Annotated in this window: 101 protein-coding genes and 3 pseudogenes (1 of these 104 running past the window's edge); 52 read left to right on the top strand and 52 right to left on the bottom strand. The window is 40.7% G+C overall.

Annotated features, from left to right (window positions below):
* Nucleotides 1–598: the 5' portion of an alpha/beta hydrolase-fold protein gene (locus AZH43_RS04890; RefSeq protein WP_162840076.1), read on the bottom strand. 815 nt of this gene lie to the left of the window's left edge; the window shows 598 of its 1,413 coding nt (coding positions 1–598); the start codon lies at nucleotides 596–598; its stop codon lies beyond the left edge, outside the window.
* A 272-nt stretch (nucleotides 599–870) separates the two neighbouring features.
* Here AZH43_RS04890 and AZH43_RS04885 point away from each other — a divergent pair, with 272 nt between their 5' ends.
* The gene (locus AZH43_RS04885; protein WP_067667185.1) at nucleotides 871–1,581 is read left to right on the top strand and encodes an SGNH/GDSL hydrolase family protein; all 711 of its coding nucleotides are present in this window, start codon (nucleotides 871–873) and stop codon (nucleotides 1,579–1,581) included.
* Nucleotides 1,582–1,635: 54 nt separating this feature from the next.
* Nucleotides 1,636–2,271, top strand: coding sequence for a uracil-DNA glycosylase family protein (locus tag AZH43_RS04880; RefSeq protein ID WP_067667183.1), 636 nt, complete (start codon nucleotides 1,636–1,638; stop codon nucleotides 2,269–2,271).
* Nucleotides 2,272–2,318: 47 nt separating this feature from the next.
* Here the strand turns inward: AZH43_RS04880 and AZH43_RS04875 are convergent, their stop codons facing one another.
* Both AZH43_RS04875 and AZH43_RS04870 read right to left on the bottom strand, forming a co-directional pair.
* Nucleotides 2,319–2,810: a pyridoxamine 5'-phosphate oxidase family protein gene (locus AZH43_RS04875; protein WP_067667182.1), complete on the bottom strand. Its 492-nt coding sequence runs from the start codon at nucleotides 2,808–2,810 to the stop codon at nucleotides 2,319–2,321.
* A gap of 151 nt (nucleotides 2,811–2,961) precedes the next feature.
* Nucleotides 2,962–3,825, bottom strand: a complete 864-nt coding sequence (locus AZH43_RS04870) for a DMT family transporter (RefSeq protein ID WP_067667179.1) — start codon at nucleotides 3,823–3,825, stop codon at nucleotides 2,962–2,964.
* 232 nt (nucleotides 3,826–4,057) lie between these two features.
* On the opposite strand from AZH43_RS04870, the gene AZH43_RS04865 reads away from it, so the two are divergent.
* The gene (locus AZH43_RS04865; RefSeq protein ID WP_067667176.1) at nucleotides 4,058–5,455 is read left to right on the top strand and encodes an aminotransferase-like domain-containing protein; all 1,398 of its coding nucleotides are present in this window, start codon (nucleotides 4,058–4,060) and stop codon (nucleotides 5,453–5,455) included.
* Nucleotides 5,456–5,475: 20 nt separating this feature from the next.
* Here the strand turns inward: AZH43_RS04865 and AZH43_RS04860 are convergent, their stop codons facing one another.
* A complete protein-coding gene (locus AZH43_RS04860; protein WP_067667174.1) occupies nucleotides 5,476–5,913 on the bottom strand; it encodes a hypothetical protein in 438 nt (145 codons plus the stop codon).
* A gap of 142 nt (nucleotides 5,914–6,055) precedes the next feature.
* Here AZH43_RS04860 and AZH43_RS04855 point away from each other — a divergent pair, with 142 nt between their 5' ends.
* On the top strand, nucleotides 6,056–6,691 hold the full coding sequence (locus AZH43_RS04855; RefSeq protein ID WP_067667172.1) for a class I SAM-dependent methyltransferase: 636 nt from the start codon (nucleotides 6,056–6,058) through the stop codon (nucleotides 6,689–6,691).
* Nucleotides 6,692–6,740: 49 nt separating this feature from the next.
* On the opposite strand, the gene AZH43_RS04850 is transcribed toward AZH43_RS04855, so the two are convergent.
* Complete coding sequence (locus AZH43_RS04850) at nucleotides 6,741–8,294, bottom strand: phospholipase D family protein (RefSeq protein ID WP_067667170.1); 1,554 nt, start codon at nucleotides 8,292–8,294, stop codon at nucleotides 6,741–6,743.
* Between the two features lie 125 nt (nucleotides 8,295–8,419).
* Between AZH43_RS04850 and AZH43_RS04845 the strand changes: the two genes are divergently transcribed.
* The 3 genes from AZH43_RS04845 to AZH43_RS04835 all read left to right on the top strand — a co-directional run bounded on the left by AZH43_RS04845 (nucleotide 8,420) and on the right by AZH43_RS04835 (nucleotide 12,103).
* Nucleotides 8,420–9,535, top strand: coding sequence for an S-(hydroxymethyl)glutathione dehydrogenase/class III alcohol dehydrogenase (locus AZH43_RS04845; RefSeq protein WP_067667167.1), 1,116 nt, complete (start codon nucleotides 8,420–8,422; stop codon nucleotides 9,533–9,535).
* A gap of 336 nt (nucleotides 9,536–9,871) precedes the next feature.
* On the top strand, nucleotides 9,872–10,894 hold the full coding sequence (locus AZH43_RS04840) for a ferredoxin reductase (protein WP_067667390.1): 1,023 nt from the start codon (nucleotides 9,872–9,874) through the stop codon (nucleotides 10,892–10,894).
* Nucleotides 10,895–10,933: 39 nt separating this feature from the next.
* A complete protein-coding gene (locus AZH43_RS04835) occupies nucleotides 10,934–12,103 on the top strand; it encodes a fatty acid desaturase family protein (protein ID WP_067667165.1) in 1,170 nt (389 codons plus the stop codon).
* 98 nt (nucleotides 12,104–12,201) lie between these two features.
* On the opposite strand, the gene AZH43_RS04830 is transcribed toward AZH43_RS04835, so the two are convergent.
* Nucleotides 12,202–13,806, bottom strand: coding sequence for an ATP-binding cassette domain-containing protein (locus AZH43_RS04830; protein ID WP_067667163.1), 1,605 nt, complete (start codon nucleotides 13,804–13,806; stop codon nucleotides 12,202–12,204).
* Nucleotides 13,807–14,514: 708 nt separating this feature from the next.
* On the opposite strand from AZH43_RS04830, the gene AZH43_RS04825 reads away from it, so the two are divergent.
* Both AZH43_RS04825 and AZH43_RS04820 read left to right on the top strand, forming a co-directional pair.
* Nucleotides 14,515–15,570, top strand: a complete 1,056-nt coding sequence (locus AZH43_RS04825) for a 3-deoxy-7-phosphoheptulonate synthase (protein ID WP_067667161.1) — start codon at nucleotides 14,515–14,517, stop codon at nucleotides 15,568–15,570.
* Nucleotides 15,571–15,910: 340 nt separating this feature from the next.
* A complete protein-coding gene (locus AZH43_RS04820) occupies nucleotides 15,911–17,098 on the top strand; it encodes a PilT/PilU family type 4a pilus ATPase (RefSeq protein WP_067667159.1) in 1,188 nt (395 codons plus the stop codon).
* 156 nt (nucleotides 17,099–17,254) lie between these two features.
* Here the strand turns inward: AZH43_RS04820 and AZH43_RS04815 are convergent, their stop codons facing one another.
* On the bottom strand, nucleotides 17,255–18,439 hold the full coding sequence (locus AZH43_RS04815) for an MFS transporter (protein ID WP_067667157.1): 1,185 nt from the start codon (nucleotides 18,437–18,439) through the stop codon (nucleotides 17,255–17,257).
* A 294-nt stretch (nucleotides 18,440–18,733) separates the two neighbouring features.
* Here AZH43_RS04815 and ygiD point away from each other — a divergent pair, with 294 nt between their 5' ends.
* The gene (gene ygiD, locus AZH43_RS04810) at nucleotides 18,734–19,588 is read left to right on the top strand and encodes a 4,5-DOPA-extradiol-dioxygenase (RefSeq protein ID WP_067667155.1); all 855 of its coding nucleotides are present in this window, start codon (nucleotides 18,734–18,736) and stop codon (nucleotides 19,586–19,588) included.
* Between the two features lie 64 nt (nucleotides 19,589–19,652).
* Here the strand turns inward: ygiD and gcvH are convergent, their stop codons facing one another.
* From gcvH to AZH43_RS04790, 4 genes are all read right to left on the bottom strand, one after another.
* Nucleotides 19,653–20,027, bottom strand: coding sequence for a glycine cleavage system protein GcvH (gene gcvH / locus AZH43_RS04805; RefSeq protein ID WP_067667153.1), 375 nt, complete (start codon nucleotides 20,025–20,027; stop codon nucleotides 19,653–19,655).
* An 85-nt stretch (nucleotides 20,028–20,112) separates the two neighbouring features.
* On the bottom strand, nucleotides 20,113–21,141 hold the full coding sequence (locus tag AZH43_RS04800) for an AraC family transcriptional regulator (RefSeq protein ID WP_067667152.1): 1,029 nt from the start codon (nucleotides 21,139–21,141) through the stop codon (nucleotides 20,113–20,115).
* A 193-nt stretch (nucleotides 21,142–21,334) separates the two neighbouring features.
* On the bottom strand, nucleotides 21,335–21,784 hold the full coding sequence (locus AZH43_RS04795) for a MaoC family dehydratase (protein WP_067667150.1): 450 nt from the start codon (nucleotides 21,782–21,784) through the stop codon (nucleotides 21,335–21,337).
* Nucleotides 21,785–23,641 (bottom strand): ABC transporter ATP-binding protein, encoded by a 1,857-nt coding sequence (locus tag AZH43_RS04790; protein ID WP_067667148.1) that lies wholly within the window; start codon nucleotides 23,639–23,641, stop codon nucleotides 21,785–21,787.
* A 529-nt stretch (nucleotides 23,642–24,170) separates the two neighbouring features.
* Between AZH43_RS04790 and AZH43_RS18840 the strand changes: the two genes are divergently transcribed.
* From AZH43_RS18840 to AZH43_RS04780, 3 genes are all read left to right on the top strand, one after another.
* Nucleotides 24,171–24,299, top strand: a complete 129-nt coding sequence (locus AZH43_RS18840; RefSeq protein WP_406564607.1) for a hypothetical protein — start codon at nucleotides 24,171–24,173, stop codon at nucleotides 24,297–24,299.
* A 387-nt stretch (nucleotides 24,300–24,686) separates the two neighbouring features.
* The gene (locus AZH43_RS04785; protein ID WP_067667146.1) at nucleotides 24,687–24,911 is read left to right on the top strand and encodes a transposase; all 225 of its coding nucleotides are present in this window, start codon (nucleotides 24,687–24,689) and stop codon (nucleotides 24,909–24,911) included.
* 310 nt (nucleotides 24,912–25,221) lie between these two features.
* Entirely contained in the window at nucleotides 25,222–25,563 is a 342-nt protein-coding gene (locus AZH43_RS04780; protein WP_067667144.1) for a hypothetical protein, read from the top strand.
* Between the two features lie 497 nt (nucleotides 25,564–26,060).
* Here the strand turns inward: AZH43_RS04780 and AZH43_RS04775 are convergent, their stop codons facing one another.
* From AZH43_RS04775 to AZH43_RS04760, 4 genes are all read right to left on the bottom strand, one after another.
* On the bottom strand, nucleotides 26,061–26,834 hold the full coding sequence (locus tag AZH43_RS04775) for a glucose 1-dehydrogenase (protein ID WP_067667387.1): 774 nt from the start codon (nucleotides 26,832–26,834) through the stop codon (nucleotides 26,061–26,063).
* A 488-nt stretch (nucleotides 26,835–27,322) separates the two neighbouring features.
* Nucleotides 27,323–27,898, bottom strand: coding sequence for a LexA family protein (locus AZH43_RS04770; protein ID WP_067667142.1), 576 nt, complete (start codon nucleotides 27,896–27,898; stop codon nucleotides 27,323–27,325).
* Between the two features lie 203 nt (nucleotides 27,899–28,101).
* Nucleotides 28,102–28,998, bottom strand: coding sequence for a bile acid:sodium symporter family protein (locus AZH43_RS04765; RefSeq protein ID WP_067667140.1), 897 nt, complete (start codon nucleotides 28,996–28,998; stop codon nucleotides 28,102–28,104).
* A 38-nt stretch (nucleotides 28,999–29,036) separates the two neighbouring features.
* The gene (locus AZH43_RS04760) at nucleotides 29,037–29,882 is read right to left on the bottom strand and encodes an SDR family NAD(P)-dependent oxidoreductase (protein WP_067667138.1); all 846 of its coding nucleotides are present in this window, start codon (nucleotides 29,880–29,882) and stop codon (nucleotides 29,037–29,039) included.
* A 191-nt stretch (nucleotides 29,883–30,073) separates the two neighbouring features.
* On the opposite strand from AZH43_RS04760, the gene AZH43_RS04755 reads away from it, so the two are divergent.
* A complete protein-coding gene (locus tag AZH43_RS04755; protein WP_067667136.1) occupies nucleotides 30,074–31,114 on the top strand; it encodes an AraC family transcriptional regulator in 1,041 nt (346 codons plus the stop codon).
* A 61-nt stretch (nucleotides 31,115–31,175) separates the two neighbouring features.
* Here the strand turns inward: AZH43_RS04755 and AZH43_RS04750 are convergent, their stop codons facing one another.
* From AZH43_RS04750 to AZH43_RS04730, 5 genes are all read right to left on the bottom strand, one after another.
* The gene (locus tag AZH43_RS04750) at nucleotides 31,176–32,381 is read right to left on the bottom strand and encodes an OmpP1/FadL family transporter (protein WP_067667134.1); all 1,206 of its coding nucleotides are present in this window, start codon (nucleotides 32,379–32,381) and stop codon (nucleotides 31,176–31,178) included.
* A gap of 325 nt (nucleotides 32,382–32,706) precedes the next feature.
* Nucleotides 32,707–33,543: an MBL fold metallo-hydrolase gene (locus AZH43_RS04745; RefSeq protein WP_067667132.1), complete on the bottom strand. Its 837-nt coding sequence runs from the start codon at nucleotides 33,541–33,543 to the stop codon at nucleotides 32,707–32,709.
* A gap of 90 nt (nucleotides 33,544–33,633) precedes the next feature.
* Nucleotides 33,634–34,602, bottom strand: coding sequence for a quinone oxidoreductase family protein (locus AZH43_RS04740; RefSeq protein WP_067667130.1), 969 nt, complete (start codon nucleotides 34,600–34,602; stop codon nucleotides 33,634–33,636).
* A gap of 14 nt (nucleotides 34,603–34,616) precedes the next feature.
* The gene (locus AZH43_RS04735) at nucleotides 34,617–35,138 is read right to left on the bottom strand and encodes a VOC family protein (protein ID WP_067667128.1); all 522 of its coding nucleotides are present in this window, start codon (nucleotides 35,136–35,138) and stop codon (nucleotides 34,617–34,619) included.
* Nucleotides 35,139–35,209: 71 nt separating this feature from the next.
* The gene (locus tag AZH43_RS04730) at nucleotides 35,210–35,530 is read right to left on the bottom strand and encodes an SCP2 sterol-binding domain-containing protein (RefSeq protein ID WP_067667126.1); all 321 of its coding nucleotides are present in this window, start codon (nucleotides 35,528–35,530) and stop codon (nucleotides 35,210–35,212) included.
* 172 nt (nucleotides 35,531–35,702) lie between these two features.
* Here AZH43_RS04730 and AZH43_RS04725 point away from each other — a divergent pair, with 172 nt between their 5' ends.
* Nucleotides 35,703–36,743 carry an AraC family transcriptional regulator gene (locus AZH43_RS04725; protein WP_081406773.1) on the top strand — a complete coding sequence of 347 codons (1,041 nt, stop codon included), beginning with the start codon at nucleotides 35,703–35,705 and terminating at the stop codon, nucleotides 36,741–36,743.
* 69 nt (nucleotides 36,744–36,812) lie between these two features.
* Here the strand turns inward: AZH43_RS04725 and AZH43_RS04720 are convergent, their stop codons facing one another.
* Nucleotides 36,813–37,886: an MBL fold metallo-hydrolase gene (locus tag AZH43_RS04720; RefSeq protein WP_067667122.1), complete on the bottom strand. Its 1,074-nt coding sequence runs from the start codon at nucleotides 37,884–37,886 to the stop codon at nucleotides 36,813–36,815.
* Nucleotides 37,887–37,900: 14 nt separating this feature from the next.
* A complete protein-coding gene (locus AZH43_RS04715; RefSeq protein WP_067667120.1) occupies nucleotides 37,901–38,422 on the bottom strand; it encodes an ester cyclase in 522 nt (173 codons plus the stop codon).
* Nucleotides 38,423–38,850: 428 nt separating this feature from the next.
* On the opposite strand from AZH43_RS04715, the gene AZH43_RS04710 reads away from it, so the two are divergent.
* The 5 genes from AZH43_RS04710 (at nucleotide 38,851) to AZH43_RS04690 (ending at nucleotide 43,917) form a co-directional block, all read left to right on the top strand.
* Nucleotides 38,851–39,909 (top strand): type II asparaginase, encoded by a 1,059-nt coding sequence (locus tag AZH43_RS04710; protein WP_067667118.1) that lies wholly within the window; start codon nucleotides 38,851–38,853, stop codon nucleotides 39,907–39,909.
* 394 nt (nucleotides 39,910–40,303) lie between these two features.
* A complete protein-coding gene (locus tag AZH43_RS04705) occupies nucleotides 40,304–41,302 on the top strand; it encodes a putative oxygenase MesX (protein WP_067667116.1) in 999 nt (332 codons plus the stop codon).
* A gap of 42 nt (nucleotides 41,303–41,344) precedes the next feature.
* Nucleotides 41,345–42,376, top strand: a complete 1,032-nt coding sequence (locus tag AZH43_RS04700) for a methionine synthase (RefSeq protein ID WP_067667114.1) — start codon at nucleotides 41,345–41,347, stop codon at nucleotides 42,374–42,376.
* Between the two features lie 207 nt (nucleotides 42,377–42,583).
* Nucleotides 42,584–43,075: a flavin reductase gene (locus tag AZH43_RS04695; RefSeq protein ID WP_067667112.1), complete on the top strand. Its 492-nt coding sequence runs from the start codon at nucleotides 42,584–42,586 to the stop codon at nucleotides 43,073–43,075.
* Nucleotides 43,076–43,116: 41 nt separating this feature from the next.
* Nucleotides 43,117–43,917: a sulfite exporter TauE/SafE family protein gene (locus tag AZH43_RS04690; protein WP_067667110.1), complete on the top strand. Its 801-nt coding sequence runs from the start codon at nucleotides 43,117–43,119 to the stop codon at nucleotides 43,915–43,917.
* 175 nt (nucleotides 43,918–44,092) lie between these two features.
* Here the strand turns inward: AZH43_RS04690 and AZH43_RS04685 are convergent, their stop codons facing one another.
* The 5 genes from AZH43_RS04685 to AZH43_RS04665 form a co-directional block, all read right to left on the bottom strand.
* The gene (locus AZH43_RS04685) at nucleotides 44,093–45,301 is read right to left on the bottom strand and encodes a hypothetical protein (protein ID WP_067667108.1); all 1,209 of its coding nucleotides are present in this window, start codon (nucleotides 45,299–45,301) and stop codon (nucleotides 44,093–44,095) included.
* A gap of 95 nt (nucleotides 45,302–45,396) precedes the next feature.
* Nucleotides 45,397–45,894, bottom strand: a complete 498-nt coding sequence (locus tag AZH43_RS04680; RefSeq protein ID WP_131796925.1) for a hypothetical protein — start codon at nucleotides 45,892–45,894, stop codon at nucleotides 45,397–45,399.
* On the bottom strand, nucleotides 45,891–47,846 hold the full coding sequence (locus tag AZH43_RS04675) for an acyl-CoA synthetase (RefSeq protein WP_067667104.1): 1,956 nt from the start codon (nucleotides 47,844–47,846) through the stop codon (nucleotides 45,891–45,893). The genes AZH43_RS04680 and AZH43_RS04675 overlap by 4 nt, the downstream gene beginning before the upstream one ends.
* A 41-nt stretch (nucleotides 47,847–47,887) precedes the next feature.
* Nucleotides 47,888–48,847, bottom strand: coding sequence for a fumarylacetoacetate hydrolase family protein (locus AZH43_RS04670; RefSeq protein WP_067667102.1), 960 nt, complete (start codon nucleotides 48,845–48,847; stop codon nucleotides 47,888–47,890).
* Between the two features lie 12 nt (nucleotides 48,848–48,859).
* Nucleotides 48,860–49,927 carry a VOC family protein gene (locus AZH43_RS04665; RefSeq protein WP_067667100.1) on the bottom strand — a complete coding sequence of 356 codons (1,068 nt, stop codon included), beginning with the start codon at nucleotides 49,925–49,927 and terminating at the stop codon, nucleotides 48,860–48,862.
* Between the two features lie 141 nt (nucleotides 49,928–50,068).
* On the opposite strand from AZH43_RS04665, the gene AZH43_RS04660 reads away from it, so the two are divergent.
* On the top strand, nucleotides 50,069–51,679 hold the full coding sequence (locus AZH43_RS04660; protein ID WP_067667098.1) for a bifunctional 3-(3-hydroxy-phenyl)propionate/3-hydroxycinnamic acid hydroxylase: 1,611 nt from the start codon (nucleotides 50,069–50,071) through the stop codon (nucleotides 51,677–51,679).
* Nucleotides 51,680–51,706: 27 nt separating this feature from the next.
* Here AZH43_RS04660 and AZH43_RS04655 read toward each other — a convergent pair whose 3' ends face one another.
* The 3 genes from AZH43_RS04655 to AZH43_RS04645 all read right to left on the bottom strand — a co-directional run bounded on the left by AZH43_RS04655 (nucleotide 51,707) and on the right by AZH43_RS04645 (nucleotide 54,290).
* The gene (locus AZH43_RS04655; RefSeq protein WP_067667096.1) at nucleotides 51,707–52,342 is read right to left on the bottom strand and encodes a TetR/AcrR family transcriptional regulator; all 636 of its coding nucleotides are present in this window, start codon (nucleotides 52,340–52,342) and stop codon (nucleotides 51,707–51,709) included.
* A gap of 188 nt (nucleotides 52,343–52,530) precedes the next feature.
* Complete coding sequence (locus tag AZH43_RS04650) at nucleotides 52,531–53,229, bottom strand: DUF1826 domain-containing protein (protein ID WP_067667094.1); 699 nt, start codon at nucleotides 53,227–53,229, stop codon at nucleotides 52,531–52,533.
* Nucleotides 53,230–53,480: 251 nt separating this feature from the next.
* Entirely contained in the window at nucleotides 53,481–54,290 is an 810-nt protein-coding gene (locus tag AZH43_RS04645) for a siderophore-interacting protein (protein WP_067667092.1), read from the bottom strand.
* A 229-nt stretch (nucleotides 54,291–54,519) separates the two neighbouring features.
* Here AZH43_RS04645 and AZH43_RS04640 point away from each other — a divergent pair, with 229 nt between their 5' ends.
* The gene (locus AZH43_RS04640) at nucleotides 54,520–55,842 is read left to right on the top strand and encodes a condensation domain-containing protein (RefSeq protein ID WP_067667090.1); all 1,323 of its coding nucleotides are present in this window, start codon (nucleotides 54,520–54,522) and stop codon (nucleotides 55,840–55,842) included.
* A gap of 38 nt (nucleotides 55,843–55,880) precedes the next feature.
* On the opposite strand, the gene AZH43_RS04635 is transcribed toward AZH43_RS04640, so the two are convergent.
* Nucleotides 55,881–56,654 (bottom strand): SDR family oxidoreductase, encoded by a 774-nt coding sequence (locus tag AZH43_RS04635; RefSeq protein WP_067667088.1) that lies wholly within the window; start codon nucleotides 56,652–56,654, stop codon nucleotides 55,881–55,883.
* Between the two features lie 150 nt (nucleotides 56,655–56,804).
* Between AZH43_RS04635 and AZH43_RS04630 the strand changes: the two genes are divergently transcribed.
* From AZH43_RS04630 to AZH43_RS04585, 10 genes are all read left to right on the top strand, one after another.
* Complete coding sequence (locus AZH43_RS04630) at nucleotides 56,805–58,031, top strand: isochorismate synthase (protein ID WP_067667086.1); 1,227 nt, start codon at nucleotides 56,805–56,807, stop codon at nucleotides 58,029–58,031.
* 9 nt (nucleotides 58,032–58,040) lie between these two features.
* Nucleotides 58,041–59,708 (top strand): (2,3-dihydroxybenzoyl)adenylate synthase, encoded by a 1,668-nt coding sequence (locus AZH43_RS04625; RefSeq protein WP_067667085.1) that lies wholly within the window; start codon nucleotides 58,041–58,043, stop codon nucleotides 59,706–59,708.
* 33 nt (nucleotides 59,709–59,741) lie between these two features.
* Nucleotides 59,742–60,392 carry an isochorismatase family protein gene (locus tag AZH43_RS04620; RefSeq protein ID WP_067667082.1) on the top strand — a complete coding sequence of 217 codons (651 nt, stop codon included), beginning with the start codon at nucleotides 59,742–59,744 and terminating at the stop codon, nucleotides 60,390–60,392.
* Nucleotides 60,389–60,628, top strand: coding sequence for a phosphopantetheine-binding protein (locus AZH43_RS04615; protein WP_067667080.1), 240 nt, complete (start codon nucleotides 60,389–60,391; stop codon nucleotides 60,626–60,628). The genes AZH43_RS04620 and AZH43_RS04615 overlap by 4 nt, the downstream gene beginning before the upstream one ends.
* Nucleotides 60,629–60,745: 117 nt before the next feature.
* Nucleotides 60,746–61,912: a type III PLP-dependent enzyme gene (locus AZH43_RS04610; protein WP_067667078.1), complete on the top strand. Its 1,167-nt coding sequence runs from the start codon at nucleotides 60,746–60,748 to the stop codon at nucleotides 61,910–61,912.
* Nucleotides 61,913–62,159: 247 nt separating this feature from the next.
* Nucleotides 62,160–64,286, top strand: coding sequence for a TonB-dependent receptor (locus tag AZH43_RS04605; protein WP_067667076.1), 2,127 nt, complete (start codon nucleotides 62,160–62,162; stop codon nucleotides 64,284–64,286).
* A 624-nt stretch (nucleotides 64,287–64,910) separates the two neighbouring features.
* Nucleotides 64,911–65,882 carry a GlxA family transcriptional regulator gene (locus AZH43_RS04600; RefSeq protein ID WP_067667073.1) on the top strand — a complete coding sequence of 324 codons (972 nt, stop codon included), beginning with the start codon at nucleotides 64,911–64,913 and terminating at the stop codon, nucleotides 65,880–65,882.
* Nucleotides 65,883–65,981: 99 nt separating this feature from the next.
* Nucleotides 65,982–67,220: a M24 family metallopeptidase gene (locus AZH43_RS04595; RefSeq protein WP_067667071.1), complete on the top strand. Its 1,239-nt coding sequence runs from the start codon at nucleotides 65,982–65,984 to the stop codon at nucleotides 67,218–67,220.
* A gap of 48 nt (nucleotides 67,221–67,268) precedes the next feature.
* The gene (locus tag AZH43_RS04590) at nucleotides 67,269–68,552 is read left to right on the top strand and encodes an MFS transporter (protein ID WP_067667069.1); all 1,284 of its coding nucleotides are present in this window, start codon (nucleotides 67,269–67,271) and stop codon (nucleotides 68,550–68,552) included.
* A 42-nt stretch (nucleotides 68,553–68,594) separates the two neighbouring features.
* Complete coding sequence (locus AZH43_RS04585; RefSeq protein WP_227509785.1) at nucleotides 68,595–69,512, top strand: DMT family transporter; 918 nt, start codon at nucleotides 68,595–68,597, stop codon at nucleotides 69,510–69,512.
* Nucleotides 69,513–69,580: 68 nt separating this feature from the next.
* Here the strand turns inward: AZH43_RS04585 and AZH43_RS04580 are convergent.
* The 3 genes and pseudogenes from AZH43_RS04580 to AZH43_RS04570 form a co-directional block, all read right to left on the bottom strand.
* Nucleotides 69,581–70,812, bottom strand: a pseudogene (locus AZH43_RS04580) (type II toxin-antitoxin system HipA family toxin).
* On the bottom strand, nucleotides 70,809–71,069 hold the full coding sequence (locus AZH43_RS04575) for a helix-turn-helix domain-containing protein (protein WP_067667067.1): 261 nt from the start codon (nucleotides 71,067–71,069) through the stop codon (nucleotides 70,809–70,811). The pseudogene AZH43_RS04580 and the gene AZH43_RS04575 overlap by 4 nt, the downstream one beginning before the upstream one ends.
* 235 nt (nucleotides 71,070–71,304) lie before the next feature.
* Complete coding sequence (locus AZH43_RS04570; RefSeq protein ID WP_067667065.1) at nucleotides 71,305–72,195, bottom strand: LysR family transcriptional regulator; 891 nt, start codon at nucleotides 72,193–72,195, stop codon at nucleotides 71,305–71,307.
* Nucleotides 72,196–72,344: 149 nt separating this feature from the next.
* Here AZH43_RS04570 and AZH43_RS04565 point away from each other — a divergent pair, with 149 nt between their 5' ends.
* From AZH43_RS04565 to AZH43_RS04545, 5 genes are all read left to right on the top strand, one after another.
* Nucleotides 72,345–73,382: a cupin domain-containing protein gene (locus AZH43_RS04565; protein ID WP_067667063.1), complete on the top strand. Its 1,038-nt coding sequence runs from the start codon at nucleotides 72,345–72,347 to the stop codon at nucleotides 73,380–73,382.
* A 21-nt stretch (nucleotides 73,383–73,403) separates the two neighbouring features.
* Entirely contained in the window at nucleotides 73,404–74,624 is a 1,221-nt protein-coding gene (locus AZH43_RS04560) for a 3-hydroxybenzoate 6-monooxygenase (protein WP_067667061.1), read from the top strand.
* Nucleotides 74,621–75,259: a maleylacetoacetate isomerase gene (gene maiA / locus AZH43_RS04555; protein WP_067667059.1), complete on the top strand. Its 639-nt coding sequence runs from the start codon at nucleotides 74,621–74,623 to the stop codon at nucleotides 75,257–75,259. Before AZH43_RS04560 ends, maiA begins: the two co-directional genes overlap by 4 nt.
* A 32-nt stretch (nucleotides 75,260–75,291) precedes the next feature.
* Nucleotides 75,292–75,996, top strand: a complete 705-nt coding sequence (locus tag AZH43_RS04550) for a fumarylacetoacetate hydrolase family protein (RefSeq protein ID WP_067667057.1) — start codon at nucleotides 75,292–75,294, stop codon at nucleotides 75,994–75,996.
* A gap of 96 nt (nucleotides 75,997–76,092) precedes the next feature.
* Entirely contained in the window at nucleotides 76,093–77,445 is a 1,353-nt protein-coding gene (locus AZH43_RS04545) for an MFS transporter (protein ID WP_067667054.1), read from the top strand.
* A gap of 436 nt (nucleotides 77,446–77,881) precedes the next feature.
* On the opposite strand, the gene AZH43_RS04540 is transcribed toward AZH43_RS04545, so the two are convergent.
* The 6 genes from AZH43_RS04540 to AZH43_RS04515 form a co-directional block, all read right to left on the bottom strand.
* Nucleotides 77,882–78,115, bottom strand: a complete 234-nt coding sequence (locus AZH43_RS04540; protein WP_067667052.1) for a VF530 family protein — start codon at nucleotides 78,113–78,115, stop codon at nucleotides 77,882–77,884.
* Nucleotides 78,116–78,943: 828 nt separating this feature from the next.
* Nucleotides 78,944–79,381, bottom strand: a complete 438-nt coding sequence (locus AZH43_RS04535; RefSeq protein WP_067667050.1) for a DUF2147 domain-containing protein — start codon at nucleotides 79,379–79,381, stop codon at nucleotides 78,944–78,946.
* Between the two features lie 164 nt (nucleotides 79,382–79,545).
* Nucleotides 79,546–80,874, bottom strand: a complete 1,329-nt coding sequence (locus AZH43_RS04530) for an MFS transporter (protein ID WP_067667048.1) — start codon at nucleotides 80,872–80,874, stop codon at nucleotides 79,546–79,548.
* A 59-nt stretch (nucleotides 80,875–80,933) separates the two neighbouring features.
* Nucleotides 80,934–81,782 (bottom strand): fumarylacetoacetate hydrolase family protein, encoded by an 849-nt coding sequence (locus AZH43_RS04525; RefSeq protein ID WP_067667045.1) that lies wholly within the window; start codon nucleotides 81,780–81,782, stop codon nucleotides 80,934–80,936.
* 34 nt (nucleotides 81,783–81,816) lie between these two features.
* On the bottom strand, nucleotides 81,817–83,403 hold the full coding sequence (locus tag AZH43_RS04520; RefSeq protein WP_067667042.1) for a bifunctional 3-(3-hydroxy-phenyl)propionate/3-hydroxycinnamic acid hydroxylase: 1,587 nt from the start codon (nucleotides 83,401–83,403) through the stop codon (nucleotides 81,817–81,819).
* Nucleotides 83,404–83,445: 42 nt separating this feature from the next.
* A complete protein-coding gene (locus tag AZH43_RS04515) occupies nucleotides 83,446–84,252 on the bottom strand; it encodes a VOC family protein (RefSeq protein ID WP_067667039.1) in 807 nt (268 codons plus the stop codon).
* 148 nt (nucleotides 84,253–84,400) lie between these two features.
* Between AZH43_RS04515 and AZH43_RS04510 the strand changes: the two genes are divergently transcribed.
* On the top strand, nucleotides 84,401–85,153 hold the full coding sequence (locus AZH43_RS04510; RefSeq protein WP_067667036.1) for an IclR family transcriptional regulator: 753 nt from the start codon (nucleotides 84,401–84,403) through the stop codon (nucleotides 85,151–85,153).
* Nucleotides 85,154–85,244: 91 nt separating this feature from the next.
* Here the strand turns inward: AZH43_RS04510 and AZH43_RS04505 are convergent, their stop codons facing one another.
* The 8 genes from AZH43_RS04505 to AZH43_RS04470 all read right to left on the bottom strand — a co-directional run bounded on the left by AZH43_RS04505 (nucleotide 85,245) and on the right by AZH43_RS04470 (nucleotide 95,113).
* The gene (locus AZH43_RS04505) at nucleotides 85,245–86,435 is read right to left on the bottom strand and encodes an MFS transporter (RefSeq protein ID WP_081406771.1); all 1,191 of its coding nucleotides are present in this window, start codon (nucleotides 86,433–86,435) and stop codon (nucleotides 85,245–85,247) included.
* 199 nt (nucleotides 86,436–86,634) lie between these two features.
* Nucleotides 86,635–87,627 (bottom strand): substrate-binding domain-containing protein, encoded by a 993-nt coding sequence (locus tag AZH43_RS04500; RefSeq protein WP_067667032.1) that lies wholly within the window; start codon nucleotides 87,625–87,627, stop codon nucleotides 86,635–86,637.
* 27 nt (nucleotides 87,628–87,654) lie between these two features.
* A complete protein-coding gene (locus tag AZH43_RS04495) occupies nucleotides 87,655–88,599 on the bottom strand; it encodes a DODA-type extradiol aromatic ring-opening family dioxygenase (protein WP_067667030.1) in 945 nt (314 codons plus the stop codon).
* A 24-nt stretch (nucleotides 88,600–88,623) separates the two neighbouring features.
* Nucleotides 88,624–90,372: a hydantoinase B/oxoprolinase family protein gene (locus AZH43_RS04490; RefSeq protein ID WP_067667027.1), complete on the bottom strand. Its 1,749-nt coding sequence runs from the start codon at nucleotides 90,370–90,372 to the stop codon at nucleotides 88,624–88,626.
* Entirely contained in the window at nucleotides 90,369–92,456 is a 2,088-nt protein-coding gene (locus AZH43_RS04485) for a hydantoinase/oxoprolinase family protein (protein WP_067667023.1), read from the bottom strand. The genes AZH43_RS04490 and AZH43_RS04485 overlap by 4 nt, the downstream gene beginning before the upstream one ends.
* A complete protein-coding gene (locus AZH43_RS04480; protein WP_067667022.1) occupies nucleotides 92,449–93,321 on the bottom strand; it encodes an alpha/beta fold hydrolase in 873 nt (290 codons plus the stop codon). Before AZH43_RS04480 ends, AZH43_RS04485 begins: the two co-directional genes overlap by 8 nt.
* A 165-nt stretch (nucleotides 93,322–93,486) precedes the next feature.
* Nucleotides 93,487–94,359: an alpha/beta fold hydrolase gene (locus AZH43_RS04475; RefSeq protein ID WP_067667020.1), complete on the bottom strand. Its 873-nt coding sequence runs from the start codon at nucleotides 94,357–94,359 to the stop codon at nucleotides 93,487–93,489.
* Between the two features lie 262 nt (nucleotides 94,360–94,621).
* Nucleotides 94,622–95,113, bottom strand: coding sequence for a MarR family winged helix-turn-helix transcriptional regulator (locus tag AZH43_RS04470; RefSeq protein WP_067667018.1), 492 nt, complete (start codon nucleotides 95,111–95,113; stop codon nucleotides 94,622–94,624).
* A 598-nt stretch (nucleotides 95,114–95,711) separates the two neighbouring features.
* Between AZH43_RS04470 and AZH43_RS04465 the strand changes: the two genes are divergently transcribed.
* From AZH43_RS04465 to AZH43_RS04440, 6 genes and pseudogenes are all read left to right on the top strand, one after another.
* Nucleotides 95,712–96,677 carry a SphA family protein gene (locus AZH43_RS04465; RefSeq protein WP_081406770.1) on the top strand — a complete coding sequence of 322 codons (966 nt, stop codon included), beginning with the start codon at nucleotides 95,712–95,714 and terminating at the stop codon, nucleotides 96,675–96,677.
* Between the two features lie 99 nt (nucleotides 96,678–96,776).
* Entirely contained in the window at nucleotides 96,777–97,562 is a 786-nt protein-coding gene (locus AZH43_RS04460) for a 2-keto-4-pentenoate hydratase (protein WP_067667016.1), read from the top strand.
* 98 nt (nucleotides 97,563–97,660) lie between these two features.
* On the top strand, nucleotides 97,661–98,620 hold the full coding sequence (locus AZH43_RS04455; RefSeq protein WP_067667014.1) for an acetaldehyde dehydrogenase (acetylating): 960 nt from the start codon (nucleotides 97,661–97,663) through the stop codon (nucleotides 98,618–98,620).
* The gene (dmpG, locus tag AZH43_RS04450; protein WP_067667012.1) at nucleotides 98,613–99,641 is read left to right on the top strand and encodes a 4-hydroxy-2-oxovalerate aldolase; all 1,029 of its coding nucleotides are present in this window, start codon (nucleotides 98,613–98,615) and stop codon (nucleotides 99,639–99,641) included. Before AZH43_RS04455 ends, dmpG begins: the two co-directional genes overlap by 8 nt.
* 181 nt (nucleotides 99,642–99,822) lie before the next feature.
* On the top strand, nucleotides 99,823–101,193 hold the full coding sequence (locus tag AZH43_RS04445; RefSeq protein WP_067667010.1) for a DHA2 family efflux MFS transporter permease subunit: 1,371 nt from the start codon (nucleotides 99,823–99,825) through the stop codon (nucleotides 101,191–101,193).
* An 86-nt stretch (nucleotides 101,194–101,279) separates the two neighbouring features.
* Nucleotides 101,280–101,663, top strand: a pseudogene (locus AZH43_RS04440) (thiolase family protein); the annotation flags it as partial.
* 304 nt (nucleotides 101,664–101,967) lie between these two features.
* Here AZH43_RS04440 and AZH43_RS04435 read toward each other — a convergent pair.
* Both AZH43_RS04435 and lipA read right to left on the bottom strand, forming a co-directional pair.
* Nucleotides 101,968–103,059, bottom strand: coding sequence for a sigma-54-dependent transcriptional regulator family protein (locus AZH43_RS04435; protein ID WP_067667006.1), 1,092 nt, complete (start codon nucleotides 103,057–103,059; stop codon nucleotides 101,968–101,970).
* Nucleotides 103,060–103,314: 255 nt separating this feature from the next.
* Nucleotides 103,315–104,289, bottom strand: coding sequence for a lipoyl synthase (gene lipA, locus AZH43_RS04430; protein ID WP_067667005.1), 975 nt, complete (start codon nucleotides 104,287–104,289; stop codon nucleotides 103,315–103,317).
* 345 nt (nucleotides 104,290–104,634) lie between these two features.
* Between lipA and AZH43_RS04425 the strand changes: the two genes are divergently transcribed.
* From AZH43_RS04425 to AZH43_RS04400, 6 genes and pseudogenes are all read left to right on the top strand, one after another.
* Nucleotides 104,635–105,597 (top strand): thiamine pyrophosphate-dependent dehydrogenase E1 component subunit alpha, encoded by a 963-nt coding sequence (locus tag AZH43_RS04425; protein WP_067667003.1) that lies wholly within the window; start codon nucleotides 104,635–104,637, stop codon nucleotides 105,595–105,597.
* 15 nt (nucleotides 105,598–105,612) lie between these two features.
* Nucleotides 105,613–106,632 (top strand): alpha-ketoacid dehydrogenase subunit beta, encoded by a 1,020-nt coding sequence (locus AZH43_RS04420; protein WP_067667001.1) that lies wholly within the window; start codon nucleotides 105,613–105,615, stop codon nucleotides 106,630–106,632.
* A gap of 1 nt (nucleotide 106,633) precedes the next feature.
* A complete protein-coding gene (locus tag AZH43_RS04415) occupies nucleotides 106,634–108,160 on the top strand; it encodes a 2-oxo acid dehydrogenase subunit E2 (protein ID WP_067666999.1) in 1,527 nt (508 codons plus the stop codon).
* A gap of 11 nt (nucleotides 108,161–108,171) precedes the next feature.
* Nucleotides 108,172–109,572: a dihydrolipoyl dehydrogenase gene (gene lpdA, locus AZH43_RS04410; RefSeq protein WP_067666997.1), complete on the top strand. Its 1,401-nt coding sequence runs from the start codon at nucleotides 108,172–108,174 to the stop codon at nucleotides 109,570–109,572.
* 11 nt (nucleotides 109,573–109,583) lie between these two features.
* Nucleotides 109,584–110,370: pseudogene (locus AZH43_RS04405) on the top strand (acetoin reductase).
* Nucleotides 110,371–110,391: 21 nt separating this feature from the next.
* Nucleotides 110,392–111,450, top strand: a complete 1,059-nt coding sequence (locus AZH43_RS04400) for a 2,3-butanediol dehydrogenase (protein WP_067666995.1) — start codon at nucleotides 110,392–110,394, stop codon at nucleotides 111,448–111,450.
* Nucleotides 111,451–111,752: 302 nt separating this feature from the next.
* On the opposite strand, the gene AZH43_RS04395 is transcribed toward AZH43_RS04400, so the two are convergent.
* Together AZH43_RS04395 and AZH43_RS04390 are read right to left on the bottom strand one after the other, a co-directional pair.
* The gene (locus AZH43_RS04395; protein ID WP_067666993.1) at nucleotides 111,753–112,325 is read right to left on the bottom strand and encodes a DapH/DapD/GlmU-related protein; all 573 of its coding nucleotides are present in this window, start codon (nucleotides 112,323–112,325) and stop codon (nucleotides 111,753–111,755) included.
* 129 nt (nucleotides 112,326–112,454) lie between these two features.
* Nucleotides 112,455–113,513 (bottom strand): alpha/beta hydrolase, encoded by a 1,059-nt coding sequence (locus AZH43_RS04390; RefSeq protein ID WP_264753340.1) that lies wholly within the window; start codon nucleotides 113,511–113,513, stop codon nucleotides 112,455–112,457.
* 270 nt (nucleotides 113,514–113,783) lie between these two features.
* Here AZH43_RS04390 and AZH43_RS04385 point away from each other — a divergent pair, with 270 nt between their 5' ends.
* Nucleotides 113,784–114,668, top strand: a complete 885-nt coding sequence (locus AZH43_RS04385; RefSeq protein WP_067666989.1) for a LysR family transcriptional regulator — start codon at nucleotides 113,784–113,786, stop codon at nucleotides 114,666–114,668.
* Between the two features lie 364 nt (nucleotides 114,669–115,032).
* A partial coding sequence (locus tag AZH43_RS04380) for an NAD(P)/FAD-dependent oxidoreductase (protein WP_081406768.1) occupies nucleotides 115,033–115,343 on the top strand: 311 nt, incomplete at its 3' end.

Raw genomic sequence — 115,343 nt, 5'->3', positions numbered from 1 at the left:
TATATGTTTTAACTTCGGGATCTGGCGTATCGGCATAATCCTGCGGGTTGATAAATTTTGGCGCATCTTTCAACGTTGCATAGTTTTCATTGCGCAGCCCAGAAGTGTCATTTAAAGGCAAATACCGATGCGGATTATAAGGATCAAGTTTTTGGACTTGCAGTACTGTACGGCGCTGCGCGCGGGATTCTTTTAAGCTTGAATCTAAATGCGGACAATAGTGGGATAAATAACCCTCCACATTTGGAAGATCTACAGCAAAACTATAGCTGCCTATAAACTGATTGCTCACAATCGCTTCTTTAAACCAAATATCTGTCTTCGGAATACGGGTCAGCCATTCATGGTCATTGCTTGGCCCGCCAATTAGCCGGACATTCTGCTGCGCTCCGCGCCATAAAAAAATCACGCGGCTGGTCTTGTCATCAAGCTGCTCAATCCATGGAGTCCCTTGCTGTGCAGCAGCATGCCAAAACTCTTCAATTATTTTAGCTGTCTGTTGCGGATGAGCATTAATTTTTGACTGCAGCTGCATCAAACGCGGGCTTTGTGGCTTAATTGCTTCACACGGAGCGGCATAGCTTAAGTTTTTATGCATTTCTGTCCATGTGGACTGTGAGTTTTCTTTTGCAAAAAAGCTGCGGGAAGGTGAGTGCAAAGCCTGATGCCAGCAGTATTGAATAGAATTTTTTTTGCAGCATAAAGATAAAGAATCAGCAAGAAATCTACATAAATGATAATCATTATTAATTATTGCTTCCAGCAAAAAAAAGAAATTTCTTTTGAAATTCAAACAACAGGTATATTGGTCAATGAATTAGCTCCACAGATCATTTAAAATATAAAAAGCCGAGATCTGATGATTTGCCTATGTTGTTAAAAGCCGCCACCATCGCATTAATTCCTGCTTTAATCATTCAGGGAACCCGCGTAAAAAAAAATACGCCGCGGCTGCCAGAGCCGGATGGTGCACGTGAAGGCCAAACGGGTACAGGAACGCCCTTGTCCATTTTAATTGTGGGAGACTCGGCTGCGGCTGGCGTGGGAGTATCTACTCAGGATGATGCTTTGCTTGGGGCTGTTATTGATGAGTTGAAACTGGATTTTGCGCTGGATTGGAAATTGCATGCGCAGTCTGGAGATAACAGCAGGCAAATCATTCAAAAAATAGACGCTTTAAACTCTTGCCATTATGATGTGGTGCTGACTTCCGTCGGTGTGAATGATGTCACTCAGCTGTTGTCTGCAAAGCAATGGATTAAAAAACAGCATGAACTGTATGCTTTAATTCAAAATAAATTCAGTCCAAAGCTTGTGATTGCTGCCGGTGTACCGCCTATGCATATGTTTCCGGCATTGCCAAATCCTTTAAGCTGGCTGTTTGGGCAATATGCACAGCAGATGAATCAGCAGCTGGAAAAATTTGTGCAGGAAAAGCAGCATATGCAGTGGATTGAATATGACTTGCAGAAATACCGCGCGCTGAACTTGCAAATGGCCGATGACGGTTTTCATCCCAGCAAGGAAATTTATCAACTGTGGGGGAAAGAAGTGGCGAGTATCATCCGCCAGCAGTTTTAAAACCTGTTGATTATGGCCTGCTGAGGCTTTTCGAAGCTGCTTGAATTGAAAATTATGAAAGATGATGTGCTGAATCCCCTTAATGCTTTAAATACTCAGGCTGCTGATGCTGTCATTGAGACGCATCCCTTGCATCCATTTTTGCCTAAGAATGGAAAGCTTTTAATGCTCGGCAGCTTTCCGCCGCCCAAAACGCGCTGGAAAATGGATTTTTATTACCCCAATTTTCAAAATGACATGTGGAAAATCTTTGGCTTATGCTTCTTTCAAAATAAAAACCATTTTTTGAATGTGGATAGCAAAACGTTTAAAGAGCAGCAGATTCGCGATTTTCTGAATGAAAAAGGCATTGGGATTTTTGATACGGCGTCTCAAGTGATCCGCCTGAAAGGCAATGCTTCAGATAAATTTTTGCAGATTCATACTGTGACAGATATCGAAATGCTGTTAAAGCAAATGCCTGATTGCCATAGCATTATGACGACAGGAGACAAGGCAACAGATACGCTTATGTTGTCGATGCCTGACAATACGCAGAAGCCGATAATCTGCGCTTCCAGCCATGCGCATTTTGCAGGGCGCAATTTGACGCTGTACAGAATGCCATCTTCTTCGCGCGCGTATCCTTTAGCGCTAGAGAAAAAGGCAGAAGCTTATTATTCCTTATTTTTAGAAATAGGCTTACTTTAAGTGGTTTTAAGAAATAAAAAATATAAATCCGTCATGCACTGATCAGCCTAAAAGGATTCAGCCGGCATCATGTACGGATATTTTACCCATTTATAACCATAGACCTGAAAATCACGGACATTTTTGAAATCATTCCAAATTAATTTGCTGCCTTTCGTCCACTTTAATGCGCGTATTCGACGGTTTACCATGGCCAGCTCAGCCTCGTTGGCGGGCCGTAAATCACCAATTTCTGCATAAAGCCGAATACCGGGGAAATCTTTAAATTGACCTTTGTATAGCGACTGAAGCCAAAATAACGAGCTGCTGTTGATGGCTTGAATGCACGCTTTAGGATGATGGCTTAAATTCGCTTGCAACGCCTCTGAAAAGCTGTCAAAAAAGAAACCGCGGGCAGACGTATCATGCAGAAACAGCGTGCCAATTGGGGTAATGGTCGGCTGTAAATCATTGTCTACAGTGGCTATTGAGCAATGCATGGATGCTTTCTGAGCCTGCGCTATTACCTTGCGTATATGAACCCATTCCTGAGGTTTCATTCATTCACCTATATTATTTTAGTTTTATTGAATATTTAATATAGCAAGATCAGGTCTGAATTATTTGCCGATAGCTTGAAATGAACTGGTCATTCAAGCCATTGTAAAAATAACACTGAGAATTTTTCAAAACACCGTGGCGTAGAGGTTCTTAAGCATATTTTTTTGCCATGACCACACAGGCGACAACCGCGGCAGACACGGCAATCATCAGCAGTGTGATGTGCTCATTTAAAATAATGGCGCACAGCATGAGTCCGATAAATGGCTGAACCAGCTGAATCTGACCAATTTTTGCAATACCGCCCAATGCAAGGCCTTTGTACCAAAAGAAAAAACCAATCAGCATGCTGAATAGCGAGACATATGCTAAACCTAAATAGGCTGTTCGCGGAATGCGGCTAAAGTCCTGAGGGATATATATCCAGCTGATGAGCAGCATAAGCGGCAAAGCCATGACCAGCGCCCAGCAAATAACCTGCCAGCCGCCTAGACTGCGCGATAGCATGCCGCCTTCGGCATAACCCAATCCGCACAGCAGAACAGCTGCAATCATATAGGCATCGCCAATTGAAATGCCATGCAGCCCAGATTGATACAGCATGAAGAACATTACTGCGCTGCTGCCAAGGCCGGCATAAATCCAAAAGGCTGTTTGCGGCAATTCTTTGGCGCGCAGCACCGCAAAGAAAGCGGTCGATAAAGGCAGCAGGGCAATAAAGATCAATGAATGCGCGGCACTGAGGGTTTGCAGGGCAAGAGCTGTAAAAAACGGAAACCCGGCAACGACACCAATTGAGACGATGGCTAATGATTTTAGCTGCGCGGCAGATGGTCTTTGCTGTCTAAGGATGAGCAACAGCATAATCGCAATACTTGCGGCAATCACAGCCCGTATTCCAGTCAAAAATTCAGGGCTGAAGCCTTGAACAGCTAGACGGGTTGCCGGCATTGAACCGGCAAAAATCAAGACGCCAATAAATCCATTCAGCCAGCCTTGATGAATGCTCTTCATGTTTTTATTCCCAGAGATGATATGCAGGCAGATATAAGGAATTTAAGCGAAGAGATAAGAACTGGACAGATACAGTGCAATACAATTATAAAGAACTGTTATGGGTAGATATCCCATACAATTTGATTTTTATTCTGCATTTTTATAAGCTGAAATACAGCAGATTAAGCGTTACTCAGGCCAATTTCGTAATTTGCTGCAATACATTTTGAGCATTAGGACAATATAAAAAATGGCGGCGACAAAAATTGAATATGTGATGCAGCTGGTTCAAAAACAAGTCAGTCAAAATTTACTTACTGTTGGCACCCGCGTTCCCTCTGTACGCCAATACGCGCAGCAGCTGAACTGTTCTGTATCGACCGTTGTAGAAGCCTATGCAAGATTGGTCAGTCTTGGTGTTTTAGAATCTCGGATTGGCGCAGGATATTTTGTTTGCCGTCCATCGACAGCATCTGGGTTATTGGCAGAACGCGGAATTGAATATAGCCGTGAAGTCGATCCGCTTTGGATCTCCCGCCAGTCGTTGGATGCTCCTGAGGAGATGTTAAAGCCCGGCTGCGGCTGGCTGCCGAAAGAATGGATGCCGGAGCAAGCCATACGTAAAGCGCTGAAGGCCGTAGCAAAATCAAAAAGCAGCCTGCTTCTGGATTACTCAATTCCTCATGGGCATGTGGATTTAAGGCGCTATGTTGCGCGAAAACGTGAGGCTTATGATGTTGAATTGAATTTAAATCAGATTTTGGTCAGTGATTCTTCAACGCAATCAATTGATTTGATTTTCCGGCATTTATTGAAGGCCGAAGATACGGTCATTATTGATGATCCTTGTTATTTTAACTTTAGGGCCTTAATCAAGGCGCATGGCCTCAACTTTATTGCAGTGCCTTTCACTAAAAATGGACCAGATGCAGCACTATTTAAGCAAGCGCTTCAATACCAGCCTAAGCTGTATTTAACCAATTCGGGGATACATAATCCTACCGGCACCGCGCTTTCTATGCAGACAGCCTATGAAATAGCAAAACTTGCAGAAAAAAATGGCCTTTATATTATTGAAGATGAGATCTTCACCGATTTTGAATATGCACCGGCGCCGCGCTATTTGACTTTACTGGGTTTAAAGCAGGTGATCCAAATCGGCAGCTTCACCAAAACCTTATCTGCGGCTATTCGCTGCGGATATATCATTGCGCAAGAAGAAATGATTGATCAACTGATTGATCTGAATATTGCGACACATTTTAATAGCAGCCATTTAAATGCCGAAATTATTTATCAGGCATTGATGGACAGCAGTTATTTGCGCCATATTGAATGGCTGAAAAAACAGCTGCATAAATCTATGATTGAGACCGTTAAAAAGCTGGCAATCCTGAATATTCATCCTGTACTTTTGCCTAAAGCGGGCATTTTTTTATGGTGCCGATTGCCTAATCAGATAGATGCCATTCAATTGTCACAGCGCTGCTTGGCCAAAGGAATCATTCTAGCGCCCGGGAATTCTTTCAGCCAATCTGAAAATGCAGGCCAATTTATCCGTTTTAATGTCGCACAATGTACCGATAAAAAGGTTTTCGATGTTTTAACCGAAGTTTTAGAAGAGCTGAAAATGCGTGATGCTGTTTAAAATTTATGGAGATCTAAGGCTTAGCCATCATATTCTACATAATCCCATAAGTTTAATCGGGCCTTAATTTCTTTACGGATATTCGGCATCAAAGGCAATAATGTACCGTCTAGCCAAAGGCTCAACGCTTGTGATGTCAGCTCTTGATTCTCAGTATCCAGCAGTTTTGCGCCTTTAACTAAAATCAAAGTTTCTTCCGAAGCCGCGGTTTCAATGCCCTTAAATAACACTTGCAGCTCATGGCCTGTATCTTGAATCAGCCATTCCAGCTCAATTTGAATATTTTGGTTTGATTTTAAAACGGCTTGTCCTGCAATGAATTCGCTGTCCGTTAAGCAGTCATGTTCGACACGGACTTTTGACAACACCCATTCTTGCGCTGCTAAGTCTTCTAAAGTCTTATACGGCGTTAAAATGTCACTTAAATTGAACTGACGGCTTAAATCAAAAAATTGCATGGGGAGTGGTCACAAAGCAGAAAATAAAGGGAGAAGCGTTAATCTTGCAATTTTAATGTAATGAAAAACAGCTGTAAAACCTTTGCACTGATTGATCTTTTTTATGTATAAATAATATGCAAAATTAAATAAGAAATTCACTATGCTTGAAGAAGTAAAAAGCCCTATAGATTTAAGAAGGCCTGATGATGCATTGCAATGGGCAAATGAAGCGAATATTAAAAGGCCTTGGCGGTATAGCATTTTTGATTATTATGCAGATGAAATTCTGCAGCAGGCGGCTTACGGCCAAATTCTTGAAATTGGCGCAGGTCCAGGCTATTTAGCCAAGCATTTGCTGCAGCGCTGTCCTCATATTCAATACACGGCATTTGATTTTTCAGACGCCATGCATACGCTTTCAAGAAATAAGCTGGATACAGAGGAATTGGCAAGAAGCCAATTTATTACAGGTGACTTTAAACAGCCTGAATGGGAGCGCTTAATCGCCGGCCAAAGCGCTCAACGCGGTTTTGATGTGATTATGATCCATCAAGCGCTGCATGAATTAAGACATAAAGTTCATGCACCATTATTTCACCAAGCTGTGAAGAAATTGATGCATGAGAACAGCCTTTATTTTGTTTGTGACCATATATTTGCCGCCGGGGCAATGCAAAATAATGATTTATATATGTCAATCGATGAACATCTTGACGCTTTGCATCAAGCCAATTTCAAGAAAATTCAATTTATCCGTGAATTAAAAGGTCTCGCTGTATTTAAAGTTAAAGAGTAAACGCCTTTGAGTGAAATGAAGTAGAAAGTTAAATGCAAGCACATTGTAATTACATCATCCATTCAATTGGCAAGTATGAGACGGCATGCATGGTAAATCTTTGAAATCTAGTCGTATTCGGGTCTGCTTTTAGCTCTTGAATAGAACCATCAGTGCGGCGGTTCAGCCAAATAATTTGGTTGTTATCATTCAATTTGAGTTCATATGCAACTTGCGGCAGATATTGGTCTAGGCTTTTAGATATTTGGTTCTGTAATTTTTCTGACTCAACCACTAAGCCAACTTCGGTATTAAGATTGGCCGAACGCGGATCAAAATTAAAAGAGCCAATAAACACCATGCCGTCAATATCAAAAAATTTAGCATGCAGGCTGGATGCATTTTTACCTTTGGCGGGAATGACATTGCCTGTCATTACTTCATACCAAGTGCGTTTTTTTCTTTCAATATAAGGTTTAAATTCGTAGAGCTGAACACCGCTTGCTAATAAATCATGACGGTATTTTTGATAGAACGCATGCACAACAGCAACATCATTGGCAGCTAATGAATTGGTCAATACACGCACTTTGACCTTGTTCTTTGCTAAACCGGCTAAATAATCAGTGCCGCGCCGAGTTGGCACAAAATAGGCAGAAACCAATTCGATATGCTCTTTAGGCTCTCCCATATAGTGAATCATTTGATTATAAATCAGCTGCTGTTTTGTGGCTTTTCCACGGATTTTTTCTGGGCTGTCTGCGACAAAATGGGCGGGCGCCCAATTGAATGACCGCTGTCTTAAGTTTTGGTCTAATTGCTTCTGCTCAAATTCAATTTTGTTTTCCACATTATTTTTTTGAACAGCATCCTGCTCATATTGCCGGTTCAGCTGTGCCAGACTGTCTTTTGAACCTGTTCCTATGAGCTGGCGCACGTCATAGCTGAGCGTGTCATTCCAAAAATCCTGAAAAACCTGATTGGCATGATTAACTGCATTTCCATAAAAAAGAATGTCCAAATCGGTAAATTGGAAACTTTCACTGGCGTCGAAATATTCCCGGCTGATATTGCGCCCGCCTGTGACCGCAATGGCGCCGTCTGCAATAATCAGTTTGTTATGCATGCGGTGGTTGATCCGCTTAAGATGAAAGGCATAATCAATCACCCGGAGCTTTCTGAATTTATAGGGATTGAACAGCTTAATTTCAAAATTTGGATGCGATGCTAAGGCTTTTAAAGCATGGTCCAGCTGAGTGCCGTTTTGATCATCAATGAGCAGTCTGACTTTAACGCCGCGCTGCGCTGCTTTCAACAGTTCATGCAGCATCATGTGGCCAATATAATCGTCTTTCCAAATATAGTATTGCAGGTCAATATTGTGCTGCGCTTTGCGGATTAAATGCACCCGTGAAGCAATACTGATAAAGGCGTCATCCAGCGCTAAATATCCTGTCAGGCCTTGCGCCAGTTCTGCATCTTTATTGCTTTGATCCAGCCAATGTTCTGCATGGGGTTTAATTGGGGTTTCCTGTTTTGAAGTATTCATAGGCAAACTGCACCCCGTGAGCAGAAGAAACATTAAAGAAAATGAAACAGCTGGTTTGGGCAAATGAATCTGCATATTTATTTTTAGGGAATTAAAAAGTTATAAGCGCATATTATCATCATGTTAAAGGTTGAATCATAGAATAAAAAGCGGTTACTGTAGGTCATCTGTTAATCTTGCCATCAAAGGATGTTCATTCCATGAAATCACGTGCAGCCGTCGCATTTGGACCGGGTCAGCCCTTGGAAATTGTAGAAATTGACGTCGCGCCGCCAAAAGCGGGTGAGGTCTTGGTTAAAATCAGCCATACAGGTGTTTGCCATACCGATGCCTTTACGCTGTCCGGTGATGACCCAGAAGGCGTATTTCCAGCAGTTTTAGGGCATGAAGGTGCAGGTGTTGTTGTTGAAGTCGGTGAAGGTGTGACCAGTGTAAAGCCTGGCGATCACGTGATTCCTTTATATACGGCGGAATGCGGTGAATGCTTATTCTGCAAATCGGGTAAAACCAACCTTTGTGTGTCCGTACGCGCGACTCAAGGCAAAGGCTTGATGCCAGACGGCACCACTCGTTTTTCTTATAAGGGCCAGCCGATTTACCACTACATGGGCTGCTCAACATTCTCTGAATATACTGTGGTGGCGGAAGTTTCTTTAGCAAAAATCAACCCCGAAGCCAATCATGAGCATGTTTGCTTGCTGGGCTGCGGTGTAACAACCGGTTTAGGCGCAGTTAAAAATACGGCCAAAGTTCAAGAAGGCGATACCGTTGCTGTATTTGGCCTAGGCGGAATTGGCTTGGCAGTGGTTCAAGGCGCGCAAAAAGCCAAAGCGGGCCGGATTATTGCTGTAGATATGAACCCAGAAAAATTCAAGCTGGCTGAAGAGTTCGGCGCTACAGATTTCGTGAATCCTAAAGATTATGACCGCCCTGTACAGGAAGTTATTGTTGAAATGACCGGCTGGGGGGTAGACCACTCATTTGAATGCATTGGCAATACCAATGTAATGCGTTCTGCATTGGAATGCGCGCACCGTGGCTGGGGTCAGTCCGTCATTATTGGTGTCGCTGGAGCGGGTCAGGAAATTTCTACACGGCCTTTCCAGCTGGTCACTGGCCGCACTTGGAAAGGCACGGCATTTGGCGGTGTCAAAGGCCGTTCGCAGCTGCCGGGCATGGTAGAAGAAGCCATGAGAGGCGATATTAAGCTTGAGCCATTTGTAACCCATACTATGGGGCTAGATAAAATTAATGAAGCTTTTGATTTAATGCATGAAGGAAAGTCTATTCGCTCTGTTGTGCATTTTGATGATTGATAAGTTTCTGATTTAACAATTAAAACCAAGCCTAGGCTTGGTTTTTTACATTTCTGAAAAATATATTTTAATGTGGCTTATCTCTATGTGATTGATTATTCTTTGCAGCAGTTCAGCAATACATAAATCAAATTCAGCAAGCCATAGCTGGATATGAATGATCTGCCGCGTTGGCAAAAGATGACATATTGTCTGACAGAAAATGCAAATAAATCGTAAATGATGGATTTTGACCCGAATTGACATAGAACAGAAAATAGCAGCGTAATATCTTGGCATCACAATAACGAACACTTGTATATTATTTTTCATATCATTCAATTAGAAGAGGGCAGTATGCATACACGTGCAGAATACAAGCCGGAATGGATCCGCGAAGATTTTGTTGATTTTCTTGCAGAAAAAATTGACTCAATTTGGGCATGGAAAAAAATCAAAGCTGAAATCATCAGTGTAAAACCATTAAGCACCGACTTTATTCAGCTGCAGCTGCGCCCGAACAAAAACTTTAATGTTCAAGCCTATCAGGCCGGACAGAGCGTGCTTGTCACTGTGGTAATTGGCGGTGTACGCCAGCAGCGCAGCTATTCCATCGTGCAGGCTTCACCGCAAGGCTTAATCAGTATTGCTGTTAAAAAACAAGGTTTGGTTTCAAATGCATTGGCTGCACAGCCGCTGGGTGCAGTTGTCGAGATTTCTCAGCCTCAGGGTGACTTCATATTAAAGCCATCTGAGCGTGCTCCTTTGATGATTGCATCAGGAAGCGGCATTACTGCAATTTATGCACTGATTAATGCGCATTTGATGAGCAGCCAGCAACCTGTTGACCTTGTCTATTTCAGCCGTGACAGCGCATATGCGGCAGAGCTGCAAGCATTGGCTGCAAATTACCCGCAGTTAAAATTGCATTTGATTAACACTGCACAGCAGAAACAGCACTTAACGCAAGAATTGCTTAGTGGGTTGGTTGAAGGTTTCCAGCAGCGTGACTGCTATGCCTGCGGCGCTGCTTCAATGATGCAGAGCATTCAGCAGATTTACGCTCAATCCGCCTTAGATGCTCAGCTTCATATGGAATATTTTCAAATTCCTATTGATGAAACGCTCGCGGAGCAGCCTGTTAGATTTTTGCGGTCTCAGCAAAATTTTCAAGCCCGAAGCAATCTGCTGGAAAGCGCGGAACAGGCGGGCTTAAGGCCATCACATGGCTGCCGTATGGGAATCTGCAATACCTGTTCATGCACCAAGGTGCAAGGTTCAGTAAAAAATATTTTGACGGGTGAAATTGATAGCCAGAACAATTCACAAATCAAATTGTGTATTTCCCAAGCCATCAGTCCAGTCACAATTAACCTATAAGCCACATTTATCAATATGCGTTAAAGGGGAGAAAAATAAATGAATAAGCCCATGAGTTTTAATGAAAAAAGTAAGTCACAGTATTTGAGCACAGTCCAAGTCGAAGAGTTCGGTGCAAAAGTTGAAGCAATCCGCCGCGAAATCATGGACAGCTTGAATGAAAAAGATGCGGAGTATATTTATAAAATCCGCAATTTTGTCCGCTATAGCGAAATAGCGTCACGCGGAATGCTGATGCTGGCTGGCTGGATTCCGCCGGTCTGGCTGCTGGGTACAGGCCTATTGGGTGTTTCTAAAATCGTAGAAAATATGGAATTGGGCCATAATGTCATGCATGGTCAGTTCGACTGGCTGAATGACCCCAGTTTAAATGGCGCCAATTATGATTGGGATACCATGGCGACAGGTCCAGACTGGAAACATACCCATAATTATATCCATCATACGTACACGAATATTGTCGGTATGGATCATGATGTCGGCTATGGCTTGATTCGCGTCAGCGATGCGCAAAAATGGGAACCTCGCTTTCTTTTGAATATCCCCTTAGCGGCGCAGCTGATGCTGTTTTTTGAATGGTATGTGGGACTGCAAAATTTGCATTTGGAAGAAGCAATTGCGTATAAGACCAAAACTTGGGCGCAAGTATGGAAAGATGCCGAGCCAGTGCGCAAGAAAATGAAGCGCCAAATTATTAAGGATTATGTGTTCTTTCCATTAATTGCGGGCCCCAACGCCATTCCTGTGTTTGCCGGAAATGCAGTAGCCAATGTAATACGCAGTTTGTGGGCGTCGGCGGTGATTTTTAATGGTCATTTTACTGAAGATGCTGAAAATTTTGAAATGGACAACACTGAAAATGAAACCCGTGCTGAATGGTATTTGCGCCAGATCCGCGGCTCAAGCAATTTCAGCGGAACACAATGGCTGCACATATTGAGCGGCAATTTAAGTCATCAAATTGAGCACCATTTATTTCCGGATATGCCGGCCAACCGTTATGCAGAAGCTGCGCCAAAAATTCGGGCTTTATGCGCTGAATACGGCATTAACTACAACGAAGCCAGTTTTATGAAGCAATTTGGCAGCGTTTGGGTGCGTATTGCGAAGTGTTCATTGCCGAATGATTGGAAAAGTGAAGCAAAACATTACACTGAGCAAGCAAAGCAGCGTGCGTTCTCTTTGCTGTCCCGTAAACTGAAATTCTAAGTCTAAAAAATTAACACTGCAGCCCAATGTCATTGCTCATCCCCTCATACTCAGCAGCATACTTGCCGGGTATGGGGGATTAGGTATTTGAAATTTAATCAGCGCTTTCTTGATTCTATATCCCAATGCATCTCTATACCGCATTGCGTTACAAAATCAGCATCATGCGACACCAAAATTACTGCGCCAGTATATTCTGCAATGGCCTGTGCCAGCAGTTCCCGAGATTCAATATCCAAATGGTTTTCAGGTTCATCCAACAGCAGCAGTTCAATGTTTTCAGGCCAAAAATTCAAACCAAGCAGGGCAGTTTTCAGCTTCTCGCCGCCGCTCAACCGTGATAGAGGCTGTTCAGGCCGATCTCCTCGGATTCTCAGCTGACCCAATTGATTGCGCCATTCTAAGGCCGGCAATTTTGGGTTGAATAGCGATAAGTTATCTAGAACACTATGCCCAGTCTGTAAATTACTGAAATTTTGATCTAAATAAATAGGCTTTACTGCCAAATAAATATGCGGATTGACTGCCTGCGCCTGCTGTTTCAATAATTTCAGCAGAGTTGATTTACCAGATCCATTGCAGCCTTGCAGATGAATTTTGTCACCCGCATTTAAGGAAAAATACAGCGGCCTTTCAGTCCCAAATGGCAGCGTTAACTGATCAATCCTTAATATTTCGCCGGTTTTAACCGCATGATGCTGAAATTTAAACTGCTGCTGTTTAAAATGCTCTAACTGTTTTTGAGCCGCGTTTAATAACGTTTGTTTTTCTTCCATCTGTTTTTGCTGCTGTTTCTGCACGCCAGATAAGGTTTGTCCTGCTTGTTCTTTTTTAAAGTCCAATAAAATAGACGCCTGTGAGTTGGAAGACCTGAGCTGCTTTCCGCTGCGTTCACGTTTTTGCGCTTTCATTAAGGTTTCATGCTGTTTGACTTTCATCTGCTTAAGTTCGCGTTTTTGTTGCACAGTGCGGCGCTCCAGCGCTTCATATTGCAGCTCATGCTGCTGAACATAATCATTATAATTGCCTGAAACATGCTGCAATCCATATTCATTCAGTGCATAAATATGATGGGCTTGATTGAGTAATGTCCGGTCGTGGCTAATGACGAGCGCGCCAGCAGGATGAGTTTTTAAACTGTTCATTAACCATGTTCGCGATTCAGCATCTAAATGATTGCTGGGTTCATCCAAAAGCAGATAATGATCAGGCTTTAAAAATAAAGCGCATAGCGCAAGTTTTGTTTTTTGTCCTTCACTTAACAGTTCAACAGGAAAATTTAAGTTATCCGGCAATTTCGCCTGTGTTAATTGCGCGCGCCACTGCGCCGGCAAGTGCCATTGGTTTTCTGTTAAATCGAAGTCCTTAAAACTGGCTGTCCCAGCCTCAATTCGCATAAAAGCGTGGTGCATCTCGGTAATGCCTAACGCGTCAGTGATGGTGTTTTCATCTACACGCTTCAATTGCGCTAAATATGCATGCGGCAATTGCCACAGAATTTCACCGCTGTAAGGCAGCATTGGTGTACGCTGAAAATGTAAAACTTGCATCAGCAATGATTTCCCCAATCCGTTTCTGCCTATGCAGGCTGAAATTTGCTGTTGAGTCAAATTGAACTGCAGCTTTTGGAATGTTGATTGATTGGATGTTTTATTCAGAAAGTCTAAGCTAAGCTGAGAAACAGCACATGCCAGTAGGGTCATTAATGCACCTCGCAGTGACAAAAATGCGCAAAATAGTTAAATATTTGAAAGGCTTGTATTTTTTATTCAGTTTGTATAAAAAGCTGAATGAAGGGCACTATTTTGCACATCAAAAAAGAAGAAGATTCAGTTTTTGATAATGAAACAGCGCTTACTTCATTGGCAGATACTCAAAAAGCGGAAAATTGAAAAGTGCATTACAATAGATAGATTGCAAAAGAATTTTAAGCAAAGGTGAATATTTAATCAATATATAAATAAAAAAGCCGTAGAAAAAGCAGATGGAGAAACAACTTGCACTACGGAAATTTTCAAAAAAACTATTGTCAAAGCAATAAATACAGCGTATTTTATTTTTTAGACAAGCACCTTTTTTTGATGAAATCAAAATGTTAAAGCAGCCAGTTCTTTCTAACGCATCGTATTATTTTTGGCAATTTAGATAATTGCCTGAATTTATTCGGGCAAAGAAATGGTTGCCCACCAAGTTTATACCTGATCGGCAACCCTGGTCAGGTTTTTTTATATCTTGATTTTTATAAATATTTTGGAGATTTACTCATGATGACTTTTAATTATTCTTATTTTAGCCGCTCATATTGGTTTTATTTTGGTCAGTTTATGACACTTAATCAGAAATCCATTAGACCCATAACGCTCAAATAAAAGTTCGGACTGTGAAATGATAACAGTCCAAAGGAAAGACAAATGAACGCTCTGAATACTGCATTACAACAACCATCAGCTCAAGAAACAATTTTAAGCCTACCGCACCAATTGAAGGCGCAATTGCCTTTATCTCATAAGCTTGCTCAGCAAATTGCTGAACAGCGTGAAACAATCCAAAATATTTTAGATGGCAAGGATAACCGGCTGTTGGTAATCACAGGCCCGTGTTCTATCCATGACATATCATCAGCTTTAGATTATGCGAAAAAATTAAAACAGCTGCAGGCGCAAGTATCAGATCAAATTTTTCTGGTTATGCGGGCATATATTGAAAAGCCGCGTACGACCGTAGGCTGGAAAGGTTTCCTTTATGATCCAAATTTAGATGGATCAGCCAATATGCAATTGGGCCTAGAAAAATCCCGTGAACTTTACCTGCAAATTATAGAAATGGGCTTGCCGATTGCTACAGAAATTTTAAGCCCAATGGCGACCGCTTATTTTGATGATCTTCTGGCGTGGGGCGCAATTGGCGCGCGTACCAGCGAATCACAAATTCACCGTGAAATTTCCAGCCAGATGCCGTACAGCGTAGGCTTCAAAAATGGTACAGATGGATCAATTCAAATTGCTTTAGATGCCATTCAATCGGCGTCACATCCGCATCAGTTCATGGGGATGAGCCAAGCTGGATTCCCTTGCATCTTAGCCTCAAAAGGCAATCCTAAGGCGCATTTGATTTTACGCGGTTCAAATACTGGCCCAAACTATGCATTGGCTGAAATTGAAAAAATTAAGGACAAAGCCAAAGGTGAGCTGCCTGCACTGGTCATTGACTGCAGTCACGGCAACAGCAGCAAGAACCCGCTTTTGCAGCCTGAAGTTTTGCGTACAATTGTAGAAGAGCGGCATTTAAGCCATGTTCGCGGTGTAATGCTGGAAAGCCATTTGCTAGACGGCGCACAAAAAATTTCCTGTGACATGACGTATGGCCAATCGGTAACAGATGGCTGTTTAGGGTGGGATAAGACTGAACAGCTGTTGCTGGACATGGCGGAAATTTTAGAAACCGCGCTGTTGAAACGCAGCGCCTGAATTAATTGAGTCGGCTGATTTATTCATCCGTTGATTTTTTCACATCATTATTGTGCAAAGCAATACGCCCCTTAATTTGAGGGGCGTATTGCTGATATGGAATAGAAGATAGGGAATGCCGCGGCTTTATGGCTAGACAGCATGATGATAAAAAAGAATGCATCATATTATTTTAATTTTATTTGAAATACAGCACATTAATTTAAAAAATATTATTTAAATGAATGATTTATATTTGTGACTCTTTTCAATTTTATGCACAATGAGCCAATGCAAAAATAAGAACTGTAAAACAAGCAGGGATTTTGTTTAGCTGAAGATAATTTTGGGAAAATTTGTTATGTACACTGCCGAATTGCTGGAAGAAGCGCGCCGTTTAATGTTTCATATGCTGAGTAAAGTTGTTGAATACGGCGGCTCTGATTTATTTATTACGGCAGATTTTCCACCCAGCATTAAGCATCAGGGTTTAATGAAACCATTCGGCCAGCAGGAATTGACTGCAGATAAAACAAAATTGTTTGCCCACAGCTTAATGAATGACAAACAGCGCAAAGAATTTGAAACAGAATTAGAATGCAACTTTGCCATCAGTGTTCCAAATGTATCCAGATTCCGTGTCAATGTATTCCAGCAGCAGCTGAATGTCGGCATGGTTATCCGTACGATCACCAATGAAATTCCTAATTTTCAGAAGCTGAAACTGCCGGAATCATTAAAAAATGTCATTATGGAAAAGCGCGGTCTGGTTTTGGTGGTTGGCGGCACAGGGTCGGGGAAATCAACCTCTTTGGCGGCAATGATCGATTACCGTAATGAGCATAGCGCAGGGCATATTATTACGGTAGAAGATCCAGTTGAATATGTGCATAAGCATAAGAAATCAATGATTACGCATCGTGAAGTCGGTGTTGATTGCCATTCTTGGCACAATGCATTGAAAAATACACTGCGTCAGGCACCGGATGTTATCCTGATTGGCGAGATCCGTGATACTGAAACCATGGAGCATGCCATTGCTTTTGCAGAAACAGGGCATTTATGCTTAGGCACGCTGCATTCAAATAATGCCAATCAAACTTTAGACCGTATTATTAACTTTTTTCCGGAAGAACGCCGCAATCAGCTGCTGATGGATTTGTCATCGAACATGAAAGCGATTATCTCACAGCGTTTAATCCGAACAGAAGATGGCAAAGGGCGCCGCGCTGCTATTGAAATTATGCTGAATACACCGCTGGTTTCAGATTTAATTCTGAAAGGTGAATTCCATGAGCTAAAAGCCATTATGGCTAAATCGCGTGAATTGGGGATGCAGACTTTTGATCAGGCGCTCTTTGATTTGTATAACGAAGGATCTATTTCGTATGAAGAGGCGCTTAGAAATGCCGACTCTACCAATGAGCTGCGTTTGCAGATTAAATTGAAAAGCTCTAGGGCAAACCCAGCTATACAGACTGCAGCCGCTGAGTTCAGTATGCAGCCTGAACAGAATGATGATAAAGAGGATGCTGAGCAGGCTTCATAATAGGAGCAGTCTTTTAATCATTGTTTTAAACTTAATGAAAGAGCGGTATGCCATGGCATACCGCTCTTTTTAATAGATACAGAATGCTTAAACAGCTGAATTCTATATTTTGTCAGATAATCTTGAACGTATAGATTTTGAATCTAAAACATACGCTTATTCAGCATGATGCTGTTTTTGGCTGACCATAAATTTATAGTAAATTAAGCTGATTAAAACCAATACGGCGCAGAGCAAATACGCAGCGGTATAGCTGGTGTGAGTGATAAGCATGCCTAAAACAATTGAGCCAATGGCAATGCCAAGGTCATAAAATGTAAAATAGGTTGATGTTGCATAGCCTATACGGTTTTTAGGTGAGCGCTGAATAGAAATGGTTTGCAAGCAAGGCTGGGCAGAGCCAAAACCCATACCAATCAATACTGCAGCAAACATGAAACCAGCAACACTATCGATAAATGCTAAAACGGCTAGGCCGACTGCAAATAAAAATAGCGCGGGATAAACCACTGCATTTGGGCCTTTCCGGTCATAAATTTTTCCAGTAATCGGGCGCAGGCTCATCATTGAAATTGCAAAGACCACAAAGAACATGCTGGCATAGGCAAGCATGTGCTTAGATTCTGCAAAAGTTGCGATAAATGACATAATGCTGGCATAGCAGAAAGAAATCAGCATGGCCATTAGCGCCACAGGCAAAGCTTTGAATTCAATAAAATCATGCACATTCAAAGAACGCTTTTGCACCGCAGGTTCCGGCTTTTGATAGCTTGGCAGCGGAATTAAAAAACAAAAGATAAAACCCAGAACAACAAAGGCCGCTAAAATTGCAGCGACTGCCGTATAGGACATGCTCTGTATGAAGGTCAGGCCAATCAGCGGGCCAAGAACAATACCTAAGTTGACAGACATCAGAAAATATCCCATGCCTTCGCCTTTGCGTTTTGATGGAATAAACTCGTTGGCAATAGGTACTGTAACTGTGGTCAGCACGCTGAACCAGATGCCGTGCAGAAACCGTATAATCATTAGAACGCTAAGATTGTCTGCCAAAACATAGGTTAGGCTGAATAAGCAAAACAAAGTTTCAGAAATATATAGGGTTTTTTTTGTACCGAGTTTTTCGATAATTAAGCCGCTGAATGGCCGTACCGCAATTGCGGAAACCATAAATAAAGTCATGGCTAAGCCCGCTTGAGCCAGTGAGCCACCTAGTTCATTTAAAATATAAATAGGTAAAATAGTGGTTTGAGCAAAATAGAAAATGAATAAAAAAAGATTATTCAGCAAACATAGAATAAAGGGCTTATTCCATAAAGCTTCTGGATTTACCGTGTTCATAAATTACCTGAAATTGAGAGATTAAACAGGCGGCTTGGTTCTTATTTATAATTGCTCTTAGAACGAGGAGAGGCGCACTGTCATTTAATAATTTAAATTATAAAATAATTAAGTTGAAAAGTATAGTTTTGTAATATTTTGAATAGTTAATTTAAAATATACCAATGATAATTACGCCTATATTATCTGATTATGATTAATTAGATAAAACAAGGATAATTACAATTTATATCGCATGGAATGCTGAATTCGGATTAGTCTAAATAGAGCATGGTTTAGAGGAAAACAATAATAATGAACTTAGATGATCAACAGCCATTACCGTTAAGCGCTGAAGCGGATTTACCCGTTACTGCACCGATGCCAGTGCTGTTTTTGGGGCATGGCTCACCCATGAATGCAATTAGAGATACGGTATTTTCTCGAGCTTGGCATAAAATTGGCGAAAATCTTCAGCCCAAGCCATCTGCAATTTTATGTATTTCAGCACATTGGCTGACTCAAGGGCTAAGTGCAGTTACTTCAGCAGAAAGGCCTGAAACCATTCATGATTTTGGCGGATTTCCGCAAGCACTGTTTGATGTTCAGTATTCTGTATCAGGTTCCAAAGCTTTGGTGAATGCCGTGAAGCATTGTGTGAATATGGTGTCTATTGCAGAAGACGCGGAGCGCGGTATTGATCACGGCGCATGGAGTGTCCTGGTGCATCTTTATCCTGAGGCGGATGTGCCGGTGGTGCAGCTGAGCATAGATTATAGCCAGCCTGCAGAATTTCATTACCAGCTTGGCAGGCAACTGCGCGCGTTAAGGCGCTTGGGTGTGCTGATTATTGCCAGCGGAAACTTAGTGCATAATTTAATGAAGGTTGCTTGGGACCGGCTGAATGAACCTGTATTTGGCTACGAATGGGCTTTAGAAGCGGATGCCAAAATGAAAAACTGGCTTTTGGAAAAACGTCATCAGCAATTAATTGAATGGGACAGGCAAGGTGAGGCGTTCAAGCTGGCAATCCCGACACCAGATCACTATTATCCCATGCTGTATGCGCTGGGCATACAAGAAGATCAGGATGAGTTAACATTATTTAATGAGGCTGCGGTCGGCGGTTCGCTGACAATGACTTCTTTTCGTCTAGATTACAGGCTGTAAAATGCTGTGATAAATAAAAAATCAGCCATAAAGGCTGATTTTTTCAAGCGGGATAATAAAGAAATTACAAGCCAGCTTCATATTCGCTGCTGGAAAGCAATTTTTCAATATCAGCCATATTGTCCGGCTTGATTTTATAAATCCAGCCTTTGCCATACGGCTCATCATTCACAAAGTCTGGGTCATCTTCTAATGCCGCATTTACTTCTATGACTGTACCTGAAATTGGCGCGTGAATATCAGATGCGGTTTTTACAGATTCGACAACACCGGCTTGTGATCCCGCTGTGATATGCGTGCCTGCTTCCGGCGCTTCTACATAGACTAAGTCGCCTAATGCATCTTGTGCATGATCAGAAATGCCAGTTACGACAAGATCACCTTCAATGCGCACCCATTCATGTGTGCGTGCATATTTTAAATCTGAAGGATGATTCATGGCTAACTCCTTAAAACTGTTGAAATCATTTTTGCCATGATTTATACATGTTTTTCATGGAAAAAAAAAGAATTATCCTAATCAATTAAAGATAGGGGTCTTTGCGCCAGTTGCTTGGGCTGCGCCCGCTCCAGCGTTTAAATGCGCGGCTGAAATTCGCGACATCGCTATAGCCCAATTCATCGGCTATTTGTTCTAAAGTAAAGTCTGTACGCGATAATAAAGAAGTTGCATGGCGGTAGCGGACTTCATCCACCAGTGTAGAAAAAGATGTGCCTTCGGCCGCCAGCTGACGCTTTAAAGTTCGGTCAGACATATGCAGGCGTTCTGCAACGGCTTCAATGCTTAAATAATGCTGTTCTGAATTGGTCAACAGATCACGTACCCGCATGGCCAGACGGTGGCGCTCACCTAAAGCGGAAAGTTCAGCTTCGCATTGATTGATGGCAATTTGACTGGCGATCGGGTCTGCATGAACCAGCTTATTGCCAAGATATTGTTTGTCAAAGCTTAAAATTAAGTGCGGCTGTTCAAAACGGAAGTTATGGTCAGGAAATTTTGCCATAAAGCGCTCAAAGCCTTCGGGCTTTGGAAAATCGAAATCTATATCTCCAGAAGCGTAATTTGTACCTGTGATGGCCTTGCCCATACTGATGATGCCGAAAATTAAAGCGATTGAAATTTCCGTACGCAATGGCTCTAAAGTTACATCGGTCTGAAGCTGAATAGTCGCTTTGCTGCCAAATGTAGAAAAAAACAGCTGTAAAAACGGCATGCGCAGCTGAATAAAGCGGTTTGCCAGAATCAGGGCATCGGTAATATCATGCGCAGTCATAATGGCATAGCCAATAAAGCCATGAATAGAAATACGCATCTGCGTACCTAAATGAAAACCTAGAGTCGGTTCACCGGTTAAGCGCAGCGCCAGCTGAACCAATTGATTGGCTATAGGGGTAGGAATGCGGTAATTTGGATCGGCCAGCTGTTCGCTGTTTAAGCCAAAAGGCTCAAACAGCGTTTGGTCATTGTAACCCCAGCGCGATACGACATCTAAAAGCAATAATCCATAAACACCAGGAATACCTTGGTCTTGACGTAAAGAAGGTGTTTTCATTTGCTATCCGTTGCAGTCTTTATCTTTTTCTATTTTTCCCAAGCTATATTGGCATGAAAAAATGATCCGTACTATTAAAATTGTTGGACAATTTATTTGATCCAGATCACTGTAAACCAATCGGCATTAAGTGATCTGAATGTCTTCAATAATGATTTTGATTCATCATTCGGCAGGCAGCCAATAAATGGCTTTATACCTCAAGCGATTCTTTTTTAATTACAATAATCTTCGTTGTTGAAATAAAAAGTACGTCGCTGTACTGATTTAGCGCCTGAGTAATATAGGTGACAATGGCACGGTCATTTTTACTTTTCGATGGCGTAATTGCTGCAATTTCAACTTCGACATGAAGCAAATCGCCAGGACGGGTGGGGCGGGGCCATCTTACGCTGGATTCAGAACCCACCAAGCCATTGGCAACAGGAAAGCACTCAGTCCATAAGCGCATCGTAACGGCGGCAGTATGCCAGCCGCTGGCCGCCAAGCCTTGGAAAATGGGGTGGTTTTTTGCCTTGTCTTCATCTAAATGAAAAACTTGAGGATCATAAGCCTGAGCAAACTGCTTAATCTCTTCTAAAGTCATTTCATAATCACGGCTGATAAAGCGGTCACCCACTTTGATATCTTCCAAATACAGCATTTATTCAGCTCCTTCTTGGTTCTTATTTCTCTGTTGTTCTATTAAAAAACCGCCTGTCTGACGCTGCCACAAATTCGCATAAATACCATTCATGGCGACTAATTCGTCATGCGTTCCTTGCTCAGCAATTTTCCCTTGGTCGAGTACAATTAAGCGGTCCATTTGCGCAATGGTAGATAAGCGGTGCGCAATGGCAATCACTGTTTTGCCTTCCATCAAGTCATTTAAGCTGGACTGGATGGCCGCTTCGACTTCTGAATCCAAGGCGCTGGTTGCTTCATCTAGAATTAGGATTGGTGCATCTTTCAAGAAAACACGGGCTATCGCAATGCGCTGCCGCTGTCCTCCGGACAGTTTTACGCCCCGCTCACCGACATAGGCTTCATATCCGGTTTTTCCTCGCAAGTCGACCAGCTGCGGAATAAACTCATCGGCTTTGGCTCGGCGGACAGCCTCATACATCTCTTCGTCCGTAGCATCAGGGCGGCCGTACTTAATATTTTCTTCGACTGTTCTGTGCAGTAAAGAAGTATCTTGCGTGACCAGGGCAATATTGCGTCTCAGGCTGTCTTGGGTCACATCTTCTATATTTTGGCCATCGATCGAAATACGGCCTTGGTTGACGGTGTAGAAATGCAGCAATAGCTGAATGAGCGTCGATTTGCCTGCGCCAGAGCGGCCAACAATACCAATTTTTTCACCCGGTTGAATTGTGATATTCAAATGCTCAAAGACATTCTTGGTGCTGTAAGCAAAGCTGACATCTTCGAATTTAATTTCGCCTTGCGTTACCTGCAGTTCTTTCGCATCAGGTTTGTCTTGGATGCTGATGGGCCGTCCCAGTGTTTTCATGCCGTCTTGAATTGTACCGATATTTTCAAAAAGTGCAGACGTTTGCCACATAATGAATTCGGCAATACTGCTGAGCTTCAGAATCATGGCGGTCGCAGCGGCTATGACGCCTAACGCCACTTCACCTTGTATCCATAAGTATATAGCTGTACCAATAACGCCGCCGTACAGCACCACATTCAGCATGCTGATGCTGATGGAATAACGGGCGCCTAAGCGCATTTGCTTAAATACAGTGACCATAAAATGCTGCATTGAGCTTTTAGCATATTGGCTTTCACGGCCAGCATGGGCAAATAACTTGACGGTTTGAATATTGGTGTATGCATCTGTTACACGGCCTGTCATAACAGCGCGCGCATCAGCCTGTTCATTAGAAATGCGGCTGAGCTTTGGAATGAAATACGATGCTGAGGCAATAAAAAGCACCAGCCACAGCATAAGGGGAATGATCAGCATAGGAGAAATAGAGGCTAATACTAAGTTGACTGTGATAAAGTAAATGAATACATAAGCCAGCATGTCACCCAAAATAATCCAAAATTCACGCACAGCCAAAGCTGTTTGCATGACTTTAGCCGATAGGCGTCCTGCAAAATCATTATGAAAAAAATCTAGGCTTTGCAGCAGCAGCAAGTTATGAAAGCGCCAGCGTAAGCGCATTGGGAAACTGCTGTACAGCATTTGGTGTTTGACAATGGTTTGCAGGCTTGCAAAAAAAACATTCGCCAATAAGATGCCAGCCAAAATAGTCAGATTTTGACTATGATTCTGCAAGAAAGTTTCAGGCTGGCTTTGACTGAGCCAATTGACGAGATCACCAATTTTGGCATAGAGAAATGCTTCAAAACTTGCTGTACCGGCTGTGCAAAGCACCAAAAGCAGCAAATAGCGTTTAACGCCGCTAGCAGCCTGCCAAACAAAAGGGAAGAATGTCGTTGGAAGCGGTTCATTCAAACCTTTTTCTGGGTATGGATCGACAAGTTTCTCAAACCATTTCAGCATAAATACATACCTTTTTTCTAAAACCTTTATCACATGATTGTTTTGTAATTCCACCTGAACTAAGCAAAGTTAAGATGCAAATTTTCATGGAAATTGCTTTAACATGAACTCTATCAAATGATGTTTTTTGATACAGCGCAGAAATCTGAATTAAGCGCAAAGAATATCCTGTTTATACAGAAAGTAAAACATCAGGCTTAAAAAGGGGTGATTCAAATTGCCAATAAATGCGAATTTACGACGCAGATGAACCGCAGTATTTGCTTAGCAAGCTGCATGATTCGCGCGTGGCATGAGATGCATGATTAATAAATGATATCGAGCTATATGTTTTACAGTAAAATTCAAATGAAAACTCTTGAATAGGCAGAAATTTCAACATTACCAACAAAAGCTTAAACAAGATGTCGGCTGGGGAACTTGATGCCTGTTATTGGTATACAAGCACGATATTCATGGCGTTGCAGAAATTAAACATACCGCGCGCGAGACTTTGATAAGTTATATGTTTTAATCAGCCTTAGGCGAAATGATGAAAATATTTGCAGTAGTCAGTTTGGTTTTAATGCTTGGTTTGATGGCATGTCAAAAAAGAGATACGGATACGGAACAGCAGGATAAGGCGACTACACCGCATTCGATGGATAAAGATCAATAATGGCGGCCCGCTAATTTAGCGGGCTTTTTAATTCTCTGTTGAGTGAAACAGTATAAGCTTAGCCGAGCATTTTTGTGACAAAACCAATTCATAGAATGGGCTTTATGCAGCAGCATTAGCAATACTGCCACAGGATAGATTTGCTATATAGCGGTTTTAAGTGTAGTATGGCAAAATTCCTATGCAGAATAGTATAAAATACAATATGAATTGAAGGTGTTCTTCAACTCTAAATTCTGCATTTTTGTAATAATGCTAATGTAAAAATCGTAAGTTTAATTTTAGGCTCAATAGCCTTTTCTATCATCAGTTTTAAATATCTCTCTGTTGGTTCCAAATAGTTAATTACTACTCTGTTTTACAAAAGCTCATTAAATGAGTAATCAAATGAATTTATTAAATGGCTGGACTATAGCTACCGCTGTAAATGGCGATGAAATCCGCGTGAAAATTGTACCCCTTAAACGTAAGCAACGTAATGTTGATGGAATGAGTTGGGTGGAAGTCGGTAAGCAAGTAGAACTTGAATCAGGTAAGGATTGCCAGTTTAACTTTGACGGCAAATCATTCTATACAGGATTCAATCAACTGTATCGAGTTTGCGCTGCATAATTGATTTTCTTCTGAATATTGATCCCGAAAGCCCGCAGTTTTGCGGGCTTTTGTACATCTGATAAATTCTCTCAAATTCTTAAACTAGAGTGTATGAATTACTTGCAGCATTTTTCATACAAAGCTGGTAGAAAATGTTCAAGCGAAGTAAGATGCTTTTAGGCTATAAATTAATAGCTTACTAATAATAGGGTGGGTAGGAGTTGATCGTCATGACTCTAAACCAAACCAGCAGAACTTTATTAAGATCATATTTATAAATAGAGTAGAAGAGTTAGTCTATGGTTTGCTGTATTGAGGATCTCTTTCAATGAAGGCATGTTACTTTGCTATTCAGATAGAGATTCCAGAGACAAGATGTCCGAAAGTCCGATATAAAAAGCGGATTATTCAAGATGGGAAAGCAAAACTTTTTTTGTCTCATAACATGTCTATCCACCAGTTGCAGAACGGGAAATTACGTTACGGTGTGAGCAGTGGACGCAACGCTTTATTGTTAACCATAGATGCGTACGCGGTGCGCCACTTACAGATCAAAAAATTTTTGGATAAAAAATTTGATGGGGATTGGGAGTTAAATCTTATTCCTCTTATGGGTGATGAAAAACTGAATACATCTGCTCTTTCTGTAAAAAAACCAGTGATTTATTAGTATTTTTTGTCATTGCAGTTTTATTGAGCCTCACGTTAAATTAGTCGTTAATTATAACAATTGGGGTTTGGCATCATGGCAACCAGATTAACTTTATTGCTGGGTCTTTTGTTGGTAGCCATAGTTATCCTATCAATCATGTTTCATACAGAGCGTAAACGTGAAAGAAGTGAAGAAATCAGGCAAATCGTCATGGATGCTGAACAGAGCCTGAAACAATCGAGAAATGCTGGGAACTCGAATTGAATTTTCAGCGGAATCAAGAATTAAAGAAATTACGCGATGGAACTGAAAAGTAATGCTTATCTTGAGATTTGTCCGCTAGGCTTTAGAGTCAAGCTTAAGGTGACTGAGAGCCATAATCATGAATGAATAGCTGCAGATCTTCTTCTAAATGATGATGACAAAATATTAATTTGATATTGCTGTGCCTCCTCGTTTGAGGACGCACAGCAGATTCGCTTTTATTATATGTTCAAAATACAGCTTTAAAAGAGCTAGTCCAGCGTTTGTACGCCTCCGCCATTCACAAATAAAGTCTGTCCAGATATCCAAGCAGAAATTGGTGAAGCAAAGAATAATACAGCTCCGGCAATATCTTCCGGCTCACCTAAGCGCTGTAAAGGAGTATGCGAGAGCATTCTTTTTTCAATTTCCGGTGTTATGACAGTTTCTAATGCAGCGGTGCGTATTGCACCGGGTCCGACTGCATTAATACGTATGATGGGGCCAAAATCATGTGCCAAATTAGCAACCATATGGTTAAGAGCCGCTTTTGACGATGCATAGCCACTCATTGCTGGGCTTTTATTGATTGAGCTCATTGAGCTGATGTTTATAATTGAACCATAGCCAGCATTCTTCATATGAGGAGCAACAAGCTGACATAACCGCCAAGCTGCAAATACGTTAAGCTGAAAGTCGCGAGCGATATTATCAACAGTGGTTTGATCGGGTGATTCTCGGCCGCCACCACCTCCGCCGGCATTATTCACGAGTATGTGAATGCTTCCAAATGCATCTATAGTAGTGTTTACAGCATTAACCAATTGATCATCTTTTAGTATATCGCATGGAACGCACTGTATTTGGGCTCCTGTTGTTTCTTTAATTTCCTGAGCTGCCTGCTGGGCTGCGTCTAAATTTAAATCGGCAATCATGACTTTAGCGCCAGCTTGCGCAAGAATCAGCGCACAGGCTTTTCCAATACCTGCAGCACCGCCAGTTACAAGTGCAGTTTTACCAGATAGTGTTAATAAATCTTGAGGCATCATTCTAGTTCTCTCCAATTAAATATTAAAACCTTAAGTATTTAATTTTATTCCAAGTCAATAAATATCAAGGCTCTAGGAAATTAGGTGTAGATAAACCATAAAGAGTGGTGCAGATGAATCATGTTTATCTTATATCGGGCAGTCATTAATACTGCTCCTATATTTACTTAGTCAGACGCAGTACGGTCAAAAGCGCTGTGCTTTATCTTTACTATAAATGCATTGTCATTTATGCATGTATTTCTATTGTGATGTGTGATGCAGGTGGAAACTTCATTTTATATGCTTACTTCAGACACTGCTTTCTGTCCAATAATTCACCACCTGTTTCGCTTGATGTTTTGTGCTGCTTATATCTAATCGAGCCTATTAGATGAAATGAAATAGTGCACTTTATCTAGCTATCTATCGTTTGATGTTTTAACTATAAAAATAAAAGGGCCAATATAATTATTGATTTTAATAGAACGGATATTTAAAAAACTTTATCTCAGGCTTTTGATTACGCGGGTGACAACTCCCCAAATCATGAATTCTTGGCCATCTTTAAAGTGAATATCTGAAAACTCAGCATTTTCGGCTTTCAGCCAGTGCTTATCACCCTCGATCATTAAACGCTTAACGGTGAAATCGTTATCAACAAGGGCAATGACAATATCACGGTGCTTGGCCTGTAAACTGCGGTCTACAATCAGTTCATCATTAATATCCAAGCCTATGTCAATCATTGATAAGGAATTGACGCGGACTATAAATGTGGCTGCAGCATTGCGGATTAGATGCTCATTGAGGTCTAACTTTTTATCGACATAGTCTTGAGCCGGCGAAGGGAAGCCCGCCTGCACACGCTCGACGGCAAGTGGAATCTGCATATGGGTTGTGGGGTTGATGAGCCGAATATCTGAAACTTCATTCTCCCTTTTTGGTTTTTTAAGGTATTGTTTTATTTCTAAAATACGTGACTCTGGAACACGCAAAACTTTAGTATTTTCACCATATTCTTGCTTGCGCCCAGCGCCGTTGCGTTTTCCGCCATGCTTGCTTGGCTTAGACTCATCCATGACTTTTCTCGAATATGCTGCATAATCAAGATTCTAAAGACAGACTAAAATAAAATCAAATTAAACTTCTTGGAAGCATCAGGACACATTGAAAAATGACGTCAGGGCTCTGTTAAAAATAAGCTATCCTTAAATCATTAAAATGACCAAATAGCCCTATAAAGCCTTGATTTTTTTTGTAGGTCTATAGAGCTATAAGCTAATTAAGGCGATTCTGAATATCTAGAATAAAGGCTGTTCATCTGGCGCCGATCTTTTGCTTTAAAGATTAAACCGACTGCAAAAGCAAAGAAAATCATGATGACTGAATATACTGCAGCAGGTATAGCAATGGTGACGCTGCCTAAAACTGAAATCGCAATGGTTAATGCCACAGAGCTATTATGAATTCCAATTTCGAAGGCGCAAGCGCGTGATTCGGCCTCAGTCATTTTAAAGAGCTTGGGGATAAAATAACCGATTGATAAGCTGATTCCGCAAAATAGCGCGCAAACGACCCCAACAGATGAGAAATATACTCCCAGTTTGTCTCCTTCTTTGATTAAAGCGCCTACGCAGATCAAAATTAGAAAAATGACTGAAAAATATTTGATAAATTTTTCCATCATCTTTGCAAAATTCGGTTTTTTCGCACGTATCAGCATGCCAAAAACCAGTGGAAGTAAAATAAGTAAAAATACTTGGATTAATTTATCGAACTGAATGCCAATCACTGTATTTTCTCGCATAAAGTAGGTCAGCGAAAGTGTTGCAACCAGCGGTAAGGTAAAAGCGGCAATAACTGAGTTGAAGGCTGTCAGTGTAATATTTAAAGCAATATCCCCTTTAAATAAATAACTGAATAAATTGGCTGTGCTGCCGCCGGGGGAAGCCGCTAAAACCATCAGTCCTACAGCGAGCAATGGCTCCAGTTTAAACAGTTTCGCTAAACAGAATGCAATACTGATCAATAGGATAAGCTGGCAAAATAATGCAATTATGACATTCTTCGGATGTTCTTTTACCCGTTTAAAATCATTCAGCGTAACTTCAAAACCCAGCCCCATCATAATAATGACAAGAGCAATAGGCATACCTATAGTAATAAATGCTGAGTCCATAGCAAATTTCCTTTTATTAATTTAATTTTCAGGCGCTGTTAAAGCTTTAGAGATTTTTTAAGTAATATTTTTTGCAGTTTGATTGGCATTTTTCGAAAAATAATGGCATCCCGAATGAAGTCGCTATGTATTTCGTATCTGCTTTTAGCATTGGATGAAATAAATGCGGTATAGATGGTGTCAACAATCTTTTCCATGGGAATCCCTTTGGAAAATGAATTTTGAGTGCGTTCAGAAAAAATCTGCATGGGTTCTGCATAAATAGGATGGCTTGGCTTGATCTGAACATTTTCAAGAATTTTTTTTGCCATTGGGGTTTGAATCTGCCCTGGTTCAATTAGGCAAACATCAATGCCGAAGATTGAATATTCACAGCGCATAGCATTAGAAAGCGCTTCTAAAGCGAATTTGCTTGCAGAATAAATGCCAGTAAAAGGAAGGGTGCGCAGCCCGCTCTGAGAGCTGATATTAATAACTTTGTTGCGGACTTTGTCTTGCGCTTCCAATAACGGCAGAAAAATTTTAGTCATCATATGAACTGCGACGGTATTCACAGCCAAGATGTGTTCAAACTGCTGTTTAGTCACATCCATAAGAGGGCCGTTGTAAATTACGCCGGCAATATTAATCAATCCTCTGAATTTCATGCTGGTTATATGTTTTTTTACCAAGTCAAAAGCATTATGAATATCTTGTTCTTGAGTAATATCCATTAAAATAGGCATAAAATCATGATGGAATTGAGCGTTTACTTGCTGCTGTTCTTGCTGACTCATGACAGAACCGAAAACAAAAAAACCTTTATCTATAAAAAGTTGTGTACATGCGAGTCCAATTCCAGAACCTGCACCCGTAATAAATATGGCTTGTTTTTGCTGAGACATGAATATCATCCTTAATGATCGGGTTACAAATTCACTATCAGTCAGGGAGGAAAAATATTTTGGTAAAAAGGTGCCAAAAAAATGTACAAGCGTGACATTTTTGTTAGAATAAAAAACAACCTATGGTTTAATAATTTGTTCAATAGATAGATGAGATAAATATTGAAAGAATAAGTCTATAGGAGTTAAAAATGGATTTTGATGATAAGAGCATGATCGCTCCGATAATACCTGTTCACTTGCCGGCAGCATTTGTCCGGATGTGTGTTGCCCGCGGATATTCAATATCAGCTATTTTAGAAAATTCAGGAATTAAAGCTGAAGATTTAGATTCGATTGATACTTATTTCAGTTTAAATCAAATTTCAAAATTTGTGCAGAATGCGCTCATACTCACGAAAGACCCCTCTATTTCGATTGCATTCAGTCAATATATTCGGCTGTCCCATTTTGGGTCTTTTGGCATTGCATTGATGTCAGCGCCGACACTGAATGATGTATTTGTAATTTGTAAGAAATATAGTTCACTGATAGATCCTACCATCAGTTTTGAAAGTGAAATTAAAGACAGTACGATATGTATTAAATTTGGAAAGCAAATTCCGCTGGGCTTAAATTATTACTATACACAAGAAGCATTATGTCTTTCGATTATTCGCATCATCAGTGATTTGGTTGAACATGAATTGCCGCAGCTCAGAATAGAACTGGATTATGCTAAACCAAGCTATGCTGAAAAATTTAACTATTTAAATGCGCCGATCAGCTGGAATAAAAGGCATTGCGCTATTTATTTCAATACCATCATCCTTGATAAAAAGCTGCCGGGCGCGGATCTTCCTGCATTTCAAAAAGCCCTTAGAATGTGTGAAGCCGAGCTCAGCCTCTTTACGCAGCAGGGTGAAAATTGGCTGATAAAACTTAAACTGATGATTTTACAGAACCTTCAAAAGCCGCTAACTGCTGAAGAAATGGCGGAGCAGCTGCATTTGTCCCGGCGGACATTTTTTAGAAAATTGGCTGAATACGATACAACTTATGATGCGCTGTTATCAACTTCGCGCGCTGAAGTTGCAAAAGACTATCTGTTATATAAGAAAACCTCACTGATCGAATTGGCGGATCATTTAGGCTATAACGATGTCTCAAATTTTACCAAAGCATTTAAGCGCTGGTACGGTTTGCCGCCTAAGCAATGGCTGCAGTCTCAGCTTTCGCGCTCGGTAGAATAACAATCTGATTAAAAATAAAAAGGCGGTCTGATGACCGCCTTAAACTGCATATTTTATTGCCTTAGAATCGATACCCAATTTTTAAGCCATAGCCCCAAGCGTAGTTGTCTTCATATACAGCATCGTATTTATCCGTGCCAAAGTCGAAACCCGATTGCGCTTTTGCATCTCCAAGCCAAAAATATTTCACGCCGCCTGAAATAAAATAATTCGCAGCTGGACTGAATTGCGCGCCTAATCCGACATTCCAATAGCCTTTTGATGGCCCTAATGTGGATACTAAGTCTCCGGCGCCGCTGTCCCAGCCTACAGAAACAGTGCCTGAAATTTTATCGTTGAATTTTCTGCCAAGCCCCAAATTTGCAGAAATCTGATCATCATAATAAGCGGCTAAATCTACTCCAGAGCCTGTAGTCAGCTTTGTAAATTCATACAGTTTTTTGGGTGAAATTCTAAAATTAGACCAGTCCACCCATCGTACATTTGCAAAAGCCACGGTGTCTTTCATAATGCCTGTCTGAAAATCAAGATTGACCGATTGCGGTGTGGTGATCGTTGATTTTTCAGTTGATGTTCCTAAGTCAACACGGCCAGCCACTGGATGCAGAATATTCAAGGATTCGGTCATATTCATGTCGTGGTCAATTTCAGAACGGTAGGTGACAGAGGCTTTTAATGCAATATCAGGAATTGCATATGCGGCGCCAGCGAGCCAGCCAACCCCTGTAGTTTCCTTTGCATCTAAATCATAACGTGACCATGAATAGCCTGCGCCTCTTAAGCGGCTTTTACCTTTTACCGTTTGCAAAGCTGGTCCGGCATAGATATTCCAATGCTGATTTGGCTGAAAACCGATAATCGTGCTTAAATTTTGAGAGACAACTTCAGATTCAGATCTTTCATTGCCTTCGGTATAAGCTTGATATGCTTTGATCGGGTAGCCCGCATCTGCCCCAAAAGGATGATCGTATAAGAAGCCGATAGAGAACTGGTCTGTTAATTGAAATTTTAAAGTAGCAGATGGAGAGTAATAGCTGTTGGCAATATCCCCAGTTTGCATGTTTGCCGCAGCGCTTAATCCGCCTTTACTGAAGTTATCATTCATTTTCCCGCTTAAAGAAGCATCCAAGACTGAAATACCTGCTTCAAAATAATTGCCTGGCTGTAGAAATGCTGAAATGGATTGACCAGAGCGGTCAAGCCCTGCAGCGTGTATTTGACCTGTACAGATACAGCCCAGCGCAATGATCAAAGTGCTTTTGTTCATAGTGAATTCCTTCCTGGAATAGTTCATTTTTTAGAGTAATCGTGTACTTCTAATAGATATTTTTAACGTGTATCGCTATTTAAAATTGGTTATTGAGTGCCACAGTTATGGTCAAAAGGTGTCAATATTTCATCTGCTTTTATTATTTTTCCTAAATTCTGCTTTATTGCTTGCCTCAGATTGACCGCATGCTTTTCTGCTTTGGCGCAGTGCTTTGGCGCAGTGCTTTGGGGATACTCAATTCAGTATCGGCAGTTTTGGCATGTACTGCCGATATTTTGTGTAAAACTGGCATCGTCTAGCTTTCAAAATCTCGGATCAATCATTATTCAAGTCTGGATGCAGACTGATATTGCTCAAGCTCAACAGGATCGTGCGCGCAGAAAAAATCGATTTCATCAGCATGATGCGCTTTTAAATATTTTAAGTGATTCAGGCTTTTCAGACGTTCCTGCCGGATAGCCTGCACGCTTGCTTCAAAGGCTTGAAGACCTAAAGGCATGTGAGATACTGCATTCAGCTGACTGTGATGGTAATACGCATCACCGCAATGCAGGAGCCATTTCCCATTGTCTTGCTGAATGGCAATTCCGACATGGCCTTTGGTGTGCCCAATCAGCGGAATTATCCATATATTTAAATTGTTTTTTAAATGAATGGAGAAAGCAGGGTGGCCAAACCATTGTTCTGCTGGCTGTTGATAAATATGCCAGCACGGTTCAGGTTTAAACTGGTTCAAACGGAAACGTAATTTTTCTTTCCAGCTCGGCTTTAAGATTTGTTCCAGTTCAGGCTGATAGATATGCACGGTGGCTTGAGGAAAATCGGATGCGCCGCCTATATGATCTAGATCCAGATGCGTGGGAAAAATATCCGTGACATCAGCAGGTGAATAGCCCAGCCTTTGAATTTGAGAATGTGCAGTTTCTGCTGGATCTAATTTAGGTTTAAATGTTTTTTGAAAAGCTTTTCCTAAACGGTAATCTGTATGTTCAATATCCATCAAGCCTAATCCAGTATCTACTAGAATCAGCTTGTCTTTTTGCTCAATCAGCAGGCAATGACAAACCAGTTTTCCAGGTTCAGTCAATGTCCCTGTACCATTGATTAAACGGGCGCATAAAGGGCAGAGCGTGCCGCAGTTCAAATGATGAATCTTCATTAAGGTTATCCCAAATTAATTCAAAAAGGCTTTTGCGTGAAATAGAGAATACAAGTTCAATTCGGCTGATCAAACTTGTCGTTTAGGGCGTTAGAGGGATAAAACAATTTTTCCAAAATGTTGATTGGCTTTCATTTTTTCAAAAGCCGCATTGAATTGTTCAAATGGGTAGACCTTGTCTATTGGTAAATGTATTTTCCCTTCAGCCAGTGCAGGAATTAAATCTTGTTGGGCTTTTTGAATCACTGCTGCAATTTCATCAGGGCTGCGGGTGCGGAAACTCACACCTTTATAAGTGATACGGCGCATGGAATGCTGATCGAAATCAATCATCCCCGTTTCGCCAGCCATTCGCCCGACATTCACAATAGTTCCAGCAATTTTAGTTACGGACATTGTCTGGTTAAATAAAGGGCCTGCCAAAAAGTCGATAACAAGATCTGCGCCTTTACGTTTAGTCAGTTTTAAAATCTGTTTGCTCCAGTCTTCATCATTTGTATTTACAGCGCTATCTGCACCATATTCAAGTAACTGAGCCATTTTTTCGGCACGGGTTGATGTCCCAATAACATGCTTTGCACCTAATAACTGAGCAACTTGCATTGCCATTAGTCCAACAGCGGAGCTTGCACCGACAACCAGCACAGTTTGATCGGCCTGCAATTGGCCATTTGATGAAATCGCATCGTGCGCTGTTTGCAATGCAACAGGCAAGGTCGCAGCCTGTTCATCGCTTAAATTATCCGGAATGGGGTAAATCCAAGCAGCATTGCCTAAGGTATATTCAGAAAACGCGCCGGGGCCAGCCCCCATCACCCGATTGCCGACTTGCCATTGCTTGACGCCTTCACCCACTTCGACAATTTCTCCAGCCCATTCCATACCGATCGGAAAGCCTAAACCGCCGATGAACCCATGTGTTGCTCCTGTCAGCATGTTTAAGTCAGCGCGATTTAAAGCGCAGGCTTTAATTTTGACCAGCACGTGATTCGGCATAACTTTCGGCTTTTCCAAAACGCCTAAAACCGCGCCGTGTTCACCTGATAAAATACTTCTCATAGAATGAACTCCGCTTAAAGTTTACGGATTGGCTTTGAACCATTCCAGCCGACAGAGGCCTTTTTTATATAGTCAAAAATCTGTTTTTTACTGCCTGCCAGCTCTGAAATTTCCAATGCAATACCAATGGCATACTCTGAATCAAAATACGCCATACGGCCTTGCGGTCCGCCAATTTGACCTTCATGCACGACGTCATAGCCTTTGTCCTGCAAATATTGATATGCCGCATCATAATCTTCTGTCCAATAAGCAACATGCTGGAATCCTTCACGGCCCGATTTTAAAAAATCCTGATACATAGATGGCGCATCATTCGTCTGCTGAATCAATTCAATTTGTACATCACCTGAATTGGCTAAAGCCACTTTCATTTCAATATTATGCGGCTGGCCTTTATATTTGAAATTATCCAAAATTGCATTTTCGACATAAAACCAAGGGCCGACGCCTAATGCAATCCACTCATTCATGGCTTTTTCAATATCTTTGACAATGTAGCCGTTCTGGCAAATTGGACCTAAATCCTTACTCATGGCAATTTCCTTTTTTATTGCTTGGAAAAGGGGAGTTGCACATCCCCTTGGTGATCAGTTTGAATAAAGTTTTATACAAGTTTAGACGCGTCAAAATATTCACTGATTTCTTTTGCCAGCATAATATCGCCGTCAATTTTTAATTTGCCGCTCATGAAGGCCATTGCACCGGCAAGCTGCCCAGTAATAATGTCAAAGAACACCTCGTCATCGGCCGTCAGTATGACGTCAGCTTCGGTATTTTTACCTTTTTGGATCGCGCAGGTGCTGTCATTGATTTGAATGGTAAAAGGCTCGGATAAATTGAGCTGCAATACGCACTCAACGCCATCGGTGGCTTCCTCATTTAGGGCAGCCGGCAATTTATTTAAAATAAAATCGTTGATATTCATGGCTTATTCCTTTAATTAATATAGTCTTCAGATAGATGAGATTTTGCATTCAATATTGAGTGCTGATGTGACTATAAGACACAGGAAAAAAATGATATTGACCCAAACCGGGATTCATTGACATCAGTTGATAAAAGCCAAATATAGGTCAAATTAGGGATAGATTACGTTTATGCACGATTCCAGTAATATATTGAAAAAACATACTGTTGCAGTGCATTACATGCGTGTGATTTTTGACTATTTGCAAAGAAGAAATTATTCGGCAGATCAGTTTCTAGCAGAAATTCATGTGAATAAATCTTTATTTGATCACCCCAATGAACGGATTGATTTCCAGATTTTTAATCAGGCTTGCCATTTATTGCAGGACAAGTTCCAGCATCCCAATTTAGGCATTTGCCTAGGGCAGCTGGTGACCACTGGGCATTTAGGGCCACATGGTTTTGCTCTCATGACCTGCTCCAATGCGCGTGAACTCATGCAGCAGAATATGCGTTATTCGGCATTAACCATTGATGCCGGAAGCAATGTATTTGAACGCAAAGGGCATGAGTTTATCCGTTACTGGAAAAGCAATTTAGGGGAAAACCATCCTTTAGGTAAATTGCAGGATGAATTGCATCAGGCCTCTTATGTGAGTCTGTCTAGACACTTATTTAATCAGCATGATTTAAGTCCGCTGTGGGTTTCTTTCCAGCATGACCAGCCTGAAGATATCTCTGAATATGAAAATCTGTTCCGCTGTCCAATATATTTTAGCGCTGAGCACACGGCTATAGGTTTTCATGAGCGTTTTTTAGATTATCCATTGCCAAGTTCGAATGAGTCGGTGCATATAGTGATGAGTGATTTACGTCACCAATTATTAAAGCAGCTTGGGAGTCATTTGGAGCCTTCTTGGCTTGCCGTAGTCCGTAAAACAATTATGGAATCGTTCCAAATGGGCGGCGTCAGCTTCGAAGAGCTGGCTCAGATCACGGGATTTACTGCAGATGAATTAAAAACAGAAATGAACCGGCATCAACTTAATTTTAGAACGCTTGTCGATGATATCCGTCAAAGCTTAGCCATCAGCTATGTCCGCAATCCAAAACTAAGCTTAGTGGAAATCGCTTTTTTATTGGGTTTTTCCGAACAAAGCGCTTTCCAGCGCGCGTTTAAACGCTGGACAGGAAAAACACCAAAGGAATATCGCAGTTTTGAGGTGTAGATGATTGTTATGAAAATAAAAAAATCGCCTGAAACCCAAGAATTTTCAAGCGATATAAAAGTTAGGGAGTTAAACAGCCAACTGGCCAAATTGCAATGCGCCTAATAGTTCAGTTTGTTTCAATCCCGGGAACAGCCAATAGGGGGTTGTTTCACTGCTGCAAGCGCATGATGGGAAATTAGGATTGCTTTTTAGTGGCCCTGCGATGGTTTTTTCCATGACCATTGAAATGTATTGGTCATTGCTGCCTTCTTGTGTGTTGCCATTTAAAATAACTTCAACACCTGTCTTTTCAGCGTAGTCACGTATTGCCTTAATTTTGGAACTTCTAGGTTCATATGCATCTAAACTGATCCCATTTTCTGAAGTCACAAAAATTTGATTATCCGCTTTAGCGACCAATGAATGATTGCCTTCGGTATGTCCTGGGGTATGTACCAATGCGAGACCAGATCCTAAAGCAAGACTTTTCTTAAAGGTAATGACTTTGTTCGGATCAATCCCATTTGCACCGTTCGGACAATACCAATCGGACTGAACAGGCAGCAACCCTTGAACACAGTTCCATTCTTTTTCATGAACTAAAAGTTTCGCATTTGGAAAATAGGCAGGCTGATCTGCTGTGCCTAACCATTTCCGCAGTTCCTGTGTGTGCAGATGATCATAACTAATATAATCCACTTGCTCAGGTTTTATTTTGAGCTGCTGCAGAGTGTCTTCTATAGAAGTATATTGCGGTGCAAAAATATTGAAGGCGATATCTGGAAATGAATCAGCTAACCGTTCAAAGAAAGGTGTTTTGCGGTTATTCACCACATCGGTAGGTGAAAATAACAAGACTCTCAGCTGATTATTAAAGTCTTTATATTGAATGACAAAAAGGCGGTTAAGCAGATGTAAAAAAGGGAAGGTCAGTGACTTTTGCGCAAACACGCCTGTATAGCCATACCATGTCGGATATGGGGCGCGGACAAGATTAACTGATTGATAATAAATGACATCTTCCTGCTGCATAAGCTGGGTACGAAATTGTGATGCCGCTGTACGCACTTTTTCAAGGCGTTCTATGGGAGATGGCGCATCACGTGTACCGTCAAAGTCTGAAATTTCTTGCATACCTAACGCTTTGAATGACTTATTCATCTGGGTTCCTCCACTTATAGTTTCGATTGAGTAACCTTGCTGAGATCTTTCATATCCCGCAATAAACCAGACGCTGCTTTATAGAATTGAAGAATTCCTTTGGGGGATTTAAGGTTAAAGCCTTTAAATAACTGCTTAATTAGACTTAAAGTATCAAAATAAATACGCTCACAAACCAGCTCTTCACCTTCAAAAATGAAAAATGCGCACATGCGTACACGGAAGGCGTTGCCCGTTGGCGGAACGGAACCCAAATAGCCTTTATGGGTGCCGAGCAGCCAAAATTCACAAATTACAGCATCATCAGCATGCCGCATAGCAATCAGTTCATGCCGCTGATCTGGAAAAGCTTTACGTGAGGTTCGGTGATAATTAAGCACATCATCACGGCCATCATGCACGGCGCCTGTGGCAATCAGCTCATAATGTGGATGGGGAAAAGTACTTAAGACTGCATCGAAGTCTTGTTTTACTTCATCGGCAAAATGGTCTAGAACCAATTTCTCACGAAAGTCCTTTAATTTTTGATCTAACATTTTGACATCCTTGTTTTGAGGCGGGTATTTGTTAGATTCAATTTAGCTTTTGAAAACGTATCTATTTGGTATTTAAGTGACAGTTTTATGGTGAATAAGTGCCAATATGCATCAATCTAATAAATATAAAAAATTAAAAAGCGGCTTTAGAAAACTCACTAAATGACTGTACTTTCAGTTTGCTTCTAAGTGTTCGCGGCATGCTTAAACCCATAAGTTGCTTATCGTCCAACATGTTCGGCATTCATTAATTTTTTCTAATGTAGAAATTTACATCAAGGATGAGCAGCTGATTATTTCTATTTAGTTGGGCCATGGCAGCTCTAATACAAAACAAAACCGTTTCATCTATACAATACAATCTTTTTCCAGTAATTTTGATATGGTATGAAAAATGCTAAGAATAAGATGACTCAAAAGGATGACCTATGAAAAAAACGATTTCAGCGCTGACATTAAGCTTAAGCCTATTCCTCCCATTTTCCGCTTTTGCCAAAAATAATGTGGTTGTTGTGGCGACTGGCGGAACGATTGCCGGCGCAGGTGCGAGTTCGACCAACAGTGCAACCTATACAGCGGCCAAGGTTCCTGTAGATGCCTTATTAAATGCGGTTCCTCAGATTCAAAACCTTGCCAATGTGACTGGCGTGCAGGCAATGCAGGTTGCATCAGAAAGCATTACAGATAAAGACTTATTATCCCTTGCACGGCAAGTTAATGATTTGCTTAAAAAACCGGACGTAAATGGTGTAGTGATTACACACGGTACAGATACGCTGGAAGAAACAGCTTTCTTTTTAAATTTAGTGATTCATTCAGACAAGCCAATTGTGCTGGTCGGGTCAATGCGTCCGAGTACGGCACTTTCAGCAGATGGCCCATTGAACCTGTATAGCGCAGTTGCGTTGGCTGCAGACGACAGTGCGAAAGGCAAAGGAACTTTTGTCCTTATGAATGACGACATTTTCGCAGCGCGGGATGTTGCAAAAACAATTAATATCCATACAAATGCATTTATGAGCCAATGGGGTGCACTGGGAACATTAGTTGAAGGAAAACCGTACTGGTTCAGAAATACGGCTAAGCGCCACAATAATAGTTCAGAATTTAATATTGAAAATATTAAAGGCGATAGTTTACCGCTTGTACAAATTGTTTATGGTTCAGGAAATATGCTGCCTGATGCGTACACAGCCTATGCCAAAGCAGGGGCTAAAGCAATTATTCATGCCGGTACAGGCAATGGCTCAGTAGCCAATTATATTGTTCCCACTCTAACTGACTTACAGAAACAAGGCGTACAAATTATACGTTCATCTCGGGTTCCTCAAGGCTTCATCCTTAGAAATGCAGAACAGCCGGATGATAAATATGGCTGGGTGGTCGCACATGACCTTAATCCGCAAAAAGCTAAATTACTGGCAGCACTTGCTTTAACAAAAACAAAAGATGCTAAGGAAATCCAGCGTATCTTTTGGGATTACTAAAATCACTATATTGGCGAGCAGCTGATATTTTTTCTATAAGCACTTTAAAGCTCTTAAGGTGCTTATTCACAAAGAAAGGCTCGCCGTATCTAAAATAAGAAGTAAAAATTTAAATTTTAACTGCTTTAAATACAAAGAATTACTCATAAAAATTTAAAATAAATATATTCGTGAATTTATAGTTTCAGCAAATTTGGCCACAGACCTCATTGATCACAGAATGTGCCGACAGTTGTCTTCCTTTCGTTTTCCATAAATACAATAGAATCCTTAAAGTGAATTTTGTTCATCTTAGGGTTAGATTAAATCATTTTTATTCATGTTTCATTTCAAGTATAAATTACTGCATACAGAAATTTTGCTTTTATTTTAGAAATTAGGATAGCGGATTGCCATGAGTAAAGAATTTGCATGTTCAATTAAACGTATTCGTTTTGATGAAAACTATCAGCCGGCAGACAACACTCGCCTGACCACAAACTTTGCCAACTTAGCCCGTGGTGAACATCGTGAAGAGAACTTACGCAGAACTTTAGCGATGATCAATAACCGCTTTAACACGCTAGCGAGCTGCGATAATCCCAATGCCGACCGCTATTCAATTGAAATTGACATTATATCTGCGGAGCTTGATGTTGAAGGCAATGGTCAAACTTTTCCATTCATTGAAATGCTGAAAAGCACGATCACTGACCGCCTAACCAATGAACGAATTGAAGGGATGATCGGCAACAGTTTTTCTTCTTATGTCCGTGATTATGACTTTAGCGTTGTATTGCCCACATTGGGCTGTAAAACCAATGAAAAGCCAGAAGCCTTTGGTGACTTGCATGGCAAGCTATATCAGCATTTGGTCAATTCAGACGTATTTAAGGCAGAATTTAATAAACAGCCTGTGATTTGCCTCAGCGTTTCAACGTCAAAAACGTATTTCCGTACTGCGAATGTGCATCCTGTACTCGGTGTGGAATACAAAAATGATGAATATTCACGTACCGATGAATATTTTGCAAAAATGGGCTTAAGCGTTCGTTACTTCAAGCCAGAAAATGCGACTGCACCATTGGCATTTTATTCTGCAAATAACTTACTGAGTGACTATACGGATTTCGAATTAATCAGCGCCATCAGTACCATGGAAAGTTTCCAAAAGGTATATCGACCTGAAATTTACAATACCAATTCAGTTGCAGGCTTGATCTATAAACCAAGTTTGAACTATCAAGATTTCTCACTCACGCAAGTTGTGTATGACCGTGTGGAGCGTGGGCAATTGGCAGTGAAACAAGGTAAATGGACGGAAGACAATTTTATCAAGCCATACAAAGAAGTGCTTGAACAATGGGCTGCAAATTTCTTCATCGAGAAAGCACAGTCAAACAGCGCTGCTTGATTTACACCACAGATTAATGAATTAAAAGATAGAAGATTAGATATGGCGATTTTACTCCCAACCTCAACTGCAGGCAGCTTACCGAAACCGTCTTGGCTGGCAGAACCTGAAAAACTTTGGTCACCTTGGAAACTAGAAGGCGATGCGCTTATTGAAGCAAAGCAAGACGCACTGCGCCTATCTTTGCAAGAACAAGTGCATGCAGGCATTGATATTGTCAGTGATGGTGAACAAACCCGTCAGCATTTTGTGACAACATTTATTGAACATCTGGATGGCGTTGATTTTGAGAAACGTGAAACAGTACGGATCCGTAATCGTTATGATGCCAGCGTGCCGTCAGTCGTCGGCGCTGTTTCTCGCCAAAAGCCAGTGTTTGTAGAAGATGCTAAATTTCTACGCAGCCAAACCAATCAACCGATCAAATGGGCGCTGCCTGGCCCAATGACCATGATTGACACACTGTATGACGGTCACTATAAAAGCCGTGAAAAACTGGCTTGGGAATTTGCTAAAATTTTGAACCAAGAGGCGCGGGAGCTGGAAGCGGCGGGTGTCGATATCATCCAGTTTGATGAACCCGCATTTAACGTATTCTTTGATGAAGTGAACGACTGGGGTGTAGCGACTTTAGAGCGCGCGCTTGAAGGTCTGAAATGCGAAACTGCGGTGCATATTTGCTACGGTTATGGCATTAAAGCCAATACCGATTGGAAAAAGACTTTAGGCTCTGAATGGCGTCAATATGAAGAAGCCTTTCCGAAACTTCAGAAATCAAAAATTGATATCGTCTCGCTTGAATGCCAAAACTCACATGTGCCGATGGATTTGATTGAACTGATCCGCGGTAAAAAAGTCATGGTCGGTGCGATTGATGTGGCGACAAATACCGTTGAAACACCAGAAGAAGTCGCGAATACCTTGCGTAAAGCGCTTCAGTTTGTTGATGCCGACAAGCTGTATCCATCCACCAACTGCGGTATGGCGCCATTATCCCGTCAAGTGGCGCGCGGCAAGCTCAATGCCTTAAGTGCCGGTGCAGAGATCATTCGAAAAGAACTATCAAATGGCTAACTGTTGATTATGTGATGTGCATAAGTGGAGCTGTTTCGGTTGGCTTAAATTCGATTTGATATTCATTCACCGCACGCGGCACCTTAAGCACATTTAAGATCAATAGTTCGACTCAAAACTCATTCAGATGCTATGCCTGTGTAGCCAAATTACGCGGCATAGCGAAGTATCCAGAAAAAAGATACGGCGCAATTTAGGAACAAGGTGATGATTCAAGCAACAGACTTTAAAAATGCAATGTCTTTGTTAACAAGCGCGGTCAATGTTGTGACCACAGCAGGGGTATCTGGCCGCTATGGGTTCACAGCATCTGCTGTCTGCAGTGTTACAGACACGCCGCCGACATTATTGGTCTGCATGAATACAGCCTCTAGGTCACATGAACATTTTATTGAAAATAAAATTCTCACGGTGAATGTTTTAGGTGCCGATCATCAGCAAATTTCTAACGTCTTTGCATCTAAAATGAGTTCTGATGAGCGCTTTGAGTATGGGCGCTGGACAGTTTTAGAAACTGGCGCACCTGTTTTAGAGGATGCTTTGGTCAGTTTTGACTGTGAGATTGAACAAATACAAGAAGTCGGCACGCATAGCATTTTTCTGTGCCGTGTGGCGGCAATTCAGCAAAGTGAACAGGATCAAAGCTTGGTTTATTTTAACCGCGCTTATCATCAGGTCGGGCAAGTCGAAATTGCCTAAAGCAGTTTTTCAATTCATACTATTTTTTAAGTCAGTCTATTGTGGAATTAATCATTTTCTTAATCATCGGCGCATTCGCAGGTTTTGCCGCCGGACTTTTTGGCGTAGGCGGCGGCACGATCATTGTGCCACTGCTGTATGTTGTGTTCACCCAAATGGGCTACAGTCCGGATGTCATTATGCATTTGGCGCTGGGTACTTCTTTAGCGACCATTGTTGTTACATCCATCAGTTCCTTTATGGCGCACCAAAAAAATGGCGCAGTGTTATGGCCGGTTTTTAAAAATCTTGCACCGGGGATGGCATTGGGCTGTTTTGCCGGTGCCGGCATTGCTGGGCTGCTGTCAGGAGTGCACCTTCAAATCATGATTGGTGTGTTTTTGATGTGGGTGGCTTATACCATGTTCATGGGGGCAAAGAAGGTGGTGGACAGCAATAAAGCTCTGCCTTCAACATCTAAGCAATTAGGCGCTGGGGCGGGAATAGGCATAGCTTCTGCGCTTTTTGGCATTGGCGGCGGCAGTATCACTGTGCCTTATCTCAATCATTATGGGGTCGTGATGCAAAAAGCGGTCGGCACATCTGCTGCATGCGGTTTACCCATTGCTATTGCGGGCGCGCTAGGCTTTATGCTGTTCGGTGCTCAAGAGCATATTCGAATTGCAAACAGCATTGGCTATGTGCATATATATGCATTTATCGGCATTAGCACGATGAGCTTCTTGACTGCAAAAATTGGCGCGAAAACGGCGCATGCCTTATCACCGCAAATGCTGAAAAAATGTTTTTCGATCTTGCTGTTTAGCGTAGGATGTTTTTTCCTTTTCAAGGGAATGCGTTGAGATAAATGCAGTTGATTCCCTATGATGAAAGTACATTTAATGCGGGCTATTTATTGCTTTAACTTACTTTTGTTCTGATTCACTTTGTGAATTTCAGGCATGTGGAAGTTCAACCAGTATTTGTGGAGAATGAAGTTATTCATCCATCGATGAATAACTTCATGCCGCTTTATAATTAGAATTTATAGCCGATTTTCAGCAGATAGCCCAAAGCTGTATTATCGCTATAGTCTGCAACTTTTGCATTTTCAGCATTACCGGGGAGCGCGTAGGCGGCTGAATGTCCTGTGGCATCTTCAAGCCAAAAATATCGCAGCCCCGCCTGAATAAAATAGTCAGCTGCTGGGTTAAATCTTAAGCCGACACCCGCCGACCAATAACCGCCAATAGGGCCAAACACCGAAGTTGGATCACCTGCACCGCTGTCCCAGCCAGCACTCATTACGCCAGACCATTGATCATTGATTTTTTTGGCTAAACCTAAGTCTGCAGAAATTTGATCTTTATTATAGTCAGCCAAAATTAAGCCATTTGGATAGCCCGTTGCAATTTCGGTAACCTTGTTAAAGGCATAGGGCTTAATTTCAAATTTTTTCCAGTTTACCCAGCGCGTATTTAAAAAAACCAGCATTGTTGGCGTAATTCCGCTTTGCAAATCTAAATTTATCGACTGCGGTGTAGTGATATTGGTCAGGCCTGTACCAATCATTGGAACAAGCGCGCTCAATGGCATGGCAAAACTTTCATCTGCTGTCAAAGAGTGTTTGATTTCCGAGCGGTAAGTCACTGCCGCTTTTAGCGCAATTTCTGGAATTTGGTAGGCCATACCCGCAAGCCATCCAATCTCGCTATTTTCTTTAACATTTAATTGATAGCCGCTGATGGCTTCAAATGCTAAACCATTCAGCTTTACATTGCCTTTAATGGTTTCATAAACTGGCGCTGCATAAAAATTCCAATTTTCATTGGGTTGATAGCCAAATAAAAATGAAAGATTTTGTGTATCCACGTTGGCAGATGCAAGCCCTGAATCAGTTGAAAAGGTGTGATTCGGCAATGCTTTATAAGCTGTATCTGCACCAAAAGGCTGGTCGTAAATAAGGCCGAAAGAAAATTGAGGCGTCATCTGCAGCTTGATAGCTGCATTATAAAACGTGCTGCTATTGGTCAGATTGCCTGTCGAAGAATCTGTACTGGGTGTCATAAATTGCGGGCGTGCTTGACCCGAAATATCGGCCTCTACTGCAGCAATAGAGGCTTCAAAATAGTTCCCATCTTCTAAAAATGCAGCTATTGATTGACCGGTACGGTCTAAAGCAGCAGCGTGAACCTGTGAGCAGGCAGCCGTTAGAATTGCCAAGCTTAATGCAGACTGTATTTTCATGTTTTACTCTCTTTTTCCTTGAGGGGGTGTTTCTTCTTTTGCAGCAGGTTTTTACTTGATTATTGTTTTGTTAAGTATTTGATATTTGTATTTTATTATGCAGTTTGTGCGATCAATTCTTGTTGAATGATATCCATTTCAATGGCATGAAACTTTCGAATTTCTGTTTCAGCGAATCTTGCCAGCGCTTTATGTATAAGCGGCATACCAATATCCAGTTTCCAATCTTGCCGGACTTGAATGGCGTTATGCGCTTCGCTGAGAAAAGTTTGATAGCTTAGAATGCCCGTCAGATTTGACTTTAATGTTGAAGAAGCACTCAGTGTCTGGAAGTCCCAATAATCGTGACGCCGCAGCCGAAAAGCATCTTTTAATAATTTTCGGATGAGCTCCGGCATTTCAAGGTCTAGGTTGTATTCACGCTCTAAATAGTAGCGATCACCTGCCAGCTCAGAACGTTGGATATCGAGCGCAGTCCCAGGTATTTTTTGGCAAATCTGTTCATGAAATTCGACGGTTTGGAACAGCTGTTTCGCTTTGTCGCTATCAATATGATTCAGCGTTGATTTAATTGTAAAAAAATAATCCATCATGTATTTCCGATTTGAATTTCTGCAGTGAAAGGGAACTGGCCAAGGGTTTGAAGGGCAGCCTGCTGAGTCTCCATATCTTTGACATGCAGGTGAATGACAATGCCTTTGCTTTTGTCTTCGATGATTGAAAAGTTTTGAAAAGCAATATTCGCCTGTTCAAGAGACTGGCTTAATGAAATTTGAATCTGTTGATGCTTTAGCGGCACTTTAAAAATTTTCCCAATTGGCGTAAGCGGGATTTCATCAATAATTTCAATGAACTTAGGAACTGCAGCACGCTCATGAATATGCTGTTCTGCAAAAGAGATCAATTCATCTTTGGAAAGCGTTTGGTTTGCTTTGAGCTGGACATACAGCACGGGCAATTCACCTGCATAAGCATCTGGACGGCCGACCGCAGCAGCCAGCTCAACGGCAGGGTGCTTCAACATAGGTTCTTCTATGGTTAACGGGTCAATATTATGGCCGCCGCGAATAATCAGTTCTTTTTTCCGGCCAGTAAGATAGAAATAGCCTTGCGCATTTTGATAACCCAAATCACCGGTATTAAACCAAGACGTGTCGTTATCAATATTCAGCCATATCTTCCGGTTCTGCTCAGAAATTAAATAGCCTGCAAACACATTAGGTCCGGAAATGGCAATTGCGCCAATTTCATTATTTTCAGCATCTCTTAAATATTGCCCCTGATCATCCAAGATAACCGCTTTCATTTTCTGCAGAGGAATGCGGATTCCAATAGACCCGTGAATTGGTTCAGCAAAAGGCGGATTGACACTGCTGACACAGGTGCCTTCAGTTAAGCCATAGCCTTCAAGTATTCTTAAACCTGTCAAATTTTGAAAATTTTTCATAATTTCTGACGGTAACGGTGCGGCGCCGCATAGCCCATATTCCAGTGAGTTAATTTTTGCATCAGCGACCGGAACTTGAAGCAAGGAGGCATAAAGCGTTGGCACACCGCTAAAATAATTAATTTTGTAATGTTCAACAATTTTCCAAAAAATTTGGATAATGCCTTCACCGCGGTAACCTTGTGCTGTGCCTAGGACGACATGTGACCCTTTGGAAAAAGGAATCAATCCGGTCACCAACACCGCATTCACATGAAATAGCGGCAGACCGCAGAAAATGGTTTTATTGGCTGAAAAGTCATCGCCATAAAATTGTGCAACGCTCCAAGCGCTGGATGTTTCATTGGCATGTGTACGCTTAGCAACTTTTGGCAATCCCGTTGTGCCGCCTGTACAGAAAAATGAGGAATAATCATTTGATGAAAATATCCGCTGACTGTTGAGCTGATTTTTTGCAAAACCTTGCACAGACGCATGATAGTCATGCAGCGAAATATGGCAGGGAATGGCGCCTGCAATGCCTTTTAAGCCATGCAGTTGAGTGATTTTTTTCTTCTGCAGCAGGCTGGCGGCTATTTTTTTTGGATACGGCATATGGCGGGCTGGATTGACTAAAACCAGATGCTTGAGAAAAGATAGGCGAGGCAGAATAGTGTGAACTTTTTCCCATAAATCGGTATCGGGAAAAGGAGCAAGTGTGACTAATATTTCGGCCTGAACAGCATTTAGGATGTCTGCCATGGCATCCGCTTCAAGCAAGGGATTAATGGCAGCAATAATACCTGTGGCCTGACCGCCCCAAATCACAAAATGCGTTTCGGGCAGGTTCGGCAAAATATAGGCAATCACAGTATCTTTGCTTGCGCCCAAAGCATGAAAAAAATTAGCGCATTGATGAATTTGCTCAAGCAGCTCGCGGTAACAATAGACGCTCGGATTTTTAAACCGGCTGCTTTCTAAAAAAAAGGAAAGTGCCGGGCTTTTCGGGTTAATTTGGGCGCCGTGCCGAATTAATGCATAAGTATTGGAGGGAAAATCCTTTGGCATTCCTTGCAGCTCTATCCGCTCTACATCTGCTAATGATGAGATTCCGTTCATGTTCTATTCTCTAAATTGAGTGTTTTTATTGCATCTTTCAACTATTCTGCGCTGATCATATGTCGCTGAATGCCTAAATTAATTTTGCCGTCGGCACTTTGAATGCTGGATTCAATAACATCACCGACTTTTAAGTATTGGCTGCGCTTTGCCTGTCCTTTCTTAAACAGCGCCCAGCGCTTTTCTTCAGGCATTAAATATGCCGCCTTGACCAGCAATGGAGATGGCAAGCCTAAAGCGCATCCCGATGGTGTTCCGGTCAGCAAGACATCGCCAACATTAAAATCGGTCACTTGGGAGTATTCAGTTAATGTTTCAGCGGGTTTAAACACCATATTGGCGGTAGAGTCTTGCTGCCGGATTTGTCCGTTCACTTTCAGGCATAGGTTTAAGCTGTCTAAATAATGAATATCTTCGGGCGCAAACAGGCAAAGTACTGGGCCAAGCGGGCAGAATGTGCGGTAACTTTTTCCTTTATAAAACTGGGTTTCAGGGATTTGTACATCACGCGCTGAAATGTCATTGCCGATGCAAACCCCTGCAATATATTCATGAAGATTATTCTGATTGACCTGTACAGACGACGTCGTTTTTTTCCCAATCACGAGCGTCAACTCAATTTCATAATCTAAAAGCTGCACGTGCTTAGGTTTAATAATTTGGCCCGTGGGATCGGTAATAGACGCGACCGATTTGGTAAAAAACATATTGAATTTTTTAGCATCAGGATTCATGCCCGAATCAATCATATGCTGGCGGTAATTCGCGCCTTGGCACATTACTTGAGACGGTGCGGTGATCGGGCTGAGCAATTCAACATCTTTTACTGAATGATTCACCGCACTGTTTTTTGCATCTTGCGCCAGTTTGGCATAGCCATACTCAATGAGTTCTGCCGTGGTTGAAAACGCAGTTGGTAATTCAGCAATATTGTCTTGGGACAAAATTCCCCAAGCCATTGAAGCATCTTTTTTTCTGTAATGAACAATAGAAACAGCCATGCGGTTTTCCTTTTACATGAATATTTTTGCGAGGGTGTAGACTTTTTTTAATGTTAAATCAGGCGTATTTTTCAGATGCTTAACTGTTTCGCTCAGATGGGTAAACGTTAAATGCGGTTTGGTAAAACTGGCCGGCATCAAAGGCCCCCATTGAGCCATTGCTTTTTTACTGATGGGATGAATGCCTGTTTCCACTGATGCATCAAACAGATCGCCATCACAATAATGCTCGTGTTTTTGCCCCCAAGGATTATTCCAATAATCAAAGATCTGGCTGCCTAAAATATGCCTCCCCATACCCCAAGCATGATTCCAGCCCTTATCCCGCAGTACCCGCTGCCCCATGCCGATGGCATCTGTATCAACAACTTCATAGGCGCTGTGGCTATAAGTCGAAAACACGCCTTGCGCAAGCGCCAAAGTATGATGATCGGCCGGCACATCCTTTAAGTTCAAACGCAGAAATGCAACACCCGGTGAGCCATCTGCAAAAACCTGAACATCACTGGCAATCAAGCCAAAATTGTTTTGATACCACTTGAAGGTCTGTTCAAAATTAGCAGCTTCCAAAACAACATGGCCAAGACGCAGAATTTCAGCTGGCACTATGGGAGGGCGCTGCGTTTGGTTAATCCTGTCTGCTTGCAAATCCAGATTCATAGCAAGCGCAGGACGGTAAGGCAAGGCGTCTAAAAATTGCTGGCCATAAATTGCCGTTACTGTAAATCCAGCCGGATCAGTCAGTTCTACATATTGTCCAGCATTTGGCTTTGATGAATTCTGGACAGCTGTTGCATTGGGCAAATTGGATAAATTTTGGAGTTCATTTTCAGAAGAAACTTCTAAAGCGAAACCAAGAAATTTTGCTTGAGGAGCTAGGCTTAAGTGATAGCAATAGGTAGAAGCGCCTTTCGCGCGAAAGAAAATTTCCCGTTCATTCTGCTCTAAAACAGTAAGTCCGAAGTCCAATAGAAATTGTTTTGCCAATTCAAGATCTGGGCTGGAAAAGTTCAAATAGGCAAGCCGGATGGCCCGCGCTGTCGGCTGTTCATTTCTCTCTTTGAGATACGCATAATTCATTTTTTAATTCATCTTATTTTCCGTTATTCCAAATAAAATAAATCAATATTGAGATTAATGTCAATATTGATTTATTCCTCAGTATGATTTAGATTCCGCAAAGATCAATAAAAACCGTTTGGATAACCAAGTAGGATAAAAATGGACAAAATACAAAAAAATCAGCATCAGGATGGTGCTGCAATCCAAGCAGATGTAGTTATTGTCGGCTATGGTCCAGTTGGAGCAGCACTTGCTGTTTATTTGGGAAAATTAGGTGTTTCTACTGTAGTCGTCGAAAAAAATTCAGACATTTTACCCATGCCTCGAGCAATTGCCTTAGATAATGAAGCGCTAAGGGTGCTGCAGAACATTGGATTATCTGACGATAGTTTTGAGAAAATTACGATTAATCATGTTCGAATGTATTGTCCATTTTTGGGAAAATTTGGCGAGCTCAATACTTCGGGAAAAATTGATGAGTTGCCGAAATTAGTTACGTTTTATCAGCCTGACTTAGAGAAGGCATTGCGCAACAAGGCCAGTTCCAGTTCAGATGTACACGTTTTATTGAACACTGAATTTATATCGTTTGATGAACAGCCGGATGCGATTCATGTTGCCATTCGAAACCCTGCAGGGGTAAACCAGACGATTCATGCGCAATACCTTGTCGGTGCAGATGGTGCCAGTTCAAAAATCCGGTCATCTATCGGTTTCGATTTTCGGGGAGCATCTTACTGTGAAGATTGGCTGATTGTGGATGCTAAAAACAGACAAGGAAAATCGATTGACCACGTTGAGTTTATTTGTGATCCGAAACGACCGACACCGCATATGCCTGCGCCGGGCGGACGGGAACGCTGGGAGTTTATGCTGCATGCCAATGAAACCCGTGAAGAAATGGAAAATCCTGAAAAAATTCAGGCGCTTTTGCAGCCATGGATGAGTGGTCAGGATATCGAAATTGAACGTCAAGCGGTTTACCGTTTTCATGCCCGGTGCTGTGAGCGTTTTCAAAAAGGACGTGTTTTTCTCGTCGGGGATGCCGCGCATATTACTCCGCCTTTTGTTGGCCAAGGCTTAGTTGCAGGGCTTAGGGATATTGCAAATTTAGGGTGGAAGCTGAAATTTGCCCTCAAGGCTGAAAATGCCAAGGAAATATTAGACAGCTATGATGCAGAACGGCGCCCGCATGCTGCAAAAATGATTCAATTAGCGAAGGGCATGGGGCTGATGGTCATGCCAAAAAACAAAATTAAAGCCATTGCAGTGCATGGTTTAATCAAATCACTGAGTAAATTTCCACTCACGAAGCACTATCTGACCGAACTAAAAGTTAAACCGCAAATCCGCTACAAAAACGGTTTTTTTCAGCCTAAAAAAGGATACTGGAATAGCACTAAAACCAATTTTGAAGTAGGTAAGCAAGCTGATCAAATTCTATTAAAAAATTCTAAAAATCAAATTTTTAAAAGTGATGACTGCTGGGGAGATTCATTTATTCTATTAGGCATTGATGTTGATCCGGCAACGCTTTTGAATGAAGGACTTCAACATCAGTGGAAGGTGCTGGGCGGAAAAATATTAACAGTGAGTACGCGCTTGAATCATCAGAATTTGAATGGTTTTATGGATATTGAACAAAAATGGGCCGCTAAAAAAAATAGCCCGTATCTGGTGATTTTGCGTCCTGACGGCATTGCTTATAATATTTTTGAGATATCTGAGATGACGCGTTCTTTAGCTTTATGCATCAATCAATTGGCTTAAATACAGGCGCTAAGTGTTTTGCATTCATTAAGCAGGTAAGGGAAGCTGTGCAATAATTGCCGCTTGATCGGGCGCAGCGCCTAATCCGGTCAGCACCATTTCTGTTAAAACAATATCATGATCTTTAATGGAATTGCCCTCTGTAATGGAAATGAGAGCTCCAATGGTTGCGGACATAATGAAGGTGACAGCGATATGACTGTTTTTAAAATGCACTGATCCTTCTTTTTTTGCCAGTTCAAGGTCATTTAAAATATTATTGGCAACCGTCGTACGCATCCGGTCGTCCAAATGAATCACATTGATCAGGGCTTTGGCCCAATCCTGATCTTGAAGCGCTTTGTTCATGAACATACGAATACCGATTGCGACGCGCTGAATACCTGAGTGAATGTTTATGCTCGCATGGGTAACTGCATGAGAAAAATCATTTGCCAACGCAATGCCAACAGCTTCCAGCACTTCTTCTCTAGTTTTAAAATAGTTATAAATGGTTCCATTCGAGACATGCGCTTTTTCGGCTAAATCCTGCAATGTCAATGCATTGACACCTATTTCGGCATAAATTGAAAGCGCCGTATCTATGAGCAGCTGCTTCGTGCGCGCTTTTTTTTTGTGACCGCGAGAAAGTGATTCTTCTGGCTGTGATTGCAAATTCGGCATGTAAATCTGAGTAAATGTAATAAGGCTCTAAGCATAGCTTTATCACTGCAGGACAATCAACATTTTAAGTGAATCTCTACGTGTCAGCCTGAGGGAAGCCGAGCAAATACATCCAGATATGCACGTGTTTATTTCTCAAAACAGCAAAATTTCATAGGATTAATCCAGCGCATATATCTAATCACTATTTAGCAAATCAACAGCAGCCTATACTCACCATCATTTTCTACAGGTGCTCGATGCACACATGGAGCAACTTGCTGTGTGGGATGATCTACAGCCAAGCGCCAAAGGTGGCCTATACCTAAATTAAGCGGCTGGGCATTTGGTATGGGCTGATAGTGCAGATCAAAGAAATATTCTTCTAAGAACGCTTCAAATTCAGCTTCTGGGCCTTCATGCAATTCTTGGAGTTTTTCTCGAATTTGGGGAATTAAAATTTTTTGCTTAACTTGATCATTAGGCAAGATGTCGCTTGCAGCGCCGTGATAGGTGCATAAAAAAGTATCGGTTGCTATGGGGGAGCGGTCGACATGAAATGAATAGACATCGGTTGAAATAAAATCGAGCTCATCATCACGTTCATAGCATTTCAGCAAGTTTAGCGAAGGAGAAGCGCCAAAATCTGCAAGCAATTGCATATCCTGCAAAATAATATCTCTTGCGAGCTGGCCTTGCTTTGAGAGCCGCAGTGCCAAAAGTTCATCTGCTGTAATTTCGGTAATATTGTCTTCTAATTGCAGTTGGGCCACAATTTCCTGAAAATCGCCCACTAAATTTCGCTGCCAGCAAAGTGCATTCATTTCGCCATAAAAATTAGAACTTACCAGCTCGGAAAAACTCGAAACCACACCAAATTGCTTGTTGTCAGAAAAACAGGGGCTCATAGCAAAATTAGATAATAGAAAATGCCATGCATAATATCATGCGGCCTTAAATATGAAGTCTAAAGTTTTAAGCCTATCTAGATTCATCGTTTAAGATAAACATATGTATTGGAGAAAATATTAATTCTGCCTCATTACAAATTCAGTCACCAGCACTGTAATTACACTGCTAAGAACAACAATAAAAATGACTTCTTGTTTTAAATTCACTAAAAAATCCTTAAAAACTCTTTTTTAATAAAGGAACCTGATTAAGCTTCGCTGTCTATGACAAGGTGGCGTTCTTGATGATAAGACTCTTCTGTATGTCCTTTTTTCCAGTAAGGTACTGCGTACAAATGTGTCTTTGCGACTTTATAAGTATGTTTGAATGCTTTTAATAAAGAGACAACACGTGAATTTTCACCTGCAAGGCTGACAGAAATATTCTGCTGACTCCAATCGAGTTGCGTCAAAGATGCATGAATTTTTTCTTCAGGCTTCGGGGCTTGAATGAGCCAATGGATGGTTACAGCAAGAGGATGTGCTAATTGAATACAATCAGAGTCATGTTCAACTTCAATCCACACTTCACCTTGTGCAGTCGCTGGAAGAAGTTCTAAAGATGCCGCAATCATCGGCAGGGCAGAAAGATCACCAATAAAAACCCAATAATCAGCAGCTGGATTGAATCGAGCACGTCCACCTGGCCCAGCCAACCCAATTACTTGGCCTTTTTCAGCATTAATCGCCCAATTGGCTGCTGCGCCGTAATCTGCATGGCGTACAAAGTCGACCACCAGTAACTGCTCATTTTCTAAAAAATCACGAAGGGTGTATGTCCGTGTAATGGGTTTTTTGCCATCTGGCCAAATCACTTTGCCTTGTTCATTGCGGTAAGGCAGTAAGGGCTTTAAGTCAGCTTGGTCTGCAAAAAACAATTTAATGTGCGCACCGTTTTGATCTTTCGGGAAATCTGAAAAATCCTCACATGAGAAATAGACCCGCTGCAGATGCGGAGACAATTGTTCTGATGCATGTACACAAATGTAACGTGGGGGAGTTATAGAGGGGGAAGTCATATTTCCTGCTTCTTTACATTCAAGTGTCAAATGACGGGGAGTTTGCGATGAATGAACCGCAACATCATGTGGCACTAATGTAATGTAAATGAATATTGTTTGCAAATGATAATCATTATATTTAATATTCGAAAGCTGACTTCATGTCAGTCAGACAACACACGCCTATAAATACATTTCAAATTTTTATACTTTTTTTATAAAAATGGTTGGATCAACGGTAGTACACATGCAAACAACGGATACTCTGGCTCCTTTAACCCGTGCTCAACACAGTATGTGGAAAGGGCATCATCATCATGGCAGTTACCCATTTCATACCGCAGAATGGCTGGTCATTGAAGGGCCGCTCAACCGAGAATTATTTCATCAAGCCATAGAGCTGACATTAAAAGAGGCGAAAGCATTGCATTGGCGCGCCCTTGAAAAAGATGGAAAGGTGTATCGTGTCGATGATGTCGCTTTGCGTCCGCCGCAATTTTCCGATTTGTCACATTTAGATGAACAAGCTATTTTAGATTGGGCCGATCTAGCCGTAGAACCGCCCTTTGATTTAAGTGTAGGTCATTTATACGATTATACTTTTGCGCATTTAGATGAACAAAAATACGGTTTGTTCTTTAGAGCACATCATGTTGCTCTAGATGGCTATGCTTATGGTTTGATGATCAATCGTTTTTTAGATTATTACCAATCCTTAAAAAATGACTCAGAATTAAAAAATAAGTCTTTTGATCATTTTGAGAAATTTTTAGCGGATGAACAGCGCTATTTAGCTTCTCCTAAAGCCGAAAAAGATCTGCAATTTTGGAGAGATAACTTTTCAAACGAACTTGCGCCGAAAAAACGGTTAAAACGCAAATTAAAACAGCCTTTTTATCAAGGCCCGCGCTATGAAGATGTCATTGATTGGGATACCCAGCAAGAAATGAATGCTTTGGCTGCGGAGCTAAAATTACCAAGTGCAATGGTAGTGATGGCTGTCATGATGAGTTATTTGGTGAAACAGTCAGGTGATCATCAGCAATGCTTTGGCGTTCCATTTATGTCACGCTTGGGCACAGCAGCCATGCGTACGCCATGTTTGGTGATGAATATTCTACCGTTGCGTCTGGCTGGAACAGGACAAGAAAATCTTAAAGAAACTGTACAGCTTTTGGCACAGCGCTTTAATCAAATTCGCCCGCATCAAAACAGCTATTTTGAACAAATGCGGTTTGAGCTTGAAGGATTCGACCCTTTAGAGAATATTCTATTTGGCCCAATTGTGAATTGGATTCCATATCCATTGCCGGAACAATTTGAAGGCTGTCGACTCACCAAAACTACAATTTCCGCAGGGCCAATTGAAGATTTTGATATTGCCATCACCAATAAATTTGTTGATGGTGTAGAGCGCTTATACCTTGCAGTTGATGGCCATAAGGAACTCTACAATGTTGAATCCTTAGGTGAATATTGGCATGACTTTATGCGTATGCTGTGCTTATGGATACAACATCCTGAGTTAAAAGCAAATCAATTAGAAATACAAAAGAAACTGCCAGACTAAATTTAGAAAATTCAATCTGGCAGTTTTAGCACACTCGGTTAAACGCCGAGTGTTGCGCCTCCATCTACCACCAGTTCATGCATGGTAATTTGTTTAGCTTGATCGGAAAGCAAGAATAAGATGGCATTTGCGACATCTTCAGGCTCAGCGATTTTTCTAAGTGGAATACCATTACGGTACTGTTCAAGATTGCCTTCAACGATACCTGCTGGCGGCTGATCATCAGTCCAAAGTTGTTTTTGCATTTGGGTGAGCGTTGAACCAGGTAGAACTAAATTACAGCGAATGCCATGCGGTGCAAGTTCTAGTGCTAGGTTTTTAAAATAGTGGCTGACGGTGGCTTTCGTTGTCGCATATAGGCCCATGTTCATACGTGGAATAAGCGCAGCATTAGAGCTGATACTGACAATGGCTCCTTCTTTATGCGGAATCATTTGCTGAGCAACCCATTGGGAGAGCAGAGCAGGCCCCATAAAGTTCACTGCTAAATTATGTTGCCACTGCGCTTCAGTGGTCTCCAGCAGGCTTCCCATTTCTAAAATACCAGCTGCATTGACCAGACCTATGATCGGCTGTTCTGCCCAAGGTGATTGTTGGATCTTTGTAATAAGTGAATTTGTTTGAGCAATGTCATGGGAGATGGCATAAAAATTTTGTTGTTCTGAAGTATTTAACTGTTGAATGACTTCCCATTTTTGAGAGTCAGGCTGTAAATCTATACCAATGATTTGATGATTTAACTGAAGTAGTTTTTTTACCACCACTGCGCCAATCCCGCGTGCGGCACCGGTCACAATAAATACTGTGGACATTTAAGCATCCTTTAATCTATTAACAAGAAGTAACAATTATCATTACTATATGAGAATAATAATCATTATAGTTGTTGCGTTCAACCACTTTAGTCAGATGACTGCAGAACTGAACCTTTAAAAACATAATTGAAAGATGTGAGAGCAAATATGTTGCCAGCAGAACCATCAGTATTTAAAAATATGATTGGAATAACCAAGGAAGACTTAATTGAAGCGGATGTTGCAGGTTTTGTATTTGCAACACCTACGGGGACAATCTCGAGTAAAAAATTAATCGAAACAATTCAATTTAAACGTGACACTGCATTAAATTTTGCTGAGCAGCAGCAAGCTTGGCTGAAACATGCGAATCAGCAATTGCAACAAAAAATTCAAGTGACGGGGAATGCTGAACTGATTTTGGTCGGCAGCTTACCTTTCGATAATCGTGATCTTCCAGAAATGTCGATTGCCGAAGCAAAAAACACCTATGTGACTGAAGGATTAGATTTAACAGAGCCTCTTGAACGACTCTCACAAGTTCAAGCAACCCTTATCCCACCTCAAGCGGGCTATGTTGATGGCGTAGCGAAACTCGTTGAGTTAATGAAAACCACGGAGCTTGAAAAAGCTGTTTTAGCACGTGCAATTGATTTACACAGTGAACAAAAACTTCAGATTGAAGAATTGTTTTATCAATTATTTAAAACCAATCCAGAAGGCTATACCTTTGCTTTCGCGCAAGATCCAAAAGAGCTCGGCTGGTTCATGGGGGCAAGTCCAGAGCTATTGGTGGCTAAGCAAAATCAATTTGTATTTAGCAATCCTGTTGCAGGCACATTGGCACGCCGCGCAGATGTCGCAGAGGATCAAGAACAAGCGCAACGTCTGCTTGCATCTGCTAAAGATCAACATGAACATGCCGTGGTGATTGAGGCAATTGCAGATCAATTATCGCCACTTTGCGAAACTTTAAGCATCCCCAAATCACCGTCATTGATTAAGACCAGTACGGTATGGCATTTGGCAACACCTATTCAAGGCACGCTAAAAGACCCAGACATGCATGTCTTCGATTTAGCATCAATTTTGCATCCAACCCCAGCGGTATGCGGCCAACCTGCGGCTTTGGCGCGTCAATTGATTTCAGAATTAGAACCATTTAAACGCAATTTATTTGCTGGAACCATGGGCTGGACTGATGCCCGCGGTAACGGCGCATGGGCGGTCAATGTACGCTGCGGACGTATTTTTGAACATTCAGCACGGTTATATGCAGGTGCAGGGATTGTCGAAGCATCACAGCCGACCAACGAATTGCATGAAACCATTGCGAAGTTTAAGACCATGCTGAATGCATTGGGCTTAGATGCCGATCAACTGACATATCAATAAGGCATTGTCATGATCAAACAAGAATCACATGTACAGCATCTATGGGATGGCATTGTGCAATATCCACCTGAGTTTGTAGAAAAATATATTGCAAAGGGATATTGGGTAGGACAAACCATCAGTGAGTTTTTTATTGAGTGTGCTGAAAAATATAGCCAAAACACCGCACTGATTTGCGGTGAACGGAAGTTTAGCTATGCACAGCTGCAGCAACGTATTGATGAATTTGCAGTCTATTTAAGCAGACAAGGCTATCAAGTGGGGGATGCAGTTGTCATACAGCTCCCGAACATCGCTGAGTTTTTTATTGCTTACTTTGGCGCACTTCGTATCGGTATGCGTCCAATCATGAGTTTGCCTGCGCATCGTCATAGCGAAGTCAGTCATTTTATTGGTCAGACCCAGGCAAAACTCTATATTTGCGCAGATAAGTTTATGGGTTTCGACTACCGAACATTAGCCCATGAATGTTTGAAACGCTGTGAAAGTTTGCATCAGATCCTGGTTGTGGGAAATGCAGACGAGTCTGATACACGTTTTGATGTATGGCCTGATACCACCAAGTTTCAGCAACAATGTGTTGTGCCTCCACAATTAACTGCGCGTCATGTGGCATTTTTCCAACTTTCTGGTGGCAGTACAGGGACACCTAAACTGATCCCGCGTACACATGATGATTATTTGTATAGTGTTCGCGCCAGTGCAGATATTTGTGAACTGAATGAACACACTAAAATGCTCATGGTTCTGCCAGTTGCACATAACTTCAGTATGAGTTCGGCGGGTTCACTCGGACTGTTCTATACAGGTGGAACATTGGTTTTATCTCAAGATCCTTCTGCATCAGCATGTTTTGCATTCATCAAAAAATATGGAATTTCGCATGTCGCATTAGTACCAGCGCTAGCAGCATCTTGGGCTGAAGCAGTACAAAAAGGGCAGGAAAACATTTTTGCTCGCTTAGAAGTATTGCAAGTGGGCGGCGCTCGCTTAGCGGATGCTTTAGCACGTCAACTGATTGAACAATATGACTGCCGTCTACAGCAAGTATTTGGCATGGCTGAAGGCTTAGTCAATTACACCCGCTATGAAGATGACATTGAGCAGATTATCTCGACACAAGGCAGCCGTATCAGTGCCGATGATGAAATTAAAGTCGTAGATGATGAAGATCGGGAATTGCCAATCGGTGAAATCGGGCATTTACTCACACGCGGACCATATACCATTCGCGGTTATTACAATGTGCCTGAACATAACCGAAACGCATTTACCCTTGATGGCTTCTACCGTACAGGTGATTTAGTCCGAATCAATGCCGAAGGCAACATTATTGTAGAAGGCCGCAGCAAGGATCAAATTAATCGCGGCGGTGAAAAAATTGCCACGGAAGAAGTAGAGCAAGTGCTGAACCAGCATCCGCAAGTGATTCAATCCGCACTCGTGTCTATGCCTGACTCCATGCTGGGTGAAAAAAGCTGCGCTTATATTCAATGGCGAATGGCAGAGCAAGACCCTAGTCCAACGCGTTTGACCATGCAGCTGCGCCAATATGTCCAACAGTACGGTTTAGCGACTTATAAAATTCCTGATCGAATCGAATTTGTTGAAGACATGCCTTATACCGCTTTGGGCAAAATAGATAAAAAAGCATTAAGACAACGTTTAGTTGCATAACACACTTTATAAAATATAGAGATAGGTAAAACCATGGCTATTCCACGTATCGCAAGTTATCCAATGCCTCAAGTGCAGACTTTCCCAAACAATAAAGTGAATTGGACACTTGACCCAAACCGCGCCGTACTTTTAGTGCATGACTTACAGCAATACTTTTTAGATTTTTATGATCAAACCCAAGCGCCAATTCCAGAATTGGTTAAACATTGCCGTCAATTGCTGGATCAATGCCATAAGATGGGCATTCCAGTGTATTACACAGCACAACCGGGGGATCAAAGTACAGAACATCGACAATTGCTGACTGATTTTTGGGGCGAAGGTTTGGCTGCCGATCCAAAGATTGTGCAAATCATTCCAAGTCTTCAGCCTAAAGAACAAGATACGGTTTTAACCAAATGGCGTTATAGCGCATTTAAGAAAAGTGATTTTGAACAGCGTATTAAAGATGCTGGACGTGATCAGCTGATCATTTGCGGTGTCTATGCACATATTGGCTGTTTACTCACTGCTGCTGAAGCTTTCATGCTGGATATGCAGGCATTCTTGGTGGGTGATGCATTGGCCGATTTTAGTTTAGAAGAACATGAAATGGCATTGAAATATGCCACTGGCCGCTGTGCCAAAGTTGTTGATACTGCAATTGTTCTGAATGAACTGCAAACGGAGATTGTACGATGAGTCATACAGCTTTGACTTTAGATGGGCTTCGTCAAACCATTGCAAATCAGCTTGGCATTGATGCCAGTGAAATTCAAAACGATGACAATTTATTTATGCTTGGTTTAGATTCTGTCAGCCTAATGACTTTAGTCGGTCAATGGCGTGAGCAGGGTATCAGTGTTGAATTTCAGGACTTGGTGGAAGAACCAACCTTGGAAGATTGGCAGCTACGTTTAAAGCTCAGTCCAGTCTAACTTAGACATACCAAAAGCAACTAACCTTAGGATTAGTTGCTTATTCAGGCCCTAGCCAATTTCAATAGCCACAGGCCATTTTCGTTAACAGCAATTCATAACGCGAGTGGATCTTCCATGCAGTTAGACAATTATTACTCATCTCAGCAATGGCAAAAAATTCAAGACTTTGCTGCGCATAAACCAAGCCCATTTTTAGTGGTAGATTTAGACCGCGTTGAATTTAAATATCAGGAACTTCAGCAAAGTTTCCCCATGGCCAATATTTTCTATGCAGTGAAGGCAAATCCAAGCACTGAAATTATTTATCGCTTAGACAAATTGGGTTCAAGTTTTGATATTGCATCGGTATATGAACTTGATCGTGTCCTTGAATGTGGTATTGCGCCTGAACGAATTTCTTTTGGCAATACCATTAAAAAAGCAGCCGATTTGAAATATGCCTATGACAAAGGTGTACGCTTATTTGTCACCGATGCGCTGGCAGATTTAGAGCAAATTGCACAATATGCACCCAACTCACGTGTATTTGTACGCGTGTTAGTGGAGTCCGGCGCAACTTCAGACTGGCCGTTATCGCGTAAGTTCGGCTGTGACACTCAAATGGCGATTGATTTAATGGTCAAAGCGAAGCAGCTGGGACTTCAGCCTTATGGCGTATCATTCCATGTCGGAAGCCAGCAAAATGATGTGACCGTTTGGCGAACTGCATTAAATGTTGCTAAAGAAGTCTTTGAGACCCTAGATCAGCAACATAATATCCAGTTAGAACTGATCAATGCCGGCGGTGGTTTTCCTGCACAGTACTTGGCAGAGATTGACAGCATTCAAGAATATGCACAGCGCATTCAATATTATATTAATGAAAACTTTAAGCAAAAAATTACGCTGTTTTTAGAGCCTGGCCGCTCTTTGGTGGGGGATGCAGGGGTGATTGTGTCTGAAATTGTGCTGATAGCCAATAAATCTGAACAAGATGATAAACGCTGGGTTTATACAGATGTTGGCGTTTTTAATGGCCTGATCGAAACCTTGGGGGAAATGATTAAATACCCGATTTATACACCCAAAATGCAAAATAATGCGCCGAAATCGAATGTCGTTTTGGCCGGGCCAACCTGTGACTCGACGGATATTATGTATGAAAAAATACCGTATCCTTTGCCGCAAGACCTTGAGATGGGTGACCGTTTGTATTGGCTGAGTACCGGGGCATACACGACCTCATATGCATCGGTTGAGTTCAATGGTTATCCGCCATTAAAAACTTTTTATTTAGACTGATTTTTAAGCCCTGATCTGAAGTTTTCTGATCGGGGCTTTGTAGGCTCGAAAAATTTTATCCCATGCTAAGCGTTATGCACTTGGTGATGAAGCCTAATTTTTCCCAGAATTATCCTGTTAACACATTTTAAAACATACAAATAAAAACAAATAGTAATTATTTTCAATTAATAATGGTAATGATTATCATTTATTGTGTATGATACCCGACCATTAGAAAAGCATTTTTTAATGAAGGGAAATTACTTTGAAAAGAACGATTTTATTTTTATCTTTAGCGGCATCTCCATTCTTTGCAATGGCTGAAGACGCCGTATCATTGCCAACGATTGTGGTCAAAGCTGACTCGCAAGAAACAGATGTCACAGGAAAATTAAAAAAGAAAGCAACCCTGAATATTTTAGGGGAAAAAGATGTGCTGGATACACCTTTTACGATTCGAAATTATAGTGATGAAGCGATTCAAGATGCGCATGCTCAATCAATAATGGACGTACTCAAAATTGATCCGAGTATTCGGACGACAACAAATACAGGCCATTTAAATGAAAACTTTAATCTGCGTGGATTTGCTGTTACTTGGGAAGACTATAATTTAAATGGTGCTTATGGCATGGCACCTACAGGACGTGTGACCACCGATATTTTAAGTTCTGTCACTGTTTTAAAAGGTCCAAATGCTTTGGTTGCAGGCATGGCGCCTAGCGGCGGTGTGGGCGGTGTGATTATTGCCAACACGAAGCGAGCCGATAAAGAGCTGACCCGAGTTACTGCTAATTTTGAAGATGAAGGCTACTATAAATCTGGTTTTGACGTTGCACGCCGTTTTGGTGAAAACCAAGAATTTGGTGCGCGCCTAAGCGCTAATTATGGGCAGGGCGAACATATTGTTGATGGCTTAGAAGATGAAAATACTTCAGCGGTTTTGGCTTTAGATTGGACGACAGATAAAGCCAAAATTAATCTTGATGCCTATGCAACCAAAGATAAGCGTGATGGCGGCTCGCCAGCGATGGTTTCATTTGCACAATTGGGTAAAGTGCTTGATGCGCCAGATGGCAAGAGCAATTTCTTCCCGAATTTACATGGTGAGCAATCTGCGAAATATATTGGCCTGTCGGGTGAATATAAACTGCTTGATAACTTGAAAGTGATTGCTGGTGCCGGGGCTGTTGAACAAGAGTACCAAGGTCATCTTTTTGGTACGCGAATGATTGTGACCAATGATGCAGGCGATGCAAATTCACAGTATTATCACGTTAAGCTGAAGCAAAATAACACTGCAGCTAATTTAGGCTTAGAAGGTGCATTTAATACAGGTTCAATTGAGCATAAAGTTGGCTTGCGTGCAGATTACCTAAATATTCAAACTAAAAAGCATCAAGGGCAAGGCTCACCTGCGAGTACCTTCCAAACGAATTTGTATAATCCAGGCCATGATCCATCAATTACGATGCCTTTAAATGCACCTGAGATGTATAAACAAGCAGACAATGACTTCATCAGTTATTCATTAACTGACCAAATTTCTATGCTGGATAATAAGCTGCAATTCATTCTAGGCGCAAGATTCCAGGATATGGAGATCAAGAATCCATTGACCGGTGTGGAATATAGCGAAAATAAAGTCTCACCAAGTGTAGGCATTGTCGTTAAGCCATGGGGAGAAGATTTATCTCTATACGCAAGTTATGTCGAAGGTTTATCGCAAGGTAGTACTGTAAATGTTGAAACGGATGTGAATTATGGTAAAACCTTTGCACCTTTCCAAACCAAGCAATATGAAGTTGGCGCCAAATATCAGCATGGTTCATGGTTGCATACTTTAGCCGCTTATCAAATTGAGAAACCAAGTACAATTACTGAACAATTTGTTGTGGCTGATATCAATAATAAAAAACAAATCACGACTGATGGGGGGGAGACAAAGTCTAAAGGTATTGAGTATGGATTCTCAGGCAATGTCATTGATGATGTAATTGTTTGGGGGAACTTAGCGTATATCGATGTGACCTATGAGAAAAACACGACTGCAAATATTGTAGGGAATACTGTTGAAGGCCAACCAGAATTCACGGCTGGCCTAGGGGTTGAATACAAACTCCCATATGTAGATGGCCTAAGTTTCAATGCGCGCGGTACTTATGTAGATAGCCAATATCTGAATAATACCAATACACTAGAACTCCCAGACTATACTTTGCTTGATGTCGGTGCAAAATACACGACCAATATTGGCGGTGTGGATACAACATTCCGTGCCAATGTGGACAACGTCACAGATGAAAAATATTGGGCTGGCGTATTTAACAGCGGGTTTACAACTTTAGGTTCAGGCCGTACCTATAAACTCGGAGTAAGCTTTGATTTCTAAGCTTTAAGAATATTTTATGCTTAAGAAGTTATAACCGTAAGATGCGAGATACATACCCATGAGTGGACAAGTATCTCGCATTTTTCTATATAAAAAGGTCGTTTTAACCAAGGCAGATGATCTGTCCATGAAGCGATTTTCTGGAGAATATACTGCAACAATTACAGGATTCAGATTTAGACAACGACGAAGAAATCACAAAATTAAAATTATTGTTCGTCAGGCTTGATCATCACATAGCGCGCCAGATTTCGGCATAACGTATATTATGTTCATTAGGATGCTTCATTAGAGAGATGAATTATTCCGCTAAAGTTGTGCCGGCAAACTATGCAATTCAGGTTGCAATTTCTAATATCAGAATTGTCTTATGTTCATCTAAAATTTAATTCATAACATAATCTGTAGAATATAATATTAGTAACAATAATTTATCTACAAAAGCCAAATCATCTTTTAATTTTTTTAATAAAATTTATCAAAATGGCAGATATGCATAGAACAAAGTAAGAGAGTTGGTCTAAAAGATAAAGCATAGCTAGAAACCACGAAGTCTTTCAATTGTATTTGCATTAAGTTGGCTCGCAATTTGCTTTTACTTTTAAAAACTAACTTACAAATTTTATGACAAATACCCCGATTCAAGCTAAGCGTTTAGGTTTTCTGCTTATTGATGGCTTTTCAATGATTGCATTTTCAAATGCCGTTGAAGTGTTCAGAATGGCTAATTATGTGGAAAAACATGATCTTTACCAATGGAATATTACGGGAGTAGACGGTCACCACACTTGTGCCAGTAATGGTTTGCAAATACAGCATACTTGCCAAATACAACATTTGCTTGAAATGGATATTGTATTTGTCTGCGGCGGTTTTCAATTATTTAAGCAGAATGGTCAAAAACTGAAATTATTTCTAAATCGGCTAAATCATGCTCAAATTGCTCTTGGCGGAATTTGTACAGGAGCTTATGTATTAGCTAGTTCAGGTTTGTTAAACGGTTATCAAGCCAGTTTACATTGGGAAAATACTTTAACCGCTCAAGAAGAATTTCCAAAAGTTAATTTTAATCAACATATTTTTACTTTAGATCGTGACCGATTTACCTGTTCGGGAGGGCTCGCGTCTATAGATATGTGTTCGCTATTGGTTGAACAGCATCATAGTGCTGCATTATCAAAAAAAATATGTGAACAGTTTATTGTGCATCATTTACGCGAAAAAACAGAAATTCAGCATCAACCGATTCCGCAGAAGAGAACGGGCATCCAAAAAACTGTAAAAGAAGCTATTCGATTGATGGAAAATAATATTAATGAACCATTAAGCATTGTTGAAATATGTCAGCTAATTCAGAGCCAATCGCGTACTTTAGAGCGCTTATTTCAAGCGCATTTTTGCTGTTCACCGAAAGAATATTATTTAAAACTGCGCTTGATACATGCACAAAATTTATTAAAACAGTCATCCATGAATTTATCTAACATTGCTTTAGCATGTGGTTTTGCAAGTGCATCTAGTTTTAATAAAGCGTATAAAAACCAGTTTGATTATTCCCCTAAAAACGAACGTAATATTTTGGAGTTTGCATATTGAATTGTCGGATTTTGACAATTATTTATCGAATTTTGAAAAAAGTATAAGTTATAAAATGCATAAGCTGTATTCATAACGTTATCCCAAAAGGTCAAAGTCATGAATACACAGATTCAATTTTTAAAAGATACATTACCTTCATTATTAACCATAGAAAATGGTGAGAAAGTTCAATCGACATTCTCCAAACAGGAGTATGAAGAACGTCATACTAAACTTCGCCAAATGATGGCAGAACAACAAGTTGACGCTGTTTTATTCAGTTCAAATCATAACGTAAATTATTATGTAGATTTTTTATATTGTTCTTTCGGTCGTTTTTTTGGTGTAGTTGTAACTGATCAAAAAGTCGTAAGTATTTCTGCCAATATTGATGGCGGTCAGCCATGGCGCCGCACTGTTGGTGACTATAATTTAGTCTATACCGACTGGCAACGCGATAATTATTTCCGCGCAGTTGCACAGGAAATTCCTAATACAGGCCGTGTAGGTATTGAATATGATCATTTACCTATTGAGCGCTTAAATAAACTAAAAGCCTTTTTACCTAATGTTGAGTTTGTTGATATTAGCGCAGCATGTATGAAACTGCGCATGGTGAAATCTTTTGAAGAAATTGCACACATCAAGCAGGGAGCTGCGGTATGTGATATCGGTGGTTTTGCTTTAACTGCAGCTGTGAAAGAAAACGTACATGAACATGAAGTTGCTTTGGCTGCAACCCAAGCTATGGTGCGTGAAATTGCAAAACGCTACCCGCATTCAGAGTTGATGGATACTTGGACGTGGTTTCAATCAGGTATCAATACCGATGGTGCGCATAATCCAGTGACAACCCGTCAAGTGCAAAAAGGAGACATTTTAAGCTTGAACTGTTTTTCTATGATAGCTGGTTATTATACTGCATTGGAACGTACCCAGTTCTTTGATCACTGTGATGATGCTTCTTTGAAAATTTGGCAAGCCAATGTCAAAGTGCATGAAGCTGGCTTAAAACTGATTCAACCTGGTATTCGCTGTAGTGATATTGCGAATGAGTTAAATGAAATTTATCGCGAAGAAGGCCTTCTGGAATACCGTACATTTGGATATGGGCACTCTTTTGGTGTGCTTTCACATTACTATGGGCGTGAGGCAGGCTTAGAATTACGTGAAGATATTGACACAATAATTGAACCGGGCATGGTTATTTCGATGGAACCAATGCTGATGCTGCCACAAGGCATGGCTGGAGCAGGTGGATATCGTGAACACGATATTCTAGTCGTCACAGAGTCGGGCACTGAAAATATTACAAAATTCCCATATGGTCCAGAACATAACATTATTCAAGCATAAAACCATGAGGCATCACGATTTGTGATGCCTCTTTTATGGAGAAAAATTATGAGTACAGTCATCGAATCTAAAGAAAATGCGTTAAAACGGGTTGCTGCTGCGAGCTTTATTGGAAATTTTGTTGAATGGTTTGATTACGCTACATACGGCTTTTTAGCTACAGTCATTGCTGTTGTTTTTTTTCCTAGCAATGATCCCGCTGTAGCATTGATGTCAGTCTACGCCATCTTTGCTTTGTCTTTTATCGTACGTCCTTTTGGTGGAATATTTTGGGGTTACATTGGCGATAAATATGGACGTAAACAAGCATTGTCCTGGTCAATTATGATTATGACGCTAGCAACCATGTGTATCGCATTGTTACCCAATTACGCATCGATTGGTATTTTTGCACCCACTTTACTTCTTGCATTGCGGATGATCCAAGGTTTTTCTGCCTCAGGTGAATATGCTGGAGCATCGAGTTTTTTAGCAGAATATGCCCCAAAAGGAAAAAAGGGGTTATTTACCAGCTTAGTGCCTGCCAGCACAGCAGCAGGCTTGCTCTTGGGTTCACTTATGGCAGGAGCTATGTTTGCACTAATGTCTGAATCATTTTTACATGAATATGGCTGGAGAATACCATTTTTGTTGGCCGCGCCATTAGGTCTGATTGGGCGCTATATTCGACTTAAACTTGAAGATACTCCTGAATTTCTTACTCATCAAAAGGCTTCTTCTAAAGAAACTTTCCCACTTAAAGCATTATTTACCGACTATCGCCAGCCATTATTTAAAGCTTTTGCTGTTGGATCATTAAATGCGACTGCTTTTTATCTGATCTTTAGTTATATGCCTAACTATTTATCGACCGAATTAGATGTAAATAAAACCCAATCCTTTATTTCCTCGTCTATTTCACTGGCATTCTATATTGTTATTGTCTTTATGATGGGCAAATATTCTGACCAAATTGGGCGTAATAAAATGCTGGTAATGGCATGTCTGGGTTTTATTGTACTGACTTTTCCCTTGTTCTATCTTTTATCAAACAGCTCGTTTATTGGGATTTTAATTATTCAATTGATATTCTGTACTCTGCTTGCAATGAATGATGGAAGTTTACCGGCTTATTTGACAGAACTGTTTCCAGTACATGTTCGATATACTGGCTTCGCCTTTAGCTTTAATACAGCTAATGCTCTCTTGGGTGGAACGGTTCCATTGGTTGCTACGTGGTTAATTCATATCACAGGCAATACCTTATCACCGGCATTCATTCTTATTGTTATTGCAGTATTTAGTATCAGCTCATTGAAAAAAATAAGAAAAATTAAGCTTGTTGCGGTCTAATCTTAAAGATTTAGATCTCGGCAATTTTGCAGGGAAAATAAAATGAATTTGCAATCAAGATCACAATGGTTAGGTGCATTATTGGTTATTTTAGGTGCAGTGGGTTGGGGGACATTAGGCATAGCCAGTTCCCAGTTAGCCGCTGCTGGGTTAAGCAATACTTCGGTGACTGGACTTCGAGTTGTAGGGACATTTATCTGTTTACTGGCTTTACTGCCGTTTATTTATAAGGTTTTAAAGACTCTGCAATTTCAAGACATTCCCAGACTGATACTCCAATCATTGATCGGAATGCTGGGTATGACTTTTTGCTATTTTAATGCGGTACAGTATGTCGGTCCAGCAATTGCTGTGGCTTTACTCTATACCGCACCTATTTGGAGTGTAATTCTTTCGGGTATTTTTCTTAAAGAACCGCTTACGCTTAAGTCTGTTTTACTGACTATTGTTGCTGTTAGCGGAGTTGGCTGTATGATGGTAGGGGAGCACCGACTAAATCTGAATGGAGTGCTTTATGGATTTGCTTCAGGAATTTGCTATGCCATATATGGAGTAATGGGTAAAGGAATTATTGAGCGTTATAGCCCCTCATTTTTACTGTTTAGTTCAATGATGATTAGCGCAGTAGCAATTGTTCCATTTATTGAATTTCAACAAATAGTCGCTTTTAAAGAGCAGCTTAATCTAGCTACATTCAGTGCATGCCTCATGCTGATTATCTTGGGGACATTATTGCCATTTGCTTTATACACACATGGATTAAAATATCTCAAAGCATCACAAGCCTCAATCTATACCATTTTTGAACCACTGACAGCCGTTATATTGGCAACTTTGTTTGCCAATGCTCAATTATCGAGTATACAAATTATTGGAATAGTGCTGATTATTAGTGTTTCATTATTGAATGTGGCATTTAGCAAGGCATCAACCAACGCTGAAAAAGTTTATACAATTTAATATTTTTCAAACCACATATTATATTTATGTAATATGTGGTTGCCTGTATATGAATCACATATTGTTAACTATTCAAATTTCTTCTTTTTATCATGTCGATAATTTTTGCTGCCAGTGCTTGGTGTCATAATGTCTGAGATAGAACGCTCTATAGATGACCGCAATCCATCAAATAGCTGAACTTCATTAGAAGTTTTGAGATAGTTCAATATATTTTCACTAAAAGATTCTATGATTTCTTTGGGATTTCTAATCCTAAATTGATCACTTTCAGCTAGTTTGATGAGATGTGACATATCTGGAAATGCTTTGCTGCCAGACAGTTTGAGCGCCATTTTATTATCAATTGATTCATAAATAAGTGTATGCGTAATATCAAAAGGCGGTGAAAAAAAAATGTTCTTCATATCTGGGGAATATTGCAGCGCAAAGTTTTTAAGATGTGCATCGCCATTGCCAATTAAGCAGTTGAATACGATGTATTTATACATTTTCTCAACTTCAGTCGCACTGCCTGTATATAGATATGTCGCTTTTAATAGTGTTTCATAGCTGCCCGTATATTTTGCATCAGGGTCATTTGACTTTTTCATAAGCGTCGTAAAGTCTTCATAGCCTAGTTTTGTTCCGTCGCAGGCTTTATCAAACCGTTCAACGACATATGTTTCTAGATTTTCAGAAAGATACGTCTGCGGAGGCTCAAGTCCACAATGCCATGCAGCCTGCATACAGACGAATTCATTGACTGTGAGTAATGGAAATTCAGAATCAAATGACTTTACAATTAAATCCCTTTGCTGAACTGTTCTATCCGTTTGAACAGTATTTGCATTCGGGATGCTTACTTTTGGCTGCATCCCGGCCAATGAGTTCCTGAGGTAGTATTTTTCTAATAGTTGTGGGAAAAGAGGTTCATTGCTACGGTAGGATAGAATTTCACTTAAGCTTAAAGATTCAGCTTCGGGTAAATTTAGCTCACTTTTATAAGAGAGCATTCCAATTCCTTGATCACCTTGCAGTGCCAATAAATACATGTCATTGATTTTTGCATATCGGGCAAGTTTTTCTGCAATAAATCGGCGATTAAAGCCTTCTGGGAGGTTTTGAGCAAATATGGGGTGCAATTCCCAGAAGAATAACCATCCATACCTTTTTGGGTCATGGTGAGTGATACATGCTGTGTTTCTTGTGTTGGCTGATAGTGGTGAACTGAACCGTACGTCAATACACCTAATTCATCTTGATTCGCACACACCTTGATATTGGTGATTTTGACAGGAAGATTGGTTTGTATATTCATTCGTCATCCTCATCAAACATACTTTCAATCTCATCCCAATGAGGCAGTGAGTGCTGCTTTGGAGATACATCAAACTGCAAATCTACGGCATCAAGCACACGTTCAAATATGTCAAAAGAACCTGTAAATCTACCATTCTCAATCTCTGAGATAGTGGTTTTATTGATACGAGTCAATTCTGATAATTTTTGCTGTGTATAGCCAAGGGCTTTTCGCTCTCTGCGAACTTTTTTCCCAATTTCTAATCTACTCGCCATAGCAGTTCAACCATAATATATTAGCTATATGGCTAATATATTATGGTAAATTTTAAAAGTTATCTATATGGCTAACATTTGTTTACAACTCTAAGTTAAGGTTAGATTCTCTCTATAGTGGGAGATATTACTCATTATTAGAAAATAAGTTTATTAGCTAAGAATATGTAGCATCGAAACCGGTAATTGATCACTGTTATTTTGGTCGAATTAAGCGTGGAAATGTCAGCAGACATCACTCTGAAAAAAGTTGAAAGCAAACTTGCCTTAACCATTTGTTGTTTGGCATTTGATGTGCACGGGCATGCCAGTGCTGTTTTACCGCATAATTAGGAAGCGGATAAGGAAAAGGAAGCTTTTTTATACCGCCTTGATCCAATAAAAATTGACTTAAATAATCTGGAATCGTGGCAATAGCATCAGTGCCTCTGACCACAGAACCCACACCCAAATAGCTGGGCAACCGAATTAAAATATTGCGGTCTACGCCATATTTTTGCAATTCATGTTCAAGAATATAATGTCCGCCAGTAGCTAAGATATCGATATGCAATTCCTGTTTAAACTGCTCTTCTGATATTTCTAAGCCCGTCAATCGAGGATGATCTCGATTTGCAATGCATACGTAGTATTGCTGAAATAATGTTTGCTGATAGAAGCCAGCTTCCAGCTGAGGAATAAAGCCAATAGCCAAGTCAATCTCGCCAGTGGACATTAAAAGCGGGGTTTGAGTATCGATTGGTGAAATATTCAATCGTATATTCGGGGCATGAATCCTAAAATAGCTCACCAGTTTAGGTAATAAGACTAAGTGACTGATATCAGTCATGCTTATTTTAAATTCATAGCTGGATGAGACTGGATCAAAATCAAAATTATACTGATTGAGCAATTTGAGCTTATTTAAAAACTCGACTGAAATAGGATAAATATCGTTGGCCAGATCAGTGGGTTCCATTGAGTTGCCGACTCGAACAAACAACGGATTATTAAAATGCAGACGCAGTTTGTTCAGCCCAACACTTAAAGTAGGTTGTCCTATTCCTAAGAATTCAGCCGCTTTAGATACACTTCTATGACGATAAATTTCATAAAAAATTTGGACTAGCCTAGAGTCGATATCCATGTTTACCAAACGCTGTATTGATTTAATCAATACAGCGTATTCATTTTAGCTTATGGATGCAAGGGTTCGCAGTTGTTAGATTTAGCTTCAGGGATAGATCAAAAGATGTTTAACAAGAATATCTTTATCAATTAGGAAGAGGCACGCTGATGGAACAATTAGCAACATTAGACGATTTACCGAAACACTATGTAGCAAGTTTGACACAAAAAAATCTTGTACCGCTTTGGCCTAGCTTAAGAAATGTGTTGCCGCCAAATCAGCCAATCCCGTTAACGCAAACAACTGTTTGGCACTTTAACGAAATTAAGCCTTTATTGCTCGAAGCCGGGGAATTAACACCGATTGAAAAAGCAGAACGCCGGGTGCTGGTTTTAGCCAATCCAGGACATGGTTTGGAAAATATGAAAGCTACTTCATCTATTTATTTGGGTATGCAGCTGCTGCTGCCAAATGAATGGGCGCCTTCGCACCGTCATACGCCCAATGCGATACGCCTGATTGTTGAAGGATCAGGGGCTTACACCACCGTTGAAGGCCAGAAATGCCCAATGGAGCATGGCGATTTAATTTTAACTCCATCAGGCTTATGGCATGAGCACGGTCATCACGGTGATGAGCCAGTAATTTGGCTGGATATTCTGGATTTACCTTTGGTTTATTACATGGAAGCCTCTTTTGTAGAAGGTGGGGATGTTCAAAAAGTCATAGGTTTGGATGCAGGCCATCGTTATGCAAAAGGCATTGTCCCAACACTGCATTTCATGCGAGAAAAATCTGATTTCCCGTTATTGCGCTATGCATGGACAGATACTAAACAAGTTCTTGATGCATTAGCGAATGATCCAAGTTACGGCGGCGCAGCGCAGATCAGTTACATCAATCCAGAAACTGGTCATGATTGCCAGAAAATCATTGGCTATTCCGCTATGCGTTTAGCTCCAAAAGAAGTATTGCCATTAGAACGCCGTTCGGCAGCGCAAGTGTTTCATGTCATTCAGGGTGAAATCCAAATTGATATCAATGCACAAAGCCATCAGTTGCAGAAATCAGATACGGCATGCGCGCCATGTTTTGCGCAAATTGATTTAATCAATAATAGCCCAGAGCCAGCTTATATATTTGTTGCAGATGAGTCGCCATTACAGAAAAAACTTGGATTGTATTCAACTCGATCACGTATTTAAATTTTTTGGAAGGAATCAAAAATGTCATTAGACCAACGGCCTATTTTAATCGCAGGCGGCGGTATCGGCGGTTTTGCAGCCGCTTTAGCTTTAGCAAAGCAGGGTTTTAAAATTCAAGTTTTTGAACAGGCACCGGAAATTGGTGAAATTGGAGCAGGCATCCAGCTGGGACCAAACGCGTTCCACGCTTTTGATGCGCTGGGTGTGGGTGAAATAGCCCGCAGTAAAGCGGTCTATACCGATTATATGGTGATGCATGATGCATTAGATGAATATCAAGTTGGAAAAATACCGACAGATGCGGAATTCCGCAAACGTTTTGGAAACCCGTATGCGGTAATTCACAGAGCGGATATTCATGGATCTTTGGTTAAAGGCGCCAATAAAATCGGTGATTTAGAAATTATTACAGACTGTAAAATTGAGTCCGTTATTCAGGATGAAAATCAGGTCACAATTATAGATCAGCATGGTCAACGCTATGTAGGGCAGGCCTTAATTGGCTCAGATGGTGTTAAGTCTGTAGTTCGTGAGACGTTTGTGGGTGATCCAGCATTGGTAACGGGGCATGTTGTTTATCGTGCAGTAGTTTCTAAATCAGAATTTCCAGAGGATTTAAAGTGGAATGCCGCTAGCATCTGGGTCGGGCCAAATTGTCACTTGGTACATTATCCATTGCGCGGCGGAGAGGAATATAACGTTGTTGTGACCTTCCACAGCCGTCATCAAGAACAATGGGGTGTTACAGATGGATCTAAAGAAGAGGTGCTGTCATATTTTGAAGGAATTTGCCCAAAAGCTCGCCAGCTGATTGAATTGCCGAAAAGCTGGAAACGCTGGGCTACAGCAGACCGGGATCCAATTTTTCAGTGGAGTTTTGGCCGGGTGACTTTACTTGGCGATGCTGCGCATCCAACCACACAATATATGGCTCAAGGTGCATGCATGGCGCTTGAGGATGCAGTGACATTGGGTGAAGCGCTACGAGCTTGCAATAATAATATTCAGCAAGCTTTTGATTTATATCAAAAGGCAAGGGTCTCACGTACCGCACGTATTGTGCTGTCTTCACGCGAAATGGGCAAACTTTACCATGCACATGGTGTACAGCGTCTGGTTCGCAACGATTTATGGCGCGGCCGTTCTGCAGCACGGTTTTATGATGCGATGGAATGGCTGTATGGCTGGAATGTTGGAAACTGCTTAGATGCAGCACAAAATTTTCAAGGAAGCGCTGCATGAAACTTTATGGTTTTTTCCGCAGCGGAACATCGCACCGGTTACGAATTGCGCTTAATTTGAAACAGCAGAGCTATGAGCATGCTTTTATTTCTTTAGCGAAAAATCAGCATCACCAAGCTGAATTTAAACAGCTGAACCCGCAAGGGCTGGTTCCAGTGATTGAAACTGAACAAGGAATTCTGACCCAAAGCCCTGCCATTTTAGAATGGCTAGAAGAGGAATATCCTGAGCCAGCTTTATTGCCCCAAAACAGTTTTGATAAAGCGTATGTCAGGTCGCTGGCTGCAATAGTGGGTTGTGATATCCACCCAATCAATAACAAGCGTATTTTGGAATATTTACGTCATGAACTGCAGCAAGATGAAATCCAGATTATGGCTTGGTGCACAAAATGGATTTCTGAAGGCTTTGCTGCCTTAGAAACCAAATTACAAGCCGATACTAGGCGTACTCAGTTTTGTTTTGGTCAAACAGTTTCTTTAGCGGATGTATATCTCATTCCGCAAGTGGAATCGGCTAAACGCTTCAATGTCGATTTAGCACCATATCCAATCATTGCTTCTATCTACGAACATTGCATGCAATTGCCAGCTTTTCAAAAAGCAAGTCCTTCCCAGCAAGCTGATGCGATTTAAAAACTATTCATTTTCTAAATAAGGTTATTTATATGTCTTTTGTTTTAGAACCAATCCAAACGGCAGCATTGCCAGTTGTAGATACTGAACAAAAATTTCCAGTACGCCGGGTTTATTGTGTTGGGCGCAATTACGCCGCGCATGCCCGTGAAATGGGTTTTGATCCAGACCGTGAACCGCCATTTTTTTTCTGCAAACCAAATGATAAAGAATCCATTGTTCCAGTACCTGCAAATACCGCTGTCAATATTCCTTATCCAGTACAAACGGCAAACTATCATTATGAAATTGAGCTGGTAGTTGCCATTGCCAAAGACGGTAAGGACATTGCCGTAGAAGATGCTGCTAATTACATTTTTGGCTATGCCGTAGGGTTAGACATGACCCGCCGTGATTTGCAAATGGCGATGCGTGAAAAAGGCCGCCCATGGGAAGTTGGAAAAGCATTTGATTTTTCAGCGCCTATTGGCCCAATTCATCCAATTTCAGCGACTGGAGAAATTAATAAAGCTGATATTTCTCTAAAAGTTAATGGTAAAGAAAAGCAGCAGAGTGATGTCAGCCATTTAATTTGGTCAGTGTCTGAAACGATTGCAAATTTATCTTCATTGTTTGAGCTGAAAGCAGGGGATTTGATTTTTACCGGTACGCCTGAAGGGGTCGGTGCAGTAGTAAAAGGCGATGTTATGAAGGCAGATATAGCGGGCCTGACCGGCATTACCGTTAATGTAGTGTAGCCCATAAGTCGGGATGATTTATTTAAATTGGATAAATCATCTCTTTCTTTGCAAGGAAGATGAAAAAGCATTGCAATACATTTAAAGGGAGTTTTTATGTCACAAGCAGGAAAGGCAGTCGACGTACAGAGTTTTATTGATGGTAATCCATTATCTTCTGCACAAAAAATAATTATTTGGCTCTGTTTTATTATCGTCGCTATTGATGGTTTTGATACGGCAGCAGTGGGGTTTATTGCACCAGCATTGAAAACTGAGTGGGCATTACAGGCCACTGATCTGGCGCCTTTATTTGGCGCAGGCTTATTTGGATTAATGGCAGGGGCACTGATTTTTGGGCCTTTAGCCGATAAAGTGGGTCGTAAACCCATTTTAATTGGCTCAGTATTGGTTTTTGGAATTGCCAGTATTGCTGCAGCTTATAGTGCAGATATTAATTCTCTTATTATCTGGAGATTTATTACTGGTCTAGGGCTAGGTGGGGCCATGCCGAATGCGATAACACTAACCTCTGAATATAGCCCTGCACATCGGCGTTCTAATTTAGTCACGCTCATGTTTTGCGGCTTTACCATTGGATCGGCATTAGGAGGAATACTTTCAGCACAATTATTGCCAAAAGTAGGATGGAGCGGAATCTTAATGATTGGAGGAATAGCGCCCTTAGCTGTAATTCCCTTGTTAATTCTATATCTTCCTGAGTCTTTAAGGTTCTTAGTGCTAAAAGATAAAGCCAGAGATAAAATTGAAAAAATTGCGCATCAAATAGCGCCGCATCTTCAAACTTTGCCAATTTTAGTCACTGCACCTAATGAAAAGAATCAAGCTAGTATGCGTGATTTATTCAGCCGTAAATATGCTGTAGGCACATTATTGATTTGGTTAACTTTCTTTATGAGTTTACTTATTATTTATCTTATCTCTAGTTGGATGCCGACCATGCTCACCAGTCATGGCTTTAATTTAGAAAATGCATCTTGGGTAACTTCTGTTTTTCAAGTGGGCGGAACCATAGGCGCTATAGTTATTGGGTATCTTATGGATAAGCTGGATTCGACCAAAGTGCTCAGCTGCGCCTATCTTTTAGGTGCAGTATTTCTCATCTGTTTAGGCTTTGGCATAGAAAATGCGTGGATGCCCTTGCTTCTTTTAGGCATGTTTGGCGTAGGGGTAGGGATCAGCGGATCACAAGTTGGCGTTAATGCATTTTCATCTAGTTTTTATCCAACCCAATGCCGTGCAACAGGAGTGAGCTGGGCAAATGCAGTCGGCCGCAGCGGTTCCGTTGTCGGCTCATTGAGCGGCGGATGGCTGATGTCATTAAATTTATCTGTCCTTGAAATATTGACTCTTTTGGCTGTTCCAGCGGTATTTGCTGCATTTTCGCTTTATCAGCTAAAACGGATGAAACAAGCCTCATTAAAAACTGAATATTCTGTCGTATCATAAGCTTATTGAAACAGTGGGTTAAAAATATATTGAAATATGAATAAAGCATACTTTGATCGAGAGTATGCTTTATTCATCATGGGTTGATAATGCAACCCGAAGTTAATTTATAATGCTTATGTTGACTCACGGATTTCTGCATAACGTATATTATGTTCATTAAGATACTTCACTGGAGAGATTAACATTGAGCTAAATCTCTCCAGTGAAGTTGCGGCGGCAGACAGTGTTGTGCAGGCCGCAATCTCGGATATCCTATTTAACTTATGTTTACCTAAATTCTATTTCATAATTAATATTCATAAATTCAATAGCTTACATAACTAAAAATAACTTATAAAATATTTGGTTCATGAACCTAGCTACGAATACATAGTTTCCTACTAAAAAGTCTTAAGAATAGACTAAATTTGCCTATGCTGAGTTTTGATAGCTACTATTTCTGTTTGGCTTTTTGGCGCAAGACATACAAATATAAACTTTCTACTTTTTCACGTGCCCATGGTGTGGTACGCAAGAATCGCAATGATGACTTAACACTTGGATCTATGCAAAAACATCTAATTTCAATTTTACGACTTAAGCCTTCAAAGCCATCGTAGTAATCCAATAATTCATCCAAAATGTCAGCAAGTTTCTTGCCGTGTAGAGGGTCATTGGAGGCGTTCATAATAGATCAACCATATTTTGGGAGGCCATCATTATAACCTGAGCTAGTTGAAAAATAAGAGGGTTGGAATTTAAGTGTAATTAACATAAAAAATTACAGCTTATTTTCTAGTTAACTTTTTTCTAAATATAAATTAGTCAAATTCTAATAAGTAAGTAGTCATTGTAAACAACATATGAGTAGGCAACTTGCATAATATTCTATTTAACTTATGTTCACCTTAAGTCTAATTCATAAATATTTTTAAAGAACAAAAGTTCATGAATCTTTTGAATTTATTAGACAACCTCTATTTTTTCAGAAATTTCTGGTAGTCCAATCATACTTTACTTTGTAACATTCATAGAAGTTACATAGGGTGAATGAGCTAGGTGAAGTTAATTTAACTTTAGAAAAATTTATGAATTAGCAAGAGCATTAGATGTGTCTGCTAAAGATTTATTACCTGATTAAAATATTTTAAATGAGAAATTTAAATATATTCTTTATTTCTAAACTGTGATGGAGTTAGTTTAGTCCATTTTTTGAACGTTCTACTGAGAGCAGCCCAGTTATACGAGAGCTAATTGGTTGTACGATAGATTTTTGGGGTTGGCTTCTTAATTTTGAAATTATATTGCTGAAGAAACTATTAATAATAGGTTTGTGCAACAAAGCCCTTTATCAGCTAAAAAGGATGAAACAAGCCTAATTAAAAACTGAATATTCTGTCGCATCATAAGTTTATTGAAACAGTAGTTTAAAAAATTATATTGAAATATGAATAAAGCATACTTTAATTGAGAGTATGCTTTATTCATCAGTGGAGTGTCGAAGAAACAGAAAGCTCTACTTTTTTCGTACCCATGTCACACTTCTGCTGGATTGATCGGGATCAGATGAATTACGTAAAATCATAGTATTGCCATATTTAATGAGCTTTCCATGTATGGATACCTTTTTTGATTTTTTTACAAATGGGTTGATTATGTAACCCGAAATTAATTTATAAGGATCATTAGGATCTTGTTTAAGGTCATGTAATAAATAAAAACCTTTCAATGCACTCAAATCCTGATTGGGATGATTTGGAGGATTAAATGCTTGAATAATATAACCCTGGTAAAGATTGGGCGCTGATTCTGTAATTTTAACATGAACCATTTTGTAGCCTGTCTTTTCATCCATTGAATCCCATTCACCAGTGATATTTATAGTATCAGCAGCAAATATTAATGACGGAATAGATGTAATAAAAATTATTGATAAAATCCTTTTTAATCTCATATTTTCCTCGTATTCAAGTTTAAGTAATATGACAAAATTTATGCTTCAACAGCATTATTTATTGGAATCCAAAATAGATTTAAATCATAAAGAAAATTTAAATACTATAAATAATGGTTTCTACAACATGCCTAATATTCAGCTTAGTTCATTAATTTGCGTGATTAAACCAATACTGGAATGCCAGTTTTACTTTTCCTTTTTAAAATATAAAGCGTTGTTGATGCAATCAATGTTGGAATTGCGAGTAAAGAAAGGATTGTCACAATATCTAAATCGAGGCCCATTAAACATCCGCCAACAAAGGAACCTGCAACAGAGCCGCTGCGTCCAATAGCATTTGCCCAACTGACACCCGTTGCTCTGCAATTGGTCGGATAGAAATTTGCGGCATAGGCATTTAAACCGGTTTGTGCACCACTGATAAAAAAGCCAACGGCAAAAATTCCGAGTATGAGCAATAGAATGCTGTGGCTGAAAATCCCACTGATAATTACTGAGATAGCACCAAGGGTATATGCGATAGATAAAATTTTATTTCCACCAAATTTATCCATCCAATATCCAAGTAGAATTGATCCTATTGTTCCGCCAATTTGAAAGACTGAAGTGACAATAGATGCACTTTTTAGTGATATTCCAGTATTGGTCAGTAGCGTTGGCAACCAACTTGAGATCAAATAAATCACCATAAGGCTCATAAAATAAGTGAGCCAAATCAGAATGGTGCTACTTGAAAATTGCACACTAAAAAGATCTTTAATTGATGATGTCGCTTTTTCAGCATGATTCGCATAAAGCTTCGTCAGTTTTTCTGATGCAGGTGCTAACTTTTGGACAAGTGTATTAATTTCGAGTTGAGGGTGTTGTTTGAGTACTTTAAAACGAAGCGATTCTGGAATATAAAAATAGAAAATTGGGAGCAAAATTAAAGGTAAAAAACCACCGATAAAGAAAATACCTCGCCATCCAATCATCGGTATAAGTTGAGCTGAAACAAGACCGCCCAGTGCTGAGCCTATGGTAAAGCCACAAAACATCAGTGTCACAAAGAATGATTTTTTTGTTGATGGACAGTATTCTGACATCAAAGTAATGGCCGATGGCATTGCACCGCCTAAACCAATGCCTGTAATCAATCTGAGCAACAGCAGAATAGTAAAATTGGGGGAAAATGAAGAAATAAGACTACCTAGTCCAAATAATAAAATAGAAAGTAATAAGATTTTTTTGCGACCAATACGATCTGCCAAAGGGCCAAAAAAGAGAGCGCCGAGCGTTAAGCCAATGAGTCCTGATGCAAAAAGTGTTGCCATTTGTGACGGTGTTATTGTCCAGTCTATTTTCAAAATAGGAGCAATAAAACCGATGGATGCGGTATCAAAACCATCAATAGCAACAATGGTAAAACACAACATGAGTAAAACTTTCTGGACCCATCCAAAAGGAATTGAATCTATAAATTCCTGAACTTCCATATTTTTCAGAGACATCCTATCTCCTCCATTGTAGATTTTATAAAGAAAGAGGCCATAAGAGGCCTCTTATTTTTTTAACCAATTGCAACGGTATTACGCAGCACACCAATTTTATCGATGTTGATTTCGATGTGATCACCTTCTTTCATAAATATGGGTGGATTACGCTTCGCACCTACACCTGAAGGCGTTCCCGTAACAATCACATCTCCTGGATTCAAAGTGAGAAAAGTTGAACAATATTCAATTAATTCTGGAATTGGGAAAAGCATTTGTGATGTATCGCCCTGTTGCATGATTTGATCATTAAGGCGGGTGGTTACAGTAATGATTTCACCATCTGCAATTTCATCACGCGTTACCAAATAAGGGCCGAAACTACCTGTACTGGCAAAGTTTTTCCCTGGGCCAAACTGTTGTGTATGCCATTGCCAGTCACGTACTGAACCATCGTTGTAGCAACTGTAGCCTGCGACATAATCCCACGCTTCATTTTGCTTGATGCGGCGACCAGATTTACCAATCACGATCGCAATTTCACCCTCATAATCCAACATATCGGATTCAAAAGGTTTCAGTAAGGGTTGTAAATGTGCAGTTTGAGATTCAGGGTAGCGCATAAAGACAGAAGGGTGGTCAGTCTTCGCGCGATTGGTTTCAACACGATGCGCTTCGTAGTTATGACCAATACAGAAAATTTTACCTGGATTCGGGATAACAGGCAGTAATGTCACTTCAGCATGAGAATATGAAATAGGGGCTGATTGAGCATACTTTCGAATTTCATCTAGCGCTTCAGCAGATAAAGCACTTTTTAAATCTGGATATCTCTGCCCAAATTTTGTTAATAAATCAATAATGCCATGATCTGTATAAATACCAAATGAATCTGTACCTGCATAATTAAAACTGACTAATTTCATAAAATTTTCCTAAATAATATTGATGTCAAATAAATTAAACCGCTAAGGCTGGCTGAGAAATTGTTTGTGGCCTATCGAATATAAAATCTGTTGCGCAAATGGCTTGATAGCTGTATCGATCTGGTCGAATAATGAGTGCTTCAGCATTGAGTTGATTTAAAATATTGCCCAGTGAACCCGTAAAATCTCGGACTAAACTAAAGTTTTTTGGTACTTGAATATCCATGAAATCTTCATCTTTACTCAGCAATGCAACGAATTTAAATGGAAGATTTTTAGGGACTAATTTCTCAATAGAATTGAAAAATTCTTCAGTTGCCCATCCAATCATCGCAAAACCATTTCCAAGATATTCGTCCAAGAGCTGGGTCTGTCCTTGTTTATCGATCACTTGCGGTTGAGGAATGAGCTGTGCAAATTGATGTTTGGCTTGATTAATAAACCAACCATTTTCAAAATGCGGCTTAGGTTTAAATTTCAGCTGTAAAATATAATCTTTGCACGCAGGAATCTGGCAGGCGGCACGCAATCCATTTTGCATAAAAAAAGCACTTAAACGGCTTTTCGGCTGCATGAATGCACCAATTTGCAAAGCCATCTTAATCAGTGCAGCTGCATGTGGCTTTCGTTCTGACTCATAGCTGTCGATTAAACTTTCAGGCTGCTGCCATTTTAGAACCGCAGCCAATTTCCATGCTAAATTGCTTGCATCACGAATACCGCTATTTAGCCCTTGACCTGCAAAGGGCGGAGTAAGATGCGCGGCATCACCTGCAAGTAAAACACGATTTTTCTTCCATGAAGATGCGATTCGTGCATGAAATCCATAAATGGCTTTACGTACTAAAGGTAAACGAGAGTCTTCAGGAACACGTGCACGAATCCAGTTACGGAAAACATCTTCACGCAACACATCCTGATCGCTATCGTCTGGATGCAACATAAATTCATATCTTAGTGTTTTATCTGGACCCGGCAGGCGGATTGCCGGGCGTTCAGGATCGCAATAGGTATTTGTGTGTCTTAAACTGCTTTTCCGTCCAGCCAAGTCAACTATCAACCATTTTTGTGGGTAAGTTTGTCCATCTAATACAACATTCAATAAATCGCGGACGAGGCTTCGACCACCATCACAGCCCACAACCCATTTTGCTTGAATTTTTAATGCATCTTGCGTTGCATTTTCAACATGACACACCACCGATGAACCTAAATCTTCAATAGTGTTGAGTTGATGGTTAAATAAAATAGACGCATTTTTTTGAGTTGCTAAATGCTCAACCAACAATTTAACTAAATCGGGTTGACGAAAAGCATTACGCTTTGGATAACCATATTCTTGACCTGCAGGCATAATTTCTGCCAAAGGCTTATTATTTCTATCGTAATATTTAACGCCATAACCCAAAACAATCTGTTCGCTAAACTTTTTAGCTAGCCCAATGTGTTGTAGGCTTCTTAAACTTTCATCGTCAATTGAAACAGCGCGAGGCTCTATTTCATAGGTCGCATTTTTTTCAAGGACTAATGTTTCAACGCCATAGCTTGCCAACATATTTGCAAGCATTAATCCGACTGGACCTGCACCGATAATCAGCACTTCGGTTTGAATTGTTTCCATTCTTTATATTCCCTAATCACTATGTTTTGATTGACGTTGTGATTAACAACGCATAATCGCAACACCCCATTGATTGAGTGTAAGAGGATGGTGTTTCCAAATACCGACAGGACGATTTGGCGTGCATTGTTCGAGTTCTGCTGAAATTTCCCCCATGTTGCCATCTGCATCTTTAATCATGAAAAAGGTGTCATTGCCAGGGCCGTGACGACCAATGCCCCACGCAAGTTCAATTTCACTTTTTGCCATATGATCTGCCCATTTTTTCATTCCAGACCAATCTTGAATTTCACATGAGAAATGATCAAAGCGATTGATTGGGGATTTAAAAATGGCAAAAGAATGGTGTTCGTGATCGGTACGAATAAAAATGGCAGTTAACTGTTTATTTTCATTATAGACACGGTCGGAAATGGTAAATCCAAGTGTGTTTTCATAAAAATCACTTAAAGCATCAATATCAATGGCACGCACAGCAAAATGTTGTAAACGAAGAGATTCGGCGTCATCTGTGATTGAATCATCATTGATGGAAAAATGAATGATATGTCCTAAAGGATTTTTGACAGTAAATTCTGTTGTAGAAAGGTCATTAATCTCGATTTTTCCTTCAATCAATTGACGATAATCATCAAAAGCAGTTTTTGAATTGAAGACATAATCGGTTTGATAGAGTTGTCCAGATTCACCATGTTTAAATTCGAGCTGGACTTGATCCGCTTGGCAAACAAATTGATTTTTTGTGGTTAAATTTTCTAATTGAAATGCTTTAGCATAATGCTCTGCAAGCTCAGCAGGGATATTGCTGGTCAATATCAATTTTTTTAGTCGTGCGCCAATTTCTTGCATGAGAATCTCCTTTTTCAACCAATGATTGGTGATGCCTTGATTGTGAAAGATCGCGGTACAATTTAATTATTCATTCTTATATATTGAGAAAAAATAAAAATATAATTATAGTTAATTGAATTTTAAATATTATTTAATTGGAATATGGATGTCTAAATTACATAATTTTGCGACACTACTTTCGCTATTTAAACAGCACACTTATATTGATGTGGAAATGGTAAAAACTGAATTACAGTTATCTACAGCCTCTGCATATCGTTATTTAGCTGACTTTGAAGCCATTGGATTGCTAGAAAAAAAGACTCCTTCAAATTACATCTTGGGTCCATTGGTTATTGAGTTAGATCGCAATATCAGAGCAAATGATCCATTAATTCAGTCTGCGCATAATTTGATGAAAGGCCTTGCGGATGTTTATCAAAATGCCGTAATTGTCTTATCGAGATTATATGGTGACGATAAGGTTCTATGTGTCCATCAGGTTCAAGGTGTGAAATGTGATCTTAATATTAGCTATGAGCGTGGTAAATCCATGGCAATTTTTAAAGGTGCGACCTCAAAATCCATATTGGCATGGCTTGAGCCAGAGAGAATAAAAGAAATTTTTTTGCAAAATAAATCAGAAATTTTAAATTTAAAACACAGCCAAAATTATTCGGCATTTGAAAAGTCTTTGCTTGAAATTCGAAAGAATAAAGTTTGTATTACTTATAGCGAGCTAGATGAACAAGTGTATGGTATTGCTTCCCCCATTTTTTTTAAAAATAAATCGATCGGAAGTTTAAGTATCGTGATTCCAGATCAGAACATGGAACAGTTAAATTTAAAGAAAATCGGCGATAAAGTGTATAGAAGTAGCTTGCAAATTGAAGCCAAGATGGAAGTGGCCGAAATGTAACAAGAAGAGGACTTATTCATATTACAAAGCCATGCTTGTTAAATGGCTTTGTAGGTTCGAATAGTGTAATAGTACTGATTCTTTTAGAATATCAGTGCAGTTTTGCTGTTAATTCGGCTTGTTCGATTCTGTCAGCATGATGGCGAAGCACAATTTTTTTGGTAAAAATTGCCATTAATACAACAAAAATATCTAAAATAACGCTCAGATAGGCAATTGATTCAAATCCGATAAATTTCACCAATGTACCTGCCACGATTGGCCCAATTGCAGCACCAACCATTAACATTGCTGGTGTTGCTGCAACAGCACGACCCGTTGGATCAAGGCGAGCTAAAAGTCCAAAAGCAAAGGTGTGAATAAAGAGGATTGTAAATGCCATCATTGGGCCAGCCAAAGCATAAATTAAAAATTCATGTGAATGTGTGACAAGTAAGGAAAAGATTGCCTGAAAAATTGGACCAATAATAATAACGGCAAAGACGTTTAAGCGTTTTTCTAAAAGTGCCGCGATCGTGGTTGGAAATAAGGTTAAAACACCATAAAAAATCAGTGCATGATTGACAGATTCTTGACCAAAACCACGTTCTAGTCCAATTTTTGCAAAGAAACTGACTGTCATCGCTTGAATCATCGCAAGTAGCCCCACGCCAAACATACAAATCCAAACGGCTTTACCCAAAGGTGGCAATTGAAGTGAACTTTGGCTTTGGTCTGTATGAATTGAAGTATCGACTTTAGGAAAAAAAAGACCACATGCTAGTGTTGCTAAAAGCATGACTGAGGCGAGGACAAAAAACATTGTTTGTCCTCCAAATTGTTGGATCAACTGCGGTGTGCTACTAAGTAAAAGGATACCCAAAATCCCAATCGCTAAACCAGCAATACCAAAAGTACGATGAGGGTTTGATGTGCGTCCCATTGTACCGTGTGTAACGCTGAGTGCTGTTCCTGCAGAAATACCACCTAGAAAGTGCAAACCTGCTAAAAGTGGAAAACTGGTATTAATACCCGATAAAAACAAAGCGATACATGCAATCGCAAATCCACTTGCTGCTACAAGTTTGACATTTAATCGATTAAAGCGAGGTGCCAAACAAATACTTGCACCTGCAGCACCGATCAAAAACAAAGTGGCCAAACCACCTGCTTGTTGTGGATCGAAATGATACGATGTAATGAGTGTTGTCACCCAGATTGGAAGGGCAACCAGATCAATCATACCTGCGCAGTGAGCGATCATAAGGGTAATGAAACCACGTTTACTATCTATACTACTCATTCTTATCTCCTTTGAAGAATGACTTAAATCTTGCGATTTATGTTTTGCGCTATTTTTCCGTAATAGCGTATTTTCTTAAATTTATAATTTTATTTTTGAATGACTTAGATATGAATTGATGGACATATCTAAATCAATTCAGGGTTAATTCAACCTTTAAAAATCAACCCATGCAGATATACTTGAAGTGAAACATTAATTAAATTTTGAAAGATTCCAATGTTTCTGGCGCAAACAATTCATGCGGCTGTAATAACCGTTTCGATAGACCTTGCTCATAGTGGTAGCGCAGGAATGTGGTTAGCGAGTCTTTGTTTTTGTCAAAACCGTATGGCCAAAAATCTGCACCCATTTCCGCTTTAACTTGTTCTACATGAGATGTAAGCCAAGGCAGCATAGCTTTAAGCGCTGTCGCCTCATTCAGATCTTCATAAGTCTGCTGTTGAGATGCGGTTAAAGCTTTTGTTAATGATTGCGCAATCCAAGGATTTTCAAGATAGACTTCACGCCGGATTGCAACAGTATGCATAATTGGAAAAATCGCGGTTTCTTTAAAATAATTGCGTTCAACGGTCTCGTAATCTTCAAATAAGCGCTTTACTTTACCGCCACCATTGATAAAGGTTGATGGTGTTCTGGCTGTATAAAGCGCATCAATCTCACCATCCAATAACATTTGAGAAAGTGTCTGAGTTGGCCCGATGCTGTGCACTTTAATATTTTCAGGTAAATCCAATTTCAGTTTTTCAGGACGGCCCGGTTCTTCTTCTCCACCTGTAAAATAGGTGACGCTGTCTACTGGTACACCATAATGGTCAGACAAAATTCCGCGAATCCATGTAGGAGCCGTCATTTGATATTCAGGATTACCAATTTTTTTACCAATTAAATCTTTGGGTTCTTTAATTCCTGAATCGGCATTGACATAAATGCATGAATGTCTAAACATGCGTGATGGAAAAATAGGAATCGCAATAAAAGGGGGATTCTCTTGATGCAATGAAACAGTATAAGAAGACAGAGACATTTCAGAAGCATCAAACTCCTTATTCCTCAACATTCTGAAAAAAGTTTCTTCTACAGGCATTTCGAGATAATTCAGATCAATCCCATCAGCTTGCACATCTCCTAATTGCAAGGCGCGTGTGCGGTCATAATTCCAGCAAGCAAAAGATAATTTACGCTTAGACATGATTTTCTCCTCAAGATTAATTTTGTGCTACGCTAATTTAAATTCGCCAAGGGCAATGCCAGTAAGCCAGGGAGCCGCCGGCTGGTAACTCAAGATGCTCATCCCTTTGTCGCCGACGGCACCCGAAACAGCAATCCAATTGCGTACTTCCTGACCGCCATTTCCAGCGCGCTCGGCAATATATTCAGAAGTCATTTTGAGTAAGGGCTCAACATTACCGTCTTCGAGATGTTTGAGAAAATTTTCGTCAAACTCGGCATTGATTGCTGTTGAACCTTGATCTGAATTTCGGACTTCGTTGACCCGTTTGATGATCAGTTCACTTAAACGTTTTGCATTGGAACCTTCAGAAATCAATTCAGCCATTTCTTCTTCTTCTGGTGTTGAGGGCTGTAGCGGATCAGGAATTGGAAGGAAATGTGATAATCCGCCTGTCCCTAGGATGCCCACACGTAAATTTTCATCCCAATTTTTGACAACATGAGCAATTGCCTGCCCTAAATGATGTGACCGTTCCATCGAAATTAAAGGTGGTGCAATCGAATTCAAACGAATCGGAATGATGGGAATCTCTTGGGCATCCATCAGATAAATTGGGCTCGCAGTACCGTGGTCAGGAGATAATGAGTTTGACCAAGCCATGTCAAATCCTTGATCGATTAAATCTTTTGTTAATTGCAATGACAATTTTTTATTGCCAGGCAAGGTCATGATTGGGACACCGCCGTCACCAAAAGTTTGATATTGATCTGCAATGCCCACGCATAAAGCAGGCATATTTTTTGGGGTGAAATATGCGTAATGATCACCATACAAAATAATTAAAACATCAAGCTTAGACGCTTTAAGTGAATCCGCCAGTTGGTCAATTGCAGGGTAAATATCCTTGTCTTGTGCCTCAGGCAAAGCATCGCGGCTGCGATGCATTTGCGCGGTATGAGACATGGCAGCTGCGAAACAGATTTCAGCCATTCTTATTTCCTTTATATTTTAAGCTTAGTTGCTTCGAAGTTTTTGAGTTGCATCAGTATCAACCTGAGCATGCGCAGCATCAATTACGACACCATATGCCTCACGTGCCATTGCGGCAGAGACCAGACCATTTTCAAAGTCAGTGAAAACAGCTTGCGGATCGCGTTCAAAAGGAAGACCGACGCCTGCGCCGCCACCTGATTCACAAATCAAGTGATCACCGTTGAATAAGTGCCAAGGATGATGCGGTTCAGTAATTTCAATTGTTCTGCCAGCATGGGTGTAACGTGCGGTATTCAATGGGGTAGAGCCACCACCTTGTGCGCCATTGGCTTGAGTGACAAAGCCATTAAATGCGCCGCCATAGGTAATCACCATGCCGCCTTCATTAATAGCTTCCCAAACAATGCCCGGTGCACCGCGCCATTGACCTGCACCATGTGAATCTTGCCTAAATTCATAGCGGGTGATCCGAACAGGATAGCGAGCCATTTCTTCTTCGACATCAGATTTACCCACTACACCGAGTACACTGGTTTCAGCAGCACATTGATAACCATCATTGCCGCTGACTGCACCAGCACCAGCGGCAGGGCAGAAGGAAGTCATCACATACATTTCCTGATCGTCTTTAGGCAGACCAACCAAAATAGGTGCAATGACACGGCCATAAGGAGTAATCGCACGATCAGGCAGTGCTTTAGACATTGCATCCATCACTGCTTCAACTGCCATTGTTCCACCGACAGCAGGTGCAGCTGCAGTTAATGCCTTTTTGTCACAACTGACTAAGGTACGGGGACGACTGACGACTTTGATTGGTTTCAAACTGCCTTCATTGTGATAGCTGGCTAAGTCAGTGCCTAAAAATAAGAATGATGTACAAAGCGTACAACTATGGGTTTGATGTAAGAATGAATTGATATATCCATCGACTTGGTCATCTGAGCCTGAAAAGTCAAATGTCGCTTCATCGCCTTTAATTGTCAGCTGAACTTTAACCTGAACGGTTTTACCCATAGTTTTGCCATCGTCATCTGTAACAGAAACACCATCGTAAATACCATTGGGCCATTCAGTAATACGGGAGCGAACGGCTTTTTCTGTACGTGCAAACATCTCTTCAATACAGGCATAAGTTGATTCAACACCATAACGTTCGAGTAGTTTATGCAGTAAACGTTCACCGACGGTATTGCTTCCCATCAGTGATGCAATTTCACGCTGCATTAATACAGGCACGCGGTTGTTGGCAAGCAGCAGATTCAATATGTCTTCACGCAATGTGTTATTTTCAGCAATTTTGGTCAGTGGAATATTTAAGCCTTCGGCAATCGGGTCAAATGCTAAAAAGTGTGAGCCGGGTTGCGCGCCACCATTGTCCGCGACATGCGTGCCCATGCAGACAAAAAATTCTAAATTTCCATTAAAAAATACAGGCTTAACAAATGTCCAGTCGGGCAAATGAACTGCACCATCCGAAGGTAAATTTGTCAGGAATTGATCGCCTTCCTTTATATTGTCGCCAAACTTTTCAAGAACACGACTAATGGTGGTTGATGCTGCCAGCAAACGCGGTGCAAAACCTTCAGGAATAGCTATCACACGCCCATGTTTGTCCCAAATGCCATATGACAAATCATGCAATGTGGTCACTAAAACGTTGGTGGCTGTACGTTCAGCGGTATAGCGCATTTCCTGACATACACGCTTGAAGTAATGCCAAGTCGTCGTTAAGGTAATTGGGTCAATTGTATTGTTGATATCGCTCATATTTCAGTCCCTTTGTTGAGCAAATAATTTCCATACTCGTCTAAAACGCAAGTAAATCCTGGAGGAACAACGAGGGTGCTGGTCGCTTCTTGCACTACAGCAGGGCCTTCAATTCGTGCATTGATCGGTAGGTGTTCACCATTGTGAAATTGCGTTGGGTGCCATGCACTGCCAAAATATGCATCCTTAATATTTGGCTGTGGAATTGCTTGCACATCACGCTGTAATTTAGGCAAGGTCAGTGTTGGTTTACTAAGTTTGGCAATTAAACGAATATTCATCAAAATAATCGGCACATTCGGCAGGCCAAATGTGAAGTCACGTTCATGAGCAATATGGAAAGCATCATTTAGTGCCGCAATATCTGCTTGAGTGATATTTTCGCAAGGGAATGGCAGTTCAAGCTCGTGATACTGACCTTGATAATGCAAATCCATCGTTGCAGAAAATTCAATTTTTGCGCCATCTTGCGTCAAGTCTTTTAACTCAATGCGCGCTTCGGCCTTCATTGAGTCGAGTAAACCTGTCAAATGTTGAATATCAGCTTTTGACAAATCAATTGGATAAGATCTTAGATAGTCACGGCCTACATCTAGTGTCAGCATGCTCCAAGCGCAGAAAGATGCCGAAAAACGAGGAACGATGACTCGGTCCATGCCTAGGTTTTCGGCAATAGATGCTCCACATAGAGCCCCGCCGCCGCCAATAGCAAGCAATGCATAATTGCGCACATCGTGACCTGCCCGTGTAGTGACTTCCGCTGTGCCATCTGCCATATCAGCATTCACTACTGCAAGCATACCCTGAGCTGTTTCTTCAATGCTGATATTCAGCTGTTCGGCAAGAGGACAAATGGCCTGACGCGCAGCTTCTGTATCAAGGCGCATTTTTCCGCCCCAGAAATACTCTGGGTTGATATAGCCAAGGACAACGGCTGCATCAGTTACAGTCGGTAAAATCCCGCCTTTGCCAAAACATGCAGGGCCAGGTAATGCTCCGGCACTTTGGGGGCCGACTTTAAGCATGCCTAAACTGTCAATCCAGGCAATACTGCCACCACCAGAGCCAACACTGACTACATCAACCACTTTTAAACCACTGCGGTGATCGCCTAACCATTGACCAGAAGCCAATGGCACTGTGCCATCTGTAACCACTGCGGCGTCAAGGGTTGTACCGCCCATATCGACTGCAATTAGATTTTTTTCACCAATTACATCGCCAAGAAATGATGCACCGCCAGGCGCTGCTGCAGGCCCAGAACCGAGCAGGTAAGCGGGCCGGGTGCGCACTGCCGCAACCGTATTGGCGTATTGGTTGGCTTGCATAATCAATAAGCGGCCATTAAAACCAATATTTCCAAGGCTGCGTTCTAGATTGCTCATGTATTCACGGACAGCTGGCCCAAGAGCAGCACTCAGTACTGTTGTGCTAAAGCGCTCGTATTCGCCCAGTTTTGGTAACAATTCACTCGAAGTAGAGATAAATACATCGTCATTTAAATGCTGACGTAAATAGGTTGCAGCAGTTTTTTCGTTGTGGCCGTTGGCATAGGAGTTCACAAAGCAAATTGCAATAGCTTGAATATCTTGCTGTTTGACAACTTCCACAAATTTGGCTAAATCAGCTTCAGAAATTTCATTTAAAACATCACCTTGAGCAGTTACGGTTTCACTGATTGGAAAACGTAATTTACGCGGAACTAATGGCTCATATGGTGGTAAATAGGCATCGTACATTGAATGCGTTTCAATCTTTAATGAACGACGCATTTCAATAATGTCACGGAAACCTTCAGTGGTTAACATGGCTGTACGACCCACATTACGTGTGGTCAATGCATTAGTTGCTGCCGTTGTGCCATGTACAAGTAATGATGTTTTTTCAAGGAGTTCATTCAGTGTCAGACCATAACCTTGAGCCGCTTCACTGAGTGCATTGAGTACACCAATTGAAAAATCAGGTGGGGTACTTGGAGATTTAAATTCACTAATGCTTTTACCTTCTTCTAAAACCACGCAATCAGTAAAGGTACCGCCAGTATCAACGCAGATGCGGAATGGACGCAGGATATTCTCAGACATTTTTAAACCACTCAATCAAGATTTTGTTTACTTTTTCAGGCTGTTCGAAATGCGCCCAATGACCCGCAGGTTCAACTACGGTATATTCACCATGCGGTACGATTTTTGATGCTTTTTCTGCAATATGTGCAGGCATAGACGGGTTTTGATCTGTCCATAAGAACAGGATTTTAGTTTGTAAAGATTTTAGAATATCTTCAGTCAACATCCAGCGGTTATTGCCTTCGCCAATGGTTTCACGGGCAATTTTAGGCATGATGCGTAAGCCTTCTTCAGAAGTGAAGTAACGATAACGTACTTCCACCAATTCATCCGTCACATCATTATTATCTGCCATTAACCATTCAAGACGTTTACGTACAGATTCACGTGTCGGTGCATCTGTCGCTTTCTTGGTAACATCGGCAACACCTTGCACGACTTTTTGTACAATGGCTTCACTTTCAGGGTCAGACAAACGCAGACCTGCACCAGTGAGAGAAACAATACCTAAAACACGATCAGGATACTGATGCGCAAAGCTCATTGCAGTCCAGCCACCTAAAGACTGGCCGACAAAAAAAGCTTTATCGATATTATTGGCATCCATAAAACGTTTTAAATGTTCAACGTAGAGTGGGCATTCATAAACCACATCTTCAGGYTTRTCCGAAAGACCGTGACCAATTGCATCGATTGCATAAATACGGAATCCAGCATTGGCAAGAGGCATTACATTTTTACAGAAACCATCTGCATGTCCGCTGACACCATGCATCAAAATAATTGCAGGACCTTCATTTCCAGCTTGAATTGCACGAGTACGCCAGCCACCTGCATTGTGAAAGCGAACTTCTGCGCCTAATAGATCTGTCCAAATTGTCATATCATTATTTCCTTAAGTTGTTTGACGATTCAAATGAAACATCTGAATTGAAAAACGGGTGAGGTACCTATAAGTACTTATCTTCACCTATGCATTTTGTTCATCCAGAACATGCATTTTGAAAATCATCACCAGCATCAATCCATATGCTCAATGAGATTTTCTTTAAACGTTTTTAAACCACTCGATCAAGATTTTATTAACTTTTTCAGGCTGTTCAAAATGCGCCCAATGACCCGCAGGTTCAACCACGGTATATTCACCATGCGGCACAATTTTGGATGCTTTTTCTGCAATATGTGCAGGCATTGATGGGTTTTGATCTGTCCATAAGAACAGGATTTTAGTTTGTAAAGATTTTAGAATATCTTCAGTCAACATCCAGCGGTTATTGCCTTCGCCAATGGTTTCACGGGCAATTTTAGGCATGATGCGTAGGCCTTGTTCAGACGTGAAGTAGCGGTAACGCACTTCCACCAATTCATCTGTCACATCATTATTATCTGCCATTAACCATTCTAAGCGTTTACGTACAGATTCACGTGTCGGTGCATCCGTCGCTTTCTTGGTAACATCGGCAACACCTTGCACGACTTTTTGTACAATCGCTTCACTTTCAGGRTCAGACARWCGCAGACCTGCACCAGTGAGAGAAACAATACCTAAAACACGATCAGGATACTGATGCGCAAAGCTCATTGCAGTCCAGCCACCTAAAGACTGGCCGACAAAAAAAGCTTTATCGATATTATTGGCATCCATAAAACGTTTTAAATGTTCAACGTAGAGTGGGCATTCATAAACCACATCTTCAGGCTTGTCCGAAAGACCGTGACCAATCGCATCGATGGCATAAACGCGGAATCCTGCATTGGCAAGCGGAATCACATTTTTACAAAAACCGTCAGCATGTCCGCTGACGCCATGCATTAAAATAATTGCAGGACCTTCATTTCCAGCTTGAATTGCACGCGTACGCCAGCCACCAGCATTATGAAAGCGAACTTCTGCGCCTAATAGATCTGTCCAAATTGTCATATGATTTTCCTTACCGTTTTTCTACTGAGATATTACAAATGCATCCAATGCACTTAATAATTGATATGCTATGGTAGCATAATAAATATAAGATAAATGGCTGTCTAGTACTTTTGACTTTTTTTTTCAAAAAGGTACATAAAACAAAAAAAGCATTGATTAAAATCAATGCTTTTTAATATAAATCAATATTTTATATTGTTTATTTATACTTTAATGACCAGACTTTTGGGTAGGTAGTATGTCTAGTGTATCTAAATAATTAATTATTTAGAGTGATAAAGTTTTCATTATTCGAGAGGTTATGGCGAATGCGGGATAATAAAATGTGTAATGCTTCAATCTCTTCCGAACTTAATCCAATAAGGGCAATACCATCGACACGATGAGCGACAGATCTTAAAGATTGCTCACATTTTCGTCCAGCATCGGTTAAAAATACACACTGTTTACGCATATCTTTTTTATCACTTTCGCGTTTGACTAAACCTAATGCTTCAAGTCTTCGAATCACTACACCGGTATGTGCATCCATAATGCCAATACGTTGTGCAACATCTCTTTGCATTAAGCCATCTTGTTCATGCAATGCTCTCATCACATACCAGTCTGCAACTTGCATTGTCGAATCACCCATAAAATCCTGAAATGCTTTTGCCAATAGGCGATGATTTTCGCGAATTAGTGTTGGAATTCCATCTAGCTGCGGAATTGTATTTTCAGAATTGTCATCTATATTGCTTAAAGATTTCATGGGGTAAATTTCTATAGGGCAGGGTAGCGATCATCAAACTTGATGACCCAACTGTATATTTTAAAAATGAAACGATAACAATTTACTTCAAAATCTGCAAGTTCACAGCATTTTAAAGTTAACATAAGTAATTAATTTACTGTATGAAAATTCTAAACATCTGGCGTAATCTTAATCACATGCAAAGTGAAGAAATTATGTTTAATTCAATCAGATCATTTAAAATAATTATAAATTTCAAAGTGATAATCTTAATTTTAAAAAAATATTAGACTTCTAAATAAATACTATATTAATATGCTAGCGTAACATATTGTATTGGAAATACTGGATGTATTTCTAAATATGCAAAACAACAAGCTAAAGTGCTCACAAAGTTTTGTGGGCTAAAACACTGAAATGGAGATTCTAATGTTAAAGCATAGTTGCAAAAATTAGCTTAATTTTCACACTGGAAATTAAAGGCACATGATGTGTCTTCAAATCATTAATTAATTTTTAAATTTGGTTTTAGCTAAAACCATAGGGGGATTTTGCTCAAAAAAATAAAGGACATTTTGAGTAAAAAACTTAAGTCAGTAAACATAGGACGTTGCAAATGAAAAAATTTTTAGAAAACGGTCATAAAAAGACAATATTTACACGCAATCAGCTGAAGCTTGCGTGTATGGGGAGTCTGATATTTGGAATCGCACCGCATGTTTTTGCAGTTGAAAATGGCGGGGCGATTACACCTCCTGGCATTTATGATTTTGGTTCAGGCATGACACCACCGCCAAGTGAATACGGTGCTTTAGGGATTCGTTTTGTCAATGTTCAGGCGACAACATTAAAAGATAATGATGGCAATAAAAGCGCTGTTAAGCCTGATTTTGATTTTAATGCAATAGTTTTTGCAGGCTTGAAAATGACAGATCTAGATTTTCTTGGCGGAAAATACGGTTTTGCTGCTGTGGTTCCTATGATTGATATCAGTATGGATTTAAGTATTCCTACACCAGTTGGAAACATTGAGCAGTCGGGGCGCAGCACAGCTTTAGGTGATATCCAGATTATCCCTATGGTTGTACAGTGGAACCCGACAGAAAATTTGTGGCTAAAAACAGAAATGATGTTTCAGTTACCAACTGGTTCATATGATCCAGATCGAGTGATCAATACAGGTGTGAATCATTGGACTTTTCAACCTAGTTTAAGTATGACGTATATGAGCCCAACTGGATTCGAAATTTCTACCAGTTCACAAGTCAATTTCAATACACGGAATAAAGATACGGATTATCGCTCTGGAACTGAGTTTCAACAAGATTTTGGTGTGGGACAACATATTGGCAACTGGATTTTTGGTATTGGCGGTTATGTTTATAAGCAATTGACTGATGATAAATCTGAGACATTAACCAATGGCAACCGTGGCCAAGCCATCGCATTAGGCCCAGCAATTGGTTATGTCAATTTTAGAAATCCGATACCAACGATTTATTTCCACGCCTATAAAGAATTTGATGCACAAAATAAAACCGAAGGTACCAATATTGCTTTAAGACTAGGCATGTCTTTTTAATCGCATATTGAAGCTCATCTATGCAAAAAACCGATGTTGTTTCTTTGGCTCAGCATCGGTGTATTCCGAATTATTCGAATTTTCCCATGAGGATGGCCGATGACAAATGATGTTGTAAATGCTGTAGCTTTTGCTTTATATGATGCCGAACAAAACCGCCAAGCTATAGCACCGATCCGTACAGCACTTGGCGAGCAAGCCACAGTCGATGATGCCTATGCCATTCAAGAGCTGAATACTGAACGTGCTTTGCAAAATGGCAGACGCTTAGTGGGCCGTAAAATTGGTTTAACTTCAGTGGCTGTACAGAAACAGCTCGGTGTGGATTCACCTGATTTCGGCATGCTGTTTGCCGATATGGCATTTGGTGATGGCGAAGCGATTCCGCAAGGCTTACTCATTCAACCTAAAGTGGAAGCTGAAATTGCACTTGTATTGAAAGCTGACCTGAATCAGCAGCAGCATACTTATGCCGATATTATCAGCGCAACAGATTATGCTTTGGCTGCCATTGAAGTGGTGGATAGCCGTATTGAAAATTGGAAAATCTCCTTGCTGGATACTGTTGCCGATAATGCATCTTCAGCGGCCTATGTGCTGAGTTCCAAGCCAGTCAAACTTGAAAATGTTGACCTTGCAAACTGCCAAATGACCATGACCCGACGTGGGGAAGTGGTGTCACAAGGCATCGGTAAAGCCTGCTTGTCAAATCCATTGAATGCAGCTATTTGGTTGGCGGATGAAATGGTACGCCGCGGCTGCCCGCTTAAAAAAGGCGATTTGGTCTTAACCGGTGCCTTAGGCCCGATGGTGGTGGCACAGTCGGGTGATGAGTTCAGCGTTGAAATTGAAGGCTTTGGCGGTGTGACGGCAGTATTTGCATAAATAAATCGACTTTTTCATCTGCCTTTGTATTTCTCCTTACAGGACAAAAATAAAGAGATTATTAAGAAGGATGAAAGACGTTAGAAAAGGATAACAAGATGTCAAAAATTAAATGCGCCATTATTGGCTCGGGCAACATTGGCACTGACCTCATGATCAAGATCATGCGTAATGCTCAATATCTAGAAATGGCCGCTATGGTGGGTGCAGATCCTAATTCAGATGGTCTAGCACGTGCGGCACGTTTTGGATTTGAAATTACAGCGGAAAGCATTGAAGGCCTAGTCAAACTCCCTTCATTCAAAGACATTAAAATTGTTTTTGATGCGACTTCAGCAGGGGCGCATGCACATCATAATGCCATTTTGCAGCAGCATGGCATACAAGTGATTGACCTGACACCGGCAGCGATCGGTCCATACGTGATCCCTGTGGTGAATTTAAATGATCATATGAATGCGCCAAATATCAATATGGTGACTTGTGGTGGTCAAGCCACCATTCCAATGGTCAAAGCCGTGTCTCGTGCAGCCAAAGTGCATTACGCAGAAATTATTGCTTCGATTGCGAGTAAGTCTGCAGGGCCGGGTACACGCGCCAATATTGATGAATTTACTGAAACCACCTCTAAAGCTATAGAAGAGGTCGGCGGTGCGCAAAAGGGTAAAGCTATCATTATTATGAACCCTGCAGAACCGCCTTTGATCATGCGGGATACGGTGTATTGCTTTGCTGAATTGGGTGCAGATCAAGATGCCATTCGTCAGTCGGTAAAAGATATGGCGGATGCTGTACATGCCTATGTGCCGGGCTATCGCTTGAAGCAGGAAGTGCAGTTTGAAGAATTCGGTGCAGATCGTCCTTTAAATATTCCCGGTATTGGCAAATTGCCGGGATTAAAAGTGTCTATCTTCCTAGAGGTCGAAGGTGCAGCGCACTATCTACCGGCGTATGCAGGAAACTTAGACATTATGACCAGTGCGGCATTGGCTGCAGCAGAACGTTTTGCAGAAACTCAACTGACTCAAAAGATGACATCAGGAGCAGCTCATGTTTGATCAACAACGAAAAATATATGTCTCTGATGTGACTTTACGTGATGGCATGCATGCTATCCGTCATCAATATTCATTGGATCAAGTGCGTGAAATTGCCCGCGCTTTAGATGCAGCAGGTGTAGACAGCATTGAAGTTGCGCATGGTGATGGCTTGCAAGGCTCAAGCTTTAATTATGGTTTTGGCGCACATACTGACTTAGAGTGGATTGAAGCCGTAGCCAGTGAAGTAAAAAATGCCAAAGTTGCGACTTTATTGCTGCCGGGGATAGGAACAGTTCATGATTTAAAAGCTGCTTATGATGCCGGTGCACGTGTGGTACGTGTGGCAACTCATTGTACTGAAGCAGATGTGTCTAAGCAGCATATTGAATATGCCCGTGAACTGGGCATGGATACGGTTGGTTTCTTGATGATGAGCCACATGACGACACCTGAAGCTTTAGCGCAGCAAGGCAAATTGATGGAAAGCTATGGCGCAGAGTGTATCTATGTGGTGGACTCAGGCGGCGCCATGAATATGTATGACATTGCTGAGCGTTTTAAGGCCATGAAAGATGTGCTGAAGCCTGAAACTGAAACAGGTATGCATGCGCACCATAATTTAAGTTTAGGTGTAGCCAACAGTATTGTGGCCTTAGAACATGGCTGTAACCGTATAGATGCCAGCTTAACAGGAATGGGGGCAGGGGCAGGCAATGCGCCGCTGGAAGTTTTTATTGCTGCCGTTGAGCGTATGGGCTTAAAGCATGGTTGTGATGTGAAAAAGCTGATTGATGCAGCTGAAGATATTGTACGTCCTATGCAAGAACGTCCGGTACGTGTAGACCGTGAAACTTTGGCTTTAGGTTATGCAGGCGTGTATTCAAGCTTCTTGCGCCATACGGAAACAGCTGCACAGAAATACGGTCTATCTGCCTTTGATATTTTAGTAGAGCTTGGCAAGCGCCGCATGGTGGGCGGTCAGGAAGATATGATTGTGGATGTAGCTTTGAATATGTTGAAAGAACTGCAATCTACCTAAGCGCTTATTTAAAAGAACAGAATATTTATTTTCAAAGGTGAAGATAAATATTCATTCCTCATGTTTAATCAAAACATTCAAGTTTATGGGAACTCAGATACATGCGTATTTGAGAATTCTTTTTTATTGTCTAAATTTTTGATTGATTAAGCTGACCGATGATTCAAATATGGAGCAAAGCATGGAGCAGCATGACAAACTACAACCCCAATTTCGGTTGTTAGTTTTGTTAACTTCGATTGGCTTTTTTATGCAAGGTTTGGATACCACCATTATCTTTACAGCACTACCAAATATTGCAGAAAGTTTGCATGAAAACCCTCTCAAAATTCAAGGTATTATCATTGGTTATATTTTAGCGGTTGCTGCAGGTATTCCTGTCAGCGGTTGGATCGCAGATAAATTTGGGCTGAGAAACACATATTTTACGGCTATTTTTATTTTTACGATTGCATCTTTAGCGTGTGGTTTAGCACAGAATCTAAATCAACTCATTTTCTTTAGGGTATTACAAGGCATCGGTGGCGCTATATTAATGCCTATTGCAAGACTAGCATTATTGAAAATAATACCCAGACCACAGTTTGTTTCTGCCATTAGCACCATGAATATATCTGGCTTACTTGGGCCTTTAGCTGGTCCTGCATTAGGCGGTATTTTAGTAAAATCCTTATCATGGCATTGGATCTTTTGGGTGAATATCCCAATTGGTATTATAGGCATGATTTTTACTTTAAAAGTTATGCCTAATTTAGTTGAAAATAAAGTAAAAAAATTTGATTTTATAGGATATTTTTTTTTACTTACAAGCATGATTGGATTCGTATTAAGTATAGAGTTAATTGAAAATAAACAATTTTCTATATTGTGGTCTTTAGGGGTATTCTTAATCGCTACGGCGGTAGCCGTTGGGTATATGTACCATTCAAAATCTCATCAACATGCTATTTTTCAGTTCGATCTTTTTAAAAATAAACAATTTAATGTTGGTGTATTGGGCATGTTTTTTGCTCGTTTAGGCAGTAATGCAATGCCTTTTTTACTGCCACTGGTGTTGCAAGTCGTTTTTAATATTGAACCGATGTTTGCTGGACTGATGATGACTCCATTGGTTTTTGGTTCCTTATTCTCAAAATCCATTACACGACCGCTTATTCAGTTTTTTGGGTATAAACGTTTGTTGTTGTTGAATACAAATTTACTCGCATTGTGTATTGCTAGCTTTACATGTATTACGGTTGCAACACCAGGTTGGATGGGGGCATTACTTTTCTTTGTATTTGGAGTACTTAATTCACTTCAATTCGTTGCTATGAATACATTAACATTAAGAAGTCTAGACTCAAAGTTTATTAGCAGCGGCAATAGTTTTCTATCCATGAGCATGATGCTTTCAACCAGTGTTGGAGTTGCTTTGGCTGGGGTATTGTTGAATCAATTTACAGTTTTTTATAATGGAGAACCAATGCTCAAAATTTTTCATTCTACATTTTTAGTGTTGGGAATCAGTACTGCGATGACGACACTTATTTTTAGTAAATTAAAAATGTAAAGTAGTATTTCAAATAAGAATACTGGCAAAAAGGAGGCAAGGAGAGACAATTTTTGTCATGGAAAAGGGCTCCGAAGTCAGTGCGCATACCATATCAAGTTGCTGCAACCACAATTAACCGCCTATGTAGTTCATCACTCGATGCCATTGCGATGGTTGTCCGTACCATCAAAGCGGCTAAAGCAGATTTGATCATCGGATGTGTTGTATAGAAAGCATGTCACGTGCACCATTCAAGATGTGTAAAACAGACAGTGCTTATGGTCAATGAAATTATCCATGTTGTTATTCCACAGCGAAAGGGAAATCGAATTGTTGTGGATACAGATGAACACCCATGTACATCAACGTCCCTAGAAGGCTTAAATAAATTAAAAGCTGTGGTGAAAACTGATGGTCTGGTAACTGCTGGCAATGCTTCAGGAATCAATGATGGCGTAGCAGTACTGCTGATTGCATTCGATAAAGCCTTTATAACCACAGAGCTTGCAGTGACCCGGGATCTAGCTTTAGCCATGATAAAGGCGAGTGAATCCGAATAGTGGCGAGTCGACATCGTGAATAATAATTTCCAAGATTCACGATGTCGAGCTGTGGCAACGGATGTGTTGCATAGGCCACAGTCTTGGATATTCTATCTTAAATTTGAGTTGCTTAGGCGAGTTCTACTTTTAAAATCTTTGTGCAACAAAGCCCTTTTCATTTAAGCGCCTTAAAATTTTAAGGTGCTTATTTACTAATAAAAACTTGATTAAAGTAAAAGTTAAAATCGTTTTAAATCAGATTTGTAAAATAATTCCGGTGGGTGCTGTCCTGCGGTAGCAATTCTAATAGACGTTGTACAGCATCAATGCGGTCATTTGTCTGCCCAATAATTCGTAGCAGTTGATCTATATCATTTATTTGATAGATCAGCTGACTCAATCGGGCATCAAAACAATGTCTCCATGTACTGAGTAAAGGGCTTTCTGATTTAGAGAGAAAACTACCTTTATATAGTGAGAACGTACTGGCAATAAGATTTGTATTCAACGAGTGTTCAGCACGTAAAAAGTCACATTGAACTTCACAGGTGAGTTTATAAATACGTGCCTCAATGCAATGTGGAAGCAGACTGCGAAGCTGTGAAAGCTCAGCTTTGAGTGTTTTTATACTCACATTACGTTCACCATAAAGGGCACAGTGTAATTCTTCTAAACCAATACCATAGGGATGCAAGGCTAAAATGCAGAGTATTTCAATTTGACGGTGACTCAAGTTCAGTGTATGTCCATTAAATTGAACACAAGGTGAACCTAGTGCTTTAATATATAAAAAATTTTTCTGTTCAAATTTTATAGAACGCTGTATTAAATCTGAACAGCGTTCAACGGCAAGTAGCCCTAAAGGGGTATGTTTTTTATATTTTGTGGAAAGATTAATAATGCCATGAAATTGACCTGATGTTGGATCCCAGATCGGGGCGGCGTAACAGACCCAATCTCGAACACTATCCATTTGGTTTTCATGAGAATATACACAACTTGACATTTGACTGTTCAAGGTCATGCCAATGGCATTGGTTCCAACCGCCTGAGTAGACCAGTGTCCACCCTCAATAAAATGAACCTGCTCAGCAGAAGAGAGCATTGCGGAACTGCTCCATGTCCATAAAAGCGTACCCTGATGGTCTGTCAAACCAATAGCCATGTCCGAGTCATTGGCTATTCTTAATAAATCGGCATAATTGTGTTGGATAGAACGACGAAATAAAGAGGTTTGATCTTCTTGTGGTAAAGCCAAAACAGGGGCAGCATGCACAGTAGATCGATTAATTAAATGGGTAGTTTGTAACTTCTTTGCAGGTGCGGTATTGAACAGGTTCATATCATATTCCTTTATGATTAGACTGTAATATTTTTAAACGTTATAGATCAGTTTTCAGATTATAGTCATTCATGCCATTTTTTTGCTCGGGCTTAAAATCGTTTTTCTTTGGTTTATTAAACCATCTCAATTTAGCTTTCTGTACCTCTAGATTACTTTAAAAGTGTTCTTATGGGCTGAAAATGATTATTTCCACCTGAAATGTTAATAAACGTAACTGTCATATTTATCAATGAAGCATGTAAATATGAAAAGTCATTCACGTATATACGGGGCAGGTACAGACTCGCAATAATACTGACGGTCAGCAAAATAACTTGATCGCACTAATGGTGCACTCCAAATGTTTTTAAACGCCAAGCGCTCTCCATGAATTTGATAATGCTTAAATTCTTGTAGTGTAACAAAGCGATGAATTGGCGCATGAGACTTGGATGGCTGTAAGTATTGACCAATTGTGACATAGTCAACTTGATAATCTTTCAAATCATTTAACAACACTATAACCTCAGCTTCAACCTCTCCCAAACCAACCATCAAACCACATTTTGTTGGGATATTTGGATAGTAGTATTTAAATTTCTTGAGTAAATCCAACGAGTGCTGATAGTTAGAGCCTGGTCGCATGGCTTTGTACAAACGTGGAACAGTTTCAATATTATGATTAAAAACATCGGGTGGGCTTTGGCTTAGAATCTTAAGTGCAATATCAGCACGACCTCGGAAATCAGGAACCAATATTTCAATCAAAGTATCTGGGCTGGTTTCACGAATTTCTCGAATACAATCGGCAAAATGCTGTGCCCCTCCATCTTTCAAATCATCCCGGTCAACAGAAGTAATCACGACATATTTTAATTTTAGATTTTTCACTGTTTCAGCCAAATACTTGGGCTCATTAACATCTAATACATTGGGTCGACCATGAGCAACATCACAAAAAGGACAACGTCGAGTACAAATATCTCCCATGATCATAAACGTTGCAGTTCCTCCGCTAAAGCATTGGGGCAAATTAGGGCAGGCTGCTTCTTCGCAAACCGTATGTAGTTTTTGTTGTCGTAGTAAATCCTTGATGATTTGTACTTCTTCTGGTTGACTAATTTTAGTCCGAATCCATTCTGGTTTTTCCGGTGCCGTTTCTGTCGGAATAACTTTAATCGGAATACGTGCCATTTTTTCAGCGCCACGTAGCTTTTTTCCAGTTAATACTGTGTTATTTAAATCCATTTCAAACACTCCGTCGTTTAAAATAATTAATAATATAGACCCTGATATTAAATAAGCTGCTTTAAATGCATTAATAATCTTAAAACAGGGCAAAAAACTTATCATATAAAACAAAAGTTGGTTAAAGGTTGGTTTTTATATGTAGTTGAACTATTGTGAATTTTTACAAAAATATTTAACTTCATAACTTTCTGTTTTTAATATTTATCTTATGCTTTTATTAGTATATTTTTTTTAGTCTAATATGAATTTGAATAAAAATATTCTTATATAAATATATGGTTTAAAAATCCAATCACTCATTTTTGGATTTTCTTTTAAGCGTAGTTAATAAGGAATAAAGATATGCAATTAACGGAAGATCAATTGCTAGCAGCATACAAAAGAATGCGCGACATTCGTGAATTTGAGGATCGACTTCACGATGAAAACAATACAGGTGATATCCCCGGTTTCATCCATTTATATAGCGGTGAGGAAGCTGTCGCTGTAGGGATTTGTGAAAATTTAACAGATAAGGATTTCATTACATCAACGCATCGTGGTCATGGACATTGTATTGCTAAGGGCTGTGACATTCACGCCATGATGCTAGAAATTTTTGGCAAAGATGATGGTTTATGTCGTGGTAAAGGCGGTTCAATGCACATTGCTGACTTGGATAAAGGCATGCTAGGCGCAAACGGTATTGTTGGTGGTGGTCCACCTTTGGCAATTGGAGCAGCTTTAAGTGCTAAAACACTCAAGAATGGTGGTATCGGTCTTTCATTTACGGGGGATGGCGGGTCAAATCAGGGTTTAACTTTTGAAGCGATGAATATGGCTGTGGTACTAAAGCTCCCTGTAATTTTTATTTTTGAAAATAACGGTTTTGGTGAAGGTACTGCACATGATTATGCAGTAGGTAGTAAAGACATTGCAGGACGGGCAGCAGGTTTTGGCTTACCTGCTGAAAAAGTAGATGGAACAGACTTTTTTGCCGTGTATGAAGTTGCACAAAAAGCCATTGAGCGTGCACGCCATGGTGAAGGTCCGAGTGTGATTGAAACGGTGACCAATCGTTTTTACGGCCACTTTGAAGGTGATCCAGGGCTTATCCGTTCCAAAGAAGAACTGGATTATGTCAAAGAACATAAAGACCCATTGAAAATATTCCGTGAAAAAGTCAAAGGCAAAATTGACGAAGCCAAACTGGATGCGATTGATGCCCAGTCTAAAGCCAATGTAGACGATGCCGTTTCAAAAGCACGTGCAGCTAAGTACCCAGAAGTATCTCAGTTACTTACTGATGTTTACGTCTCTTACTAAAGGAATAGTAGAAAAATGCCAAATAAAAGTTATCGAAATGCGATTAAAGAAGCAATTGAATTAGAAATGCGCAGAGACCTAAGAGTCATTGTGGTTGGTGAAGATGTTCGTGGTGGGCATGGTGGTAAAAACACGGATGACAATAAACTGGAAGGTTTTGGTGGTGTACTTGGTGTAACCAAAGGCTTATGGACTGAATTTGGTTCTGAACGAGTCATTGATACTCCAATTACCGAATCAGCGATTATTGGTATGGCGGCAGGTGCTGCTGCAACGGGTTTAAGACCTGTGGCAGATTTAATGTTCATGGATTTTTACGGCGTGTGTTATGACATGCTGTATAACCAAGCGGCTAAATTTCGCTACATGTTTGGTGGCAAAGCCAAAGCGCCATTGGTCGTGCGTGGCATGATTGGTGCAGGTTTTTCCGCAGCTGCACAGCATTCTCAGTCCCCATATAACGTATTTGCCTCAGTGCCAGGTTTAAAAGTGGTGGTACCTTCGAGTGCCTATGATGTGAAAGGGCTGTTAATTCAGGCCATCCGCGATGACGACCCTGTCGTATTTTGTGAACACAAGTTGTTATACGACATTAAGGGCGAAGTGCCAGATGAGGCTTACACCATTCCTTTTGGTGTCGCAAATTACACTCGTGAAGGGACAGATATTACGATTATTGCCTTAAGCTTGATGGTGCATCGTGCCAATGAAGTTGCTGATAAGCTTGCAAAAGAAGGCATTTCGGTTGAAGTGGTTGACCCTAGAACCATTTCTCCACTAGACGAAGATGGCATTTTAGAGTCAGTGGCTTCAACAGGTCGCGTGGTGATTGTGGATGAATCAGCAGCGCGTTGCGGTTTCGGACATGATGTGGCTGCACTTATTGCCCAGAAAGGCTTTCACTACCTTAAAGCCCCGATCGAATTAGTCACACCGCCGCACTCACCAGTACCATTTTCGCCAATATTGGAAAAAGAATGGCTACCAAGTGTAGAACGCATCGAACAGGCTGTACGTAAAACGTTGGAGGCTTAGGATGAGCGAAATTAAAACTTTAGAAATCCCCAAATGGGGTTTGTCCATGGAAGAGGGCACGATTGCCCAATGGCTGATTCAGGAAGGTACGCAATTCAATAAAGGACAGGATATTTGTGAAATTGAAACCACAAAAATCGTCAATGTTCTTGAAGCGCCTTTTGATGGCTTGCTACGCAAAATTATTGCTAAGGATGGTGACACGCTGGTCGTAGGTGGAGTCATTGCAATTTGTGCAGACGCTCAATTTTCCGATGCAGAAGTTGAAGCATTTGCGGAGTCCTTAGGTGGAACACCTGCTGTAACTGAAAATAAAGCTGTAGCAACGGTTCCAGAAAAAGTGGCTGTGGCTCAAGCTGAAACCAAAGTAGAAGCTGTGCCTAAACAAAACAGTGTTAGTAATGGATCAACAGCTGTGGCTCAGGGCGGATATTCTATTCCTGCTGCTTTACAAGGCTACCAACAAAGCAATGATATTTTTGCAACGCCACATGCCTTGAAATTGGCTGAAAAGCATAATGTAAGCTTGTCTCAGATTACTGGTTCAGGACGTGAAGGTCGTATTAGTGTTCAAGATGTTCAGGCCGCAGTTCAAGCCGCTGGTGGTTCTTGGCCAGATGTGCGCCATCAAGCCAGTACGAAAGCCACGAAATCTAAAGCAGATGATAGTTATGTTCTAGCAACACCTGTTGCCCGCCGTTTGGCAAAACAATGGGGTATTAATTTGCATGATTGTCGTGCATCTGGTTCACGTGGACGAGTCTGTAAGGAGGATATTGAAGCTGTATATCAACGTGAAAACCCTGTACATGCTGACCATGCGCATCCAGCAGAGTCAGCAAAATTCACCACCCTAGCTATGAATGGTATGCGTAAAGCAATCGCTTCACGGCTACAAGCGGCAAAACGCAATGCACCACATTTCCGCTTAACGATAGACTTAAATGTTGAGTCGGTTCAGGCTTTACGTCAGCAAATTAACAGTACAGTACCGCAAGTAAAGCTGTCCATTAACGATATGCTGATTAAAGCTACTGCTGCCGCACTGATCAAAGTTCCACAGGTCAATGTTCAGTTTGATGAAGATAATCAGCAGATTTTGCAGTTTGAACAGGCTGATATTTCGGTTGCTGTGGCCATCGAAAACGGATTGATCACGCCAATTATCAAAGCAGCGAACCGTAAATCTTTGGCACAAATTTCCAATGAAATGCGTGATCTGGCGACACGTGCCAAAACTGGAAAATTAGCGCCTGATGAGTTTCAAGGTGGCAGTTTCAGTATTTCCAATTTGGGAATGCTTGGTATTCAGCAGTTTGATGCCATTATTAACCCACCTCAAGGTGCAATTCTGGCCTTAGGTGCAGCAGAAAAACGTGCTGTCGTCGAAAACGATGAGATTGTTGTTCGTCAAATGGTGACCGCAACATTGTCTTGTGATCATCGTGTCATTGATGGTGCGTTGGGTGCTCAATTCTTATCGGCGTTTAAGCAGTTTGTCGAAAATCCTGCTTTAATTTTGGTGTAGGAGGAACAGCCATGTCGGATACACAATTTGATCTTGTGGTTATTGGTGCTGGTCCTGGAGGGTATGTCGCTGCGATTCGCGCAGCGCAACTGGGATTAAAAACGGCAATCGTTGAAAAACAACACTTAGGCGGAGTGTGTCTTAATTGGGGATGCATTCCAACCAAGGCATTATTGAGCGGGGCTGCGCTTGCGCAGCAGTTCAAACATGCAGAGCAGTTTGGCTTTACACTTAACGCGGTTGATTTTGACATTCAAAAACTGGTCCATCATAGCAGACAGGTTTCTGAGCAACTGGTGCAAGGTATCGGGCAATTATTGAAAAAGAATCAAATCACTGTTTTTAATGCAGCAGCCCAGTTTGTTGCCAAAGAGCGATTAGAGCTTACAGATGCGAATGGTCAAAAACAGGATATTTTTGCACCGCATATTATTGTCGCAACAGGTGCACGTGCGGCCAATTTGCCTCATATTCCTGTAGATGGCCATCAGGTCTGGAGTTATAAAGAGGCTTTAGTTCCAGAACAATTACCAAAATCTTTACTGGTCATTGGCTCGGGTGCTATAGGCAGTGAGTTTGCAAGCCTATACCAAGACTTAGGCTGCCAAGTCACCTTGGTTGATATAGCCAAGCAGATTCTCCCTAGCGAAGACATTGAAGTTGCGAAATATGTACAAAAGCAATTTGAACAGCAGGGTATGCAGGTTTTAACCGAAGCAACGGTAAAAAAAATAGAAACTGATCAGGCTCAAGTGCATTGTCATATTGAAACTGTAACAGGTGTGCAAATCATTAGCGTTGAAAAGGTACTTTCAGCTATTGGCGTGAAACCAAATGCAGAAAATCTGGGCCTAGAAGCTTTGGGAATTGAATTTGAGAATGGTTTTATTAAAGTCGACTCATGGTGTAAAACCAATGTAGTGGGCATTTATGCAATTGGTGATGTCGCAGGCGCACCGTGTTTGGCACACAAAGCCAGTCATGAAGCCATTCTTTGTGTGGAGAAAATTGCAGGCCTAAGTCATGTACATGCTTTAGATCGTACACAAATTCCAGGCTGTATTTTTACCCATCCACAAGTGGCCAGTATTGGTTTGACAGAACAGAAAGCGAAAGCTGCGGGCTTGAATATCAATGTGGGTAAGTTTCCTTTACAAGCGAATGGTAAAGCATTGGCTTTGGGCTATAGCGCAGGATTTGTTAAAACCATTTTTAGTCAGGAAACGGGTGAATTGTTGGGTGCTCACATGGTTGGACATGAAGTCACCGAACACATTCAAGGTTTTGCCATCGCAAAATACCTAGAAGCTACGGATGAAAGCTTAGCGCAGATCATTTTCCCTCATCCTACTTTGTCTGAGGCGATGCATGAGTCGGTATTGTCGGCGATGCAACGTGCAATCCATATTTAAGGAGTCGCAACATGCTTAGAGGTTTAATCAATAAAGTTGCATTAATTACAGGTGCGGCACAAGGTATTGGACGCGGTATTGCCTTACGTTTAGCACAAGAAGGTGTTCATATTGGATTGGTCAATCTTCACCAAGAAAAGTTAAATACTGTTCAACAAGAGGTTGAAGCCTTTGGCGTAAAAGCCACCACATTTATTGCGGATATTTCAGATCCAATACAAATCAGTGACGCTATTAATCATGCAGAATCGACACATAATGGTTTTGATATCATGATTAATAATGCAGGTATTGCACAAGTCAAAGCTTTGGCAGAAGTAACGCCGAGTGAATTTAACCAAATTATGAACATCAATGTCGGTGGTGTACTTTGGGGGATTCAAGCCGCAGCAAATAAATTTAAACAATGCCAACAGGCTGGAAAAATTATTAATGCATGCTCAATCGCAGGTCATGAGGGTTTTGCTCTACTCGGTGTTTATTCAGCAACTAAATTTGCAGTTCGTGCATTGACACAAGCTGCAGCTAAAGAATATGCCAGTGCTGACATTACTGTAAAATAGTTATTGTCCGGGTGTTGTTGGTACAGACATGTGGGTCGAAATAGATCAGCGTTTCTCTGAAATTACAGGCACACCAGTTGGTCAAACGTATAAAAAATATGTAGATGGTATTGCTTTAGGACGTGCTGAAACACCAGATGATGTGGCTGCATTAGTTGCATTTTTAGCCAGCGAGGATGCAAACTACATTACAGGTCAGTCTATTTTGACAGATGGTGGAATGGTTTACCGTTAATATCAACATAAGGAATACATAATGAAAGCAGCTCGTTTTTATGATCGAGGGGATATTCGGATTGAAGATATCCCTGAACCGAAAGTACTTCCAGGCACAGTTGGAATAAAAGTTGCATGGTGCGGTATTTGCGGTACAGATTTACATGAATTCATGGAAGGTCCTATTTTTATTCCACCTTGCGGTCACCCACATCCAATTTCGGGAGAATCTGCACCTGTAACAATGGGACATGAATTTTCAGGTGTGGTTTATGCAGTTGGTGAGGGTGTAGATGATATCCCAATTGGGCAACATGTCGTAGTTGAACCCTACATTATTGCGGATGATGTACCGACTGGCCCGAATGATAAGTATCATTTATCAAAAAATATGAACTTTATTGGTTTAGGCGGACGTGGTGGTGGTCTTTCTGAAAAAATTGCAGTTCAGCGGCGTTGGGTACATTCTATTTCAAATGATATTCCCTTAGATCAAGCAGCATTGATAGAACCTTTATCTGTTGGTCATCATGCCTATGTCAGAAGTGGTGCAAAAACTGGCGATATAGCACTGGTTGGTGGAGCAGGCCCAATAGGCTTACTTTTATCAGCCATTTTAAAGGCCAAAGGTCTCACGGTCATCATTACTGAGTTGAGTGCAAAACGTAAAGAAAAAGCGATAGAAGCGGGTGTTGCAGATTATGTATTAGATCCCTCCCAAGTTAATGTGGTTGCTGAAGTAATGAAAATTACGGAAGAACGCGGAGTTGATGTCGCTTTTGAATGTAGTAGTGTCAATAAAGTCATGGATACACTGGTGGCTGCAATGAAACCAACTGGTGTGGTCGTTATAGTTTCTATTTGGAGCCATCCTGCCACAATTAATGTGCATAGTGTGGTTATGAAAGAGCTAGATATTCGCGGCACGATTGCTTATGTAAATGACCATCAGGAAACCATCCGTTTAGTCGAGCAAGGTAAGATTAATCTAGAACCTTTTATTACCCAACGTATTGCATTAGATGATCTTATTTCTAAAGGTTTTGAAACGCTGATTCATAATAATGAGTCTGCAGTAAAAATTATTGTTCATCCGTAGTAAAGCCTAATTTTAACGGCAAATTTGAATAAGCTAGAAATAAACTCTATGTAGCTATTTCTAATATTTTTAGCGACAGGGAATGAGTCTGTACGTACAGACTCATTCTCAAAATAGCGCTTGGAAAACTCTATTTCTTAAGAAAAATTTGACAACACATAATGTAAAATTTAACCTTAAATTACAATGTCTTATTTGCATACATAAAGATTTTAAAATAATTATGGTTCATGAACCTAATATATTTTTAAATTCATTATCTATTAGATAGGCTAATTTTTTAATTAGATTCAACGAGTGAGCTAGTTAATATCTATTTGTTTAAGCACTCTAGCAGGAACCCCTCCAACAATAACATTTTGCGCTACATCCTTCGTCACCACTGCACCTGCTGCGACTACGGCGCCATCATGAATGGTCACCCCAGATAATACGGTTACATTTGCGCCAATCCAGACATTTTTTCCTAGTTTAATGGGGGCAGGAATAACCGTACCGCGGTTATTTGGATTGAGATCATGATTTAATGTAGCTAAAACAACGTTGTGACCAATCAAACTTCCATCACCAATTTCTATTCCACCTTGATCCTGAAAACTACAGCCTGTATTAATAAAAACATTCCTACCCACTGTAATATGTTTGCCAAAATCAGTATGAAACGGGGGAAACAAAGAAAAACTTTCATCGACGTCTTGATCAGTGAGTTGAGAAAAGAGCGTTCTAATTTCTACAGGAGAATGATAACAGCCATTCAGTTCGGCAGTAATACTTAATGCTGATTGCGAGATTTCGCACATTTTATGGAAGGCTTTGGTTTCGGGTACTATCCGTTGACGATTTTTCAGTAAACTTAAGAGCTGTTGAGTGTCCATAACATTCCCACAATATCCAATGTGATACATCTATAAAATTAAAAAGTTGTCAATCATCAAGCAGCTAAAATGATTAATTACATTTAGCTGCTTGTCTACATGATGAGTAATCAAAAATAAGTCATAGATTTATTTAAGATTCGTTTTGAAAAACTGAGTAAATTTATCAAATGGAATGACTCTAGCCTTATTATCATACAAATCGACATGATTGGCATTTAGGACAATCAGCAACTCTTTGTTTTTGCTACCAACTGCCTTAAAAGCATCTTCAGCAAAATAGCGAGAATGTGCTTTTTCTCCAGTAACGATCAGGGTCGGAATCGTTATTTCATTTGCATAACTCAATAAAGGCATGTTCATAAATGACAAAGGCATCGTGGTGTTCCACGCACCTGTAGAGTTAATTGAACGTTGATGAAAACCGCGTGGCATACGGTAATACTCAAAAAACTCTTTTAATACTGGATGAGGGTTTTCAGGCAAAACTTCTGGTAATCCTCGATCTGCTGCTGTTACATGCCCATTTTGATCTACATAGATGTCATGATTAGAACGATGAATTGTTCCGCTTTCGACATCTTTCCAGCGTTGCTCATTGAGATATTGTTGGACAGCTTTACGATCTTTAGTTGAATAGCGATCTTTACCATCACCGACACCATATCCCATTGCTCGGCTCATGTCATACATCACACTTGTTGCTACTGCTTTAATTCGTGTGTCTGCTGCAACAGCATTTAATGCCATGCCTCCTAAACCACAGATGCCTAATATCCCAATACGATTTCGATCCACTTCCTGCTGCAACCCCAGAAAGTCGACTGCAGCGCTAAAGTCTTCAGTATTAATATCAGGCGATGCGACATTACGCGGTTGCCCACCACTTTCACCTGTATAGGATGGATCAAAAGCCAGTGTAATAAATCCTTTTTCAGCCAGAGTTTGAGCATATAATCCACTGGATTGTTCTTTCACTGCACCAAAAGGCCCACTGATCGCAATTGCAGAGAGTGGGTGAGTACCACGATTTTTTGGAAGATATAAATCTCCGACCAAAGTAATTCCATAGCGATTTTGGAAAGATACCTTACGATGTTCGACTTGATTACTTTGCGCGAATGTTTTGTCCCACTGAGTAATCATAGATACAGGTAAGTTTGGATTAGTGTTTTGTGCCATAGTCATTGTGGTGGCTCCAGTCAATGTTATACCCAACATGAGAGACGTGATAATAGGTAGGATTTTCCTTGAAATGGAGGTCATCATTTAACTCCTTTCCTTAAAGGCAGCGTGTCTTTTCGTTCATTAATGATTTTTCAAACATGAATGTATTCTAATAAGAACTTATTGTGATGATTAGTAGTTGTTTATAGATAAGATTAATACCAAAATAGTATAAATAATATTTGAAACACGTTCCTAGGATTGATTCGTATTTTGTTAGGTGATGGTAAAATGCAGACCCGATACAGTTATAACGATTTACATGTATTCATGTTGGTGGCACGAGAAGGAAGCTTTACCAAAGCCGCTACGAAATTAGGTGTGGCTCAGTCTGGTGTCAGTCGTACAGTTCGAGAACTAGAAGCACATCTAGGGCTACAGCTTCTAACTCGTACCACCCGAAAATTATCTTTGACACAAGCAGGAGAACAACTTTATAGAACTACAAATGAAAGCTTCCAGACACTCGAGAATGGTCTCTCCATGCTTGCACATTATCGAGATACGCCTTCTGGTACAGTTAGAATTAATGCCAGCCAGCATGCAATTGAAAAGGTTCTTCTGCCAAAGTTAGCAATATTTAACGAACGATATCCAGATATTAAATTAGAACTCATCAGTGAAAGTCGCTTCGTTGATATTATTTCGGATCAATTTGATGCAGGGATACGCTTAGGTGATGATGTGGGTGAGGGAATGATCGCTCTTAGAATTACTTCAGACATGGAAATGGTTGTTGTGGCTACTCCAGAACATTTCCGCCGCTACGGCTTTCCCGAAACTCCTAACGATTTGCATGCGCATCCTTGTATAGCTTATCAGCTTGAAGATGGAAGTATTTATCAATGGGAGTTTTGGTTGAATGATAAACAGATACAACATAAGCCTAAAGCCCAATGGGTCTTTTCTGATAGTTATATGGAAGTCGCAGCAGCAAGAAAGGGGCTTGGTTTAGCTTATGTACCCAAGGAATTGGTTGTCGAGGATTTGGACAATGGTCATCTCATCCAAGTATTAAAGCCTTATGGCCATAATCTTGAAGGCCTGTTTTTGTATTATCCTCATAGAAATGTTTCACCAGCATTAAGAGTCGTTGTAGATACTCTCAAGAATTAAAAACAAAATCCCTATTGAGGTATCCGCATACGTTTGACAGCATTATTTTTCAATATGAATTGTATAGTATACAAATCAACTAAACTTGACCTGATATAGAATAGATTTTATTTTATATCAGTATTTATGATATAAATTCTACATAATATAAATTTAACTTATACCTAGGTGAAATTCAGTTAATATTTAAAATATTTTCATAAAAAACAATAAAATATGAACTAAATTTTATGTTTTATATGAATTAACTTCATGAACTATTTATCTATTGTTCCTATATGTTCTACAGCCATGAGTTTTATAAAATTTGATTATTCAAAGGCTAACTATACTTTAATTAAAGTATTTGGCTGTAGATATATTGATGTTTTCTGAAGAGTGTATCGAACGTGAATCGATGGAGTTTGACGTAGTCATCGTTGGCGCAGGCCCTGCCGGCCTTTCAGCTGCGATTAAAATCCGTCAACTTGCAATTGAAAATAACCTAAACGATCTGTCCGTTTGTGTCGTGGAAAAGGGCTCCGAAGTCGGCGCGCATATCCTTTCTGGTGCTGTGCTTGAACCGCGTGCGATGAATGAACTGTTCCCGAACTGGAAAGAAGAAGGCGCGCCTTTAAATGTTCCGGTGACCGAAGACAAAACCTTCTTCCTGCTGTCTGATGAAAAATCTCAGGR

This window comes from Acinetobacter pragensis, assembly GCF_001605895.1.
Taxonomy (GTDB): domain Bacteria; phylum Pseudomonadota; class Gammaproteobacteria; order Pseudomonadales; family Moraxellaceae; genus Acinetobacter; species Acinetobacter pragensis.
Note: the sequence above shows the minus strand (reverse complement) of the source record. Positions and strands in the feature narration are given on the sequence as shown.

Coding starts and splice junctions, on each gene's coding strand:
- AZH43_RS04885 (WP_067667185.1), top strand. CDS start 871: ATGTTGTTAAAAGCCGCCACCATCGCATTAATTCCTGCTTTAATCATT.
- AZH43_RS04880 (WP_067667183.1), top strand. CDS start 1,636: ATGAAAGATGATGTGCTGAATCCCCTTAATGCTTTAAATACTCAGGCT.
- AZH43_RS04875 (WP_067667182.1), bottom strand. CDS start 2,810: ATGAAACCTCAGGAATGGGTTCATATACGCAAGGTAATAGCGCAGGCT.
- AZH43_RS04870 (WP_067667179.1), bottom strand. CDS start 3,825: ATGAAGAGCATTCATCAAGGCTGGCTGAATGGATTTATTGGCGTCTTG.
- AZH43_RS04865 (WP_067667176.1), top strand. CDS start 4,058: ATGGCGGCGACAAAAATTGAATATGTGATGCAGCTGGTTCAAAAACAA.
- AZH43_RS04860 (WP_067667174.1), bottom strand. CDS start 5,913: ATGCAATTTTTTGATTTAAGCCGTCAGTTCAATTTAAGTGACATTTTA.
- AZH43_RS04855 (WP_067667172.1), top strand. CDS start 6,056: ATGCTTGAAGAAGTAAAAAGCCCTATAGATTTAAGAAGGCCTGATGAT.
- AZH43_RS04850 (WP_067667170.1), bottom strand. CDS start 8,294: ATGCAGATTCATTTGCCCAAACCAGCTGTTTCATTTTCTTTAATGTTT.
- AZH43_RS04845 (WP_067667167.1), top strand. CDS start 8,420: ATGAAATCACGTGCAGCCGTCGCATTTGGACCGGGTCAGCCCTTGGAA.
- AZH43_RS04840 (WP_067667390.1), top strand. CDS start 9,872: ATGCATACACGTGCAGAATACAAGCCGGAATGGATCCGCGAAGATTTT.
- AZH43_RS04835 (WP_067667165.1), top strand. CDS start 10,934: ATGAATAAGCCCATGAGTTTTAATGAAAAAAGTAAGTCACAGTATTTG.
- AZH43_RS04830 (WP_067667163.1), bottom strand. CDS start 13,806: ATGACCCTACTGGCATGTGCTGTTTCTCAGCTTAGCTTAGACTTTCTG.
- AZH43_RS04825 (WP_067667161.1), top strand. CDS start 14,515: ATGAACGCTCTGAATACTGCATTACAACAACCATCAGCTCAAGAAACA.
- AZH43_RS04820 (WP_067667159.1), top strand. CDS start 15,911: ATGTACACTGCCGAATTGCTGGAAGAAGCGCGCCGTTTAATGTTTCAT.
- AZH43_RS04815 (WP_067667157.1), bottom strand. CDS start 18,439: ATGAACACGGTAAATCCAGAAGCTTTATGGAATAAGCCCTTTATTCTA.
- ygiD (WP_067667155.1), top strand. CDS start 18,734: ATGAACTTAGATGATCAACAGCCATTACCGTTAAGCGCTGAAGCGGAT.
- gcvH (WP_067667153.1), bottom strand. CDS start 20,027: ATGAATCATCCTTCAGATTTAAAATATGCACGCACACATGAATGGGTG.
- AZH43_RS04800 (WP_067667152.1), bottom strand. CDS start 21,141: ATGAAAACACCTTCTTTACGTCAAGACCAAGGTATTCCTGGTGTTTAT.
- AZH43_RS04795 (WP_067667150.1), bottom strand. CDS start 21,784: ATGCTGTATTTGGAAGATATCAAAGTGGGTGACCGCTTTATCAGCCGT.
- AZH43_RS04790 (WP_067667148.1), bottom strand. CDS start 23,641: ATGCTGAAATGGTTTGAGAAACTTGTCGATCCATACCCAGAAAAAGGT.
- AZH43_RS18840 (WP_406564607.1), top strand. CDS start 24,171: ATGATGAAAATATTTGCAGTAGTCAGTTTGGTTTTAATGCTTGGTTTG.
- AZH43_RS04785 (WP_067667146.1), top strand. CDS start 24,687: ATGAATTTATTAAATGGCTGGACTATAGCTACCGCTGTAAATGGCGAT.
- AZH43_RS04780 (WP_067667144.1), top strand. CDS start 25,222: ATGAAGGCATGTTACTTTGCTATTCAGATAGAGATTCCAGAGACAAGA.
- AZH43_RS04775 (WP_067667387.1), bottom strand. CDS start 26,834: ATGCCTCAAGATTTATTAACACTATCTGGTAAAACTGCACTTGTAACT.
- AZH43_RS04770 (WP_067667142.1), bottom strand. CDS start 27,898: ATGGATGAGTCTAAGCCAAGCAAGCATGGCGGAAAACGCAACGGCGCT.
- AZH43_RS04765 (WP_067667140.1), bottom strand. CDS start 28,998: ATGGACTCAGCATTTATTACTATAGGTATGCCTATTGCTCTTGTCATT.
- AZH43_RS04760 (WP_067667138.1), bottom strand. CDS start 29,882: ATGTCTCAGCAAAAACAAGCCATATTTATTACGGGTGCAGGTTCTGGA.
- AZH43_RS04755 (WP_067667136.1), top strand. CDS start 30,074: ATGGATTTTGATGATAAGAGCATGATCGCTCCGATAATACCTGTTCAC.
- AZH43_RS04750 (WP_067667134.1), bottom strand. CDS start 32,381: ATGAACAAAAGCACTTTGATCATTGCGCTGGGCTGTATCTGTACAGGT.
- AZH43_RS04745 (WP_067667132.1), bottom strand. CDS start 33,543: ATGAAGATTCATCATTTGAACTGCGGCACGCTCTGCCCTTTATGCGCC.
- AZH43_RS04740 (WP_067667130.1), bottom strand. CDS start 34,602: ATGAGAAGTATTTTATCAGGTGAACACGGCGCGGTTTTAGGCGTTTTG.
- AZH43_RS04735 (WP_067667128.1), bottom strand. CDS start 35,138: ATGAGTAAGGATTTAGGTCCAATTTGCCAGAACGGCTACATTGTCAAA.
- AZH43_RS04730 (WP_067667126.1), bottom strand. CDS start 35,530: ATGAATATCAACGATTTTATTTTAAATAAATTGCCGGCTGCCCTAAAT.
- AZH43_RS04725 (WP_081406773.1), top strand. CDS start 35,703: ATGCACGATTCCAGTAATATATTGAAAAAACATACTGTTGCAGTGCAT.
- AZH43_RS04720 (WP_067667122.1), bottom strand. CDS start 37,886: ATGAATAAGTCATTCAAAGCGTTAGGTATGCAAGAAATTTCAGACTTT.
- AZH43_RS04715 (WP_067667120.1), bottom strand. CDS start 38,422: ATGTTAGATCAAAAATTAAAGGACTTTCGTGAGAAATTGGTTCTAGAC.
- AZH43_RS04710 (WP_067667118.1), top strand. CDS start 38,851: ATGAAAAAAACGATTTCAGCGCTGACATTAAGCTTAAGCCTATTCCTC.
- AZH43_RS04705 (WP_067667116.1), top strand. CDS start 40,304: ATGAGTAAAGAATTTGCATGTTCAATTAAACGTATTCGTTTTGATGAA.
- AZH43_RS04700 (WP_067667114.1), top strand. CDS start 41,345: ATGGCGATTTTACTCCCAACCTCAACTGCAGGCAGCTTACCGAAACCG.
- AZH43_RS04695 (WP_067667112.1), top strand. CDS start 42,584: ATGATTCAAGCAACAGACTTTAAAAATGCAATGTCTTTGTTAACAAGC.
- AZH43_RS04685 (WP_067667108.1), bottom strand. CDS start 45,301: ATGAAAATACAGTCTGCATTAAGCTTGGCAATTCTAACGGCTGCCTGC.
- AZH43_RS04680 (WP_131796925.1), bottom strand. CDS start 45,894: ATGATGGATTATTTTTTTACAATTAAATCAACGCTGAATCATATTGAT.
- AZH43_RS04675 (WP_067667104.1), bottom strand. CDS start 47,846: ATGAACGGAATCTCATCATTAGCAGATGTAGAGCGGATAGAGCTGCAA.
- AZH43_RS04670 (WP_067667102.1), bottom strand. CDS start 48,847: ATGGCTGTTTCTATTGTTCATTACAGAAAAAAAGATGCTTCAATGGCT.
- AZH43_RS04665 (WP_067667100.1), bottom strand. CDS start 49,927: ATGAATTATGCGTATCTCAAAGAGAGAAATGAACAGCCGACAGCGCGG.
- AZH43_RS04660 (WP_067667098.1), top strand. CDS start 50,069: ATGGACAAAATACAAAAAAATCAGCATCAGGATGGTGCTGCAATCCAA.
- AZH43_RS04655 (WP_067667096.1), bottom strand. CDS start 52,342: ATGCCGAATTTGCAATCACAGCCAGAAGAATCACTTTCTCGCGGTCAC.
- AZH43_RS04650 (WP_067667094.1), bottom strand. CDS start 53,229: ATGAGCCCCTGTTTTTCTGACAACAAGCAATTTGGTGTGGTTTCGAGT.
- AZH43_RS04645 (WP_067667092.1), bottom strand. CDS start 54,290: ATGACTTCCCCCTCTATAACTCCCCCACGTTACATTTGTGTACATGCA.
- AZH43_RS04640 (WP_067667090.1), top strand. CDS start 54,520: ATGCAAACAACGGATACTCTGGCTCCTTTAACCCGTGCTCAACACAGT.
- AZH43_RS04635 (WP_067667088.1), bottom strand. CDS start 56,654: ATGTCCACAGTATTTATTGTGACCGGTGCCGCACGCGGGATTGGCGCA.
- AZH43_RS04630 (WP_067667086.1), top strand. CDS start 56,805: ATGTTGCCAGCAGAACCATCAGTATTTAAAAATATGATTGGAATAACC.
- AZH43_RS04625 (WP_067667085.1), top strand. CDS start 58,041: ATGATCAAACAAGAATCACATGTACAGCATCTATGGGATGGCATTGTG.
- AZH43_RS04620 (WP_067667082.1), top strand. CDS start 59,742: ATGGCTATTCCACGTATCGCAAGTTATCCAATGCCTCAAGTGCAGACT.
- AZH43_RS04615 (WP_067667080.1), top strand. CDS start 60,389: ATGAGTCATACAGCTTTGACTTTAGATGGGCTTCGTCAAACCATTGCA.
- AZH43_RS04610 (WP_067667078.1), top strand. CDS start 60,746: ATGCAGTTAGACAATTATTACTCATCTCAGCAATGGCAAAAAATTCAA.
- AZH43_RS04600 (WP_067667073.1), top strand. CDS start 64,911: ATGACAAATACCCCGATTCAAGCTAAGCGTTTAGGTTTTCTGCTTATT.
- AZH43_RS04595 (WP_067667071.1), top strand. CDS start 65,982: ATGAATACACAGATTCAATTTTTAAAAGATACATTACCTTCATTATTA.
- AZH43_RS04590 (WP_067667069.1), top strand. CDS start 67,269: ATGAGTACAGTCATCGAATCTAAAGAAAATGCGTTAAAACGGGTTGCT.
- AZH43_RS04585 (WP_227509785.1), top strand. CDS start 68,595: ATGAATTTGCAATCAAGATCACAATGGTTAGGTGCATTATTGGTTATT.
- AZH43_RS04575 (WP_067667067.1), bottom strand. CDS start 71,069: ATGGCGAGTAGATTAGAAATTGGGAAAAAAGTTCGCAGAGAGCGAAAA.
- AZH43_RS04570 (WP_067667065.1), bottom strand. CDS start 72,195: ATGGATATCGACTCTAGGCTAGTCCAAATTTTTTATGAAATTTATCGT.
- AZH43_RS04565 (WP_067667063.1), top strand. CDS start 72,345: ATGGAACAATTAGCAACATTAGACGATTTACCGAAACACTATGTAGCA.
- AZH43_RS04560 (WP_067667061.1), top strand. CDS start 73,404: ATGTCATTAGACCAACGGCCTATTTTAATCGCAGGCGGCGGTATCGGC.
- maiA (WP_067667059.1), top strand. CDS start 74,621: ATGAAACTTTATGGTTTTTTCCGCAGCGGAACATCGCACCGGTTACGA.
- AZH43_RS04550 (WP_067667057.1), top strand. CDS start 75,292: ATGTCTTTTGTTTTAGAACCAATCCAAACGGCAGCATTGCCAGTTGTA.
- AZH43_RS04545 (WP_067667054.1), top strand. CDS start 76,093: ATGTCACAAGCAGGAAAGGCAGTCGACGTACAGAGTTTTATTGATGGT.
- AZH43_RS04540 (WP_067667052.1), bottom strand. CDS start 78,115: ATGAACGCCTCCAATGACCCTCTACACGGCAAGAAACTTGCTGACATT.
- AZH43_RS04535 (WP_067667050.1), bottom strand. CDS start 79,381: ATGAGATTAAAAAGGATTTTATCAATAATTTTTATTACATCTATTCCG.
- AZH43_RS04530 (WP_067667048.1), bottom strand. CDS start 80,874: ATGTCTCTGAAAAATATGGAAGTTCAGGAATTTATAGATTCAATTCCT.
- AZH43_RS04525 (WP_067667045.1), bottom strand. CDS start 81,782: ATGAAATTAGTCAGTTTTAATTATGCAGGTACAGATTCATTTGGTATT.
- AZH43_RS04520 (WP_067667042.1), bottom strand. CDS start 83,403: ATGGAAACAATTCAAACCGAAGTGCTGATTATCGGTGCAGGTCCAGTC.
- AZH43_RS04515 (WP_067667039.1), bottom strand. CDS start 84,252: ATGCAAGAAATTGGCGCACGACTAAAAAAATTGATATTGACCAGCAAT.
- AZH43_RS04510 (WP_067667036.1), top strand. CDS start 84,401: ATGTCTAAATTACATAATTTTGCGACACTACTTTCGCTATTTAAACAG.
- AZH43_RS04505 (WP_081406771.1), bottom strand. CDS start 86,435: ATGAGTAGTATAGATAGTAAACGTGGTTTCATTACCCTTATGATCGCT.
- AZH43_RS04500 (WP_067667032.1), bottom strand. CDS start 87,627: ATGTCTAAGCGTAAATTATCTTTTGCTTGCTGGAATTATGACCGCACA.
- AZH43_RS04495 (WP_067667030.1), bottom strand. CDS start 88,599: ATGGCTGAAATCTGTTTCGCAGCTGCCATGTCTCATACCGCGCAAATG.
- AZH43_RS04490 (WP_067667027.1), bottom strand. CDS start 90,372: ATGAGCGATATCAACAATACAATTGACCCAATTACCTTAACGACGACT.
- AZH43_RS04485 (WP_067667023.1), bottom strand. CDS start 92,456: ATGTCTGAGAATATCCTGCGTCCATTCCGCATCTGCGTTGATACTGGC.
- AZH43_RS04470 (WP_067667018.1), bottom strand. CDS start 95,113: ATGAAATCTTTAAGCAATATAGATGACAATTCTGAAAATACAATTCCG.
- AZH43_RS04465 (WP_081406770.1), top strand. CDS start 95,712: ATGAAAAAATTTTTAGAAAACGGTCATAAAAAGACAATATTTACACGC.
- AZH43_RS04460 (WP_067667016.1), top strand. CDS start 96,777: ATGACAAATGATGTTGTAAATGCTGTAGCTTTTGCTTTATATGATGCC.
- AZH43_RS04455 (WP_067667014.1), top strand. CDS start 97,661: ATGTCAAAAATTAAATGCGCCATTATTGGCTCGGGCAACATTGGCACT.
- dmpG (WP_067667012.1), top strand. CDS start 98,613: ATGTTTGATCAACAACGAAAAATATATGTCTCTGATGTGACTTTACGT.
- AZH43_RS04445 (WP_067667010.1), top strand. CDS start 99,823: ATGGAGCAGCATGACAAACTACAACCCCAATTTCGGTTGTTAGTTTTG.
- AZH43_RS04435 (WP_067667006.1), bottom strand. CDS start 103,059: ATGAACCTGTTCAATACCGCACCTGCAAAGAAGTTACAAACTACCCAT.
- lipA (WP_067667005.1), bottom strand. CDS start 104,289: ATGGATTTAAATAACACAGTATTAACTGGAAAAAAGCTACGTGGCGCT.
- AZH43_RS04425 (WP_067667003.1), top strand. CDS start 104,635: ATGCAATTAACGGAAGATCAATTGCTAGCAGCATACAAAAGAATGCGC.
- AZH43_RS04420 (WP_067667001.1), top strand. CDS start 105,613: ATGCCAAATAAAAGTTATCGAAATGCGATTAAAGAAGCAATTGAATTA.
- AZH43_RS04415 (WP_067666999.1), top strand. CDS start 106,634: ATGAGCGAAATTAAAACTTTAGAAATCCCCAAATGGGGTTTGTCCATG.
- lpdA (WP_067666997.1), top strand. CDS start 108,172: ATGTCGGATACACAATTTGATCTTGTGGTTATTGGTGCTGGTCCTGGA.
- AZH43_RS04400 (WP_067666995.1), top strand. CDS start 110,392: ATGAAAGCAGCTCGTTTTTATGATCGAGGGGATATTCGGATTGAAGAT.
- AZH43_RS04395 (WP_067666993.1), bottom strand. CDS start 112,325: ATGGACACTCAACAGCTCTTAAGTTTACTGAAAAATCGTCAACGGATA.
- AZH43_RS04390 (WP_264753340.1), bottom strand. CDS start 113,513: ATGACTATGGCACAAAACACTAATCCAAACTTACCTGTATCTATGATT.
- AZH43_RS04385 (WP_067666989.1), top strand. CDS start 113,784: ATGCAGACCCGATACAGTTATAACGATTTACATGTATTCATGTTGGTG.